113 protein-coding genes, 1 tRNA gene and 2 pseudogenes (2 of these 116 only partly in view) are annotated in these 115,343 nt (G+C 47.5%); 28 read left to right on the forward strand and 88 right to left on the reverse strand.

Annotated features, from left to right (window positions below):
• On the reverse strand, positions 1-5,701 hold the 5' portion of the coding sequence (locus ACE5KN_RS18430; RefSeq protein WP_375525997.1) for a DUF7601 domain-containing protein. It extends 533 nt beyond the left edge of the window; 5,701 of the gene's 6,234 nt are visible here — the first part of the coding sequence; it begins with the start codon at positions 5,699-5,701; its stop codon lies off the left edge, out of view.
• 1,223 nt (positions 5,702-6,924) lie between these two features.
• The gene (locus tag ACE5KN_RS18435) at positions 6,925-7,875 is read right to left on the reverse strand and encodes an aldo/keto reductase (protein ID WP_375525996.1); all 951 of its coding nucleotides are present in this window, start codon (positions 7,873-7,875) and stop codon (positions 6,925-6,927) included.
• 154 nt (positions 7,876-8,029) lie between these two features.
• Between ACE5KN_RS18435 and ACE5KN_RS18440 the strand changes: the two genes are divergently transcribed.
• Positions 8,030-8,695 (forward strand): TetR/AcrR family transcriptional regulator, encoded by a 666-nt coding sequence (locus ACE5KN_RS18440; protein ID WP_375525995.1) that lies wholly within the window; start codon positions 8,030-8,032, stop codon positions 8,693-8,695.
• A gap of 143 nt (positions 8,696-8,838) precedes the next feature.
• Here the strand turns inward: ACE5KN_RS18440 and ACE5KN_RS18445 are convergent, their stop codons facing one another.
• Together ACE5KN_RS18445 and ACE5KN_RS18450 are read right to left on the reverse strand one after the other, a co-directional pair.
• Entirely contained in the window at positions 8,839-9,819 is a 981-nt protein-coding gene (locus ACE5KN_RS18445; RefSeq protein ID WP_375525994.1) for an arsenic resistance protein, read from the reverse strand.
• Between the two features lie 35 nt (positions 9,820-9,854).
• Entirely contained in the window at positions 9,855-10,550 is a 696-nt protein-coding gene (locus ACE5KN_RS18450; RefSeq protein WP_375525993.1) for a TetR/AcrR family transcriptional regulator, read from the reverse strand.
• A 137-nt stretch (positions 10,551-10,687) separates the two neighbouring features.
• On the opposite strand from ACE5KN_RS18450, the gene ACE5KN_RS18455 reads away from it, so the two are divergent.
• Positions 10,688-12,040 carry an MATE family efflux transporter gene (locus ACE5KN_RS18455; RefSeq protein WP_375525992.1) on the forward strand — a complete coding sequence of 451 codons (1,353 nt, stop codon included), beginning with the start codon at positions 10,688-10,690 and terminating at the stop codon, positions 12,038-12,040.
• Positions 12,041-12,186: 146 nt separating this feature from the next.
• Positions 12,187-12,756, forward strand: coding sequence for a DUF4062 domain-containing protein (locus ACE5KN_RS18460; protein ID WP_375525991.1), 570 nt, complete (start codon positions 12,187-12,189; stop codon positions 12,754-12,756).
• A gap of 52 nt (positions 12,757-12,808) precedes the next feature.
• Here ACE5KN_RS18460 and ACE5KN_RS18465 read toward each other — a convergent pair whose 3' ends face one another.
• From ACE5KN_RS18465 to ACE5KN_RS18510, 10 genes are all read right to left on the reverse strand, one after another.
• Positions 12,809-15,400, reverse strand: a complete 2,592-nt coding sequence (locus tag ACE5KN_RS18465; RefSeq protein WP_375525990.1) for an ABC transporter permease — start codon at positions 15,398-15,400, stop codon at positions 12,809-12,811.
• Positions 15,397-16,080, reverse strand: coding sequence for an ABC transporter ATP-binding protein (locus ACE5KN_RS18470; RefSeq protein ID WP_375525989.1), 684 nt, complete (start codon positions 16,078-16,080; stop codon positions 15,397-15,399). The genes ACE5KN_RS18465 and ACE5KN_RS18470 overlap by 4 nt, the downstream gene beginning before the upstream one ends.
• Before the next feature lie 24 nt (positions 16,081-16,104).
• Entirely contained in the window at positions 16,105-17,040 is a 936-nt protein-coding gene (locus ACE5KN_RS18475) for a VanZ family protein (protein WP_375525988.1), read from the reverse strand.
• Positions 17,041-17,141: 101 nt separating this feature from the next.
• On the reverse strand, positions 17,142-18,143 hold the full coding sequence (locus ACE5KN_RS18480) for a sensor histidine kinase (protein ID WP_375525987.1): 1,002 nt from the start codon (positions 18,141-18,143) through the stop codon (positions 17,142-17,144).
• Positions 18,144-18,827: a response regulator transcription factor gene (locus ACE5KN_RS18485; protein WP_375525986.1), complete on the reverse strand. Its 684-nt coding sequence runs from the start codon at positions 18,825-18,827 to the stop codon at positions 18,144-18,146.
• 93 nt (positions 18,828-18,920) lie between these two features.
• Positions 18,921-20,090, reverse strand: a complete 1,170-nt coding sequence (locus tag ACE5KN_RS18490; RefSeq protein WP_375525985.1) for an MFS transporter — start codon at positions 20,088-20,090, stop codon at positions 18,921-18,923.
• Between the two features lie 129 nt (positions 20,091-20,219).
• On the reverse strand, positions 20,220-21,287 hold the full coding sequence (locus tag ACE5KN_RS18495) for an LLM class flavin-dependent oxidoreductase (RefSeq protein WP_375525984.1): 1,068 nt from the start codon (positions 21,285-21,287) through the stop codon (positions 20,220-20,222).
• Between the two features lie 89 nt (positions 21,288-21,376).
• On the reverse strand, positions 21,377-21,658 hold the full coding sequence (locus ACE5KN_RS18500; RefSeq protein ID WP_375525983.1) for an ArsR/SmtB family transcription factor: 282 nt from the start codon (positions 21,656-21,658) through the stop codon (positions 21,377-21,379).
• Between the two features lie 245 nt (positions 21,659-21,903).
• Positions 21,904-22,323 carry a VOC family protein gene (locus tag ACE5KN_RS18505; protein ID WP_375525982.1) on the reverse strand — a complete coding sequence of 140 codons (420 nt, stop codon included), beginning with the start codon at positions 22,321-22,323 and terminating at the stop codon, positions 21,904-21,906.
• A 126-nt stretch (positions 22,324-22,449) separates the two neighbouring features.
• Positions 22,450-23,082 carry a hypothetical protein gene (locus ACE5KN_RS18510; RefSeq protein WP_375525981.1) on the reverse strand — a complete coding sequence of 211 codons (633 nt, stop codon included), beginning with the start codon at positions 23,080-23,082 and terminating at the stop codon, positions 22,450-22,452.
• A gap of 392 nt (positions 23,083-23,474) precedes the next feature.
• On the opposite strand from ACE5KN_RS18510, the gene ACE5KN_RS18515 reads away from it, so the two are divergent.
• Positions 23,475-24,245: an ANT(4')-I family aminoglycoside nucleotidyltransferase gene (locus tag ACE5KN_RS18515; protein ID WP_375525980.1), complete on the forward strand. Its 771-nt coding sequence runs from the start codon at positions 23,475-23,477 to the stop codon at positions 24,243-24,245.
• Between the two features lie 136 nt (positions 24,246-24,381).
• Here ACE5KN_RS18515 and ACE5KN_RS18520 read toward each other — a convergent pair whose 3' ends face one another.
• Positions 24,382-25,761 carry an FAD-binding oxidoreductase gene (locus ACE5KN_RS18520; protein WP_375525979.1) on the reverse strand — a complete coding sequence of 460 codons (1,380 nt, stop codon included), beginning with the start codon at positions 25,759-25,761 and terminating at the stop codon, positions 24,382-24,384.
• A gap of 158 nt (positions 25,762-25,919) precedes the next feature.
• Positions 25,920-26,654, reverse strand: coding sequence for a DUF4241 domain-containing protein (locus ACE5KN_RS18525; protein ID WP_375525978.1), 735 nt, complete (start codon positions 26,652-26,654; stop codon positions 25,920-25,922).
• 249 nt (positions 26,655-26,903) lie between these two features.
• On the opposite strand from ACE5KN_RS18525, the gene ACE5KN_RS18530 reads away from it, so the two are divergent.
• Together ACE5KN_RS18530 and ACE5KN_RS18535 are read left to right on the forward strand one after the other, a co-directional pair.
• Entirely contained in the window at positions 26,904-27,350 is a 447-nt protein-coding gene (locus ACE5KN_RS18530) for an Rrf2 family transcriptional regulator (RefSeq protein ID WP_375525977.1), read from the forward strand.
• Positions 27,351-27,491: 141 nt separating this feature from the next.
• Positions 27,492-27,839, forward strand: coding sequence for a DoxX family protein (locus tag ACE5KN_RS18535; RefSeq protein ID WP_375533123.1), 348 nt, complete (start codon positions 27,492-27,494; stop codon positions 27,837-27,839).
• 444 nt (positions 27,840-28,283) lie between these two features.
• Here ACE5KN_RS18535 and ACE5KN_RS18540 read toward each other — a convergent pair whose 3' ends face one another.
• The 3 genes from ACE5KN_RS18540 to ACE5KN_RS18550 all read right to left on the reverse strand — a co-directional run bounded on the left by ACE5KN_RS18540 (position 28,284) and on the right by ACE5KN_RS18550 (position 30,620).
• Positions 28,284-28,688 carry a VOC family protein gene (locus ACE5KN_RS18540; protein ID WP_375525975.1) on the reverse strand — a complete coding sequence of 135 codons (405 nt, stop codon included), beginning with the start codon at positions 28,686-28,688 and terminating at the stop codon, positions 28,284-28,286.
• A 309-nt stretch (positions 28,689-28,997) separates the two neighbouring features.
• Positions 28,998-29,267: a cupin domain-containing protein gene (locus ACE5KN_RS18545; protein WP_375526100.1), complete on the reverse strand. Its 270-nt coding sequence runs from the start codon at positions 29,265-29,267 to the stop codon at positions 28,998-29,000.
• Positions 29,268-29,450: 183 nt separating this feature from the next.
• Entirely contained in the window at positions 29,451-30,620 is a 1,170-nt protein-coding gene (locus tag ACE5KN_RS18550; RefSeq protein ID WP_375525974.1) for an RNA-guided endonuclease InsQ/TnpB family protein, read from the reverse strand.
• Positions 30,621-31,385: 765 nt separating this feature from the next.
• Here ACE5KN_RS18550 and ACE5KN_RS18555 point away from each other — a divergent pair.
• The 3 genes from ACE5KN_RS18555 (at position 31,386) to ACE5KN_RS18565 (ending at position 34,285) form a co-directional block, all read left to right on the forward strand.
• Positions 31,386-32,288: a helix-turn-helix domain-containing protein gene (locus ACE5KN_RS18555; protein WP_375527188.1), complete on the forward strand. Its 903-nt coding sequence runs from the start codon at positions 31,386-31,388 to the stop codon at positions 32,286-32,288.
• A gap of 136 nt (positions 32,289-32,424) precedes the next feature.
• Positions 32,425-33,153 carry an SDR family oxidoreductase gene (locus tag ACE5KN_RS18560; protein ID WP_375527187.1) on the forward strand — a complete coding sequence of 243 codons (729 nt, stop codon included), beginning with the start codon at positions 32,425-32,427 and terminating at the stop codon, positions 33,151-33,153.
• Positions 33,154-33,334: 181 nt separating this feature from the next.
• Positions 33,335-34,285 carry an aldo/keto reductase gene (locus tag ACE5KN_RS18565; RefSeq protein ID WP_375527186.1) on the forward strand — a complete coding sequence of 317 codons (951 nt, stop codon included), beginning with the start codon at positions 33,335-33,337 and terminating at the stop codon, positions 34,283-34,285.
• Positions 34,286-34,411: 126 nt separating this feature from the next.
• Here ACE5KN_RS18565 and ACE5KN_RS18570 read toward each other — a convergent pair whose 3' ends face one another.
• The 3 genes from ACE5KN_RS18570 to ACE5KN_RS18580 all read right to left on the reverse strand — a co-directional run bounded on the left by ACE5KN_RS18570 (position 34,412) and on the right by ACE5KN_RS18580 (position 35,894).
• Entirely contained in the window at positions 34,412-34,780 is a 369-nt protein-coding gene (locus ACE5KN_RS18570; protein ID WP_375527185.1) for a hypothetical protein, read from the reverse strand.
• 82 nt (positions 34,781-34,862) lie between these two features.
• Positions 34,863-35,258 (reverse strand): hypothetical protein, encoded by a 396-nt coding sequence (locus ACE5KN_RS18575; protein WP_375527184.1) that lies wholly within the window; start codon positions 35,256-35,258, stop codon positions 34,863-34,865.
• A gap of 90 nt (positions 35,259-35,348) precedes the next feature.
• Positions 35,349-35,894 carry a helix-turn-helix domain-containing protein gene (locus ACE5KN_RS18580; protein WP_375527183.1) on the reverse strand — a complete coding sequence of 182 codons (546 nt, stop codon included), beginning with the start codon at positions 35,892-35,894 and terminating at the stop codon, positions 35,349-35,351.
• A 322-nt stretch (positions 35,895-36,216) separates the two neighbouring features.
• Here ACE5KN_RS18580 and ACE5KN_RS18585 point away from each other — a divergent pair, with 322 nt between their 5' ends.
• The 4 genes from ACE5KN_RS18585 to ACE5KN_RS18600 all read left to right on the forward strand — a co-directional run bounded on the left by ACE5KN_RS18585 (position 36,217) and on the right by ACE5KN_RS18600 (position 39,597).
• The gene (locus ACE5KN_RS18585; RefSeq protein WP_375527182.1) at positions 36,217-37,113 is read left to right on the forward strand and encodes an MBL fold metallo-hydrolase; all 897 of its coding nucleotides are present in this window, start codon (positions 36,217-36,219) and stop codon (positions 37,111-37,113) included.
• Between the two features lie 42 nt (positions 37,114-37,155).
• Positions 37,156-38,154: an alpha/beta hydrolase gene (locus ACE5KN_RS18590; protein WP_375527181.1), complete on the forward strand. Its 999-nt coding sequence runs from the start codon at positions 37,156-37,158 to the stop codon at positions 38,152-38,154.
• Positions 38,155-38,272: 118 nt separating this feature from the next.
• Positions 38,273-38,653: a RidA family protein gene (locus tag ACE5KN_RS18595; protein WP_375527180.1), complete on the forward strand. Its 381-nt coding sequence runs from the start codon at positions 38,273-38,275 to the stop codon at positions 38,651-38,653.
• A 44-nt stretch (positions 38,654-38,697) separates the two neighbouring features.
• Positions 38,698-39,597 (forward strand): DMT family transporter, encoded by a 900-nt coding sequence (locus ACE5KN_RS18600; RefSeq protein WP_375527179.1) that lies wholly within the window; start codon positions 38,698-38,700, stop codon positions 39,595-39,597.
• 336 nt (positions 39,598-39,933) lie between these two features.
• On the opposite strand, the gene ACE5KN_RS18605 is transcribed toward ACE5KN_RS18600, so the two are convergent.
• Entirely contained in the window at positions 39,934-40,500 is a 567-nt protein-coding gene (locus tag ACE5KN_RS18605; RefSeq protein ID WP_375527178.1) for a hypothetical protein, read from the reverse strand.
• Positions 40,501-40,623: 123 nt separating this feature from the next.
• Positions 40,624-41,226 (reverse strand): TetR/AcrR family transcriptional regulator, encoded by a 603-nt coding sequence (locus ACE5KN_RS18610; protein WP_375527177.1) that lies wholly within the window; start codon positions 41,224-41,226, stop codon positions 40,624-40,626.
• Between the two features lie 126 nt (positions 41,227-41,352).
• On the opposite strand from ACE5KN_RS18610, the gene ACE5KN_RS18615 reads away from it, so the two are divergent.
• A complete protein-coding gene (locus ACE5KN_RS18615) occupies positions 41,353-42,045 on the forward strand; it encodes an SDR family NAD(P)-dependent oxidoreductase (RefSeq protein ID WP_375527176.1) in 693 nt (230 codons plus the stop codon).
• A 200-nt stretch (positions 42,046-42,245) separates the two neighbouring features.
• Here the strand turns inward: ACE5KN_RS18615 and ACE5KN_RS18620 are convergent, their stop codons facing one another.
• The 3 genes from ACE5KN_RS18620 to ACE5KN_RS18630 all read right to left on the reverse strand — a co-directional run bounded on the left by ACE5KN_RS18620 (position 42,246) and on the right by ACE5KN_RS18630 (position 44,503).
• Complete coding sequence (locus tag ACE5KN_RS18620; RefSeq protein WP_375527175.1) at positions 42,246-43,154, reverse strand: oxidoreductase; 909 nt, start codon at positions 43,152-43,154, stop codon at positions 42,246-42,248.
• 95 nt (positions 43,155-43,249) lie between these two features.
• Positions 43,250-43,822, reverse strand: a complete 573-nt coding sequence (locus tag ACE5KN_RS18625) for a TetR/AcrR family transcriptional regulator (RefSeq protein ID WP_375527174.1) — start codon at positions 43,820-43,822, stop codon at positions 43,250-43,252.
• A 306-nt stretch (positions 43,823-44,128) separates the two neighbouring features.
• Positions 44,129-44,503, reverse strand: a complete 375-nt coding sequence (locus tag ACE5KN_RS18630) for a MerR family transcriptional regulator (protein WP_375527173.1) — start codon at positions 44,501-44,503, stop codon at positions 44,129-44,131.
• Between the two features lie 170 nt (positions 44,504-44,673).
• On the opposite strand from ACE5KN_RS18630, the gene ACE5KN_RS18635 reads away from it, so the two are divergent.
• The 3 genes from ACE5KN_RS18635 to ACE5KN_RS18645 all read left to right on the forward strand — a co-directional run bounded on the left by ACE5KN_RS18635 (position 44,674) and on the right by ACE5KN_RS18645 (position 47,519).
• Entirely contained in the window at positions 44,674-45,618 is a 945-nt protein-coding gene (locus ACE5KN_RS18635) for an SDR family oxidoreductase (protein ID WP_375527172.1), read from the forward strand.
• Between the two features lie 170 nt (positions 45,619-45,788).
• Entirely contained in the window at positions 45,789-46,364 is a 576-nt protein-coding gene (locus ACE5KN_RS18640) for a TetR/AcrR family transcriptional regulator (RefSeq protein WP_375527171.1), read from the forward strand.
• A 99-nt stretch (positions 46,365-46,463) separates the two neighbouring features.
• The gene (locus tag ACE5KN_RS18645; protein WP_375527170.1) at positions 46,464-47,519 is read left to right on the forward strand and encodes an NADH:flavin oxidoreductase; all 1,056 of its coding nucleotides are present in this window, start codon (positions 46,464-46,466) and stop codon (positions 47,517-47,519) included.
• A gap of 149 nt (positions 47,520-47,668) precedes the next feature.
• Here the strand turns inward: ACE5KN_RS18645 and ACE5KN_RS18650 are convergent, their stop codons facing one another.
• The 8 genes from ACE5KN_RS18650 to ACE5KN_RS18685 all read right to left on the reverse strand — a co-directional run bounded on the left by ACE5KN_RS18650 (position 47,669) and on the right by ACE5KN_RS18685 (position 55,058).
• Positions 47,669-47,992: a putative quinol monooxygenase gene (locus ACE5KN_RS18650; protein WP_375527169.1), complete on the reverse strand. Its 324-nt coding sequence runs from the start codon at positions 47,990-47,992 to the stop codon at positions 47,669-47,671.
• A gap of 72 nt (positions 47,993-48,064) precedes the next feature.
• Positions 48,065-49,120 (reverse strand): FAD-dependent monooxygenase, encoded by a 1,056-nt coding sequence (locus ACE5KN_RS18655; RefSeq protein ID WP_375527168.1) that lies wholly within the window; start codon positions 49,118-49,120, stop codon positions 48,065-48,067.
• Between the two features lie 11 nt (positions 49,121-49,131).
• On the reverse strand, positions 49,132-49,983 hold the full coding sequence (locus ACE5KN_RS18660) for an SDR family oxidoreductase (RefSeq protein ID WP_375527167.1): 852 nt from the start codon (positions 49,981-49,983) through the stop codon (positions 49,132-49,134).
• A gap of 273 nt (positions 49,984-50,256) precedes the next feature.
• On the reverse strand, positions 50,257-50,832 hold the full coding sequence (locus ACE5KN_RS18665) for a TetR/AcrR family transcriptional regulator (protein ID WP_375527166.1): 576 nt from the start codon (positions 50,830-50,832) through the stop codon (positions 50,257-50,259).
• Between the two features lie 167 nt (positions 50,833-50,999).
• Positions 51,000-52,076, reverse strand: a complete 1,077-nt coding sequence (locus tag ACE5KN_RS18670; RefSeq protein WP_375527165.1) for a hypothetical protein — start codon at positions 52,074-52,076, stop codon at positions 51,000-51,002.
• 78 nt (positions 52,077-52,154) lie between these two features.
• On the reverse strand, positions 52,155-53,228 hold the full coding sequence (locus ACE5KN_RS18675) for a hypothetical protein (RefSeq protein WP_375527164.1): 1,074 nt from the start codon (positions 53,226-53,228) through the stop codon (positions 52,155-52,157).
• Between the two features lie 206 nt (positions 53,229-53,434).
• The gene (locus tag ACE5KN_RS18680) at positions 53,435-54,496 is read right to left on the reverse strand and encodes a hypothetical protein (protein WP_375527163.1); all 1,062 of its coding nucleotides are present in this window, start codon (positions 54,494-54,496) and stop codon (positions 53,435-53,437) included.
• A complete protein-coding gene (locus ACE5KN_RS18685; protein ID WP_375527162.1) occupies positions 54,471-55,058 on the reverse strand; it encodes an RNA polymerase sigma factor in 588 nt (195 codons plus the stop codon). Before ACE5KN_RS18685 ends, ACE5KN_RS18680 begins: the two co-directional genes overlap by 26 nt.
• 247 nt (positions 55,059-55,305) lie before the next feature.
• On the opposite strand from ACE5KN_RS18685, the gene ACE5KN_RS18690 reads away from it, so the two are divergent.
• Positions 55,306-56,169 carry a helix-turn-helix transcriptional regulator gene (locus ACE5KN_RS18690; RefSeq protein ID WP_375533124.1) on the forward strand — a complete coding sequence of 288 codons (864 nt, stop codon included), beginning with the start codon at positions 55,306-55,308 and terminating at the stop codon, positions 56,167-56,169.
• Between the two features lie 118 nt (positions 56,170-56,287).
• Here the strand turns inward: ACE5KN_RS18690 and ACE5KN_RS18695 are convergent, their stop codons facing one another.
• A complete protein-coding gene (locus ACE5KN_RS18695; protein WP_375527160.1) occupies positions 56,288-56,899 on the reverse strand; it encodes a TetR/AcrR family transcriptional regulator in 612 nt (203 codons plus the stop codon).
• Positions 56,900-57,049: 150 nt separating this feature from the next.
• Here ACE5KN_RS18695 and ACE5KN_RS18700 point away from each other — a divergent pair, with 150 nt between their 5' ends.
• Positions 57,050-58,342, forward strand: a complete 1,293-nt coding sequence (locus tag ACE5KN_RS18700; RefSeq protein ID WP_375527159.1) for an FAD-dependent oxidoreductase — start codon at positions 57,050-57,052, stop codon at positions 58,340-58,342.
• Between the two features lie 348 nt (positions 58,343-58,690).
• On the opposite strand, the gene ACE5KN_RS18705 is transcribed toward ACE5KN_RS18700, so the two are convergent.
• The 3 genes and pseudogenes from ACE5KN_RS18705 to ACE5KN_RS18715 form a co-directional block, all read right to left on the reverse strand.
• Positions 58,691-59,599 (reverse strand): alpha/beta fold hydrolase, encoded by a 909-nt coding sequence (locus ACE5KN_RS18705; RefSeq protein ID WP_375527158.1) that lies wholly within the window; start codon positions 59,597-59,599, stop codon positions 58,691-58,693.
• A gap of 98 nt (positions 59,600-59,697) precedes the next feature.
• Entirely contained in the window at positions 59,698-60,309 is a 612-nt protein-coding gene (locus ACE5KN_RS18710; protein ID WP_375527193.1) for a DUF2239 family protein, read from the reverse strand.
• Positions 60,310-60,409: 100 nt separating this feature from the next.
• Positions 60,410-60,631 (reverse strand): annotated as a pseudogene (locus ACE5KN_RS18715) (hypothetical protein); the annotation flags it as partial.
• A gap of 92 nt (positions 60,632-60,723) precedes the next feature.
• On the opposite strand from ACE5KN_RS18715, the gene ACE5KN_RS18720 reads away from it, so the two are divergent.
• Together ACE5KN_RS18720 and ACE5KN_RS18725 are read left to right on the forward strand one after the other, a co-directional pair.
• Entirely contained in the window at positions 60,724-60,975 is a 252-nt protein-coding gene (locus ACE5KN_RS18720; protein WP_375527157.1) for a hypothetical protein, read from the forward strand.
• 253 nt (positions 60,976-61,228) lie between these two features.
• Positions 61,229-61,996, forward strand: a complete 768-nt coding sequence (locus tag ACE5KN_RS18725) for a hypothetical protein (protein ID WP_375527156.1) — start codon at positions 61,229-61,231, stop codon at positions 61,994-61,996.
• 201 nt (positions 61,997-62,197) lie between these two features.
• Here the strand turns inward: ACE5KN_RS18725 and ACE5KN_RS18730 are convergent, their stop codons facing one another.
• Positions 62,198-63,265 (reverse strand): DUF4062 domain-containing protein, encoded by a 1,068-nt coding sequence (locus ACE5KN_RS18730; RefSeq protein WP_375527155.1) that lies wholly within the window; start codon positions 63,263-63,265, stop codon positions 62,198-62,200.
• 517 nt (positions 63,266-63,782) lie between these two features.
• Between ACE5KN_RS18730 and ACE5KN_RS18735 the strand changes: the two genes are divergently transcribed.
• A complete protein-coding gene (locus ACE5KN_RS18735; RefSeq protein WP_375527154.1) occupies positions 63,783-64,385 on the forward strand; it encodes a hypothetical protein in 603 nt (200 codons plus the stop codon).
• 410 nt (positions 64,386-64,795) lie between these two features.
• Here the strand turns inward: ACE5KN_RS18735 and ACE5KN_RS18740 are convergent, their stop codons facing one another.
• The 4 genes from ACE5KN_RS18740 to ACE5KN_RS18755 all read right to left on the reverse strand — a co-directional run bounded on the left by ACE5KN_RS18740 (position 64,796) and on the right by ACE5KN_RS18755 (position 67,083).
• Positions 64,796-65,431, reverse strand: a complete 636-nt coding sequence (locus ACE5KN_RS18740; RefSeq protein WP_375527153.1) for an HNH endonuclease — start codon at positions 65,429-65,431, stop codon at positions 64,796-64,798.
• 150 nt (positions 65,432-65,581) lie between these two features.
• Positions 65,582-66,061 carry a 23S rRNA (pseudouridine(1915)-N(3))-methyltransferase RlmH gene (gene rlmH, locus ACE5KN_RS18745; RefSeq protein WP_375527192.1) on the reverse strand — a complete coding sequence of 160 codons (480 nt, stop codon included), beginning with the start codon at positions 66,059-66,061 and terminating at the stop codon, positions 65,582-65,584.
• Positions 66,062-66,178: 117 nt separating this feature from the next.
• On the reverse strand, positions 66,179-66,757 hold the full coding sequence (locus ACE5KN_RS18750; RefSeq protein ID WP_375527152.1) for a GNAT family N-acetyltransferase: 579 nt from the start codon (positions 66,755-66,757) through the stop codon (positions 66,179-66,181).
• A 158-nt stretch (positions 66,758-66,915) separates the two neighbouring features.
• Positions 66,916-67,083 (reverse strand): CxxH/CxxC protein, encoded by a 168-nt coding sequence (locus ACE5KN_RS18755; protein ID WP_375527151.1) that lies wholly within the window; start codon positions 67,081-67,083, stop codon positions 66,916-66,918.
• Between the two features lie 395 nt (positions 67,084-67,478).
• Between ACE5KN_RS18755 and ACE5KN_RS18760 the strand changes: the two genes are divergently transcribed.
• Entirely contained in the window at positions 67,479-67,856 is a 378-nt protein-coding gene (locus tag ACE5KN_RS18760) for a YxeA family protein (RefSeq protein WP_375527150.1), read from the forward strand.
• Positions 67,857-67,938: 82 nt separating this feature from the next.
• Here ACE5KN_RS18760 and ACE5KN_RS18765 read toward each other — a convergent pair whose 3' ends face one another.
• Both ACE5KN_RS18765 and ACE5KN_RS18770 read right to left on the reverse strand, forming a co-directional pair.
• Complete coding sequence (locus ACE5KN_RS18765; RefSeq protein ID WP_375527149.1) at positions 67,939-68,814, reverse strand: DNA-binding protein; 876 nt, start codon at positions 68,812-68,814, stop codon at positions 67,939-67,941.
• A 312-nt stretch (positions 68,815-69,126) separates the two neighbouring features.
• Positions 69,127-70,368 (reverse strand): S1C family serine protease, encoded by a 1,242-nt coding sequence (locus ACE5KN_RS18770; protein ID WP_375527148.1) that lies wholly within the window; start codon positions 70,366-70,368, stop codon positions 69,127-69,129.
• Between the two features lie 367 nt (positions 70,369-70,735).
• On the opposite strand from ACE5KN_RS18770, the gene ACE5KN_RS18775 reads away from it, so the two are divergent.
• Complete coding sequence (locus tag ACE5KN_RS18775; protein ID WP_375527146.1) at positions 70,736-70,942, forward strand: hypothetical protein; 207 nt, start codon at positions 70,736-70,738, stop codon at positions 70,940-70,942.
• Here the strand turns inward: ACE5KN_RS18775 and ACE5KN_RS18780 are convergent.
• From ACE5KN_RS18780 to ACE5KN_RS18805, 6 genes are all read right to left on the reverse strand, one after another.
• A complete protein-coding gene (locus tag ACE5KN_RS18780) occupies positions 70,911-71,717 on the reverse strand; it encodes an MBL fold metallo-hydrolase (RefSeq protein ID WP_375527145.1) in 807 nt (268 codons plus the stop codon). The two genes, ACE5KN_RS18775 and ACE5KN_RS18780, sit on opposite strands and share 32 nt — an antisense overlap.
• A gap of 3 nt (positions 71,718-71,720) precedes the next feature.
• Positions 71,721-72,473 (reverse strand): two-component system regulatory protein YycI, encoded by a 753-nt coding sequence (gene yycI, locus ACE5KN_RS18785; protein ID WP_375527144.1) that lies wholly within the window; start codon positions 72,471-72,473, stop codon positions 71,721-71,723.
• A gap of 45 nt (positions 72,474-72,518) precedes the next feature.
• On the reverse strand, positions 72,519-73,832 hold the full coding sequence (locus ACE5KN_RS18790; RefSeq protein WP_375527143.1) for a YycH family regulatory protein: 1,314 nt from the start codon (positions 73,830-73,832) through the stop codon (positions 72,519-72,521).
• Positions 73,829-75,655: a cell wall metabolism sensor histidine kinase WalK gene (gene walK / locus ACE5KN_RS18795; RefSeq protein WP_375533125.1), complete on the reverse strand. Its 1,827-nt coding sequence runs from the start codon at positions 75,653-75,655 to the stop codon at positions 73,829-73,831. Before walK ends, ACE5KN_RS18790 begins: the two co-directional genes overlap by 4 nt.
• A complete protein-coding gene (gene yycF, locus ACE5KN_RS18800; RefSeq protein WP_375527142.1) occupies positions 75,652-76,380 on the reverse strand; it encodes a response regulator YycF in 729 nt (242 codons plus the stop codon). The genes walK and yycF overlap by 4 nt, the downstream gene beginning before the upstream one ends.
• 311 nt (positions 76,381-76,691) lie before the next feature.
• Positions 76,692-76,991 (reverse strand): DUF6809 family protein, encoded by a 300-nt coding sequence (locus ACE5KN_RS18805; protein WP_375527141.1) that lies wholly within the window; start codon positions 76,989-76,991, stop codon positions 76,692-76,694.
• Between the two features lie 239 nt (positions 76,992-77,230).
• Between ACE5KN_RS18805 and ACE5KN_RS18810 the strand changes: the two genes are divergently transcribed.
• Positions 77,231-77,497, forward strand: a complete 267-nt coding sequence (locus tag ACE5KN_RS18810) for a helix-turn-helix domain-containing protein (protein WP_375527140.1) — start codon at positions 77,231-77,233, stop codon at positions 77,495-77,497.
• A 192-nt stretch (positions 77,498-77,689) separates the two neighbouring features.
• On the opposite strand, the gene ACE5KN_RS18815 is transcribed toward ACE5KN_RS18810, so the two are convergent.
• From ACE5KN_RS18815 to rpsF, 26 genes and pseudogenes are all read right to left on the reverse strand, one after another.
• Positions 77,690-78,058 (reverse strand): VOC family protein, encoded by a 369-nt coding sequence (locus tag ACE5KN_RS18815; RefSeq protein WP_375527139.1) that lies wholly within the window; start codon positions 78,056-78,058, stop codon positions 77,690-77,692.
• A 376-nt stretch (positions 78,059-78,434) separates the two neighbouring features.
• Positions 78,435-79,955, reverse strand: a complete 1,521-nt coding sequence (locus ACE5KN_RS18820) for a peptidoglycan DD-metalloendopeptidase family protein (RefSeq protein ID WP_375527138.1) — start codon at positions 79,953-79,955, stop codon at positions 78,435-78,437.
• Positions 79,956-80,393: 438 nt separating this feature from the next.
• The gene (locus ACE5KN_RS18825) at positions 80,394-81,062 is read right to left on the reverse strand and encodes a hypothetical protein (RefSeq protein ID WP_375527137.1); all 669 of its coding nucleotides are present in this window, start codon (positions 81,060-81,062) and stop codon (positions 80,394-80,396) included.
• Positions 81,063-81,505: 443 nt separating this feature from the next.
• The gene (locus tag ACE5KN_RS18830) at positions 81,506-82,792 is read right to left on the reverse strand and encodes an adenylosuccinate synthase (protein WP_375527136.1); all 1,287 of its coding nucleotides are present in this window, start codon (positions 82,790-82,792) and stop codon (positions 81,506-81,508) included.
• Between the two features lie 327 nt (positions 82,793-83,119).
• Positions 83,120-83,344, reverse strand: coding sequence for a sulfurtransferase TusA family protein (locus ACE5KN_RS18835; RefSeq protein WP_355322971.1), 225 nt, complete (start codon positions 83,342-83,344; stop codon positions 83,120-83,122).
• Positions 83,345-83,401: 57 nt separating this feature from the next.
• Positions 83,402-84,463, reverse strand: coding sequence for a YeeE/YedE thiosulfate transporter family protein (locus ACE5KN_RS18840; protein ID WP_375527190.1), 1,062 nt, complete (start codon positions 84,461-84,463; stop codon positions 83,402-83,404).
• A gap of 270 nt (positions 84,464-84,733) precedes the next feature.
• The gene (gene dnaB, locus ACE5KN_RS18845; RefSeq protein ID WP_375527135.1) at positions 84,734-86,092 is read right to left on the reverse strand and encodes a replicative DNA helicase; all 1,359 of its coding nucleotides are present in this window, start codon (positions 86,090-86,092) and stop codon (positions 84,734-84,736) included.
• A gap of 1 nt (position 86,093) precedes the next feature.
• Entirely contained in the window at positions 86,094-86,537 is a 444-nt protein-coding gene (gene rplI / locus ACE5KN_RS18850; protein WP_375527134.1) for a 50S ribosomal protein L9, read from the reverse strand.
• Positions 86,534-88,528, reverse strand: coding sequence for a DHH family phosphoesterase (locus tag ACE5KN_RS18855; protein ID WP_375527133.1), 1,995 nt, complete (start codon positions 88,526-88,528; stop codon positions 86,534-86,536). The genes rplI and ACE5KN_RS18855 overlap by 4 nt, the downstream gene beginning before the upstream one ends.
• Before the next feature lie 11 nt (positions 88,529-88,539).
• Complete coding sequence (locus ACE5KN_RS18860; RefSeq protein ID WP_375527132.1) at positions 88,540-89,454, reverse strand: DUF2232 domain-containing protein; 915 nt, start codon at positions 89,452-89,454, stop codon at positions 88,540-88,542.
• Between the two features lie 6 nt (positions 89,455-89,460).
• Positions 89,461-89,763: a MazG-like family protein gene (locus ACE5KN_RS18865; RefSeq protein ID WP_355322981.1), complete on the reverse strand. Its 303-nt coding sequence runs from the start codon at positions 89,761-89,763 to the stop codon at positions 89,461-89,463.
• 106 nt (positions 89,764-89,869) lie between these two features.
• The gene (locus tag ACE5KN_RS18870) at positions 89,870-90,298 is read right to left on the reverse strand and encodes a CBS domain-containing protein (protein ID WP_375527131.1); all 429 of its coding nucleotides are present in this window, start codon (positions 90,296-90,298) and stop codon (positions 89,870-89,872) included.
• A 119-nt stretch (positions 90,299-90,417) separates the two neighbouring features.
• Positions 90,418-91,473, reverse strand: a complete 1,056-nt coding sequence (locus ACE5KN_RS18875; RefSeq protein ID WP_375527130.1) for an LCP family protein — start codon at positions 91,471-91,473, stop codon at positions 90,418-90,420.
• 165 nt (positions 91,474-91,638) lie between these two features.
• Complete coding sequence (tnpB, locus tag ACE5KN_RS18880; RefSeq protein ID WP_375527129.1) at positions 91,639-92,742, reverse strand: IS200/IS605 family element RNA-guided endonuclease TnpB; 1,104 nt, start codon at positions 92,740-92,742, stop codon at positions 91,639-91,641.
• A gap of 4 nt (positions 92,743-92,746) precedes the next feature.
• Positions 92,747-92,893 (reverse strand): annotated as a pseudogene (locus ACE5KN_RS18885) (transposase); the annotation flags it as partial.
• Between the two features lie 275 nt (positions 92,894-93,168).
• The gene (locus ACE5KN_RS18890; protein WP_375527128.1) at positions 93,169-94,119 is read right to left on the reverse strand and encodes a D-alanyl-D-alanine carboxypeptidase family protein; all 951 of its coding nucleotides are present in this window, start codon (positions 94,117-94,119) and stop codon (positions 93,169-93,171) included.
• 79 nt (positions 94,120-94,198) lie between these two features.
• Complete coding sequence (locus ACE5KN_RS18895) at positions 94,199-95,191, reverse strand: ABC transporter ATP-binding protein (protein WP_375527127.1); 993 nt, start codon at positions 95,189-95,191, stop codon at positions 94,199-94,201.
• Positions 95,188-96,204 carry an ABC transporter ATP-binding protein gene (locus tag ACE5KN_RS18900; RefSeq protein ID WP_375527126.1) on the reverse strand — a complete coding sequence of 339 codons (1,017 nt, stop codon included), beginning with the start codon at positions 96,202-96,204 and terminating at the stop codon, positions 95,188-95,190. The genes ACE5KN_RS18895 and ACE5KN_RS18900 overlap by 4 nt, the downstream gene beginning before the upstream one ends.
• A gap of 60 nt (positions 96,205-96,264) precedes the next feature.
• Positions 96,265-97,230: an ABC transporter ATP-binding protein gene (locus tag ACE5KN_RS18905; RefSeq protein ID WP_375527125.1), complete on the reverse strand. Its 966-nt coding sequence runs from the start codon at positions 97,228-97,230 to the stop codon at positions 96,265-96,267.
• Positions 97,227-98,210: an ABC transporter ATP-binding protein gene (locus ACE5KN_RS18910; RefSeq protein ID WP_375527124.1), complete on the reverse strand. Its 984-nt coding sequence runs from the start codon at positions 98,208-98,210 to the stop codon at positions 97,227-97,229. The genes ACE5KN_RS18905 and ACE5KN_RS18910 overlap by 4 nt, the downstream gene beginning before the upstream one ends.
• 42 nt (positions 98,211-98,252) lie before the next feature.
• Positions 98,253-99,173 (reverse strand): oligopeptide ABC transporter permease, encoded by a 921-nt coding sequence (opp4C, locus tag ACE5KN_RS18915; RefSeq protein ID WP_375527123.1) that lies wholly within the window; start codon positions 99,171-99,173, stop codon positions 98,253-98,255.
• A 56-nt stretch (positions 99,174-99,229) separates the two neighbouring features.
• Entirely contained in the window at positions 99,230-100,195 is a 966-nt protein-coding gene (locus ACE5KN_RS18920) for an ABC transporter permease (RefSeq protein ID WP_375527122.1), read from the reverse strand.
• A 72-nt stretch (positions 100,196-100,267) separates the two neighbouring features.
• Positions 100,268-102,016, reverse strand: a complete 1,749-nt coding sequence (locus ACE5KN_RS18925) for an ABC transporter substrate-binding protein (RefSeq protein WP_375527121.1) — start codon at positions 102,014-102,016, stop codon at positions 100,268-100,270.
• A 671-nt stretch (positions 102,017-102,687) separates the two neighbouring features.
• Positions 102,688-102,957 (reverse strand): 30S ribosomal protein S18, encoded by a 270-nt coding sequence (gene rpsR / locus ACE5KN_RS18930; protein WP_375527120.1) that lies wholly within the window; start codon positions 102,955-102,957, stop codon positions 102,688-102,690.
• A gap of 20 nt (positions 102,958-102,977) precedes the next feature.
• Positions 102,978-103,457 (reverse strand): single-stranded DNA-binding protein, encoded by a 480-nt coding sequence (gene ssb, locus ACE5KN_RS18935; protein ID WP_375527119.1) that lies wholly within the window; start codon positions 103,455-103,457, stop codon positions 102,978-102,980.
• A gap of 48 nt (positions 103,458-103,505) precedes the next feature.
• Positions 103,506-103,790, reverse strand: a complete 285-nt coding sequence (rpsF, locus tag ACE5KN_RS18940) for a 30S ribosomal protein S6 (protein ID WP_355323008.1) — start codon at positions 103,788-103,790, stop codon at positions 103,506-103,508.
• Positions 103,791-103,985: 195 nt separating this feature from the next.
• On the opposite strand from rpsF, the gene ACE5KN_RS18945 reads away from it, so the two are divergent.
• Together ACE5KN_RS18945 and ACE5KN_RS18950 are read left to right on the forward strand one after the other, a co-directional pair.
• Positions 103,986-104,180, forward strand: coding sequence for a YjzC family protein (locus tag ACE5KN_RS18945; RefSeq protein ID WP_375527118.1), 195 nt, complete (start codon positions 103,986-103,988; stop codon positions 104,178-104,180).
• A 348-nt stretch (positions 104,181-104,528) separates the two neighbouring features.
• Complete coding sequence (locus ACE5KN_RS18950) at positions 104,529-104,846, forward strand: hypothetical protein (protein WP_375527117.1); 318 nt, start codon at positions 104,529-104,531, stop codon at positions 104,844-104,846.
• Positions 104,847-105,065: 219 nt separating this feature from the next.
• On the opposite strand, the gene ACE5KN_RS18955 is transcribed toward ACE5KN_RS18950, so the two are convergent.
• The 3 genes from ACE5KN_RS18955 to ACE5KN_RS18965 all read right to left on the reverse strand — a co-directional run bounded on the left by ACE5KN_RS18955 (position 105,066) and on the right by ACE5KN_RS18965 (position 106,371).
• Positions 105,066-105,153, reverse strand: a tRNA-Ser gene (locus ACE5KN_RS18955).
• Positions 105,154-105,224: 71 nt separating this feature from the next.
• Positions 105,225-105,446 (reverse strand): DUF951 domain-containing protein, encoded by a 222-nt coding sequence (locus ACE5KN_RS18960; protein ID WP_375527116.1) that lies wholly within the window; start codon positions 105,444-105,446, stop codon positions 105,225-105,227.
• Positions 105,436-106,371, reverse strand: coding sequence for a mechanosensitive ion channel family protein (locus ACE5KN_RS18965; protein ID WP_375527115.1), 936 nt, complete (start codon positions 106,369-106,371; stop codon positions 105,436-105,438). Before ACE5KN_RS18965 ends, ACE5KN_RS18960 begins: the two co-directional genes overlap by 11 nt.
• Positions 106,372-106,515: 144 nt before the next feature.
• Between ACE5KN_RS18965 and yyaC the strand changes: the two genes are divergently transcribed.
• Positions 106,516-107,124 carry a spore protease YyaC gene (gene yyaC / locus ACE5KN_RS18970; protein ID WP_375527114.1) on the forward strand — a complete coding sequence of 203 codons (609 nt, stop codon included), beginning with the start codon at positions 106,516-106,518 and terminating at the stop codon, positions 107,122-107,124.
• On the opposite strand, the gene ACE5KN_RS18975 is transcribed toward yyaC, so the two are convergent.
• The 7 genes from ACE5KN_RS18975 to mnmE form a co-directional block, all read right to left on the reverse strand.
• Complete coding sequence (locus ACE5KN_RS18975; protein WP_375527113.1) at positions 107,075-107,596, reverse strand: DUF4446 family protein; 522 nt, start codon at positions 107,594-107,596, stop codon at positions 107,075-107,077. The genes yyaC and ACE5KN_RS18975 overlap by 50 nt on opposite strands.
• A gap of 163 nt (positions 107,597-107,759) precedes the next feature.
• Entirely contained in the window at positions 107,760-108,602 is an 843-nt protein-coding gene (locus tag ACE5KN_RS18980; RefSeq protein WP_375527112.1) for a ParB/RepB/Spo0J family partition protein, read from the reverse strand.
• Positions 108,595-109,356, reverse strand: a complete 762-nt coding sequence (locus ACE5KN_RS18985; protein WP_375527111.1) for a ParA family protein — start codon at positions 109,354-109,356, stop codon at positions 108,595-108,597. Before ACE5KN_RS18985 ends, ACE5KN_RS18980 begins: the two co-directional genes overlap by 8 nt.
• A 346-nt stretch (positions 109,357-109,702) precedes the next feature.
• The gene (noc, locus tag ACE5KN_RS18990) at positions 109,703-110,521 is read right to left on the reverse strand and encodes a nucleoid occlusion protein (protein ID WP_375527110.1); all 819 of its coding nucleotides are present in this window, start codon (positions 110,519-110,521) and stop codon (positions 109,703-109,705) included.
• 875 nt (positions 110,522-111,396) lie between these two features.
• Positions 111,397-112,128 (reverse strand): 16S rRNA (guanine(527)-N(7))-methyltransferase RsmG, encoded by a 732-nt coding sequence (rsmG, locus tag ACE5KN_RS18995; protein ID WP_375527109.1) that lies wholly within the window; start codon positions 112,126-112,128, stop codon positions 111,397-111,399.
• Positions 112,125-114,014, reverse strand: a complete 1,890-nt coding sequence (gene mnmG, locus ACE5KN_RS19000) for a tRNA uridine-5-carboxymethylaminomethyl(34) synthesis enzyme MnmG (protein WP_375527108.1) — start codon at positions 114,012-114,014, stop codon at positions 112,125-112,127. The genes rsmG and mnmG overlap by 4 nt, the downstream gene beginning before the upstream one ends.
• A 96-nt stretch (positions 114,015-114,110) precedes the next feature.
• Positions 114,111-115,343 carry the 3' portion of a tRNA uridine-5-carboxymethylaminomethyl(34) synthesis GTPase MnmE gene (gene mnmE, locus ACE5KN_RS19005; RefSeq protein WP_375527107.1) on the reverse strand. The gene runs 144 nt beyond the window's last position, so only the last 1,233 of its 1,377 coding nucleotides appear in the window; its start codon lies off the right edge, out of view — the gene reads right to left on this strand; it ends in the stop codon at positions 114,111-114,113.

Consider the following 115,343-nt stretch of genomic DNA (forward strand, 5'->3'; position numbering starts at 1 on the left):
CAGGATTCACGGGATCAGGGTTCACGGGGTCAGGCCCAGGGTTGACGGGTCCGGTTCCACCGCCACCGCCGCCGGAACTAACCGGCTTCATCGGTACGTTGTATTTTACGATGTCGAAATCGACAGAGATCGTTTCACTCGTATACGTCTCATACCCGGGCTTCGTTACAACCAGATAGTAATCCGTTTCCGGGAATACCATGTACGCATAGAAGCCATTTGCGTCGCTATCCTGCTCCGGACTCTCGTTGTCGTGTGGCGGAAAACTCGGAACCTTAGGAAGCGTTACTTTCGTACCCGGAATGCGCCCGTTATCTATATTCCGTTGCGTATTCGCATAATACAGCGTAACTTTAGCTCCGTCAATTTTCTTGCCGGTGATGGCATCCCCTGTCGTCTCATCATAAACCGTACCGTAAGGGTCGACCAATTCATCTGAAATATTCAGCTCTCCGTTAGCTTTCACGTCCAGCTGTGTCACTTTGAAGAGCAGTTCCTCACCGTTCTCAGCTTTATAGCGAACTTCCATGGTGTACTTCTGCCCGCTCAGCCCTTCTACGGAGAAGGTGCCGTTCGGACCCATCGGAAACGCCTTAGGCTTGCCGTTCTCCTCAATATACTTGCCGTCCTTGTCCTTCAAATAGATATGCATATTGCTGGTAAATGACTCGTTGAATAACTCTTCTGTTCCATCCAGTTGCTTGAAGCGAACGATCCCTACTGCCGTAATGTCCGCAGGAACGGTCTCGTCCTTCACGCTGCTATCTACATTTGCTTTTTGCGTGAACTCGACAGGCACATCCTTCCCGCCTGCCTGATACATCTTCGTATACGTGATCGTATAGTCGGTATCCGCCTCGGCAGGAATTGAATATTCACCCTTCTCATCCGTCCAAATCTCATACGTTTCGTTGGTCTTCTTGTTAGTCACGATGATTTTCGCATTCGGAATGATTTCTCCTGTGTTGTTGTCACGCAGCAAACCTTCCAGATACGGGCGGGTATTGACAAAGTGTGCTTCCGCCGCTATTTTCTCCGGAATGGTACCTGTGCGAACGAGACTTTCATCCGTCACATAGCCGTCCTGCGTATAATCATCCTGGGTCACCATATACTCGAGATACGTCGGAAGTCCTTGCACAACGAACGTCTGGCCGTCTGTAAGCTCGAAGGTCTCTCCGCTCTTGATCATGCCCGTGCCGCCGTCCGACTTCTTATAGGCATAGGATTTGTCCGCTCCCTCGCCTGTGAAGGTGATCGTGTACTTGAACAGCTTTTTCTTGTCATCGTCCTTGCCTTTAACCGTGTTGCTGATGAGCAGGTCTCCCTCTATGAGTCGTATGTTCGTAAATGGGGCAACTTCATCATTGCCCTCCATAACTCCGGTATAGTACCGCTCCTGAGGAGTAGTCACGTATTCATCAGTTGTGTAGTCTGTCTGGGTAACTGTGTATTTCAGATTCTTGGGCAGATCCAAAATATCCAGTGTCTCTCCATCCTTCAGCTTGAAGGTGCCGCCGGACTTGATCGTGCCCTTGCTGCCGTCCGACTTCTCGTAAGAGTAGCTTCCATCCTTGCCTGCATCCTCAAAGCTGACAGCATACTCGAACTCCTTCGTCTTGTCGGCCCCGTTGCCCATGACCGTATTGCTGACGGTCAGCTTGCTAACGATCCGTTCATTGATGAAGTCCGCCTTGTGATCGCCTTTATCCACAATTGTGCCGGACAGTTCCCTTGTCTCCGGCTTAGTCGTATAACCGTCAACGGTCGTATAATCGCCCTCGGTTATGGAATAGACCAGATTTGCAGGCAACATCGGCAGTATCACAGTTTGCCCGTGTTTGAGGGTAATCTTGTCACCGCTCTTGATCTTGCCAGACGTATTATCTGACTTCTGATAGATGTACTCTCCATCCTTGCCCTCGCCATTGAAGGTCACGGTGTACTCGAACGCTTTGTCTGGATCACTGCCGTTGCCTTCCACCTTATTGGTGATGGTCAGCTTTCCTCGGGCCGGTGTAGGCACGATCAGCGGATTAATGCTATCTACCAGGTCGCCGTCCACCCAGATAGGGTTAAATGGCGTACTAGACACACGTACGTTATAAACTCGCTCGGTAGGCAGATAGGTCGTCTCGTCGATCCAGGTTTCCTTCAGATCGTAAAGTCCTACCTCGACGTTAAAAATCAGCTCGCCTTTGCTGTCGGTAATTCCCTTGATCGGATCGCCCTTCTTGTCAAGAGCTACCGAACCGTCCTTGTTGTACAGCGTAAACTCGACGCCCTGCAGCGGCTTGCCGTCCGGATCGACCTTTTTCAGCTTCAGAATAGGCTGCCATCCGGCACCGCCACTAATGTCCGCATTTTCTACCGTGTATTCCGCATGGCTGCTGACATCCTTGGCGGCATCATCGCCCATGATCTGCACATTGTTGCCTGCCTTGTCGCCAACGCCGAGTACAGTGCCGTCGATCTCAGTCTGGTAGACGAACAGATACAACTTGTTCGGGTTCGTCATCTTGAAGGTCAGAGTCGTTGTCCCGTCTGCCTCCTTGTTCGCCGTTACCTTAACCTCGCTGTCAGGAGCGTACAGATCGAGAGCCTCTCCGTCTTTGGCCAAAGCTCCGCTAGCCGTTAGCTTGGCAGGATAGACCGCCATATCGGGAGCACGGAGAGAGAGCCGATCAAATTCGTCATTGCGCAGTTTAAGTCCCTTGCCTAATGTATCCTGCAAATAGGCGGTATCCTTCACTGTAAATGGCGTAGCATATTCCACGGTCCACTCCAGCACGCCAGGGGCTGCTTTTTTTACTGTTTTGTTCATGGATTTTGACGGGGGAACGATGACTTTGCGCTGGACGGGCGTCTGGTTATCCCGCTCGACGTTGACTACCGTATCCTCGTCCCCCCATTTGATGCGCAGCTCTGCCTTGTTATATACCGTCTTTTCTGTCTGGCCGGCATCGGCATATTGCTTGAGGGTTGCCGCCGTTGGACCCGCCTTTACCAAAATCACATATGGCTGTGCCAACTTCGTAAAGCTAAACGTCCCCACGTTGCCAGCGGCAGAAAAGCTTACCAGATTCTCGGGATCGGGAATAGGTGCAACAGGTGCAGTAGCGTCAACCCTTAACCCATAATCGGCTCTTGCTCCTTTATAAATCTCAAACGCTTTTCCCTCGGAATAAGGCTTAAACTCCCAGCCCTCGGGCAGGTTGTCGATCACTTGAATATTTTGTGCGACATGCGTGCCGCCATGCTTGGCCATTTCCTCGGTATTGATTCCGTTAGCGTTGACCGACAAACGGAATGTCACCGTGTTGGTCGCCCGGTCATAGGCCGCTCTCGTCCAATAGTCTTTTTCATTTCCGGAGTAGATAAAACTGTTGACCTGATTTGGAGTAACATTATCTTCCACGCCGGTTGCCGGGTTCACCGGTTTTGCGGCAAAGAGCATCCCCTTGGTCAGCATACCGCTGTTGAAAGCGTTATTGTTCGAACCTGTGCCCATTACATAAGCTCCATCGTCGAACAGAGATACCTGATTGTAAAAATTACTCCCGAAATTGTGTGCAAAATGCCTCCAGTTCGTCAAGAAAGTATTAAAGGTGTACGTATATACCTTCTCTCCGGTTGTAAAACCGGTGACGGACAGGATGTCGGCGACTGCCTTGCCATTTTGGGAAATGGTGTAGACTTTGTCGGTTAACCCATCAGCGGAGGCAAAGGAATCTGGCTTATACCGCTGCCAGTATCTTGGATTTGCCGCATTTTTGGTTCGTATTGCTGTCAAGAGTGCCGGGTCGATGGACGGGCTGACCGTAACGTTATTCCAGTCAATGTCGCTTCCATCTCCGTACACGAGCAGATCATAGATGTTGCCGTCCGGCATCGCGTCCAGCGGCTTAAAGGTCACCTTCCATCCTAAAGTGCCGGATGTCAAATCGCCGCCGTTGGCCGTCTTGCTCAGGCTATTGGTCGCTTTGTTGACCGTTGCCTGATCTGTTACCCCGATGTCGTTGTTTTGTCCGTTGCCATCCGCCTGATCCAGATTCCACTTGGCGGTCGCCGAGTTAACAAAACTGGTTTGAGCGCCTGTAATGTCTGTGACAATGATTAGCCTCACCGGGCCGTTCACATTTCCGAAGGAGTAGGCATTGTCTGCGGGCTTCGTCGTAATCGTATTTATGTCCGACCATACATCTGCTTCAAACTTCTGAAACGTTGCCGATTTGAAGGTGAGCCCGGTAGGGATGACATCCGTTATTACCAAGTCTTGCAGAGGCTTCCTGTTGTATTTGCCATTATGGTTAACCGTAATGGTCCATGAGATGGTGTTATCCTTGTAGTTCTGGACGCCGTCCTTCTGAATCCAGACGGGCTTGAGCGCAACTGTCCACTGATCACTTTTTGTCAGCTCCGTATTGTCCGATTCCGATTTCAACAATTTTACTGCACTTGTTTCCGTACCATTGCTTACTTGCTGTGTTCTGGCGAAGTCCCAGCCACTATCATTATATCGATACTGTGCGTAATATTTTTCCTTCGGAATCCAAGTTTCGAAGATGACAGTTGCCGTATTGCCGATACCGTCAGGGAAGGTGTAGGTCAGCTCGCCCCCGTTATAGGTCGGCGTTGCTCCTACCACAACATTGTTGTTGGCATCCTTTATCTCGAAGGAGCCTGTCACATACTTGCCGACATCAGTCAGATTATTGGAAAATACAGTTCCGTCCAGAGGCAGTTTGATGTTGACGTCGTCCATGTCAGTTGCGGTGACGATCGCTTGCCATTTAACTTTGCCCGCTTGAAAATCGGCGTCGGATATCTCGACCCTGCCTCGTGGCTGTGTATAGGTAACAAAGCTGTCCGTGTTACTGTTCGAGCGCAAGCTGATGTTGTACTTCGCTGTAACTTTCGGATTTTCCAGCATATAGCCACTCCCGAAAATGCTGAGGGGCTTGTTCGTGCCGTAGTCCATGCCGTTCACATCGGCCTTCGCAGTGGTGTCAAAGTTGAAGGCAACGTCTCTCCCCTGGAGGAACAAGCTCTCATCGCCGTCAAAAACGACCTTAATGCTGGTCTCGGTGAAATAGGCGGTGCCCAGCTTGTAGTTTTGCCCAAACAGAGTGACGTTCAGAACTTTTGTGGCACTCGTCAAGGTTATACCCTGAAAATAATCCGCTTGCTTCAACTCAATGAAGTCGCCTTTTTGGATGTAAGTGTCTGGATCGTTCGGATCCGCGTCATTATCGCTCCGCATCGGCACACGGAGATTTTTCGACGTGATTGTAAAAGTCTGTCTACCGTTGATTTTGTCGACGATCGGGTCGTAGCCAGGGGCTGTAGTAGATTTTATCTCACGCGAAGGAGTCCCTTGGGTAACCGTCAGCGGAAAGGGCCAATCATTAGCCGCTTTAAGCACCACCGTTTTGTCCAGCGGATCTGCCGCGATCACTGCCAAATTCATTGGCGGAGCGTATACTACCTCAGGCACTGAGGGTGGTTCGTCTGACGGCGGTTCGCCCGGCGCGTCATACACCGCCTCAGATACCGACGATGGTTCGCTCGCTCCCGTCTCGGAACCTTCTGGCACGCTTTCCGCATATGCAACAAAAGAGAACGTCACCGTCTGCAAGACAAGCAAAACTGCCAGGCAGAGAGATAGCATAGTTTTACCTATACTGCGTTTTTGTTTCAAACAAGTTTCTCCTCCATACCCGAAATTTTTGGCGACATCGAGTTCATCTACCCGATATAACCGCTAAAGCGAATAGACATATGCTATTTGCTTGGTCCTAGCGGCCCTTTATACCATCGAAATTTTGCGAAGTTCCAAATGAATGGATAAGTGCCGTAGGCGTGCAGGCCGTTGATCAAACTTAGTACTTTCTTCCCTCCTTTCACTCATTTTCGCCACCCACAAACCGCAAAATGGCATAATACGCCAAATTAACACTGCGTATTTCATTATTATATTACGATCGACCTATACAAAATCTCGACAACGCAGGGAATTATAGCTTATTCGGCCTATTTTCAAACGCGGAAAATCCCCGGCTGGAACATAAATTCAACGAGGGCACCCCGTCTCCTTCGAATTGGTAGGCGAATAGATCCAGGTATTCAATCAGATTATTCTTTAAATTTAAACTAAACGGCCTGCGTAATAGTTATCGGTAAAGGTTGAACGGCTCTTTAGATTTTTTTCTCCAGGGGATGATTAGATAGGGTTGTATGACCTTGTGCCTGTTAAGGATTGTGTGAGGGGGTCTAACTGTTATGTTGAACAGTCCGTTTTAAGGGCCATCCTTTGTGGATGGCCCTTGCTTACACCATGGGGCAAATCGCAGCAGCTGCGTCTTACCTTCACATTGAAACGGGTAAATCGCATTCGATGAAATTCGATGGTATTTAAACATATTTATCGATTCTTTATCATATTTCCAATTTTTTAAGATCATTTCCGCCAAGTCTTCGTTGTTAAAAAGGTATTTCAACTTTAACACAAGACATCAGGCTCCCATCTTTGATTATTTTCAAGCGGAACTACATTGGCGAATCCCGGATTTAGCTGTGCTGGCATTTTTGAGCGCAAAAAGACCGCAGGCTTTGTCTGCGGTCTACTTAATCCTCTCTTGTACAGGAAAAATGAGCAGTGAAGTCCCCAATAAGTAGCAGACCAAGTGTCTGCCTTAATATTCAGTTATGAACCACCATAATATCAACTGTTGTTGTAATAGCCCGGCGTTTCATGCCGCTCACTCCCTTCAAAGAAACTTAATTTTATCATACCCCAGATTGTTTATGGATACAATTACCAAACGCTCTGCTGTTTTTTAAGGGGCGGAGACAAATGTATTGAGGATATTAAAAAAGCCCTATAAAATGCAGGGCTAACTCGTTACAAGATTTATTTATCTTCTAAGACTCTCTATCAGGATAACGTCCACCGTATGCATTTGGACTAACGGCATCAATGCGAACCAAATCCTCAGCAGTAAGTTGAATATCAACAGCCTCAACATTTTCCTCTAGATATTTCCGGCGTTTCGTTCCTGGAATCGGCAGCGTGCCTTTAGCTATTGTCCAAGCTATTGCCAGTTGTGCAACCGTGCAGTTCTTCTCTTTGGCGATTTCCCCAAGTTTGTCCACGATGTCAACATTTTTTTGGAAGTTTTCACCTTGGAAACGCGGCAAAAATCTGCGCATATCATCAGCTTTAAAATCCTCGTAGTTACGAATCTCACCGGTAATGAATCCTCTACTAAGGGGGCTGTAAGCTACAAATGTGATTCCCAGTTCTTTGAGGGCAGGCAGAATTTCTTCTTCAACATCCCGACTCCAAAGGGAGTATTCCGTTTGCAATGCAGAAATGGGATGTACCGCATGTGCCCGGCGAATGGTAGATGCATCTGCTTCAGAAAGACCAAGATAACGCACTTTCCCTGCCTTTACAAGATCAGCCATCGCACCAACCGTCTCTTCAATTGGGACATTAGGATCCACTCGGTGCTGATAATACAGGTCGACATAATCGAGGCCAAGACGTCTCAGGCTCTCGTCGATTGCTGTCTTTACATAGTCAGGGTGCCCACCGATGAATTCCCAATTGGGTCCAAATGTAAACTTGGTAGCGACAATGGCCTGCTCTCTTCGCCCCTTCAAAGCTTTGCCTAAAAGTTCCTCATTATGCCCGTTGCCATACGTATCAGCGGTATCAAGCAACGTTACTCCAAGATCCAGGGCTCGATGAATGGTCTGAATGGACTCTTCATCATTTATGGTGCCATAAATGCCCGGAGACATTCCCATTGCACCCAATCCAATAGAAGAAACGACAAGCTCACTGTGACCAAGTTTCTGCGTTTTCATTGTAATAGCCCTCTCTTCAAGTTAGTTGCTTCGAGGTATATCGTAGCACACATCATTTGCACAGTAAACACTTTATATATTTTTTGTCTATTTTGTATGGAGTTTATATGCTTAATCAAAATTCAGGTTATAATAGAAACAAGGGGGTCATCAGTTGAACAACCATAAATCGGATAAAAAATACGAGACACGAGCTAAGCTTATTTATAAGCTGCTCCCTTATTTACGGAAAAATGGACTTCAATCCGTTCGGATGGACGAAATTGCAAAAGTGATGGAGATCAGCAGAGCAACTTTATATAAGTATTTCTCGACAAAAGACGAAATTATCGGCTTCATCGTAGATGGTTTTATTGAATACATGAATGAACAGACTATCTATCCGTTGGATTCGGATCAAAGTTTCGGCACTCGATTCCAGCAAATATTCGAGCAATCCGTCTCGCTTGTCGAATATTTTACGGATATCTTCTTAAAAGAACTCGAAACCAGCTACCCGGACCGGTATGATCGATTGAATGAAGCCATGAAGCAGCGAGAACAGCTGGTATTGGCTTTCTACGAAGAAGGGACTCAAAAAGGGATTTTTAATGACATCAACGGCAAGCTGTTAATTAAGCAGGATGAGATTTTAAGGGGAATGTTCAATGTCAAATATTTAATGACGAATCAGTTAACTGTTCAGCAAATTTTAATTGATTATTACAAATTAAAGAAAATTCAGTTATTTAAACCCGAAAAACTTTCAGCCATTGATGATGCAATCATGATGCCAAAAATTGAGCATTTGACTCAAAAGATTACCAAAAACCTTTTTTGACAGTCATTTCATATATGCCGGTTAACGCAACAAGGCTGCCGATTCATGTCCGGCAGCCTTGTTGAAGTTGTTTTTATGAGACTTCTTTTAAATTCGATTAATCCTTTATTTCTGTAGGTGTTACATCCCACGATAAGACAACCTCAATTGTTATTTGCCTTCAGATCCCGGTAAATAAGATTGGGCACGAAATTTATATAAAAAAGCTCCGCAATCAGTTCAATTACCGTTTGAGTTACGATCACAGACGCTGCTATTGCAGCCATTTCTCCTGGTAGGGTAAGGGCAAGGGGAAGTACAACAAGGGAATTGCGAGTTCCTGCACTGAAAATAAGTGCTCTTCCGTCTGATGGGCCTATACGAAAAATAAATGCTATTGTTCGTGCAATTACTGGTGAAACGATATGGAATAATACATAAATCGGTATTACAGCAATAATCACATTAAAATCCTTTACAACCCTGTCAATCTGAGAACCTACCACCAGAAAGAGCACAAGTGCCATAAGCGGAACAGGCAACCATGCTGTAAAATCCAGTATTTTAAAGCCGCGAGCACTTTTTTTAGCTAAAAATTGGAAAGCTAATGCAAACAATAATGGGACAATAATTAAATAAACAAATGCTTCAATAAATGGACCCATTCTCACGATTTGAGAAGCCTCTGTACCAATAAACAACCAAAGATAAAAAGGCAGCATGATCATTTGGACAACAAAAAGCAATGGAGTGGACGCAAGAATTAACTTTTCATTCCCTTTGCCCAATTGAGTAAAAACAATAACATAATCTATACATGGAGTCAGAAGTACCAGACAAACTCCAATCAAAACGGGGCCTGGCTGAGGAAAAACCTTTATTAATAAGAATACAAGCAAGGGAACTAAAATAAAGTTCACAAGCAGTAAGGCCCCTATGAAGCGTCCATTAGAGAGTGCTTCCCTCAGTTTAAGAAATGGAATTTGACAAAACATACTGAACAGCAGGACAGCAATCATAAAGGATACCAAGGGTTCCAGAAAGCCACCTGCTCGGGGGCTCACCAAACCTGCGATCCCTCCAACAATTAAGGCTGCTGCATACACGCCAATTTGTTTTTGTTCTAAGTTCTCCCTTGAAATCACCTGCCCACTCTCCCCTTTTTATCATCTTTGCAATGTTATCTCAAATACTTCTCCTGCTCCTTTATCACCTGCTCAATCCCCAACAGAATCAGCTTCAAGCCGAACTCGAACGCCTTGTCGGTCCCCATCAGCTCGAACACCCCGCTCTTGAACATCCTCCGGAACAGTCCCGCTTCCGTCTCGCTCATGGAGTCCAGCAGGCGGATCATCTCCTCGCTCGGAAGCGCTGCTGCTCCCTCGTCCTTAAGGATCGCGGAGATATTGCGCTCATGCTGATAATCGTCTAGGACAAAATAGTAGACATAGTTCACAAACGTAGTAACCACCTGCATTTTCTGCTCCTGGTCAAGCGGCGTCGATTCCACGCAGAGCATCATCCGGTTGGTAAACCGGATGATGTCCGGTTCATGAGGCAGCGTCATCATCATGAGCTGTGTGGAGCAGGGATATCGACTGAGCACGCTCCGTATCGTTCCCGCAAGCCCTGTCAATTGCTCCTTCCAGTCTCCCTCGGAGTGGAACTCCTCCAGAATGATTTTTGAGATCTGATTAGCCAGACGCTGGTAGAGATTCTGCTTGCTTTTGAAATACCAGTATAGAGAGGGAGCCTGAATCCCCAGCCGGTCGGCCAGTCGTCTCATGCTAAATTTCTCGATCCCCCCCTCCCTCAGAAGCTCCCAAGAAGCTTCGAGAATCTTTTCCTCCGAAATCTGAGGCTGCTGTTTTTTCATTGGTATCCGTCCTTTTATCTAACAGTGTAAGTTTATGCTTTACAGGTTCATAAGTTCATGATATCATCTAACACTGTAAGGTTCAATCTAACACCGTTAGATAACATACAAAATAAATACAGAAAGTAGTGACCCGCATGGATACAGAAAACCTTCATTACTTTGAAAAAGCACCGGTCGCAAAAGCCGTAGCTCACTTCGCTGTACCGATGATGCTAGGCACGTCAATGAGTGTCATATATTCCATTTTGAATGCCTATTTCCTTGGTACACTGGGCAATACTGCCGTATTAACCGCACTAGCACTAACTTTGCCGTTATTCGCGATCATTATGGCGTTAGGCAACTTGATAGGCATGGGCAGCGGTACATTCATTTCCCGTTTGCTGGGTGAGAAAAAAAATGATGATGTAAAGCATGTGTCTTCATTCGCCTTTTACAGCAGTTTGGTTCTCGGTCTTATCGTGATGGCCATTGGTCTTCCGTTGATCGACCCAATCGTTCAAGGCCTGGGGGCAACGCCTGACTCCTTCGGATTTACAAAGGACTATGTCAAGATTATGCTTATAGGTTCACCATTTGTCGTATTATTCTTCACGCTGGAGAATATCGTGCGCTCGGAGGGTGCAGCAATCACGTCGATGATCGGTATGATTCTCAGTGTTGTCGTGAATATTATTCTCGATGCGCTGGTCATCTTCGTCTTCCACTGGGGCGTGATCGGCGTTGCGTCGGCTACGGTCATTTCTAATTTGGTTGCGAGCATATTCTACGCCTTCCATATGAGATATAAGAGCCAATTCCTAACCATCTCCGTAAAATGGTTCAAGGCTACCAGGGACATTCTGAGCAATGTATTCAAAATCGGTATTCCCGTCTTTATTATGAGTATTTTCCTGGGTGCAATGTCGCTCATCCTTAATCATTTTCTGGTGGAATATGGGGATCGAGCTGTAGCGGCTTATGGAATATCTTCGCGTTTATTGCAATTTCCTGAGTTTATTCTGATGGGCTTGTGCGAGGGAGTCGTACCGTTGATTGCCTTCACTTTTACAGCGAATAGATTAAGAATGAAGCAAACCATTGGATTCACGATCAAAGCGATTGCGGTGTTAGCTGTCGTGTTCGGTGTTATCGTCTATCTGATTTCCGACCACTTGATCGGTTTATTTACGAATGACCCGCAATTAATTGAAATGGGCAGCTATATTTTACATGTGACGTTCTTATCCCTGTTCATTTCAGGAACGACTACGTTGTTTACGGGCATCTTCCAGGCAACAGCGCAAGGAACCGCTGCTTTTATGATGTCAATTATCCAAGGAGTTACTCTGATTCCTGTGTTGTTTATCGCTAATCGTATGAACGGCTTCCATGGGGTGGTCTGGTCGCTCGTCATTGCGGATGTCGTTGCCTTCCTTGTCGGAGCCATCATGCTGTATGTTCTGCGGAACAAATTGCAGCCGGAAATGGATAGTTTAGTGCAGTAGAAAAAATATAACACGCAGGAAGGATCAGGCCCCTGATCCTTCCTTTTTTGGCGATGCTTGCTTCATGAAAACCCCAGTAAATTTTGACAATTAAAGTGAGAGGGTGGTAGATTCTATGTATACTAATTCTTTAATTTGGGTGGGCTATGAGAAAAAAACTACAAATTTACATATCGTCTACTTACTACGATCTTATTGAGGAAAGACATACCGCTGTCGAAGCCATACTTCAAGCCGGTCATATCCCTGCCGGGGTCGAGCAATCTTTCAAGGAAAGTCCAGTGAAAATCAGGAAGAGATGGATCGACGAGTCCGATGTGTATATCCTGATTCTCGGAGGATTCTATGGCTTAACGCTTCCTGATGATGAATCCAAGAGCTATACGCAATGGGAGTACGAGTATGCCGGAGAAGCGGGCAAACCCAGATTTGCTTTTGTTGTCACGGATGAAGCATTAAGACAAAAGCCATACGACTTCACAGCAATTGAATACTATCAGGAGTTTCAAGAGTTTAAGCAAGCGGTCATGGAACAAGTCCCTATCTATTATGTTGAAGATGTACAGCACATTAAAATGGTACTTCGTGACCAATTGCCGGTGTATGCGGCAAGAGACGATTTGTATGGCTGGGTTTCCGGCAAGGATGTCCCGGACGTTCAAAAGCTGTTGGAAGAGAATGCAAGATTAAAGGCGGAGCTGGAGAAAAAGAAATGAAAGAAGAGCTGGCACAATTGGGCACAACCAGCTCCTTTCTTCCGTCTCCGTATCAAATATTCTCTTGCTTTAATGCATCAATAATATTTTCCTTTTTTAGTTTCGCGCCGGAATAAACAATCGCGGAACTGACAATGACAAATACGGCGACAATGACAGACAGAATGCTCATCCAGGGCAGGGTGAACCCGTAGCTGAATTTGTTCGCGAATGCTCTATAGATCAGAACCATCACGGCGAAACTGACGGGAAGCCCGAACAACAGCGACTTTACCCCATAAAAAACACTTTCATAGTTCATCATTTTCGCAAAGCCTTTTGGTGTCATGCCTACGGATTTCAGCATCGCAAATTCCCGTTTGCGAAGAGCCAAGCCCGTCGAGATCGTATTAAAAATGTTCGCAACGGAAATCGCAGAGATTAATACGATAAAACCGTAAGAAAAGACGGACATCAATAGAATCTGTTGTTCTTCCCTTTTTCTGGATTGATATACATTGTAGACATTCAGATTGGTCTCATTCATCTCTTCAATTTCCTGCTGCGTTCTCATCGGTTCCGTGCTTTTCAAATGGAGGTACGTCGAAGCGTTAGCCAGGTCCTCGTCATCTGCCAGTCGATTCATGACGCGTTCCGACACGATCATATTTAACCCGCCTACGCCTGTCGGGTTCATGCCCATCGGGGCTTGATCCGTCAATGCGGCAACGGTCACTTTGTCTGCCTTCGTTTCTTCCCCCTTCTCTTTATAGAAGTTCGTTAGCTCAATACTTTGACCGACATTCGTATATATGGCCTTCGTCTGAATATATTTCCCCGTGTCCATATCTTTGTAATGAATCGTATCCATCACGATCGCGGCGGGATGATCCGGATCCGTAAGCTGCTCGTAATCTGCGCCAACTGCTCTGGCATAGGCTTGCAGACTCGAATCGTTCAACGCATGCATTTTAATATCGTAAGGGTATTTCCCGTCTTGCAGTATACTCTTATCCTGCTTAACCTTCTCTTGCAATTCATCGGCGATGCTCGCTGCATCGATCCAAGCGCTCTTATATAACTCGCGAATCACGTTGTATTCCGTGACGCCATCCAGAGATACAATCGATTGCATTAATGAGTCATCTATTCTTTTTCCATTGCTGTAATACACATCAATATCGTAATTGACACCTTCCCGCGACAGTTCCAGGGATTGTGTCATGCCTGCCGTAAAAAACGATACCGTCAAAAACAAAACGATGCTGATGACAAGCGAAAAAAGAATAGCATGATATCTCCGTTTGTTCCTTTTTAAGTTTTTCAGCCCGATTTCCGCTTCGATCCCGAAGAGCTTGCGAATGATCTTTGACGTTTTCACAGCTTTAGCCGTAAGCTTTACGTCGGTGGTTTGGCGAATCGCGTCCATGGCAGATACCCTGGATGCCTTGATCGCCGGAAGATACGTCGAAACGAAAATTGTCAGCAGCGAAACAAAACAAGTAATCAAGAGCGATAACGGTGTGACGATGAGCCTCAGCTTTTCACTGGTCCATAATACTCCTTCAATCATCGTGTTCATGAACCAAAAGGTGATCCCAATTCCGGCAAGACCGCATAGAATGCCAATGGGAATGCTGATCAAGCCAATGACGAACCCTTCAAAAAGCACTGAATTTCGCTTCTGGCTTTTCGTAGCCCCCACGCTCGCGAGCATCCCTAAATGACGGGAACGTTCCGAGACGGATATCGCAAAAGCGTTATAGATGAGCGCAACCGAGCCAATCATAATGACCCCCATAATGATCGCCGATAATGAGAACATCATGCTGGATGAAGCTCCGCTGCTGGACAAGCCATAATAATGAAGCAAATCATTATTGTATTGGACGGTTTCAATTTGGTTTTTCTCAGCCAGCTCCTCCGCATGCGCGAACAAGAACGGATTGACTCGCTGCAAGACCACCGACGCATCGACTCGGTCGTTACCCCCAATGATAGGATCATCGACATAGCTAATGACCGTATAACCCGGAGCCACAGCCGTCTCCCATACGGGACGCTTGATGAAGCCTACCACCGTATAATCCTTTATCTTGATATGCTGCAGCGTTTCGGTCAATTTGCCATCTTTCCAACGCAGCGGTTCGGTCTGATCCAGGGGATGATCGCCCCCTTGTTCGAATCGTTCACCGACGCGAAGGGTTAGACGATCTCCGATCTCGTACTTCACTTTGGCGTTCGTTGCAACGGGCTCGGAGATGACAACTTCCTTGTCCGTATGCGGAAGACGTCCCTTGCTTAGTTCTATCTGAAATTGTGCGAAGCCTTGTGTATCATACTCCTTGATGAACAAGTACGGCTTATTGGGACTTTGTCCCCCTTCTAATGGGGCATAACCAAGGTCTCTTGTGATCGCAACGGTTTTGGTTGCGTCATCGCCCTGTATCGCCGCAAGCTGTTCTTTGGTTACATCTTGATATTGGACATGCCACTCCCCTGTATCTGCGATGGCTTGTCTGATCATTAAATCCGCAAAGGAAAAAACAAGCGTAGAGACTGCGGTCACCATGGCGACCGAAATGATGACGCCGATGATGGTTACAAGCGTTCGTCTCTTGTTCTGCTTCAGATGCCGGATGGTTAATGTATTGACAATATTCATCGCCTGATCACCTCGTCTTTGGCAATCCTCCCGTCTTCAATCGAAATGATCCTGTCGGCTTGCAGGGCGATCCGTTCGTCATGCGTAATCACGATCAGCGTCTGATGATAGGTCTTATTCAGTATTTTTAATAAGTCGACGATCTCGCTGCTATTTTTGCTGTCCAGATTCCCGGTCGGTTCGTCGGCCAGCATGATCGCAGGATTGCCGATGAGCGCCCTGCCGATCGAGACACGCTGCTGCTGTCCGCCGGATAGCTGGTTCGGCAGGTGATTTAATCGATGCTGCAAATTCAACGTATTCACAAGGCCAGCTAATTGCTTTTGATCTATCTTTTGGCGATCCAGCAAGAGCGGCAGCGTAATATTCTCTTCCACCGTCAGGACAGGAATCAGATTGAAAAACTGATAGATCAGGCCGATTTGCCTGCGTCTGAAGATGGCCAGCTGCGTTTCGTTCAAGGCATACATGTCCGTATCCTGCACATAAACTTTCCCGCCAGTCGGCCGGTCCACGCCGCCCAGCAAATGAAGAAGCGTCGATTTCCCCGATCCGGACGGGCCGATAATCGCGACAAATTCGCCTTTTTGGACCGAAAAGGAAACATCGTCAAGCGCCTTCACCGCCGATTCGCCTGTGCCGTATATTTTAGACAAATGCTCAATTTTTAAAATTTCCATGGTTATCCCTCCTCCCCTCAATACTCAATTCCAGGTATATACCATCTCTCTATATCCAACATCCCAAAGGGTTTCATTCCCCTCAGTAGTTATCGTAAGCTCATTGGCCTGGGGGAGATAAATGATCCTCATATCCGGCTCATGGAGCTGATCTTCAGTGGATACGGACAGGAACTCCTGCCCGTCAACGGTAACCTTGATGCTGCCCTGGAAATCCTTCTGATCAGGAATTCCATAATTCAGGCTAAGATATAACTCCTTATTGCCTAACGTATACGTGTACGTTTCCTGCTTGTTACCTTCGATGCCATACACATTATATTGGGGTTCCACCTCTTGACCGCCAATCTTAAGACTGCTCGGTTTGGTTCCCGTTATTGTATTCCCGGTACTATCCTTCAAATCGTTGATCGCCACAAAGGGGCCAATTTCTTTGGTGAACATCTGGTCAATCATCCCGAAGCCCCCCCACACGCCGAGCATCAAGACAGCACTGGCAATACCCGTGACAGCAATATTTCTCCAGTTGTTTTTTGTACGAAAGCCAAGCTTGTACGCTCCGAATCCGATGGCAGCACCCAATGAGTTCTGGATGACGTCGTTAATATCAAAGCTGCCGAGGAAAGTTAGTGCCTGAATGGTCTCCACCACAAGAATGGACAGGATGAACAAAGTCATAAAGCGAACAAAGCTCGTTCGATATAACAACGGAATCAATATGCCAAAAGGGATAAAGGCTGCGATGTTCCCGAGACCCACAAGATCCATCAGCGTGGGATGCAGAATATCGGATAGACCCGGCACCCTAAAAAAAGCGTCCGGCAAAAAAATAAAGGTGTACTCCCTGATTCGATCTGCACTATCCGTTCTGCCGAAAGCGAAAAACCAAAAATAAATAATTAAAAGGGTATAGAATATAGTGATTGCATAAATCGTCTTACGCTGTTGCTTCAAATGCATGCTCTTACCTCCATCGTTCATCTGATGAATATCATTTTATCTGTCCAAAATGACTTTCCAGTGACGATGGAGGTGACAATTCAGTCACTTACGGAGTGCCGTTAAATCACATGCTTATAAAATTTAATCCGAAACTGCGTACCCTTCTCGCTGTCGCTCGTTACATCGATCACGCCGTTCTGGCTGGCAATGATGCTGTGAGCCATCGCAAGCCCTATACCGATGCTCCCTTCACTGGCATTCTTTCCTTTGTAAAAACGTTTGAAAATATAAGGCAAATCCTCTTTCGGGATGCCTTTTCCGTTGTCAGCAATGACGATTTCCGTGAATAGCGCGTTTTCGGAAAATGTGATGGCGATCGCTCCGCCTTCAGGTGTATGCTCCACACCGTTTTTCAAAATATTGATGACCGCTTCAGCAGTCCAATTGAAATCTCCGACAAAAGAGACATGGTCATCGCCCGTGATGGAAATCGTCTGTCCCTTGATATCCATCGGAATCATAACCGGCTGTAATGCCTTTTGGATCAGGTTTTTTACGGGGATTTCATCTTTTTTGAATTGGATGGTCTTCGCATCTATTTTCGATAGCTTTAATAAGGAAGAAACAAGCCAATCGATGCGTTCAAGCTGGATACGAATATGATGGGTGAACTCCGTTCTTTTGGCCGGAGGCAGGTCAGGGGCGCTTAACAAATCAGCCATCACCGTCATGGAGGTGAGCGGCGTTTTGAGCTGATGTGAAATATCGGATATGGCATCCGTCAGTTGAATTTTGTCCCGCTGCAATAGCGACCGGTGCTCCGATAGCATGAGCGTTACTTTGTAAATATCATTCTTTAAAATACTTAGCTCGCCTTCGTGGTTATCGCGAACATCAAGGGAATCATTGCCGTTGCTTATTTCCCGCAAATAGACGGAAAGCTTCGCTAACTCGCGGTACCTCCATCTCGTGAATAACACGCTCGTGCCCATAAGCAGCATCGATACAATAAAAACGAATACCGCGGCGACGGACGAAATGAAAGCAGCAACGACAATCGCCGTTATGCTGATCGAGCCCATGACGAGTAATAACATTTGATTTTCCCGATTGCGCAGCATCTAATCACCGACCTTATAGCCTAAACCGCGTACCGTTTTGATCAAAGCCGGCTGCTCTGGATTGTCCTCCAGCTTTTCCCTCAGCCGTTTGATATAGACCGTTAACGTATTGTCATTCACGAAGTCGCCTGCCACGTCCCAGATTTGCTCCAAGAGCTGATTCCTGGTGAGGACCTGTCCAACGTGGTTGCCAAAGATCAGCAATAAGCGGTATTCCAAGGCGGTTAGCGGGATTTCGGCACCGTTTTTATACACTTTGCCTTCCAGCGTATGGATTCGCACATTGCCGATGTCGATGACCGCTCCGGCGTGGGACGGCTTCTGATATCTCCGCAAGACGGACTTGATCCGGGAGAGAAGCTCGCGAACCCGAAAAGGTTTGGTAATGTAATCATCCGCTCCCATGTCGAGTCCCATCACGACATTGACCTCATCATCGATCACCGTCAAGAAGATGACCGGCATGTCCCGTCGCTCCTTCACCATCTTGCATAATTCATAGCCAGTTCCGTCCGGAAGCTGTAAATCGAACAGGCATAAAGTGAACTGATCGATATCTTCGGCGATCACCTTTTTGGCTGAAGCGGCATCATGGCAGAGAACGGTGATATAACCATCTTGCTGCAGCGAATATTCCAGTCCCGACGCGATTGTCTTATCATCTTCGACTAATAAAATTTTCAATGCAGATCATCCTCACGTTAGAGTAAATTCACTCCTCATCTTAGTTTCGATATTATAACAGATTTTATCAACAGGTTTCACAGTTGATTAAACCTACTGTTGTTCCGCCGCTGCAGATCGGCGACGCATGGATAAAGAAATAATAGCCGGGATGAGTCCAATCGCAACGCCAACTCCGCCAAGCCAACCAGCTGCTGTCAGGGAGACGTTTTCTACAACGAGACCCCCAATTACAGCCCCTACGGCCATGCCCAACTGCACGATAGAATTGTTCAAGCTCAAGATGATCCCCGAAGCCTGAGGAGCCATCCCGATTAAATAAACTTGCTGAACCGGCCCCGTCGACCAAGCGAAAAAGGACCATAACATAAGCAAAGGCAACACAAGCATGGACGAATGGGCGAACGCCGCCAGTAAAAATAATATGCCGGAGTGAAAGAGCAAGCCTCCAATCATCGTACGGGGGATACCCCATTTATCTGCACCATAGCCGCCAACTTGAGAGCCTATGAGACTGGCCAGCCCAAATGCAAACAACCCGATGTTTACCATCCCTTCGCTCATTCCCGTAATGTCCAGAAGAAACGGAGTTATATAGGTGTACAGAATTGTATAGCCCAATATCCAGAAAAAGCTGATGGAAAGCGCAACAGAGAGTTGGGGACTTTTCAACAAGGCAAGCTGTTCCCGAATAGGAACGGGAGCCTCTCCTTCCGATTTCGGAATCGCAAGGAACAGGACCAACATCGCGATCAAGCTCAGGGCTCCGACCCCAGTGAAGATGATTTTCCAGTCATGTGAACCCGCAATGATCCTGCCAAGCGGGACCCCTAGAATAAGCGCCAGGTTAAAGCCCAGTAACACTGTCGCGATAGCGCTGCCCTGTTTTCCAGGATTAGATATTTTGGCGGCAACCGTCAGGGCGACGACCATAAATACCCCCGTGCTGATCGCCAAAATAATTCTTGCTCCGAGCAGCATGCCGTAGCCTGAAGTTGTGACAGTGATCAAATTCCCTACGAAAAATAATCCCAGAGCCGACAGCATAAGCTTTCTCCGATCCATTATTGCCGTGAGTGCAATAAGAATCGGGGTGCCGATGGCATAAGCAAGCGAGTAGACCGTAATTAACTGCCCGGCCGCCGCTACCGATACTCCAACATCACTTGCAAGCATATCCAAAATGCCGGCAATCACGAACTCCGAAGTTCCGACTAAAAAGCTGATAATGGCCAAAATATAAATCTTCCATGAATTACCCATTTATTTCTCTCCTTCTCATTTCAACAGATCTAAATCTATAGAAATCATGATTAAAAAATAATGCTCAATTCGCCGACTTCATTTCTCGGCTCCATCAAGCCTCCTCGTTCCAAGCGTTCGTACTCTGCTTTAAACATTATGGTCAGACGTCTGACGGGCTAGCTCCTTACGGACCATCGGCGCTACTTTGGTGCCGAGAAGCTCAATCGTTCGCAGCAAGTCGCGATGCGGCAATGAACTGAAATCGTTGTACATCATGAAACGAGTCAAGCCAAGGTTCTTATGCAGCAGCACGATCTTCTCTGCGACATATTCGGGATCTCCGACATACAGAGCGCCGTGAAGGCTGCGGGCTGCATCGTACGAGTCACGTGTATAAGGAGGCCAGCCTCGTTCCCGACCAATCTGGTTCATTTGGGCAGCCATGACAGGGTAATGCCGTTCGGCTGCCTCTTGTGTCGTATCCGAAATAAAGCCATGCGAATGCGTAGCAATTTGCAGCTTATTCGGATCGTGACCGGCTTTTACAGCGGCTTCTTTATAAAGCTCCACCAAGGGTGCGAATCTCTGCGGCTCTCCACCCAGGATGGAGAAGACAATCGGAAGTCCCAGCAAACCGGCCCGAACAGCCGATTCCGGGCTGCCACCCGTACCGATCCAGACAGGCAAAGGCTCCTGCTGTGCACGAGGATAGACACCCATGTTGTTAATTGCCGGGCGATGACCGCCGCGCCAGGTCACCTTTTCAGAAGCGCGAATCTTCAACAGCAGCTCCAGCTTCTCTTCATACAGTTCTTCGTAGTCTTTCAGGTCATAACCGAATAGCGGGAACGATTCGATGAACGAACCCCGTCCGGCCATGATCTCCGCTCGTCCGTTCGACAGACCGTCCAGCGTTGCAAAGTCCTGATATACCCGCACCGGATCGTCCGAAGATAGCACCGTCACTGCGCTTGAGAGCCGGATCCGCTTCGTTGTAGCGGCAGCAGCGGCCAGAATGACGGCTGGCGACGAGCTTGTGTATTCGGTGCGATGATGCTCGCCGATGGCATAAACGTCAAGGCCGACTTGATCTGCCAGTTGCATCTCTTCGATTGCCTGGCGCAGCCTCTCGGCATGCGAGACACCGCCATTTCCGGGATTTGCATGGAGGAAGGTGCTCATTCCAATCTCCATCGTATTCGTTTGACTGCTCATAGTCATTCTCTCCTTCTTACATTTTATTTAAGTACAAGACTCCATTAATTCTACAATTCTAAATATATAGAAATGATCTTCAAAAAATATTACGCCAACAAAAAAGGCGCAAATTTTTCTGCTATTTCTCTATTAACGTTATAATGAATAAACGATCCATTCTTGCGAGAATCAATCAAGCCAGAGTCCGTCAATTGCTTCAAATGATGCGATAGCGTCGAGCCTGCAACCGATTCAAGCTTTTCACCGACGGCGGTGAAGCATAAATTACTCTCCTTCGCGAGCAGTAAAGCGATTTTCAGCCTGGTTGGTTCCCCCAAAGCTTTATACACTTTAACCGCTTGTCCGATATCTTCTTGATTTTCTCCCATGATTTCCACCTCCCCGCGTCTCTTCTGCAGTTCTATAACTATCGAAATCAATATTAGCACCCCACCGTTCAAAAGTAAAGAGGGGCATTGATTTTCCCCAAGAAGCCGAGCCCTTCGTCGCGTTAGACGGAGAACCGTGCAAATGAAGAAGCTTCCTACACCACGGTCCATGCGGAATAGGAAGCTTCTAATAAAGCCGTACCCACTGCTTTTTAACTCTGACAATTTTTCTTGGGATGTATTTCTTAGGCATTCTCTGCCGTAACGGGGTTAACTGCAAAGAGGGAATGAATGTTGCCTTCTGGATCTGCAAAGAAGCCCGTGGTGTGCCCCCAGGACGTCACCTTCGGCGCTGTTATCCCTGTAGCCCCTTTTGAAACAAAATCATCATACATAACGTAGACATCCTCAGGAGAAGCACATTCGAAGTTAAGCTCAAAAGCTTGCCCTTTACGCTCTTCTACAAAAGAATGGTGACCGTTTGTGTTATCTGCCATTAATGGTGCCGCGAAAATGGCTAGACGAACGCCATCATTCTCAAATTCAGTGTAATGTCCTTCTTCAATAATAACCTTAAATCCCAAGACATCACGATAAAAGTTAGTCAATCTGGGAACATCAAGCGCCAAAACTGTGATTCCTTCTAATTTTACTCTCATGCCCATACCCGCACCCCTCCAACATAAATTCAATAAAATTCTGTACTCACTCAGATATCAATTCTACGAAATATTATATACTACTAGCTGATTAAGCTACACTTCCCCATTAGCACAATACGATTTGTATCGTTAAATCAACCTCATTGATTCCAATTCTCGATAAACTTCCTCTGCAGCACAGTCGGGGTTTAGCATTTGAATCATCTCCATAGTAATAGGGACGCCCTCGTAAACTTTTTCAATAACTTCTACCGGCAGGGCCAATTCATAATAATCTTTCGCAAATTGCACGAATTCTTCCGGTGTCCGGTAAATCGCATTAATTAAAAAAGCAGACCCATCATCTGCTCCTTTCGGCATTTTAACGTTTCCCTTCAGCCAGCTCGAATCACTATTTTTACGCCACATACAAAAAGTCACATCTTCTTTTTCAATGCCTTCATGCTCCAGCAGAGATAATAATTCGTTTGGAACGTTATCATAGATGCCTGGCCATACCTTATGTTCGTCTTGTGCATACGGGCTTAATTGAGATTCATGATCGAAGCCCTTTATGATGGAGCCTTCAACGGAAAACAACATGATAAGATGATCCCCTGCCCCATTGTCTATTCTTGCCACACAAACTCCATCATCCCATTCCTGAACAAAGCTATGATAACGAAGCCATTCCGTCTCACAAAGAACCGTATTCAGAACTGCTTGGACGATCATTAGCTTTTTTAATTTTTCCGGTTCTGGTAAGTGCTCTAACGCATTCATAATCTTACACCTCGCCTTTTATTTAATTCCTTTATTTGGGATAGATCCGTTTATTTGCAGGATGGCACTTGGGTTGTAACTAAAGATGCCTTTGAACTTTAAGTATACTCAATATAATTTACCGAACCGTTAAAATTCAAATAAGCTTCATAGCGGATTCGAATAGCTGGCAGAGTAATGAAGTCCAAGACTTTTTCCTTTGAGGGGAATTTTGCATAGGATAGCTTCCCACACCTTGCGAAAACAGAATGTTTTGGGTACGATTTTCATTAGAAAACTTCGTGGGAGGAAATCAAATGCATCCAAAAAAAGTCCCCCGTTAAGCCCGAGGTCCTCCATCCATGTGTTAGTGAATATTTACCAAAAAAAACATCAAAGGGAGATGTACACTAATGCACATGAATGGACCTGTAAATATGTCTCGAAACGAAAGACTTGAAAACTGCCACGAAATTGCTTCGAAATTACACGAGGTGTATGGAGGAAAAATCCTTGCCATTGGGGTCTACGGTTCTGTTTCCCGAGGCACGGACGGTCCTTTCTCCGACATTGAGATGTTTTGCGTACTAGTCGAAGCAAGCGAATCCGTGGAGTTCAGCTATGAATGGTCGGCTGGGCCTTGGAAAGCTGAAGTGAACGTCTGTAGTGCGGACATTCTTCTTGAAACCGCCTCTACTGTTGAGGGGGAATGGCCGTTGACGCATGGTCCGTTCTTTTCCCCACTCAGTCTGTACGATCCTGACGGATTTTTTCCAAAATTAAAGAAAGCCGCGGAATCCCCAACAATAGAGGATTTCAGGCATGCAATTAATGAAGTCCTTGTAGGGGAAATGTACGAGTTTATCGGGAAACTAAGAAACGCCAGTTTTAATGGCCAACACACCTACTTACCATATCTAGCGATGCAGTTTGCCCAATACGGTGCTATGTTAGTCGGGTTACACAATCAAAAATTTTACTCGACTGGCTCAATGGTTCTACCAGAGTCATTGGAACTGCCTGGTCGTCCAGAAGGATTTGACACTGTTGCTCGAATGGTTATGTGTGGAGAGCTGGCAGAGCCTTTAAAGATCGTTTCAGCTTGTGAACATTTCTGGAATGGTCTTGTGAATTGGGCGGCTCAACACGACTATGTAATAAGTACAAAACGAATCCCTTTTTGACCCGTAAATGCGACACTTTCATAAAATATATCGCCGTCATTTATGGTGTGTTCAGCTTAACGTCGCTATCAGCGAAATTGCTAAAGGAGCTGCCGTCGTCAGCTCCTTGTTTTAATTCAATCTGGTGTGCGTATTGTCATTTTCTAACCTGTTTACCCACTGGAATACTCTGAGCAAATCGAAACACATTATGAGGATCATACTTTCGTTTCACCTGCTTCAATCTGCCAAAGTTTACGCCATAATATGCCTTGGGCCAGTTCTTAATCTGCAGATCGGGAAAATTCACATAATCCCCTTTAACAAAGGGGCGCAACGCTCTACGGAACCTTTTCACCCACTGAATATTCTGCTTCTGCTCCCTGTTGTTTCTCCACCGGGCTGACAGTTCGTAGATGGTCTCAGCCTTCCGATGAGGATAGGCTGTTGCAGTAGGCGATACTCGACTCACCGCGCTTCCTGCACCCCCTAAGCTCTGACTCCACACGCTAGCATGCCTGTTGGGTGCTTTGGATAAAAAATCGCGTATAATTCGTACTCCTTCAGGCGGCAAAGGTTGGAACCCGTAGGCTCCGGTTATTTTAAACTTTGGTTCCAAATTCAGGTCCGATTCGGCAAAAAATTTGGTTGCATCAATAAAGGGCACTGTCTTCACCATCACCTTCACCGGAGTGGCTGCTCGCAGGAGCGGTCTAATCAATCGGCGCAGCTCCTCTGCACCGCCAAGCAATTGTCCGGTAGATACAATGGTTCCCACCTGTTTGGCAGCCACCTCAATTGTTGAGGTTAAGCGGTTTGTGACAGATGGGGCCCAGCGTTGCCAAGCCGGTAACACCTTCTCGAGATCACTCCATTTCCACGTAATACTGTATATAGAAACCGATGAAATCGTTCTAACCCGAAATGTATATTCTGTAGCAACACCGAAGTTCCCTCCCCCTCCGCCTCGTGATGCCCACAACAGATCGGAATGTTTCTTTCTGTCTGCCACAATCGTCCTTGCCCCATACCGCCCCGAAGCTACGACCATCTTCACTTGTTTCAGGTTATCGCACGTAAGTCCATATTTGCGGGAAAGTAGTCCAACACCGCCTCCCAGGGTAAGCCCAGCAACGCCTACGTCGGGCGCAGTCCCCGCCGGAATTGCCACACGCTTATGCCACAGCTTTTTGTACACACGAGCAAGCGGATTTCCCGTTTGGACAATGGCCACTCTATTTTTTCGATCAACTTTAACCTTATTCATCTCGCTCACATCGATAATAATACCGCCATTTACAGCTGAGAAGCCTTCATAGCTATGCCGTCCGCTGCGCACCCGCAGCCGTATGCCCCGCTCACGAGCCCATTTGACTGCATTGATTACATCCTGAGTTCGTTGGCAAAAAACAATGATCCTTGGAAATTTGGAAAAACGCCTATTGTACTCCATTCTGGCCGTATTGTATGACGGATTGCCTGGAATTACGATCCTTCCGGTTAATCGTGTACTTTTCTCTTTCGACTTTTGTGCCATCTACTTTACCCCATCCCTGCTCATGACATAAGCCTTCCTCATCAGCTTATTTCTATGTAGGGACACCTTTCCTAGTAACGGCGAACGCTCAGTTTGAATCGTAAGAATCGTAAAATGGTTTAAACCACTATGAACTAAAACATGGGGATTCTACGAACTTACGTGTATGCCAATTGAATGTCAATAAACAGAACGACAATTTGGCAAATTTCGCCAGATTGATCGTAGCCCCAATAAACCGGATAAGCGCCATCGCCAAAACCGGATTGAAACATGGGGACATGGTACTCGGTACCAGGAATCGTCCAGTTCAGCCAATCGCCGGCATCGCGCTGATACTGCGGGTTTTCGCGAAAACTCTTGGCAAACAGGGCAGCAAAATAATCATTGTAAAGATTGCCATCAGGATGTTCTTGATGCCACCGACTAGCAAAGTCACAAAAAGCTTGATGCGCCAGCTTATCGCAAATACAGGCCAGACCGGCATCTACATTGAAGCCAAAAAACTCTTCGTCCCCCATCCCCACCATATCTTCATGTCCAATCAGAGCTTCCTCGAACCGGACGGCAGGAACATCGGAAAATCGCAGACGAACGGCGGCATAACGGGCACAGTCACCATCCTCGTCCGGCTTCACCACACAGACTTCGGCTGAGTAGGTTCCAACGGGTGCCGTTTGAAAATAAGGCTGCTCCTCAATATGCCCCAAATAACATAGCGGATCGCGGACAAGAATTTGGCCGGTAGGAATAGAGGTGGGACCGATATCTATAACGGCCAGCTGCTTGCCTGCAATTTCAGGCAAAGAAAAATAGTTATTTAAATCTACAGGGCATTTCAATTTGTCACGCTGCTTCTCCCACTGGGACAGCCATTCATTTGTTGGTGCCATAGGCATTCATCTCCTGGAATTAGACTTGTATAAGTAGCGCGTGAGGGAATTGAAGTCACAGGCTATCACACAGAAGAGGCATCCTCCCTATGTTAGAATAGCGGCTCAGCCTAAATCAACTGCCCAATGAACTATAGTTCGCGCCCGCCGCACATTAGAGGTTGACATTCCATAACCGGTTTTTTATGCTGAATCAAGAGTCATAGGATATTATGAACATCGCAAACAATAAAGCTGAGGTGAAATGACATGCAATCAACCCCCAAAAACCGCACAGTCACTTCGTTGACATTCGGCTTGGCTATACAAGGACTTGCCCTACTTTCTATGTCAAATAATGTTTGCCCCAGTCAGAAACTTGCGAAAATGATGAACACGGGAACGACATTTATGCGCCGTGTGATGGGTCCGCTGGTTCGTGCAAATCTGGTCGAAGCCAGGGAAGGCAGAGACGGGGGCTACTTATTGGCCAAGCCTGCACGTCAGATTACTGTGGCAGATGTATACCGGGCGTTACAATTACAGGATCCTTTGGGAACCGGGATGATGGATTCGACGACCGACTGCGAACGCGGAGATGTGTTGAAAGCTCTTTTTCAGGAAATGTCTTCTCAAGTGGAGGAGAGTACGCTTCGTGTGTTTGAGCAATATACAATTGAACGTATTGCAGCAGAAGTAACAAAATTCGAGATGTGAACTGTGCTTTACAAAGGCTCAGTTATACGATATACTGTGCCTATATCGGGCTCAGTATCAACGAAAACTTTTAAGCTTATAACTAAGTCCCGATGTGCAATAAACTGTGCTTAATTTGAACTCAGTAAGGAGGTGGAAATGTTGCATATTGTAGCTATTGTTCTTGGAGCGATATTGGGCATCGCCTATGTGATCGTTGGTTTTATGAAGTTTGGAGGCAAAGAGCCGGTGGAATCATTCAAACATTACGGATATTCGGACGGCTTTCGCATTCTAGTGGGCATTCTGGAAATTCTCGGCGGGGTATGGATGATCATTGGCATCTGGTCGCAGTGGGTGGCTATACTGGCGGGTCCATGGATTGCGGTAATTATGGTGGGTGCCATGATCACACAAATTCGTGCGAAAAACGAAGTCAAGGAAATCATGTTGCCGGTCCCATTTTTAATCCTCGCCCTGGCGGTATCGGTAATTAATTTAGTCATGTAGTCAAAATACAAACAGCGGCTTTTACTGAATGTACTTGTGTTCGTTATGAACTCAAAGCGCTCAAGGCAGGTACAATCTTACATATCCGAAAGTACCGCTATGCGCGACCCGCCATTTTGGCGGGTTTTTGCATCAAAATACCCCTTCTGACAATGACGTACCTATTTTAGTAGGTGGAACTGTCAATTTTAAAATCTGAATTGATGTCAAATTCCGCTGGCCCCTTCCCTTCTGTCTTTTGCAAAACAAACTCAAATGTGGGTTCATAATATGAATCCTGCAAACCTCCGAAACTCAAGGTCTCAGAGGCTCTGTAATTCCTTTATATCACACGCTACCCACTCTCCCTCGCTTACCCAACAATCCAATTTTTTGCCGTCACTTATGATACGGTTCACCGCGTTGTCTGTAACGGCAAGTTTGAAGGCCTTCCTTTACTGCCCGTCAATGTCTACCACTAAACCGTTTAATCGCATCTTCGGTCACCGGCTCGAAGAAGTTAATAAGGTTGCCATCGGGATCGCGGAACAGCATAGAACGGTTCCCCCACGGCATCGTGGTCGGTTCCTTTACCCAATGATCGACAAATGGCTTCAAGCGCACATATTCGGCTTCGACATCGTCGACGCGAAACTCAATAATGACAGTACGATTATTGGCCCCCACTGCGGAACCGGCGCCGAATAGCTGCGTCGTCTGGGAGTGGCCGATGGCAAGGGTGCATGATGGCAGAACGAGTTCGGCAAAAACGGGAGCTGGCCGCTCCGCAGAAACCCCCATGACTTTCTCATAGAACTCGACGAGACGATCCACGTCGTCAGTAATGATGCGTACAGAAGCGAAATTCACAAAATATCATCCTTCCTAATAATAGGTTTGGCTGTGTCCCACAGCCGTTATAAAACAAACTTATCTATATTCCTTTACATTTACATGTTCAATTATAAAAAAACGCTACTGACAACGTTATGTCAGTAGCGTTTTACAATTCTTTGAGCTTCCTTACGAATTCGATTTCGGAATAATTCGGGTAATGTGGTTGTATACCCACAACATTATCTTTCGCCGTCACTTGTGGTACGGTTCAGCTATTAAATGGGGGTATCGACGAAAAACGAAAGGAGCTTGCCGCAGCAGCTCCCTCGTTTTTTTGCTTATCTAGATCCAAATATCATTAGCTGCTGTTAATTCTGACTCAGCCTCGCCTGTATTTACTACCCCTCTAGGTTCTACCAACATAATACGACACTCCTCGTTGGCAAAAGGTTTGTGTTCGATCCCTCTTGGTACAATAAACATCTCGCCCTGGGAGATTTTCACCTGACCATCTCGGAAATCGATTAACAACTCTCCTTCAAGTACGATAAACACCTCGTCGGTATCCTGATGACTATGCCATACAAAATCCCCAACAATCTTAACCAATATGAACCTCCCCTACTTACGCTTGACTTAGAAGTAGGGGTTTCTTACCAGCCACACCGTTACTTTCTGCAAACAAATAGGTTGGCTATTGCTTTCGCTGCCGGCAGCGGAAATCTAACAGGGTGGTTCAGTAAGCAACACTTTTGCAAGTGGGTGGGAACTCACCATCTACTACTTCTCACTCATCTAAGCGATCCGTAGATACTTGATCGATTTCGTTTCGCCCAAATATCGGATGTCTCCATACAGATATTTGGACAATATTCCTTTGCTTCCATGGACGTCCCGATGTTCTTCATAGCCGCAGGAGCAGGTATAGTTTCTTGTAGAAGTCTTTTTTCTTCTACCGCAACAAGGACATTGTTGACTTGTGTAGCTTTCATCCACCTGTTTCATGCTTGTTCCATGGGCTTCAAGCTTGTATTCGAGTTGTTTCCGGATCTTGCCGAAGCTCCAATTGGATAACTTTTGCGTGACGGTCTTGCTTTTCTTCTTTTTCGTATGGCGTTGTACACCTTCCACCTTGCCAATCACGACTTCCTTGACGTCATTTTCCGTACACCACTGCACAAATTGCTTGGTTGTTTTATGTATGACATCCTGGAGTTGACGCTCGCTTTTGCCGAGGATGTAGGTTTTGGCTTTCTTGTACTTTTTCCATTGCCGACTGCCTTTTTGGCATTTGCTCATCCGCTTCTGGATTTCGGCCAGTTTCTTGTTGCGAAGCCGATGAATGCTTCTGGCTTTTCTTCCCGTGATCATGATCGACTGGTTTGCGGTGGTCGTTGCCGCGATCGAGTGAATCTCTCCCAAATCCACACCTGCAACCTCGCTGCCCTCGTTGGCTTTGGCCACTTCCCCATCCTCATAGCAAAGAGAAACCATCAGTTTTCGGTCGTACACCAGTTCGATTTCTTTGATCTCGGCATCAGGCAAGTCAGCGACGACGATCTGAATCGGTTGCTGGCGCTTGCCGTTCTGGATGCCTAAGCTTAATTGGATGATGTTGCCCTTGATTCTGAATGATTGGTCTACCCATTTCGTGTTGAAAACCTTTTTGTTTTTGTAGGGATATTTGGTCTTCAGGCCTTGCCTTTTCGCTTGCCTTGCGCTCTCTCGGGCAAACAAATATTTGTGACAAACAGCCTGTACAGACTGGGAGTGAAGGGGAAATCGATTTTTTATAGCGGCTTGAAGTTTGGTTTGTCCAATCCATTTTCCATCGTGTTGCAGAGAATAATTCTTGGCGATGGACAGACACTCATTCCAGACTTCGGCTGAAATCCGGTTGCATGCAAACAGTCGGTCCAGATCGGCTTTGGAAGTTCGGAATGCGGTTTTGACACAGCGAATCACTCCGCTTTCATCTCCTTCCCTGGATGCTCAATATAGGTTTTCCATACTTCCAAATAGGATCGCGATCGTGACAATTCTCTTCCTGCCACTAATTTCATCTACACACCAACGGTAGAGGCGAAATTGAAACGTGATTTAACGAGAACATATATTCCCATCATACCACACAAATAGTCGACTAGGAAAGCACGAGTTTTATACAATAGACAAGTTCATTTAGACTTCGCCTAACCGAGATTCATCCCCTACTCAAAGTTTTGTGAGCGCTGCTTCCTGAATAAACTTCAAACAAAACTCGCTGCGAAAGCATAGGCTCAGAGGAAGGGGACTTCTCTCGGAAGGCTGTTAAATTGATAGTCATTCATTTCACCGATGACTTTAGGGGACCAATGATCATTGAACGCAGTAATCAAATTGCAAGTAAACTCTATTTTTGGCGCGGCTATCTCGCTTTATACGAGATGAGAAACGTAGTAATTACTCCAGGAAAACTTGCTCGTTTGGAGCTAAATGAACAAGTCGTTTGAGCTTTTCAGCAAAGTATTCTCGCCGGGTTCCAGTTATACTAAAAGTATAAGTGTTGAAACGTTTGTCAAGAAACATAGGAGATGGTTCCTTTGAACATCGGGCAAAGCACATCGTTATCAGGTACCGTCAAAACGGCTTCTAATTATTCTACAGGTAAGCGCAGACTGGCATAACCGAAAGGATGATTGTGAAATGGAAACTAGAGCAATTGCAGGAACTAGTAAGGCGGGGACGTCCATGACTATGAGATCAAGCAAAATGGTCAAGGTGCCTCATGAACTGGTAAAGTTTCCGAATAAAAAAGGGAGCTTGAAGCTGGATGGGATGTCCGTTATCGAGTTCTGTTTTTACACGCAAGGCATAAAAGGAACCTTTTTTTTGCAGGATCATCTTCTGCTAATCGTCAAGTCGGGTGTCTATACAGTTCGCTTCGGTGATCAAGAATATACGATGCGGAGCAACGAAATGATGTTTATTCATAAATCAATGGGAGTCGAGTACGAGAAAGCGGGTAAACCCGATTCCGATTACATCCTCGACTATATGATGTTTTTCCTGAACGAGAAGATCGTAGATGAATTCCTCAAATTCGCCGGTTTAAAACCGATTTGTCCTGTGAATGATGTTGTTCCGATAACAGTCTTTCCAATCAATGACCGCATTGGAAGCTATATCGAGTCGTTAAAACCCTATTTCGAGAACCCTGACGAAGTCAAAGAAGGACTGGTTCGTGTGAAGCTGATGGAATTGCTGTTTCACATAGCAGATTCGAATGATCGTTTGTTGCATCAAATGATGCAACCTATAAGCAAGGAGAGAGGCAGCATCGTAAAGATCATGGAGGAGAACTTCATGAATCCCGTTTCCCTTAACGACCTGGCCTATTTGTCCGGTAGAAGCCTGGCGACGTTCAAAAGGGATTTTCAGGCAATATACAACACCTCCCCGCTCAAATGGGTTCGCAATCGAAGGCTGGATAAAGCCAAGGAACTGTTAGCGGAAACAGCGTTATCTGTTACGGATGTCTGTTTTTCGACCGGATTCGAAAATGTCGCTCACTTTTCCAAAGTATTCAAGGAAAGATTCGAACTCCCGCCGTCAGAGTTTAGACGGCAGCTGAGGTTGAAGGAAGATGCCTAAAGGGGCTAAAAAATGAGCTAAATAAACAAATAGAATGAGCTTGTAGGCAAAGAAATTTATTCGTCTCCTTGATATTCTTATCTCATGCGGTAAACGCAGCAGTATTAAAACAAGAATGAAGGAGAGAGGCAATTTTATGAATAAATCTAAGATCGTATTAATTACAGGTGGAAACAAAGGTATCGGTTTTGAGACAGCAAGACAATTGGGAAATATGGGGTATGAGATTTTAATAGGAGCAAGAAGCGAAAATAAAGGACATGAGGCCGTAACGTTATTGGAAAAGGAGAAAATTAAAGCTAAAACAGTGGTTCTTGATGTCACGAACCCCAGCTCCGTTCTCTCCGCAGTAGAATGGATTGAGCAAGAGTATGGATTGCTTGATATCTTGATTAATAATGCAGGCGTGTTTTTCGAAGGAAACACCCCTCCAATTGAACTGGAATTGTCTGTTCTCAAGAGTACATATGAGACAAACGTTTTCGGTGTATTTTCTGTCACTAAAGCAATGCTTCCATTGCTCAGAAATTCTTCTGCCGGAAGAATCGTTAATCTTTCCAGCGCATTAGGTTCCTTAACCTTGAATTCAGACTCAACGTCGGAATTTTATAATGTGAATTCGCTCGCCTACAATAGTTCTAAAACGGCTGTAAATGCTTTAACCGTTTCCTTTGCTAAAGAATTAAGCGATTCTCCTATTAAAATCAACTCCGTTTGCCCTGGATTTACAGCTACCGATTTAAATGGTAATAGTGGCTATCGTTCAGTCGAACAAGCAGCTTCCATTGTAGTGGAGCTTGCCACAATAAATAGTGATGGTCCAACTGGTGGCTTTTTTGATGATCATGGAGTTGTGACTTGGTAAAACAGAAAGGAATAAGTGCAATTGAGTAGGGCTCCTTCTTGGTGATCTCAGCAATCCTGAGGATACCCTACTTTTTCATTGCCTGTTAAGGCTCCAAAACTTGGTACACAAACAATTGTACGTCATCAAATCCAATCAATAGTATTTAAAATTTCACTGATGTAGAAAGGTGTTGAAACAAATGAAAAAGGTAAAATTGCAAAATGAAATGATTCCTTCGATCGCTCTGGGTACCTGGTCATGGGGGACCGGTCAAGGCGGCGGGGATGCTGTTTTCGGGAATAATCTTACTGCGGAAGACTTAAAACCGGTTTTTGATTCGGCGATGAAAGCCGGACTCCATTTATGGGACACTGCGACTGTGTACGGAATGGGAGCCTCCGAAAGCATTCTGGGCGAGTTTACAAAAGGCCGCGACGACGTGCTGCTCTCAACGAAATTCACTCCGCAACTTGGCGGGCCTGTTGAAGACCGCTTGAACAGTAGCCTGAACCGGCTCGGCGCAGACCAGACGGATATCTATTGGATCCATAATCCTCTTGATGTAAAAAGATGGACTCCAGAGCTGATTCCGTTGATGAAAAGCGGAAAAGTCAAATATGCAGGCGTCTCCAACCACAATTTGGAGGAAATCAAACTAGCGCAAAGTATTCTGGCTGAAGAAGGGCTGCAAATCTCTGCTGTACAAAATCATTACAGCTTACTGTACCGTTCGTCCGAAGAAGCCGGAATTATTGATTACTGCAACGAAAACAACATTGTGTTTTTCTCCTATATGGTGTTGGAACAAGGCGCATTAACTGACAGATACAATGCGAAAAATCCTCTCCCAAGCGGCACCAGAAGAGGAGAGGCGTTTGATGAAGATGTGCTTGCGAAACTGGAAGGCCTGATCCATGTTATGAAGGAAATCGGCAATAAGCACAATGCGAATTCTGCACAAGTTGCAATCGCTTGGGCCATTGCCAAAGGAACCGTTCCGATCATCGGCGTTACGAGAACTTCCCAAATTGCTGATGCTGTAAAAGCCGCTGAAATCACGCTGACAGCACCGGAAATCCATGATCTTGAAGCAGCGGCGAAAGAGACAGGAATCGTAATCAAAGGTGAATGGGAAAAGCCGATGCATTAAGCACTATAATCCGCCTTTTCGGGCTACGGAACCGTTTCACGGAAATTACCGCGAAACGGTTTTTTAGTATCCGAAGAAAAACAGATGAACCAAATAAACAAATTACTTCCGGTCTAGAACGAACTTCTACAACCCTTCTTCCTGTGAGGCGGCTGTCCCGCCTATGAAACAGGGGAGTTCAATATCATCAATGTCTATCATCTTACCTTTCTCCGCATCATAGTACTCCCCAAATAAAAATAAAGACTCCTTTTTCCTACTCAACAAATAAGGAATAATTTTTTCGCAAAATTCTGCAACGCTTTTAAACATACTCTCTGGTGCAATCCCTGATTCATCGATAACCATCAATTCTTTGTGTTCAGTAAGAGCAGGGTTGCGATTCAAATGGTACAGTTGAAAAGAGGTGCCTTTGCGATACAATTCATAAATTGGAACTTCTATGTTTTCAATGAAATCTCCATCCGTATAATTCAAGGTAAACTTTACGGTCATCTCTATTCTCCTTTCAACAAACCTCATCATTGTTATAGTCGTCGCTGCTTTTCAACTTCTTGGACTCAGCTTATCGAAGATTTCATGATTCATAAAAACGATCTACCATTTGCTTTATTTTCATCGGAGTTCTCAACGAAACTTGCTTCCCATCTTCATCAAATGTCAAATGCCCCTTAAATGCTTCCGGCATATCCTGATATTGTTTCTCGACTTGTTGATATACCTTTTCAAAACAGGAATACCCGTATTTTTTAATTAGAAGAGGAAACCCGAAGGCAGACCTTAGAAACTCATATTCATAGTAGTTAAAGGTGTTGTCTCTGCTCTTTTTATTAAGAGCTTTAAGAAATGATTGATGATCTTGTCGATCTCTTGTTCGGTAGCATATTTCTAGATATCGTTCTTTTTTATAAGCTTTCTGAAAAAAATCTTTCAACTCTAATTCCTTGTGAAGCTCTTGATTATTTAAAGACATAGCGCATGCCCCTTTATAAACTTATTCAACATTTTGCTGAGTGTATTCTTAGGCTGTTATGCTGCCGGGTACGGATGCACCTCCGTGCCGTCAAAAAGTAGGCGGAGAAGCAACTGCTATTAGCAGCGTTTCGCCTTCCCAAATATTCTTATAACTATGGGGGATTCTGGCATCATAATAGATGCTGTCCCCTTCTTCGAGTGTGTAACGTTCATTGCCCAGCATAAACTCCAAACGTCCGGAATGGACAAATAGAAATTCCTCGCCTTCGCTATGCCCGACACCGATGTTGCCGTAAGCTGCTCCTTCTTCCAACACTCCCCATATCGGCCCCATTCGGTTACTGCTTCCTTGACTGAGCGCGTACCAGGTAATACGGGAACCTTCGGAATGCACCAAAGGTTTGCGTTCGTTTTTTCTAACGATAATGCTTCGTTTCTCCTCGCCGAACAAATCGGTAAAATTCACGTTTAGTGCATTCGCTATGCGCTTCAGAACACTGATGGACGGATTCGCCTTATCGCGTTCAATTTCACTAAGAAAAGATAAGGATACAGAGGCTGCTTGAGCTACCTTCTTGAGCGTTAATTTCTGTTTTTTTCGCGTGCTTCGAATGGCTTCACCGATCGAATTCATATGCAAGCCCCCTAAATTTTCGATCAAGTTTCGCTGTTGGCGAAATTTATAGTTTTATATTAGGCGTAAACATGAGCAATATCAAGCCCTTTCACTAGAGCGGAATTACGGTGTAAAAACGTTGATTTAGCGCCATTATTGGACTACGATTTAATCAAGGTTGGCGAACGAATCTTACCCGGGTATCTGAGCATCGTTCATTTCAATAGAATCATTTTCATTTACAGCGAAATTCTCATGGATAATAAGGAACGAGTCACATTGATGCACCTTGTTATTCGGTTCAAAGAGATATGCCAGCAGGACGAAAGGAGTTAAAAGAATGACCGCTAAAATTCCCAAGGTCTATCGAGTCGGGGATGTTACCGTGACGCGTGTCACGGAGATGATGCTTGAGGGTATTCCGCCAGAAGTATATTTTCCGGGATCATGGAACCCTCTTTTCCTGGAAAAGAATCGGAACTCTCTTCCGGCTGGCCTGATCGATAGCCATTCTCAGCTTATCGTCAGCATTGGAACGTGGGTGGTGAAAACCCCGAAGCATACGATCCTTATCGATACGGCTACAGGAAACGATAAAAACCTGCCTTTAAATCCCGATCTCGCCAATCTCCAGCTCCCCTATCTTGAGCGGCTGAAGGAGGCAGGAGTTACGCCGGAGGAAGTGGACTACGTGCTGCTGACGCATCTGCATGTGGACCATGTCGGCTGGAATACAAAGCTTGTGGATGGAAAATGGGTACCGACCTTCCCCAATGCCAAATACGTATTCCCCCTCGCAGAGCAGCAATATTACTCCAGCGAAGCCAGTCACAACAAAGCAAACGAAGTAAACTTTAACGTTTACGAAGAAAGTGTATTGCCTGTTGTTGAAGCTGGCTTAACGCAAACCATTGGCCCTGAGGGCGGTGAATTCCTTGATCTATTCACATTCATTCCGACACCTGGCCACAGCATCGGCCAAATGTCCATCCGTCTCAAATCTGGCGAAGAAGAAGCTTTATTCGGCGCCGATGTGATGCATCATCCGTTTCAGGTCTATAATCCGGAATGGAATTCCATGTACTGCGAATTTTCCGATCAAGCGCGTATTTCTCGGCTCCGGGTGCTGGAGCTCATAGCGGATCGCCCGGTCATTTATTTCAGTACGCATTTCCCCGGAAGCGCGGCGGGGTACGTGACTCGCAGCGGGGGCAAGTATAAGTGGAACTTTACTTAATACCATCTGACAACAAAATCCAATACGAAAGGCTCTGAGCTTATGACAACCCATGATTTTCTTGAAGATAACCCTATCGTGACCGAAGACCTGCGTATCCCGAGCGATACGCCCGGAATCGAGCTGTATGTGCGAAATAAACGTCCCGCTTCCATGACTGCCTTTTCTAACGAAAAAACAATCGTGATGGTTCATGGCGCTACCTATTCAATTGGCAGTCTGTATGACGTGGAGCTGGACGGTTTCACTTTTCTGGACTACCTTGCCAGCCATGGCTATGACGTGTACGCCGTGGATGTTCGCGGCTACGGCGGCTCGACAAGACCGCCTGAGATGGAGCAGCCTGCCGACCTTAATCCGCCGCTTGTCCGCACGGAGACAGGGGTCCGGGATTTGGGTACAGCCGTGGACTACGTTCTGAAACGCCGGAATTTAACGAAGGTCAACATACTGGGAATGTCTTGGGGGGGAACGGTTGCGGGAGCTTATACCAGCCAAAACAACGAGAAAGTGAACAAGCTTACGCTTGTCGCGCCGCAATGGCTGAGCTCCAAACCGGTTCCGATCGATACCGGAGGCCCGCTCGGTTCGTATCGCCTTGTTGCTGCCGGCAGCACGAAGGAACGCTGGCTCAGCGCGGCGCCAGAGCATAAACGCGATGATCTGATTCCGGACGGTTGGTTTGAACAATGGGTCAAAGCCACTCTTGCTTCGGACCCGGGGAGCTTAACCGATCATCCTGAGCATATCCGGGCGACCAACGGCCCTATCCTGGATATCCGCGAATACTGGACGGCTGGAAAAGCCTTCTATGATCCTAAGGATATCACGGTTCCCGTCCTTCTGGTCCATGCCGAGTGGGATATCGATGTCCCTCTTGAATTGGCCCAGAACTTCTTCACTTCCCTGACAGGAGCCGCCTATCGCCGCTGGGTGGAAATCGGTGAAGGGACGCACATGGTATTGCTGGAGAAAAACAGACTTCAGGCTTTTCAAGCCATCCGCGGTTTCTTGGATGAATCGTACGCACCTGCGAAATAAAGACGCCGTTCAAGAGCGGATTTTAATGATATCGCTTGCCTAATTAGAGAGGCCCGCGGCATTGTCACCTCGGGCCTTTTATTACGAATTTATAAAAGACAGAGAGGAATTTAATACGATGAGCCATACCGTCATAACAACAACAAAAGCACCGTCAGCTATCGGCCCTTATTCGCAAGCTGTCGCTTTAGAAAATGCCGTCTATACGTCGGGCATGCTTCCGATTGATGACGAAGGAAATCTGAAAGAAGGCATCGTTGACCAAACCCATCAAATATTAAAGAACCTGCAAGCCGTCTTAGCTGAAGCTGGATTATCTTTAGCAGACGTTGTGAAAACATCCGTTTTCATGACGGATTTAGAACAATTTCAGCAGATGAACGAAGTGTACAGCCTATATTTCAGCGATCATTACCCTGCCAGAACAACCGTAGAAGTGTCTAGACTTCCAAGAGACGCCAAGATTGAAATAGAGCTTATCGCAGTCAAGCGCATTTAAATCCGCTCCATTATCCCTATTTCTGTGAAAGAAGGCGCATCTGCTTGCGAACTTATTTACTTCTCTTGTTTTGCGCAGCCCTTTACGGGAGCAACTTCGTCTTAGGCTCGCTGCTCTTGGAAGCATTTCCCGCCTTGCATCTGTCGGCATACCGGCTTATGGTTTCATCGGTGTTCCTGCTTATTTATTTGGTTGCAACTCGTGGCTTGACGAAGATTACGTTCCGCGACTCCGTTTATTTAGTGCCCTTCGTTCTGATCGGGATGCTGCTTCACCAAATTTCTTTCTTTACAGGACTCCGGACGACGGATGCAACGACGGCTTCGCTCATCTTATCGTTAGCTCCAATTTTTACAGCGCTGCTTGCCCGCTTATTTTTGAAAGAGCCGTTAACGAAACGCATGGCTGCAGGCTCGATTGTCGCCTTCGCCGGTGTCTTCTTCGTGGTTGGACCTGGCGGAAGCATGGGCACAGCCATTACCGAAGGCGTCTGGATCATGTTTATCTGTATGCTGGCATTGTCGGGATCTATGATCCTCATGAAAAAGCTGACGGAACGTATGGATGCATTTGTTGCAACGGTGTATACCACCCTGCTGGGCTGCATTTCGGTATACCCGGTGGCGGTCTGGAGCGAACCTCACGTACAGGTGGAGCCCCACTTCTGGTGGTGGGTTCTCTTGGTTGGATCGGCTCTGCTTATTCAGGGCTTATGCGCGGTTATCTGGAATGCGCAGATCCGCAAGGTAGGGGCGGCTAAAGCCTCCCTGTTTCTGAATCTACAGCCGTTTGTCGCCATGATTTTAGGTTATATCACGCTCGGCACCCCGATTTCCTTAACGCAAGTGGCAGGATCTGTTCTCATCATTTCCGGTGTAGTTCTAGCCACTGTGCAGGGGCAGAGAACAAGGAAAACACAAAAATTCTCTCCTGTGGAGAGATAATGGCCTTCGCGGCAATCGAGGCTAAAGAAGAAGACGGAACAGATCAACTCGATATAATCGTCAAAAGTGATGTGGTCAAAGATCGGCGCATTCTACTCCAATAACAAATTAATGCCTTTTGAAAGAGTATATCCCAGAGGACCAATGGCCAGAAACCCTCCAGTGTTATGGAACAAGTAACATGGGGACATGGTACTCGGTACCAGGAATCGTCCAGGGAGCATTTCAATTTGTCACGCTGCTGCTCCCACTGGGACAGCCATTCATTTGTTGGTGCCATAGGTATTCATCTCCTGGAATTAGACTTGTATAAGTAGGGCTGCTCAAACCTCTATTTTAGTAGGTGGAGCTGTCAATCTTAAAATCTGAATTGATGTCAAATTCCGCTGGCCCCTTCTTTTCTGTCTTTCGCAAAACAAACTCAAATGTGGGTTCATAATATGAATCCTGCAACGTTTCCCCACCCAATATTTCTATGCTGTACCAGCCGTTTTCAATTTCAATCATCGGCTTTTTGTATTGCCGGTACTGATTAAGTAGAGCGTTGACTCTTTCGTTAGTGAATTGTTCCAGTATTCGCCACGTAAACAACATCAGTATGTTGTTTTCAACTTTAAGCGAATAGCCACCACGCCTAAATTGTAAATGGCTGTCTGATTTGAACAATTCCGGTGTATCGCCGGAAAGATTAAATATGATTGTATAGGGATAGTTTTCAATCCCTGCCATTGGAAGTACGATCCCATCAAGCACAACATGATCGCCGCTTTCGTTTGTTGTAAACTCCATTGCTAAGTTGTCTGAAAGATGATTGGACTGTTTCCAGCTCTCCAGCAGCAAAATATCCCCGAGAATGAAATAGTCTATCAGATCATTCAGCACTTCTGTAAATTTGTAGATCATTTAAAACTCCTCTTTCTTCTTTTATCTCAAAGCTATACGCTAACCACTCTCCCTCGCTTACCCAACAACCCAAAAGCTAAGGAAAAGTTGGAACTACACCGAAAGCAAGAAGAATCTTCAGCTTTATCTCATTTCCCAACCCTTTATTAGATGTCGAGCAGCAACTGTCGCCCTCGTTGCAATTTCTTTATTTGTAAGTTTCATGTGGGAAAACATGCCTTGGTGATACATATCAGAAAAGCCCTGGCTAACAGCTAGATGCGCTTCTAATAACTCAACGATTTGGCTCCATGTCGCATGTGGTTCAATTTCTTGTACTAAGGAAAATAGAAAATCAATCATTTCACGTTTCCGCTCATGAAATTCTGTGAATTGAGCCCCTCGCAATGCAATAAATAATTCAACACCTACAAATTGATCAATTGTATACAGAACATAGGCACCCGCTGTCGAAGCCAGACGGTCAACCGGATCATAACCAGCCTTATCCGCTGCTGTTCGCATGTTCAATGTAAGCCCGGTTAGGAACGCAATCCCTGTAGCGAGAAGAAGACTCTCTCGATCTGGAAAATGACGATAGGGAGCACCTGAGGACACCCCCGCTCGTTTTGCTACCCTGGCAACAGAGAAATTGGTAAGTCCAGCTTCCGAGATCAATTCCAATGAAGTTCGAATTAGTGTTTCCCTGAGGTCGCCGTGATGGTAACTCCGTTCATTATTGGTCATGTTATCACTTCCTTTAATAGGATTGTACACTATGACCACACTCAAATGTAATAGACATCTTACATTTTATCCGTTACTATGTAAGAGACCTATTACATCATGGAAAATGCAAAGGAGATATTTAAAATGACCATTACATTAATAACGGGTGGTAATAAGGGACTTGGTTTTGAGACTGCACGACGCCTTATTGAACTGGGACAGACCGTATATATCGGCTCCCGAGATGCAGAGCGCGGAAAGAAAGCAGCCGAAGAACTTGGTGCTCGTTATGTTCTTCTTGATGTGACGGACACCAGTTCTGTGAATGCAGCCGCAACCGAAATCATGCAAAAAGAGGGGCGCATTGACGTTCTTATCAATAATGCGGGAATCACCGGAGCATACAAAAAGCCTGAAGATATCACCGTTGATGATATCCGCCAGACTTATGAGACCAACGTCTTTGGTATTGTCCGTGTTACCCATGCTTTTATTCCCTTGCTACGCCATTCGGAATCTCCCGTTATCGTCAATGTAAGTAGCGGTTTAGGATCCTTCGGTATGGTTACCAACCCAGACACATTGGAATCGAAAATTAACGCTCTTTCGTATACTTCATCCAAGTCAGCTGTAACGATGCTCACAGTGCAATATGCGAAAGGCTTGACTGATATGAGGGTCAATGCCGTAGACCCTGGTCCCACGAAAACAGACCTCTCTGGACAAGGACATCAGACTGTCCAGGAAGGAACAGATGCGATCGTTAGAATGGCTACCATTGGTAAAGACGGACCTACGGGAACCTTCACAGATCGCAAGGGAACAATTCCATGGTAATACCTGGTTCCAGTAATGATATAAGGGTCATGAAATCAATAAAAGCCTTCGCAATCGCGAGGGCTTAATACACAATGACGTTGATAATAGTTGTGATAATCGCTGCCACTAGCACCCGCAGCCCGTAAGCTTTCATCGGCAAGCTGCGGGTGGAATAGACAAGCTTGCTGCTCATTTTGTAGCCACCTTTGGCAGTTTATTTATAAATCGTAATGTACTCCAGTTAACTTTTCGGATAGTAGCCATAGCTTTTCCGCAAGCTGCGCGTCCAAGGCTTTTTTAGGAAAATTTACAAGCTTTGGTTTCTTAGCCTTTAGCGGGTTCATTCCTAGCCCTACGTAATTATCTCCTGTGACTGTCGAATCCGTCGCCGCAATGAGTGATGGCCAAGCTGATTGATCAGGAGAAGTTCCGAATATTTTCATCAATAGCAGTCCGAATGCTTTGGTTCCCTTCGGTGCATGTCTTCCGATCCCCGTAGGACTTGTACCGGGATGTACTGCTATAGAAGTGATACCTTTCTTCATCGCACGCCGATTTAATTCTCGGGCAAACAGCAGGTTCGAAAGTTTCGAACGGTTGTATCCAGCCATTGGCCCGTATTTTTTGTCCATTTTCAAATCAGAAAAATCTATATCCCCCATTTGAGCTGACTGTGCGCTAACGGTAACGATACGACCGTGGTTCTTCTCAATTAAAGGCAATAACAGACCTGTCAACGCGAAGTGTCCAAGATGATTGGTTCCGAAGTGCATTTCAAAACCGTCTGCTGTTAGTTCGCGAGTAGGAACTGCCATGACCCCCGCATTGTTAATGAGAATGTCTATTCCTGTCACTTTTGCGAGGATCGTATCAGCAAAGCTTCGAACTGACTTCAGATTGGCCAAGTTTAATGGCTCCACTAATACTTGAATATCCGGTACCGTTTGTTTCATCTTTATGATTGCTTCTTCCCCACGCCTGGAATCACGGCTTCCAATGATCACTTTGGCACCGCGCTTCGCCAGCTCTAATGCCGTGTAATAGCCTACTCCGCCATTACCTCCCGTTACTATAGCGGTTTTCCCTTCTAAGCTTGGAAGATCGTCAGGTTTCCAGTTTGGTCTCATATGTTATTCCTCCGAAATAAGTGAATAATCATTTATTTATGGTGAAAAAAATAGCGACACTACAGTATCGCTTGAAAAAGCTTTGTTACGCGGAATTATGCCTTAATAGCATCCCAGCTCATCTTGATGGCAGAATCTAATTGTTTACTATCCAGTATGGTCCCGTTCTTCAAATGTGATTTCAACAATTCGGCTATTGGCAAGATGGAGTAAACTACGAGCATGTTAATATCCTCCTTCTTCAACAGCCCCTGTCGAATGCCGTCATCAAACATGGCGAAGATCGGTTGAAACTGACTTACCGTATCCTCTAGGCACCATTTTTGGGGCAAAGGTGAATTCATTATTTGCTCCAGAAACAAAAAGTAATCTTTGAAGGACTGGATAAAATCAACATAGTTGCGGATGATAGCCTCAAACCGTTCGTGAACTGTTCGGGTATGATCCACTCCCTGAAACATTCTCTCGCTCATCTTACCTTTAATCTTCAAGTAGGTCTTGTAAAGCAGATCCTCTTTGTTCTCATGGTAAATATAAATCGTCGCTGCCGATACACTCGCTCTTTTGGCAATTTTGGATATCGACGTTTCTGCGAAACCAATCTCGTTAATTAGCTGTACTGTCGCGTCGAATATGGCTTCGACTTTGTTATCATCTCTGTATCGCATGAAACAATAATAAATGTTCATTTACTTATTGTCAACAATAAGGAATTGCTAAAATGGCTTGGGCTTTTCCATTGGCTGAGAGAACCTCTACACTTGTAAGATTCCATTTCTTCCTCTTGCAAAACCCACGCGCCGTAAGGACTCTCAGTTCCAAATTTCGCCCTACTTGTGATACGGTTCAGCTTAACGGGGCATGAGATGATCTGCTTCTGTCATTCAACTTTCTCTCACCGTTAGAGATAACTCTAAGTAAATTTCTTATATAAAAGAGATCATTCCACAAAAGCACCACGACAAATGGACACCTTAATATTCACCGTGAAATCCGTCTTTATAGGAGTCGTAGAAAGCAACCTTCAAATCAAGAATAGTCAGACTCTTTTTTAATTCATCAATTTGCCTTAACACTTCCTTACGGTGTTCGAGGATCATATCCCGCCGCGTTTCCGCAGTTTCTTCACCTGCCATTGCCATTTCAATATACTTCTTGATTTCTTTTATAGGCATTCCTGTATTTTTCAAGCAGCAGATAAATTTCACAATACCCAAATCCCTTTCAGAAAAGATCCGGTTTCCCGCCCCATTACGTCCCACAAAAGGCAATAGCCCTTCTTTGTCGTAAAAACGGAGAGTATGCGCCGTAACATCACACATCGCAGCTACTTCATTGATGCTGTACATCGTCCGCCACCTCAGAAATTTGTATTTTAAATACCCGCTTGACTTCGATAAAACTCTAAGTGTTAGCATTAAGTATATAGAGCGGCCCATTGATTATCAATCATGAGAATCAGACGTTGGTCATACGAAATGGAGCTTGAGCAGCAATCAAACAAAGGAGTGTAATAGAAATGGAAAAACTGCCCAAATGGACTGCCTCGGATATTCCATCTCAGCGAGGAAGGTCGGCTATTGTTACCGGCACAGGGGGGTTGGGTTACGAAACGGCCTTGGAACTGGCGAAGAATGAGGCAGAGGTAATTTTAGCCGGTCGTGATAAAGCAAAAGGGGCGGAGGGCGTAAAAAAGATCCGCAATAGCGTATCCTCAGCCAATATACAATTTGAGGAATTGGATCTTGCCAGCCTGGCCTCAGTTCAGGCATTCGCCGAACGGATGAATAAGGATCGTCAAAGTCTTGATCTTCTGATCAACAATGCCGGCGTAATGACACCACCAACCCGCAAAACTACGAAAGACGGGTTTGAACTGCAATTGGGTACGAATTACCTCGGACATTTCGCATTGACCGCCCATCTGATGCCCTTGCTGCGCAAAGGACAAAAACCACGTGTGATCCATCTTAGCAGCGTTGCCCACCGCAACGGAGCCATCCATTTTGACGATCTGCAATTCGAACGACATTATGATGCAATGAAGGCTTATGCCCAATCCAAAATTGCCATGATTATGTTCGCTCTGGAACTTCAAAGGCGCAGCGACGCGTCAGGTTGGGGGCTGCTGAGCATTCCGGTTCATCCGGGAGTTTCGCGCACGGATCTACTTCTCAACGGGGCTGGACCGAACAGTCCTGCGGGAATTACACGGAGGCTGCTAGGTCCGATCTTATTCCAACCGGCTGCCCAAGGCGCACTTCCGACTCTTTATGCGGCTACATCGCCAAACGCAAAAGGCGGAACTTATTATGGTCCCGGCGGATTCTCAGAACTGAGAGGCTTGCCACAACCGGGAAAGATAGCCCCACAAGCATTGGATACCTCTGTCGCATCTAGACTGTGGGAAGTATCAAAACAACTGACGGATGTGGATTTCGACAAAATCGCTTCCACGAATTAAAAATAGCATTGCGATTCTGATTACAGGAGGATAACCAGTATTATCAGTCTGCCTTTGTGTTCATACCTGACACACCTGTAAATTCGGCTCTCATAAGCCCCTTTTTAAATTTTAAAAATCATCGATAATCAGTTATTGACTTGGTGGTCAAGTAATAATAGAATAAACACATGAGCAGACCTAGAGAATTTGATGTTGATGATGCATTGCATCAGTGTATGGAAGTGTTCTGGACCAAAGGCTTTAAGTCAACCTCCTACGAGGATCTAACTCGTACGACGGGGGTTAAGAAGCAAAGTTTGTATTGTGTGTTTAATGATAAGCGCAGCCTGTTCCTGAAGGTGTTGGCACACTATCGCGAGCAAAATATTACAGCACTCGAAGAGCTTGAGGCACAGGATACGTCTCCTCTAAACAAGCTGGAATCTATACGCCTCTCTCTTCTGCGCGATGAAATAATGTCACGGGGATGTCTGATGGTCAATTCGGCCATGGAATTCGGAACGGAGGATGAACAGGTTGCCCGTGAAATAAAACTGATGTTCGCGGAGGCGGGACGCATAATAGAGAAGATTATCCGCAGTGCCCAGGAGCAGCAGCTGATCACGACCCGTTATACCAGCCAAGAGTTGGCAACTTATCTAAACAACGCTATTCTGGGAGCGAGAACCTTGGGGAAATCAGGTGCATCTCCAGAACAGATTGAGTCAGCTTTAAACACATCTTTTATGATGATTATGACTTGATCTTTTTTTTGCACCATTATTGACCGTGTAGTCAATAACTGTGTTACTGAGCATCAGACGACTGTAATCCAATAATTGAATCAATACATGGAGGTTTTTATGAATTATACTCAATCTGTTCAATCGCTGTTTCAGCCTGTTAATTTAGGGAATTTAAAGCTGTCTAATCGGATTGTAATGGCACCGATGACCCGTTATTTTTCTCCGGAGGGTGTGCCGGGCAAGGATGTGGCCGACTACTATCGCCGCCGGGCTGAAAACGGTGTCGGGCTTATCGTGACAGAAGGCACGGTGATCAATCATCCGGATGCTTGTACTCAAGCCAATATTCCGCAATTTTACGGCGAAGCTGCACTTGCAGGCTGGGCAAACGTGGTGTCGGCTGTACACGAGGCAGGTGGGCGGATCAAACCACAAATTTGGCACATGGGAGCCCGTGGACATGTCGGGGATTATACAGAAGCGGAAATTGCCGGCATCATTCATGCTTTTGCACTGGCGGCAGCCGAAGCCAAGCGGCTTGGATTCGATGGTATCGAGCTGCATGGCGCACATGGATTCTTAATCGATCAGTTTTTCTGGGAGAAAACCAATCCTCGTACGGACCGGTATGGCGGTGACATCGTTGCGCGCACACGCTTTGCCGTGGAGGTCATCGAGGCCTGCCGCCAAGCCGTTGGCCCGGACTTCCCTATTGTACTGCGTATATCACAGTGGAAAAGCAGTGATTACACAGCGAAATTGGTTGAAACACCGGAATTACTGGAGAAGTTTCTGGCACCGCTTGTTGATGCAGGCGTTGATATTTTCCACTGCTCCATTCGCCGTTTCTGGGAGCCTGAGTTCGAGGGCTCTGATCTGAGTTTTACAGGATGGACGAAAAAGCTTTCAGGCAAACCGACGATTACAGTCGGATCTGTTGGGCTTGATAGTGATTTTATGAGTATGTTCCCTGAAGGAGAGTTCATCGAAGGAAAGACAGCCAATAATGTCGGCATTGAGGGATTGATTCGAAAACTCGAGCAGGGGGAATTTGATCTGGTGGGCGTAGGTCGTGCACTGCTGGTAGACCCGGCTTGGGCGGTCAAAATTCGCGACGGCCGGCTGGAGGAATTGATTCCTTTTACAGCCGAGGCAGTGAAAGTGCTTTATTAAGTTTTGAAGTGAACTTACATTATAAAGCAGTAGCAGACAAACTCCTGAGTTCTGTTAAGAACAAAGGAGTTTGCTTTGTTAATTGGACGATATAATATCGAAAAATAGTAAATACCTGCTGATGAATGAGTTCTGCTCGGTGTTGCATTTTACTGCGCTGGGCGGAACGGCTGCAGGATTCGAATCCCTTCCTCAATGGATCCCTCCATCAGTTCCAAGAGCTGGGGCACCAGTTCCTGCATCCGGGGGGCGCTCAGGTGCCGATCGAGGGCATCCCGGTTTTCCCAGCGCTCGTAGATGATGAATGTACCCGGCTGGCCTTCTACCTCGTGAGCCTCGTAGTCAATGTTGCCCGGGTCGTTGCGCGACGGGGTGACAGCAGCAGTCATGAATGCCTTCATCTCGGCTTCTCTCCCTGCCTTAGCTCTCGCCTCCCAGAGTACAGTAACGTAATGATTCTTTGTATCGTTCATGCGAATTCCTCCTAATTTATAAATACTTCGTATTTTTGCTTTGCCGGTTTCTCAAATGGGAGAATCCGCCGTTTATGCTTGTTGACGAACCACATCCAAACGACGTGTTTGGTACTCACCCAAAGCTTTTGTTATCGAATTCGGATACTGTTTAATGGAGTCTATCATGGCAACCGCATCATCAAGTGAGTCATTAAAGCCTGCGCCCGTCATTGGTGACATGGTATGAGCTGCGTCGCCGATCATGGCTATTCTTCCTTTTGACAATATATTAGCGATGTATTCATTCACAGGTGTCCCGATTAAACTGCGCTCCCTAATGGCGATTTGCAAAATCGCATCATCTTCTTTATTCCAATTTGCTTGGCTGGTTTGTGATAGTTCCTCCAGCAGCGAATCCGGAATATCTTCACCGTATAAGGAATACTGGGCAACCCCGTCCTTTAACACCCCTAACTCAGACAGCAATGGATTATGCGAATGATCAAACCAGCAAAAACCTATCCATCGCTGGCCAGGGCTGGTCCTCCCCTCTATACCTGGCATCACCGCAGTTGTCAATGCACCGGCAGCGCTATTGTTGAAATAAGCGCTCGAAAGCTGCCGTTTTTTCCAGTCTTTCTTTGGCAGCAGTTCTTCGTCTACCTTCCCTACCCACGCCAGATAGCCAGCATAATCTGCAAAGGGTTTGTCAGGGTTTAAATAGCGGCGGACAATACTGCGATATCCATCTGCGCCAATCAAAAAGTCACTTTTAAACGTCTGCTGCTCTTCACTGGTAGCCCAAGCCGAGGATTCATTTTGCCCAACACTAACAATCCGTGTATTGTGCTGAAGGGTAATACCAGGTTCTTTAGCAACCGCATTGCGCAAACGTTCTTGAATGGCTGACCAGGCTTCAACATTGTTGTTACCATTGGATGCCAAGTGTCTTAACCCTCGTTCAATTGCACTATGACTATAAGGCTTTGTGTGTAAACGAATAAAAGCACCATTTCTTAATGATGAATCTGCACGTTCAAGAATGGTAACTGTATAACCAGAACGTGATAATGCAAGCCCCATCATTAGACCACCTAAAGATCCACCTACAATAATGGCATGTTCAAACTGTTTATGTGTCATCATTTATACTTCCGTTACTGCAGTTTCATCTGGCTGCGGAGCATCCGGTCGAGGAGTTTGTCCGGGAGAATACGAACCAGTCGGGTCAGCAGTGCCGCATCGGGACCGGCCGTATAGCGGGTGCGAGGCTTGCTTGCGTGGATTGCGCGCGAAACCACTTCTGCCACTTTCCGGGAAGGAATGCCGTCCTTTGCCCACGTTTCAGCCTGAGCCTTCACGGCGTCAAAAAGACGATCATGGCGTCGGTGCTGGTCCGGCGTCATCAACTTGGCCAGCCGCTCCGCTGTCGTAATCCCTTGCTCCGACAGGCCAGTGCTGACCCCACCCGGAGTGATCATGATCACCTTGAGGCCAAACGAAGACATCTCCCTGCGGAGACTGTCATTGATCGCTTCCATAGCATACTTAGCAGCCGAATAAATTCCGAAACCGGGCATGGAGATTTTGCCCCCAACTGAACCGATATTGACCACGCGCCCGCCGCTGTTCAGCAAGGCCGGGGTAAGCGCCTGAATAACCGCGACCTGTCCGATCACACTGACTTCGAACTGGCGGCGAAATTCATCGAGCGGAATCATCTCGAGAGGTGCATTAACGGCAATGCCGGCATTGTTGACCACTGCCCGCAAAGGGCGACCATGCGGATCTTGCTCCACCCGTTCTGCCAGCGCCTTTAGTGTGTCGATCTTGGTAACATCGACGATCACCGGATCGATATTTTGGCGTTTGATTTTGTCGGCGTCTTCCTGACGACGAACCCCCGCCAGAACGTGAAATCCTTCAGCGGCGAGCTGCTCCGCGGTAGCCCTGCCGATGCCGCTGGACGTACCTGTGACAACGACCAGTTCTTGAGTTTTGAATGACATAGTAACCCTCCTAAGTGGGATAAGATTTGGATCACGGTATAGCACTGTTATACCGGTATTATAGCACCGCTATACAAAACTGTCTATAGCGGTGCTATATTTTTTCTAGAAGTGTTGTCCTGCGGTAACTAATGCTCGCATCCTCCAAACATAAAAAAAGATCGCCATCCTCCTGAAGGTTCAGGTTGGATAGGCGATCTTTCTTATGTGTCTTCTAGCGTCTTCTAAATTGCATATTTGCCTGGAGTCTCCAGGCTCTGTCACCCGAATCCCTCATTCTGAATCGGCGTCCGTCCTTGGGATCAAAATGATCTTCATGACGCTCTCCCGAATGAGATCAACGACGTCGGGTTGGGGTGGGGGTGCCTTACGAATCTGGGCTGTCACGTACAGCCAAGAGGCCGTATTGGCGGAAGCCCAGACCAGATCTGCTGCAATCTGGGCGGACACAGCCAGTTTGCCTTCGGCGTCGACTCTCTGAATATTTTGCACCAGTGCTTGGTACGACTGATCTGCCGCTTCGATATGGGCACCCTCGAGCAACCGCCCCATCATCGCCGCATAAATCCGAGGACGGGCTGCCGCGAAGCGGACATAGTCATCCCATCCTTGACGAAGAGCCATCTCTGGAATGGCGGACTCCACAGCGGCAATCTTGCTTTCAAATAACTGTTTGAATGCTTCCACTATAGCTGCACTCAGGAGTCCATCGGCACTGCCGAAATGATGGTAGAGCGTAGGAGCCGTAACCTGTGCGATCGAAGTTACGGCTCGCGTCGAAAATTGGGCTCCGCCCTCCTCTTCGAGTACCTTAAGAGCAGCTGCTAATATTTTGTCATATGTGTTCATACGTCCATTATAGCAGTGCTATATACATATGTCCATGATGAAGGTTGTACGCTTGTGACCATAATCCCTGTATTGGTGACCAGATATTCTATTCAGACCTCATGGTTAGGCTAATTTTCTTTTCAGCGACTTGGCCCAATCGTATATCATAATTTCCACATTTAGAATTAGTTGATTAATATTTTGGGTTGTTCATTTGCAGGCCCTACAATCGTGTTTCCGCCGAAACTGAGATGCTGACCATACTTCTCTACGATAAAGCTGTTAAACGATCCATCTGCATCCACTGTGGCTGTGACTGTGGGAGCTCCTTTTTTGGTGAACGTCATTTGATCCTTATCCCATGCATTTGTTCCTCTTGCTCCCTTATATCCCTTCAAATCAAAATTTATCATCATTTTCGCATCTTTCATTGCATTCTTCATTAATGTATCCAACGTCAGCTTCTTGATCTTTGCATCTTTTTCTTTTTCTTCCTTTTGGAATTGTTCGTAATTATCTACGCCCTTACCATTACTTCGATCTACACCTGCTTGGAGCAGTTCCAGCGTTTGATCCTCAATCGCAAAGCTCACATCCATCGTTTTTGATTTATACTTATATTGATACACATTCGGTTTGCCATCAAGGACAAACACACGATCTAACTTTTCTCCTTTCTTGACCTTGCCATTGGTAAGCTTGGATAATACCTGAGCAGCCTTTTTCTGCACGCTTGCCGGGGCAGCGTCAGGTGCATAATTTACGCCATGCAGCTCCCCGTTGTCTTCCATATAAACTTGTTTATTTTGTTTGGCATTCGATGAGGTTGTACCCACCAGGTAGATTGACTCTGAGATGCTGACATACTTTGGTGTTTCCCCTGGGAACAAAGCTTCCCACGTTTTCTTCAGTTTGGTTTGATATTTCCCACCGTTTAGATCTTCATAATTGATGTTAATACCGATATCTTCGAGCTTTCCATTCTTTTTATAAGTAATAATATCGTGCTTGAAGTTCTCTCTTTTAAAACTTACAATATCTTTCATGGCCGTTCCCTGAATTAACGTATACGTATTTCCTGTTAGCTCTTTAAGTTTATCCTGAGCATGCTGCATAAGCTTCTCCTCAAGCTTAACATCTTGTGAAGCGTTGATATTTACCTTGTTAGGTGCATCTGCCTGAACAGGTGGTGTTTGGCATCCCTGCAAACTTCCTGATAATAAGGCTACCCCGAGAATAGGGAAAATTTTCTTTTTGTTCATATCAATGAACTCCTTTCTTTTGCTACCTCATGGTTTTACTGAAATATAAGTGCATCTCCAAGCTGCTTTCAATACATATCAGTCAATTAACAATTTGAGTTCTTCATTTGGGGGACCTACGATGGTCATTCCGTAAAAATCGATTTCTTGATCATACTTATCAATGGTAAAGCTCCTAAACGATCCGTCTTTGTTAAATCTAGCACTAACTGAAGGCGCCCCTTCTTTGGTGAACGTCATATAATCTTCATCCCATGCATCTGCACTTCTTGCTCCCTTATATCCTTTCAAATCCAGATCCAACATCGTTTTTGCGTCTTTCATTGCGTTCTTCATTAAAGTGTCCAATGTCAACTTCTTAATCTTTGCACTCTTTTCTTTTTCTCGTTCCTGGAATTCTTCATAACTGTCCACACCTTTACCATCGGTATGATTTACATCGGCTTGGAGCAGTTCCAGCGTTTGTTCTTCAATGGCAAAGCTGACTTCCATAGCTTCTGATTTATACTTATATTGATATACATTTGGTTTGCCATCACGGACAAACATACGATCCAACTTGGCACCCTGCTTGACCTTTCCATCGGTAAGCTTGGATAATACCTGATCAGCCTTCTTCTGCACGCTTGCCGGGGCATTGTCAGGAGCATAATTTACGCCATAAACCTCGCCATTCTCTTGCATATAAATTTGCTTATTTTGCATAGCATTCGATGAGATTGTACCCTCATAGTAGATTGACTCTGAGATATCCACATATTTCGGTTCTTCCCCTGGGAACAAAGCTGCCCACGTTTCCTTCAGTTTGGTTTGATATTTTCCACCGTTTAAATCATCATAATTGATTTTAATACTGATTGTTTCGAGCTTTCCATCAGCTTTATAAGCAATAATATCGTGCTTGAAATTCTCTCTTTTAAAATGGATAGAATCTTTCGTAGCCGTTCCTTGAATTAACGTATACGTATTTCCTGTCAATTCTTTAAGCTTATCCTGAGCCGTTTGCATAAGCGTTTGCTCAGATTTAGCATCTTGCTCAATGTTCACATTCTCGTTGTTATACGTATTAGCTTGAATCGCTGTATCATATCCAAGCAGGCTTCCTGATAATAAGGCTGCTCCGACGATAGGAAAAATTATTTTTTTGTTCATATTAATAAACTCCTTTATTTTTTATTTTTTATTTTGCTTACCCACAGCTTTTTAATGGAATGCTTCAGTCACGTTGAAATGAATCTATAGAAAAACAGTAGTCATCACCCCCTCTCTCTGCCTTAGACCGAGCAGCAGCACGTTCAACTTGCCAGGCAATACAGCTTGAGCCATTTTAATTCAGCCTAATCCCTGCATCTTCTTGATTAGTCCGTTCCTTTTTCAGATAACCGCTTTAGCTCAATTTTAATTGAATAGATCGTTCCTTTAGAGGTGAACAGCGCAGTCACGTCTGGAGAACCCGCTTTTGTGAAAGTTAATGTATCAAACCGTTCTTCAAGTTTGGATACGTTATAATCAGCCAAGTCCAAATTCATCCATACTTTAGCTTGTTTCACTGCTTCCTCACGAATCTTGTCCAGCTCAATTGCTTTTGTTTTCTCAACTAAGTCATGATATTTATTTTTATCATCCAATTTATTAAGTTGATCCGACAACGGAAAAGCTAATACCCTTGTGATCTGATTCGTGTTTTTTTGTACATCAATGAGGATAGAACCCTTGTGTGTATGATACACGAACTTATACACCGGATTTTGATCGGGTCTTAAGATCATTTGACTTACTGACCGTTCACTTTCTTTAAAATCCCCGACTTTATGAAAAGCTTGGTCCGCTGCATCTTTTGCAGCATCTGGAACCTGCTCCTCTCCAATCGTTTGTTCCGCATAATACCATTTACCTTGGTCAAAATCGATGGATCTGTTTTCGTTTCGCGCCTCTATGTGAAATGTGTTCGTATCATATTCGTACATAATCACATCATTAATTTCTTCTCCCTGGGGAAAAATCTCATTCCAGACCCTTTGCAACTGGCTTTTAAACTCTTGGTCCTCAATGTCATCAAAGCGAATCATACCTGTATGAAAATACTTACTGCCATCCAAACCTGTCGCATAAAGTGTATCCACCTTCTCATTTGGATTCATTTTCATTTCTTCGACAAAAGGATTCAAATATTCAAGCAATGATAGCCGCTCTATGGTTTGAGCCATGACAGGAGTTAGAGACACACAAAAAACAATCAATGCCGCTGCGATGACCCCCACTCTTCTTGTGAAGACTGGCTTTTGTCTTGACACGCTTTTGGATTCAAGCTTTTCTACAATCTGTTGACTCACGCTGTGCTCTGGCGTCTCCGTATCCCGAATCATTTGCTTCACCTGGTGAATACTTACGGTTTTAGATGGATTTGGTGATCGACGCATTCATTGTTCCTCCTTCATTGACTTCCTTCGTCTGTAGTCTTTTGCGAAGGCGTTCATACTTTTTGCGCACAGTTGCTGGTTTCATATTCATCATTTCACTAATCTCGTTAAAGTGATATCGATGAATCGCCCGGAGAATTAATATATGTCTCTCTTCGGCAGTCAGTAAATTTAGAAGATCCTTCAGTGTCGTTTGGCTGTCTATTGGCTCAGTCGAGGTCTCAGGCTGATCATATTTATAACGATCTATAAAACGAAGCCACCTTTTTTTGCCCCGGATTTGATTCAGACTGTAATTGTAGGCAATTTTGTACAGCCATGCCGAAAAAATCATATTTGGACGATACTTATGTATCTGTTCATACACTCTAATAAATATTTCTTGTAGAGCATCCTCGGCTTCTTCTTTGCTTTTGAGCATATGGTAACAATAGATATACATTGGTTTTTCAAATTTTCTTATAATGGAAGCGAAAGCTTCCTTATCACCAAGTTTAGTCCTTTCAATCAGCATCTCAATTTCTCCTGAGTCTGATTCATACTCTCTGTAGTCTCTATCCAAAAGTCATACCCCCTCCTGCCTACACTCTTAATACACCGATGCAGCTCATTTTGTGACAGCAACATCAAAAATAATACTTGGTAACATCATCGACCTTGAAAGGATGAAAAAGGCTGCGTCCCTGTCAGTCCGCGGAGTTCCTTTTGTGGCAACGAAACCTTAACAGAGATTATAATGATCGTATACGAAGTGCTTTGAGTCCATTTGGTTAATTACGATACGTATTCTTCCATATAAGTAATTAGAGGTGAGCTGCTTGAAAACAAATCGTTTCTCATCCGCATTGGGTGAGTTCATAAAATCGCGCAGAGAACGCTTGCAGCCTTCAGAGGCAGGGATCCAGCCGCTGCCCGGACGAAGACGCACTCCGGGGCTTCGAAGAGAAGAAGTCTCTTATCTTGCCAATATAAGCGCGACTTACTATACCTGGCTGGAGCAAGGCAAGGAGGTTAATCCTTCGCCGGAAGTGCTGCTAAGTATCAGCAAAGCGCTTCAGCTTGACGAAGACGAGCAGAAGCATCTGTTCGATCTGGCCAATGTAGACGCGGCGAATGTCGTCACAGTGCCGTATAACGGTGAGCCGGATATGGGAGTTTTGCAGAAAATCGTAGATCAGCTTTATTATCCTTCTTTTATCACGAACGAAGGTACGGATGTTATCGCCTGGAATCGGGCGGCAGAACTGATCGTGGCCGATTTCGGCAGTCTGCCGGACAACGAACGGAATATGATGGACATTATGTTTTTAAAGCCTGATTACCGCAACAGACTGGTGAATTGGGAAGGAGCTGCCCGTTACTCTGTAGCCGTTCTGCGGGCAAGCTTCGATCTTTACAAGAACAACCCGGTATATATGGAACGGTTTGAGCGCTTGACGAGGGAAAGCGTGGAGTTCGTACATTTCTGGGAGCTATATGAAATCAAACAAAAACGCGTAGCCACCGCTTTATTCCGTGTTCCTGACGCACAGGAGATGGAGTTCGAGCTCCATTCCGCGGGTGTAATCGATAATGACCCGGGACTGCACTGGTGTTTCTTTGTTCCGGTGTCCGGTTCAGGTACGGACGAGAGATTATTGCGTTTACTGGAGCAGGACAGGCAGCTCCCGTAGACTGTTACTCCCGTTCGGCAACGGATATGCTCCTCTGCAAGTAGCCGGTTTATTTATTAATCCTATCTACTTAAAGGGGAGCATATTTATAACACCCATCGGGTGGCTTCTGCCAATTTCACGGTTTAGAAAAATATAAAATTGCCGGCAATACCACATGATCAACAATCTCTTCCAATTTCTGATGCGACACCCATCCATTTTCAAGCATATACGTATAGCGAATTTGCTCAAAAAGAATTAATTTGGTCGCTTTGGGTGGGAATATTGTGATTTCTCCCCGTTGTACGGCCCGTTGAAGAACGTTATCCATAATCTTAATATTGGAAGCCGTTGCTTCGGCCAACATCTGGCCTGTCCGTTCTCGCTCCTGCTGGTTAATCATCTCGGAAAACAGCATTTTAAACAATCTAAACGGTCCATGATTGGACTCCAAAATAAAATGCTGACCCACATATATTAAATGATCACGGAGACTGCCTCTGTCAAAATCCAAATTCTTGAATTCCTCTTCCGATTGTTGCATCCGTTGTTGGACAGCTGCAAACACTAAATCAAACGGGGTATCCCAATAACGATAAACCACCGAACGGCTGGTATTCGCCTCACGAGCAATACGCGAAAAATTAATCGCACTGTACCCTTCCGTCTCCAGCAGACGATACGTTGCTGCATAAATATCATGTTGTAATTGGTCGCCGCGGCGGCGGCTTTTATTTGATTCTGTCATCACTCTTTCTCTCCTTGTACGTTCATTATACAGCAAACTGTATCTTAAATATATAAGATCCATATGTGTATCTAATTGACTTTTTAAGATACATTGATGTATCCTAATCTTAAAATAAGATACAGTTATGTATTTAAAGGAGAGGCAATCATGAAAGTTATTGTTTTAGGAGCATCGCACGGGGGTATTGAAGCGGTTGAAGCGTTACGATTGATGTGTCCGAAAGCGAACGTTCAATGGTATGACAAGGGAGACTTCTCCTCCACTTCGGCCAAGGAACTTGAATCCATTCAACAACAAGGAGTATCCATCTTCGGCAACACTGAAATAACTAAAGTAGAACCTGGCAAACACCAAGTGGAAATATTCAATCATATGACAGGGGAAACGCGAAAGGAGGGTTATGATAAATTAATTTTAAGTCCCGGGGCAAAGCCATTTATTCTTCCTGTCCCTGGACATCATTTAAAAAACATCGGTACGATGAGCAGTCGACAAGATATATTCAATATGAGAAAACATGCTGCAGATCCAGTTATTAATAACGTTGTTATTGTGGGCGCAGGATACATTGGGACTGGAGCAGCTTCATTATTCGCCGAATCAGGGAAAAAGGTTACGTTAATGGACATTAACGATCGTCCTTTAAGCTCCTATTTAGATAAAGAATTTACGGATGTACTTGAAAAAGAAATGAAAGATCGCGATGTCGAATTGGCACTGGGCAACTCGATTATCGAATTTGTCGGTGATGAAAATAATAGAGTAATCAAGGTAGTAACTAAAAAAGGCACCTATTCAGCTGACCTCGTCATCTTGTCTGCCGGCAATCGTCCCAACACGGAATGGCTGCAAGGCGCAGTGGAATTATTGCCGGATGGCAGAATTAAAACAGATGAATACATGCGTACAAGTGACCCCGATATTTTCGCCATTGGGGATGCAACAACGGTTTGGTACAATCCCGGTAAAATGCGGATGAATGTTTCATTAGGAACCAACGCGCGTCGTCAAGCACATTATGCCGTGAAAAACTTATACGAAGCCATTCATCCGCTGCCTGGTGTACAAGGCTCTTCAGGTGCGCAGATTTTCGATTATTATTTCGCTACAGCTGGTTTGAATGATAAAACGGCAAAAAAGCTTGGCATTGCAATAAAATCCGTTTATTTGGAACAAGAGACAGCCCTGTTTTCTCCGGAGACGACCGTTATGTTCAAACTGGTTTACGATCCAACAACTTTAGAGATTTTAGGGGGACAAATCATGTCTAAAGTTGATTTGACTGCTAATATCAACGCGGTCTCCCTTGCGATTCAAACCGGATGCACATTAGAACAATTGGCCTATGCCGACTTCTTCTTTCAGCCAGAATTAAACACGCCATGGAATGTAATGAATACGGCAGGATTAAAAGCATTACTGCAAGAGAATTTAATGTAACCGACTTTCACTTCGCATCAACGAGGATGTAGAAAGGGCTTTTCTTATGATACGGTTCAGCTTAACGGATTTATCGGCGAAAAATGCTAAAGGAGCATGGCGGGTGCATAGTCTCCTACATTTTCCGCTTGGCCTAAGAGTATGATTATGCCTTTATAAGCATGCAAAAAGGCCACCAAAGCAATAGGCGGCCTTATTATTAATGATTCAACTATAGTTCCCTGATAACAACCGTTCCAAGAGCACTGCCGCTTCCACCCGGGCCGTATGCGCCAAGTGTGCAAATTGATCTGCGCTGCGCCCCAGGTCCTACTCGTCCCATTGGGGACCGCGGACTCGGGCTGGATACTATTCAGGAAGCGCGTGTCCATTGCGACGAGCCGTTCGCTCTATGCCATCAGCAGTTACTTTGTACAGTTGGTGCGGCAAGTCGTGTCCCATGCCGTCAACCAACATTAGCTCGGCGCCCGGGATGGCAGAAGCCGTGTCCTCGCCACACGCCGGGACGAACAGGGGATCGTCCACCCCATGAATGACAAGTGCTGGTACTTTTATGGTCGCCAGCCGCGGACGACGGTCACCTGAGACAGCGATCGCAGCAATTTGTCGTCCGACACTGCCTGGGTCGTAGGCTCGCTGGACTTCCTCCAGAATGAGTGCCCGATAAGCGTCTTCTTCAAACGGATAGCCAGTGCCGGCGATGCGTTTGGCAAAAGAGAGGCTGTGCGCCAAAAAGCCTGCTTCATCCTCAAAGGGGTTCGGCGCCGGTTTAGTCATCATCGCCATGACATCCGGGGAAGCTTGCGGAAGGGTGGGATTACCGGAACTAGACATAATGGAGGTGAGTGATAAAACCCGTTCAGGGTACTCACTGGCTGCAATCTGGGCGATCATTCCGCCCATCGACCTGCCAACGAAATGTGCCCGTTCAATTGAAAGAGCGTCGAGCAGTCCGATAGCGTCGCCTGCCATGTCATCAAGCGTGTAAGGGATGTCCGGTCGCTGTCCTGACATGAGAGCAGTCGCCAGTGCGTCAAAATCCAGCGTGGGATAATGGCTAAAGTGTGTCGAGCAACCTACGTCGCGATTGTCAAAGCGGATGACGCGAAAGCCCCGCGCTGCCAACAGTTCACAAAACGGAACCGTCCAGCGGATCATCTGGGTTCCAAGCCCGGCGATTAGGATAATAGCCTCGTCATTTTCGTTACCGAAACTGTCATAGGCCAACTCAACACCGTTAACTTTTAGAATGTTCATGTCAAGTTCTCCTTCAATTAATTCGGTTTAGGAAGTTCTGCCATAGGCAGAAGGCGTGAATCTTCGATAGCTGCAGCCCGATGCCCGAATGCTTTCATTCATAAGTTCTCTTCAGGGAATGAATTAGCGGCTAATCTTTTGACATAGTTTCTGATATCAGGTGCCCAGTCATCGATGAAGTGGTAAAAACGATCCAAATCACCAGCATACAGTGCCCGCAGAGCTTCTTCGTATTGATGGAAGTTCCCGGCCATAGCAGTCATAAAGTTATATGTTGCTTCTTGTGACTCTCGAATTTTGCTCTGTTTTTCTCCAGCATGGCGAGCCTCATCAATGAGCTTTCGTAATGTTACCGACGCCCCTCCAGGTTGACTCTTGAGCCATTCCCAATGCCGTGGCAATAACGTAACCTCACCGGATACAACCCCCAGCTTAGGTCGACCGACTCGCCGTGTAGGTTGGTGATTCACCTCCGTACCGGACAAGTCACCAAACTGTTCTCCTAATCGTTTGAGCACGTCATCTGTCTTCCCACGAAAATCAACATCTATTTGCTTCCCCGTGGAATCGTCAAATATAAACAACTGTGTAAGGTCTTTGTCATCCAGAGTATCCTTCACTGTAGTAACAACTTGCTGTAACGAACCACTGGCGACGACTCCCACACCCAAAAATGCCGTGCAGTAAAAGCGCGTTAGGGCATTACTCATGTTGACCTCCTCTCTGCTTGCTTCACCAATTATACCCGGATAAAAATAAATAATCAATATTACCCGGGTAAAATATATTTTAACCACAATCTGGAGGAAATCAAACTAGCGCAAAGTATTCTGGCTGAAGAGGGGCTGAAAATATCTGCTGTACAAAATCATTTTGGCTTACTGTACCGGTTCGTGATTCTCGATTTGCTGATGGTAACGCTACAATAGTATAAAGGCAGAGCCGCTCTACATAACCGTCATAGACCTCCAGGTTAAAGCGCCATTGTACAGCTACGGCGATAGAGACCAGCGCCATCATAGCGGGTAGATCGACAGGTGTTTGTGAGAAGGTTGCTAAAGCCTTAACGTAATCGCGTAGCCATCCAGACCGATCTAATCAAGCTTCAAACCGAGAAGTCCCGGTTGGAACTTGAACTTTCCGAAGGCAACTCATCACCTGTCTCCTTCGAACAAGTACGTGAATTGATTCAGGGATTCAACCAGATACTGAGTACAGCACCTTTCGAACAGCGAAAAACGTTGCTACACCTGTTCATCAAGCGAATTACAGTAAACACAAGCAAGGAAATAGAGTCGATTGAACTGAGCTTTGACGAAAATGCAGACTCTTATTTCTCCTGTCGCAGTAGCGGCGGGGGATTCCTTCCGGCCTAAACAAGCACGGAAGCGGGAAAAAATCGAAATCGCCATCTGAACTTATGATAACGATTTCATAACTACTGCTCACCTTAGCAAATTATAGGGTGAGCTTTTCTTTCTTATGGCAGCAGTACATAAACATGCATCATGAGTTATTCCCTTGTGTAATCAAGTCTGTAAAAGCACTATAGCTTTACTCTACGTAAGACTCTATGTGTCACGGCTGTATATTACGGTTATACAGCATTTTGATACGGGGGTGAATAGGATGACAAGAAAACAAGAACAACCCAAGGACACGAGCAAGCACATACCTGGGAAGCTAAATCAGTTGGTGAAATGGAATAAACGTCCATTCTTGGACATGATGATTGACAATGAAACTCCTGCGAAGGAACTGGTGAAGTGGTGTAAGGACAATGAATTTCCGATCAGCCTTCCCACCATGTATTCTTACATGAAGCTGTGCAGCGAAGCCGTTGCGCATGGAATCACAGTGGAACTACTTCAGTCCAAGCTTCATGAGGAAAGCATGGAGAGGAAGATGGACGGGATGAAAAAGGCGTACACCAAAGCACACCAGCAGCGCAAGGAAAAACGTGCTCAAACAAAGGTGAAGATTAATCAAGAACTAGCAGGCCAAGACAGCGCGAAGCGCATTAGGCATGATCTGGAGCTGCTGGATGAGGTTATTCAAAGGGGCTTCGATAACCTATGTAAGATGGACGTTATCAGCCCTGTGGCAGCTCTCAAGGCTATCGAGTTGAAACACAAGCTCTTCAATGGAGGTACAGGAGGACACACCATTTATGGCCTGGAGGAGATCAGACTACGTGAAGCAGCACGGAACGAGGCGATTATAGCTGTTATCAAAGAGTATATCCCTGAGAACCAATGGCCCGAAATACTTCAGCGTATGGAACATGTAACACGCGAATTTTACGAATCCATTGGCTTAGGTGAGGCATATGCACAGATGGAAACGAGGGAGACTATTTTGAGTGATGCCGGAAGCCGCAGAGGAGAACGCCTGTGATGGACGTTCTCCCTTGTATTGGCTTAGTGGACGTGTTATGTGCTGTGATGAAGATAGTCAGGCCGTTCTATACATAGACCCGTCACAGGCTCCAGGTCAAACCACAGCTCGGCAGTCGCTAGATTCGGGTTTCAAAGGTTGCACTTTTTACTTGACAGTCTCTCGGGCCGAGTTGGCCCGAGGTCAGATAAAATGGTAGTATTATTGTTTTTTTATTGCACTATACTGAACCAAATAGTTTTTGCCTTTGGACGTTAGACTAATAAATTCGGCTGTGCCACCAGACGTTGTTCTTGCTTCATAAACATTGATTAAGCCGAGTGCATGATACTGAATTTTAATAATATTAAATTGATTGTCGTTAATGGAAAAATACCGCCCCATATAATCTTTTAATGCCCGTTCAAGCTCTTTCCGTGCCATTGTAGCATTTAATGTTTGTAATAATCTTGGAGCCCATAGAAGAAACATATTATCCCAAGTAATATGTTTATGAATGTCTCTCTTTCTGTAAGAATAGGTTCCCGGACGATTACCATGACGTTCCTCATAAGAGCCTTCTATTAGAATTTCATGGCCTTCAAAAGCGAGGCTCTCATCAAAAGAAATTTTGAATTGGTTAAGTTCTTCTTTCAAAAGTCTATTTTTTTCTTCTAAACTTTGAATTCTAAGGTTTAAATCGTTTGTTTGTGTTAGTAAAGAGACACTTACTTCGGTGTTGTCTCTACGAACCCAACCAATCAAGTCATATTCTTCTAAAAAATCGTTTAGTGTGGTGTGAATTGCTAACATAATGTCTTTGGGATCATTAGCTATTCGTATAATTCTACTCATAACGACGCTTTTAAAGTCATTATATTTTTGCTTGTTGTCCACCTCAAAGACACTTTTTTCATCAAGTATTTCGGTCTTTGCATTCAAAAAAGAATCATTCAGTACAACAGCAAAAATAGGCTTCCCAATGTTAATGGCATACTCATACTCTAGATGCGTGTAGCTTTTTTGACTATCTTCTTCAATACTGCCATACCTACCACCAAGAATAAGCATATATACATCGGAGTCGTTAATCCATTTGTAAATGGTTTCAAGTTGCGTTCTATTGCCTGCTTTAAACAGCTCCATACCAGCAGGAATATGTCCTGCGTCCAATACTGCTTGTACCGCAGATTGACGTTCTTCAATTAAGTCTATATATGTTGAAGAAATAAACACTTGTAGTTTCTTTTTCAATGAATATCTACCTTTCTTTGCATCGAGTAAACCCATGCAATATTAACCATAAGATATGCTGATTATATCTTGAAAATCCATTTCAAACAATTGGAAAGGAGATTTTCAGTACCTAGAGAGTCGCCTTTTAAAGAACAATCGATCATAATTTAGGAGTAAGGAGAGGAACGCCAGAAATAGCGCTTTTTTATAGCTCAATCTCATAATCAATCAGTGCTTGACAGACAACCTAACATCCTATGGCGGTTGCATTCGATGAGAATGCCTGCTTTATAGCCACTGCGATTTGTGATGAGCCATCAGATGGATGAGCGGAGCTACAGCCGGAGAGGGATAAACTTATCTCTATAGCCCTTCCTCCATCACTGCTACAGGCCTTTGGACTCTTATTGCCACCATATTTTTCACCGTCACTTATGGCACTGTTCCCCCGATTAATCTAATAGTCCGATACACCTACTCCACCAGCATCAGCCGCCATGCTATACACATAGACTAACTCCTTGTATTTGTGATATATTGGAAAAAGGAAGATTTCCAAGGGGGACATTACATGAATATAGACGACATTAAGCAACTTCAAAGCGATGGCTTGATGAAACAGGAACTGTTATCAATCATTAAGGCAAACGTAACAGATTACAATTCAAAGTGCGAAGAATTTGGCGCAAGGTTTTCTCTTTTCCTGTCGAATATAGCACTACAAGATGTTCAAAATTTTCTTCAAAATGCAGGCTTAAAGTACAGTAAGCCAACGAACCACAGGTTTTATATTGACGGTACTGGAATCGAAATTATTACTGTGGATGAAGGTTTTACCGTAACTGCAAAGGAAAAGGATGTCTACAAAACATTTATTGTTGAATTAGTTGGGGATAGCCAACCGGAAGGATTTATTTATCAACACATTAAAATTAAGGGTAAGTTAGTAAGTACCAATATCGGTGATTCATTAGCTAAAACATTGGAAGAATTAAGTGTTCCAGAGTTAGAGGAAGTTTCCGCAACACTAAAGAATGCTCTGAATGATGTGGAGTCTGCCTTAAAGAAACTTTTGAGCACAAAAGATGAAAACCTCAATTACATTTACGCTGAATATAAAAATGAAGATAACAAATACAACACGATTGACGAAATTATTAAAAATGAATTATAACTTCATTAATAGCTTCGATCCCCTTTTGGGACGGAGCTTTTTATTTTTTGATTATGTTGAGGATACCATCCTAAGTCCAAAATTCTTCGCTTATCTTCATTTCTATAATAGAAATATCTTCTTGAAATTCATCTTCATAAACCTTATCTTTCATTTATGAAGTTCTCCGGTTGCGATTGAGAAAAGTGATTCCATACAACCGTCCAATAATCTGGTATTTTCAATGGTACAAGTGGAAGTGGTAAGGGCTCATCCACTCCATTTCGTTAAAAATTTTTCGCCGTCCCCTGTGGCACTATCCCCCAATTAATCTAGATGCCCCATACACCTGCTCCAACAGCGCTAGCCGATGTGACTGCTTCGGCAAGGCAGGTTCATTTGCCGAAAAATTAAGTATTTGAATCTTTTTTTCAATCGAAGCTTTTGTAAATGTTTTCATTATGGTAGTCAATAAACTCTTTTGAAATTTTATGATTCGTAGTATTCAAAAGATTGCCCAGACTAAGTTCTAATGCTCCAAAATCTAATAAAGCGTGATGATTGGGACATAATATGATAATGTTTTCAGCTATATCTGGACCAGAGTGTGGAACACCTAAGGGCTTAATATGATGAGCTTCTGAATACATTTTTTTATTTGAAATCTTCAAAGTTTCTCCACAAATTTGACACTTATTTTGATGAAGTTGTTTTAGAAACCTAGCTAGTTCAGTGTCCCTAAGAATCCTATACACAGTCATATATTTTCTCACATTGGTGGGAATATCATCATTTATATCTGAGCCATATAAAGTAATGTTTCGGTTCTCTCTTAATCCCCAAACCCCGTTTCCAATCCCTTTGACGGAATAGAACATATCTTTTCCACCAGAAAAGGCGTTGCTATCCGAAGAATGAGTTTGAATAGTTCGTTGTATAATTTGTTTCCACGTCTTCGGTAAGTTTCCCCCTCTCTTCTTGTATATCGCCTCATATATCTGAGGATATTCAGCAACCCCCCCAAGATTAGATAATGCATTTTTTATATCTTCTAGCCACCTGTTCAAAGTCATCTCTCCCTTAACATTGTTCCCAAACTATCATATCACGCGCATGGGAAATGGTGGGGTTACAAGAATATAAACCTTTGAAACGAAGGTCTCGAAGGCCCAATATCGGATGTTTTTTTGTTTTCTTGAAAGGTTAATTTTTCGCCGTCACTTATGATACGGTTCCCCCCGATTAATCTTCACCGCCCGGTATATCTGCTCCACCAGCACGAGCCGCATCAGTTGGTGCGGGAGCGTCATGCGCCCGAAGCTCAGCTTCTGCTGGGCGCGGCGTTGGACGGCGTCGGAGAGTCCGTTGCTGCCGCCGATCACGAACACGACGTGGCTCGTGCCGTAGGTAGCGAGCTTGTCCAGCTCGGCGGCCAGCTCCTCCGAGCTCCACAGCTTACCGTCGATGGCGAGCGCAATCACGTGCGCCTCGCTCTTGATCAGCGCGAGCAGCCGCTCGCCTTCGCGCTCCTTCACCTGCCGGACCTCCGCTTCGCTCATGTTCTCCGGTGCTTTCTCGTCCGGCACCTCCAGAACCTCGAACTTCATATAAGGGCCGAGCCGCTTGGCATACTCCGCAATGCCCTGCACCAGATATTTTTCCTTCAATTTGCCGACCCCGATAATTTGTATGAACACGGCTGTTGCCCCTTTCTTATAACACAAGCTTATTCTAATCCGCAGGATTTACTTCCAACGATTATTCTATGTAAAACAACCCTCTACACCGCCAAGTTAATCTCCATCCGAACCAACTCATACATTCCTCTTCACCCACTGCTCCTTCAGCAGCGCGTACATATTCAAGTCCTGATAGCGATCGCGGAACAAGGCATACTGCTTCAGCAGCCCTTCCAGTTCAAAGTCGAGCCGCTCCAGCAGTCTGGCGGAGTTCTCGTTTTCCGGATAGACCAAGGCCCCGATCCGGTTGATGCCCATCGTACTGAACGCATAATCGATCGCTGCCGTCAGTGCTTCTTTCGCCAGACCTTTTCCCTGATATGCCTGATCCAGCTCATAGCCAATCTCCGCCCGCTGATAAGGGTGAACCCATGCATGAAAGCCAGCGGTCCCGATAAGCTGCCCGTTTTCCTTCAGTTCAATCCCCCATCGGATGCCCCTAAGTTCCTCGAACAAGAGCAGATGCCGCTCAATCATTTCTCCCGCTTCCTCAAGCGCGGCCATTGGATGCCTGCCATAATATCTCATCAATTCCTCTGACGCAAACAGACGGAACAACGCATCCGCATCTTCCTGTACCAGCTGTCGCAAGCGCAGTCTTGCCGTTTCCAGTACAGGAAACTCCAAATCGAGGATCCCCAGCACAGTAGTCATATGGCCGCCTCCCTTATTTCTTTTCTTCAGCTTAGCCTTGTACAGGCCCTGTTGACAATGACGGATGCCAAAAAGAGCGCACCAGACGCTCTCCCGCCGGCCACGCTCTCCTGCTCGGTTCATTTCATTCGTTTCATGTACACTCAATCCGTATCCGGTTATACAACCAGAAACTCGGCATGCTGATCGCATTGGGAGCACTTGACCGGAGGATCCCAATCGGAGAATTCCGTCTCCTTCAGATCCACTACATCCGGTGCGTCCTCAAATTCATCGACAAACAGGTCGATCGCCAGCTCCACATGTTCTTTACATACGACGTACATTCAAATAGCATCCCTTTCCGTTATACCTCTGAAGCGAGCGGCTGGAATTCTAGAGCTCTTGTTCCTGATATCTATTATTCTAGCCACTTCTCTGTTCTACCACACCTCACAAGGAAAGAAAAGACCTGCGGCCCATTTGCCTGCCTATACCCACAAATTAACTGCCACTATTCATTCTAATGATCTTCTCTAAAATTCGGGAACAACTATATATTTCGTCTATGTATCGGTCATTTTGCTATCTGAAACTTCCTCGTCATTGATCCCGATTGTAGATTTGCAGATCCTCCAGCTTACATGGCTGTAAGAAAAGTGTAAGCCGAATCGATGGCTGCTCCTGTCCCTCTTTTATATATTTATACCAACAGATCACATGAAGAAAAGGAGAGCATGGCATGAGCACTTCATCCAAAGTTATGGGTATCCTGGCCATTTGTATCGTTTTGTTGTCCATCTTCCTGTTTGGAGCATTGATGATGATCAGCGATCAGGAGCTGGCGAAGCTGAATCCGTTCGTCGAAGAGAAAACCTCCTATGTGCGGGTTGAAAGCTTGAGCACGGACACGGCGGTTGGCCTGCATACTGCTGCACAATATACGCTGCCCGTGTGGAAGGAGGACAGAAACATGAATGAAACGACCTTTCTTGGCACCAAGCTGCGCGAAGGAGCCTACCTGAAGCTGACTGAGAAAAAGGGGTATCTGATCTCCTATGAAGAGGTACAGCCGGAGGACATTCCTGAGGAGATCCGCATTCATCTGGAAGAATCCTGAGGGGATATGCCGAGACCTGTCCTATATCTGAAAACAGTCTGTGCCTGAACAAAAAACATTTTCCGCGTATCTGCTTATTTTCTCACACAGCCCCTTCCCAAGAGGGCACAATCCGCTCGCCGTCGAAAACCATGCTCTCTTCCACCAGCTCAGCTTGTACAATGCATGACAGCATGCTTTGATACTCCTTGATCTGGCCGGTCGAAGCATAGCCGCGGAACATCTCGAACATCGCTACACATCTTTTAAAACCGCTCATATCATTCAGATGGATAAACTTGTCCAATGCGTGCAATGTATAGCCCAATCCCCGTCTATAATCCTTGTTTCTAAAACGATAAATAATGAGCAGGTACATAATTCGGGTATAACGAGAGAAAATGAGAGGGTCAAGTTCCGTGGTGTCGGGATTAAAGTCTTCGATAAGCGCGTCGATTTTATCATTCAGATCAAAATTATGAAGCAGCGCTGCCTCCAAAATATTGACCAGACCGGGTGCGATTTCTTGGGGGTTATCTATTAAGAATTGAACATATTTTGGGAGCGTTTCCAACTTACCTTCTAATAAATCAAGCCCGAAGCTGTTTGCCCTGGCAAGAAAATGGAGACGTTGAACCTCTTGAGTCCCGTCTTCATCCAAATTCTGAAACCATCCAAGATCCGAATACTGCCTGATGCAGCACCTTTCTTCCTCATATTTTCTCTGCTTCCTGAACGCGATTCCTTTCATGAGCAGGCTGAATCCATAATAATACACCAGCGGGCGTTCCTTATGTATGGGCATGATATCCTGTCCCTGCTCCCTTAAAAACTGCTCCTCATACATGCTGCGTGCCGTCACATGCAAATGATCTGCAATATCGATCAGCTCAGGCCAATTTCCGAGCGAATAAGCCATTCGCAGCAGCTTGACAAGACCGTCCAGATCGCGATAGTTTCTTAAATCAATTTCCGTCATCTTGGCAATCACCCTCCTTCTTATTTTCCATCCCATCCAAAGGTATACCAGTCTGATTTACTCGTCAATAGCCGCATTTTATCGAAATTCCCCATAATTTGGTGACTGCATCATCTTGTACAAATTGTGCCTTTCAAAATGATCCAAGCAAATCTAGGGCGACCATGGCGCCTTGATTTTCCGGACAAAAAATACAGGAAGCACAGAAGACCGTTGCAAGTTATGCTCTTGCCCGTTCTCCTGTGCTTCCTGTTACTGTCTTCTCCGGCCGCCAGCCGGCTCCGACAGGTCTGATGTATTCGCCCTTAATCCTTACTCGCTCGGTTTATCCGTCAGGGTCACCGTCACCTTCTCAGCCTTACCCTGGCGGTAGTAGGTGACATCCATCTTATCGCCGATTTCCTTATGATTATACAGATAACGCCGCAGCTCCAGTGTGGATTTAATCGGCTTTTCGTCCAGAGCTGTAATCACATCGTTCAGCTTCAGACCGGCTTCTTCTGCAGGGCCGTGCGATTCCAGCACAATCACCCCTGACTTGACCTCGTCCGGAAGCTTCAGCTCCTTGCGCTGCTCATCATCGATGGGAGCGTACGGATTTTCCAGATCAACCGTGTATACGCCCAGATACGGACGGTTCACCTCGCCATCATCCATCAGATCATAGACCGTGGTCATCACCTCATTGGCCGGAATGGCAAAACCCAGTCCCTCCACGCCAGTATCCGCGATCTTCATCGTATTAATGCCGATGACCTGCCCGTTCAGATCGACCAGCGCGCCTCCGCTATTGCCTTCGTTAATGGCGGCATCCGTCTGAATGACGCTTTGCTCCCAATCATACACGCCATCCTGATTGATGGACACCGGAATGATCCGGTTCGTATAACTGATGATTCCGGAAGTAAGCGTATCGCCCAGTCCGAGCGGATTGCCGATAGCGATCACCGTCTCGCCGAGACGCAGACGGCTGGAATCGCCGATTTCAGCAACCGTATCCATGTGCTTATCATCAACGGCCAGCACCGCGATATCCGTTACGCGGTCCCTGCCGATCAGCTCCGCTTTCTTGTTCTCCCCGTCTACCGTTACCACTTCAAGGTCCTCGGAGCCCTCCACCACATGATTGTTGGTCATGATATAGGCCTTGCCCCCGGCAATACGGAAGACTACACCCGAGCCAAGCGCCGAATCGGCCAGCACTGCTCCTTGCCCTTCCCGGTAATTTACAATGCTTACGACGGCAGGCCTTACCTTGGCAGCCGCCTGAATAATTCGCTCATACGGATCTGATGAGAAGGACAGTGACTTATAACCGCTGGTGCCGGTGAATGCCGTAGTACCAGGCAGACCTGTAATAAAGCCGAACAGCAGAATGGCCACCATCGCGCCAATCGCACCGCTGACAGCCGCAGTCTGCAGCATCGACGGCCGTCTGAGGCGCCCTGTTCCCCGAGACCATCGGGCCTTGTTATGACGGGAACCGGAAGCGGGGGTCTTCAAGCTGCGTCCCGACACTTTAGCCGAGTAAAAGTCGTCATCAAACAAGCCCATGCTGATCCTCTCCCCTTCATGACACGTACCGGTTTTACTATTTATCACTACAAATTTCCTTTGCAAAGCGAAACTAAAAAAAATTTCACAGTCCCTGCCCGTTTACCGCAGCACGAGTCGGCATTTCCAGCATACACGCTGGCGAACGAACCGGATAGAGGCAAAAAGAGGAATGAACTTCACTGAACCTGACTACAATGGTAAAGAGACTACAGGACATGCATTGCCGCTTTACCAGGCACTCATCAGGCTGTTTGTGCAGCTTCCAAATCTTTGTATTTAGTAATTGTATTGTATCATATGCCACTTTAAAAAACAGAGATGTTTTAAGCGGACAAGTTCATTTTTTTGAAAGGAGAAATGCATAATGGAACGCTACCGGACAACCATGGAGGATGTGGGGATCGTCGCCAAGCTGGCAGACCTGAAGGAAGAGCATTACCGCAACACGCTTGCGCTCAGCACGCTGATCGAGCTGCTCGTGGAAAAGGGGCTCTTAACACGTGAGGAAGTGGAGAGCAAAGCCGCCGAACTGGACAGCTTTATGGCTCACTTACCTTATCCCATGGCGTAGGCCTGTCGTAATATGTGTCACACAGCCTGAATTCGGAATCCTTGTAAAAACAGCCACGGTCTTCCATTGCTCCGCGTACCGTCATTTTGGCCAGCTCCATCATATTATGGTCGCGGCTCAAATGCGCAAGGTACGTCCGCTTTGTATATCCGTCAAGCAGCTCGCTCAGGATGGCTCCCGCCATTTCGTTGGATAAATGGCCGATATCGCTCAGAATTCGGCGCTTGATATTCCAAGGATAACGGCCCATGCGCAGCATCTCTACGTCATGGTTCGCCTCCAGAACCAGCACATCCGCTTTGGAGATCGCCTGCTTCACCTTGTCGCTGACATAGCCGAGATCGGTGGCGACGCTCAGCTTCTCCGGTCCGTCATAAAAGTTGTAGCCCACCGGCTCGGCGGCGTCATGAGATATGCCGAACGATTCCACGCGCAGTGATCCGAATTCCATGGTCGCCCCTGTCTCCAGTATCCTGCGATTCTCGTCCTCTATAGCTCCGATGGACTTGGCCATCGCCGCCCAGGTTTTTTCATTGGCGTAGACCGGGAGGCTGTATTTGCGCGCGACCGCCCCCAGGCCTTTAATATGGTCGGAATGCTCGTGAGTCACGAGGATGCCGTCCAGATCCCCGCCGCTCAGCTCCCGTTCCTGCAGCAGCTCTTCAATGCGCTTCGCGCTAAGCCCTGCGTCGATCATTATGGTGGTGTCCTCATTGCGGACCACCGTCGCATTCCCTGTCGAACCGCTCGACAGGACGGTAAATGATATGCCCATTGCTCATAATTCCCCCGTTTGCTCTGTCTTCGGGCTGATGACATCACCGTTCATCTGCACGTAATACTCCTGCCCGTCCTCCAGAATAAACCGCCATACCGCAACGGCCACCTGGTTGTCCGAGTTAAAATCACGCCCGTAATAGCCCAGCCGTATATCCTTCACGACCGCTTCCATCGGCAAATAATTATCCACCAGTCTGCCCAAGGCCTTCGCCGCCGGCAGCGCCGTTTCCTTTTCCTCCGTCGTCGTCAGCTCCACCGGAATTTTGCGGTATTCCGTAATCTTCTGATTACTGTAATACAGCTCCAGATTTACCTTGAAAAGGGGCCATCTGCCCTCGACGAGCGGATGCAGCACAAAGGCGCCGAAGGCATCGTCCGAATCATATTCTGCCAAAGGATCATAATCGTAGTTGGCGATATCCGGAATCTCGGAACGCAGTGCTTCCGTCAGCTCCGGCAGGCTGAAAATCAGCTTGCTGTCCACTGGATTGGCCAGTTTGACCTTCTTCCCTTTCTCGCCTTCCACGTACGTATAGGACAGCTTCGGCAGCTCTGGTGTTCCACCGGGAATGGGAGCCAGCACCTGAATGCCCTTCTCCTCCATCAGCCGCTGTGTATCCTTATCAAGGGATGTGAAATCCAGCGACGGGCCGGCCGTCTCGCGCATATCGCTCCACAGCTGGAACCCCAGCACCAGATTCAGCAGCAAAAAGGTGAAAATCAGCACATTTTTGGCGCGGCTCCAATCCATCCCCGTTCCTCCTTCATATTTCAATCACAGCGCTCCGGACCGGCATTAGCGGCCAGCTCCTGCTGTTCCGGAAGCTGGCGACGCCCCTACTGTAAATTCGCCGCCGTTTTCCAGCTTCACCCGCCATACCGGAACCAGCTCAATTCCCTGATCGATCAGCTTTGGCACATACACCGGGCTAATGTCCCTAATGGCCTGGCCCTCCGCCTGCTTGACAAGCTGCTGCTTCAGCTTCTCCCCGCCCGGCAGCATCACCTTGTGGGAGGAATGCTCGCCGCCCTTCAGATAGAGCAATGAGCGCTCATAGACCGACGCCGTTTCCTGCTGCATCTCCAATTGTATGGTCCCAAAGCGGAAGGCCGGCTTGTCCAACACCGGGAAAGACTTGTAATACTGCTGAAATACTACCTTGGTTCCATAATCCAGGCTGCTCTGCAGCGCCAGCCGGTAGCGGCCGTCCCAGCCGCCGTGCTGGTTAACGAATTCCACGCCTGCAAGCAGATCGCGGACGGCGTCGCTTTGCTCCGAGGAAGGGGCGGCCGGGTCCGTATAGCTCATCCAGCGCTGCTCCTGCTTCACCTGAAGGCTGCGCTTGCTGTCCGTATAGATTTCCGATCCGTCCTTCTCCTGAATATTGCGTGTAATGCTTGGGTCAAAAAACAGGTTGCGCTGCATCTGCTCAATGGTGAACAAGCCCGACAGAACGACAGGCTGCTCTACCTCCATATCCCCTTGGGGGATATAATAATCCCCCTCCACCATCTCATATGGCGGTGAGCTGATGCCAAAGGCTACATGCTGCGCCACATCCTCGACCGTCAAATCCGCCTGGGTTGCCTCATACACGACATCCCCGCGGGTGCTGAAAAACAGCGCGTGTGTCTTCGATCCCTGCTTGTCGATGTAGATCCAGATCCGGTTGATCGTTTCCGCACGGAAGACAGGGTCAGGTGTAATCCGCATCAGCCTTTCCAGCAGCGTAACAGGCACACCCCCGCTGAAGGAAAGCTCAATTCCCTTGTTCTGCTGGCGGATGGCGTTCCAGTCCGCTGACTGGATGCTGCGTCTTTGATAGTTTTCAAAGGCCCGTCCTTCCAGACGCGAAAGAATCAGATCATAAAAGGTCGTTCCCGGATAAAAGACTGTATGCTTGTTTTCCCCCATGTGGATGATCATCCGGTCAGGGAAAATCAGATCTTCAACGCTCTCCTCCTGGCCCATATTCTCGGTCTGCACATAGCTCGTCTCCGATGTAAGCACCGTGCCGCTTCCCGGCAGGCGGTAGATCAAGAAATAGCTCTGCACCAGACTGCCCAGCACCAGGGCAGCCAGCGCCGCCGACTTCAAGCGTTCCTTCACTGCGCTTCCCTCCCTTCACCCGGCAGCGGCAGTGTAAACGTCGCGCATGTTCCTTTGCCGAGCTCGGATTCCAGGGTGATTGTGCCGCCATGTGCCTTGACAATTTCCCGGGCAATCGACAAGCCCAGCCCTGTTCCACCCATGTTTCGCGAACGGGCTTTGTCGACACGGTAAAAACGTTCGAAAATCCTGTCGAGATCCTTCTTCGGAATGCCGATACCGGTATCCTGTACGGATATTGCCAGCCACTCGCCGCGGCGGCGGGCCTCGATCACAATGCTGCCGTCTTCCGGTGTGTATTTGAGCGCATTCGATACCAGATTATCCAGCACCTGATCCACTTGATCCCGGTCCATCATAACGGCGCCGATGCCCTGTTCAATGATAACCCGGTCCGTGATCTGTTTCTCCTGCATTTGAAACGAAAAGCGGTCCGCCACGTCCTCCAGCAGCTCTTCCACATCCACCGGCTGAATGCGAAGCGGAGCCTCATTGGAATCCAGCCTGGACAGGTGCAGCAGATCCGTAACCAGCCGGATCATGCGCTCGGTCTCATTCCGGATGACGCCGACAAAACGCTCACCGAGCTGCGGCTCCTGCATAGCGCCCTCATCAAGCGCTTCCGCGTAGCTCCGGATCGTCGTCAGCGGCGTCCGCAGCTCATGCGACACGTTCGCCACGAACTCGCGCCGCGTATGCTCCATCTCCTCCTGCTCGGTTACATCCTGCAGCACGGCGATGGTGCCGGTAATGCCGATCTCGCGGCGGTGAATCGGCGTGAACGTGACCCGGATCACGACCGGCTCGGACTGGTCCGGCGGCTCCAGCTGCAGCAATGTGGAGGCGGGTATGCCCGTAATGAGCGCATCCGCTTCCTCCGGGTCGAGACCGAGCAGCAGCGCGATATGCCTGCCGGCAATCTCGTTATTGTTCACCCCGAGCATGGAGCTCGCGCGCAGGTTGACGAGGATGACCCGCCCGTTCTCATCCGTCGCAATGACGCCGTCGCTCATGTTCGACAGAATGGAGGACAGCTTCTCCTTCTCCTCCTCGTTCTGGGCGAGCGCATCGCGCAGCCTGCTGGTCATATAATTGAAGGCGCTGCTCAGCTGGCCAATCTCATCACTGCCAAACACGGGCATCTTCTGATCGAAGCTGCCCTCCGCCACGGCCGTCGCATGTTTTGTCATCAGCCTGATCGGATGTGTGATCGTATGGGCGAGCACGACCCCCAGCACGGCCGTCAGCCCGAGCGCAATCAGCATCCCGGACAGGAAGACATTGTTGATCCGCTGCATCGTGTCATACAGCTCGGCCATGGAGGCGGCAATGTAGACGGCGCCAACGATTTTGCCATCGCTGATGACCGGCTTGGCCACGACCTTTTTGCGCACATTGTCTTCATCGATCATATATTCCTCATTGTCGCGGATGCCCTGCAGCGCACGGCTGACCACGGTTTGTGTGTTTTTGCGGCCGACATAATCGGCATGCGAGCCCTGCGAGGTGATCAGCACCTTTCCGCTCGCGTCCAGCACCTGAATCTCGGCGCCGCTGAAGTCAAACAGATTGTTCACGCGCGCGCGCAGGCTTTCCACACTGTCTTCCGCACTTTTGCCATCGCCCCCGCTCAAGTCCTGCTCGGCAAGCACGGCCAGCATTTCCGCCCGGGCCTGCAAATCCTGCGTGAAATTGCTCGTCAGCGAGTTCTTCATGGAACTGACGAAATACACGCCGATCAACTGCATGGCCACCAGGATAAGCAGCACATAAATAATGATCAGCTTCGCCTGAATCGTACGGAAGAACTCCATCCATTTCATCCGAAGCTGCCGCCCTTGCCGTTATGGATCAAATAGCCGAGCCCGCGCCGGGTCATAATCGTCTCCGGTTTGCTCGGATTCTCCTCAATCTTCTCGCGCAGCCGCCGGATGGTGACATCCACTGTCCGCACGTCGCCGTAATACTCAAAACCCCATACCGCCTGCAGCAAATGCTCGCGCGTCATCACCTTGCCCGCATTTTTCGCCATATAGTGCAGCAGCTCGTATTCACGATGCGTCAGATCGAGCGGAGCCCCATTTTTATAAGCTGTGTACATATCCGTATCAAAATAAAGCTCCCCGACACGCAGCCCCTGCGGTTTTTCCTCAGCCGGCTTGGGCTCGGCTGCCGTGACACCGCGCTGACGGCGCATCTGCGCCTTCACCCGCGCCAGCAGCTCGCGCGTGCTGAACGGCTTGGTCACATAATCGTCCGCCCCCAGCTCCAAGCCAAGCACCTTGTCAATCTCCCCGTCCTTGGCGGTAAGCATAATGATGGGGGTTTGCAGATGATGTCCCCTCACTTCGCGGCATACATCCATACCGTCCATACCCGGCAGCATCAAATCCAGCAGAATCAGATCCGGCTGCTGCTTGACGGCGATATCGACCGCACTGATTCCGTCAAAGGCGCAGATGACCTGGTAGCCTTCCTTTTCCAGATTGAATTTCAAAATATCGGCGATAGGCTGTTCGTCATCCACCACCAGAATCGTTCCCTGCATGCCGTATCTCACCTCGATCAATCTATGATATGAAGCTTATGGAGCCATTTTGGCATTTCGTATTTTGGCAATTCGTATTTTTGTGTTTATTTTATATCTGACCTTCATTTTAGCATAGCGGGCCTGCCGTTACATCTATCCCAGCCATGTTGCCTGCCAAAAAAACACTCTTACCGCGCAGAAAATAGCAAAAAAACATGCCCGGCAACCCGAAGATACAAAAAAGCGTCCGAATGGAGACATGCTCCATCCGAACACCAGAACAGAATAGAAATGGCCGCCACCGGTTCGCCATGGCAAGATGCACTTCTCTATTTCGTCTCATGGGTAAAGGAAAACTGTTCCCGCGCCATCATCACCTCAACCAGCAGCGTAGCTCCCAGGTTGAAGCCATGATAAAAGGCAGCTTCAGCGTGCATGCCGCTGGACTGGGCGCTGAGGTCGAATAAGTCCTCCAGTTCCCGGAACGCTTCCTCACCTAGTCGCTTTTTCCACTGCTCCATGAGCGATGCAATGTTTCGGTTCAACGCCCGGTACTCGGGATGCACAGGCATGATTGCCTCATCCGGCTGTAATCTCCCCTGGTATAGAGCTTCCAAAATAGAACCCATATTCATCCTCCTTTGTGGATTGGACAGTATAGGCAACCACGCCGTTACAATTTGTGGAACCCCTATAGAAAGTATACACTAAAAGAACTTATAAGTTCAATTTGTGTTTTTTTGAACTCTTAAGACTCTCCAAGTACCTCCCACCGTTGGTCTACACTTTTTATAGGGGGTGCGTCCAACTGAAATCGTTAGCCAAAACTATCGGAGAACAAATCCGCCAGCAGCGTAGCCTGTGCGGAATGACCCAGGATCAGCTTGCCGAAGTGTTAGACTCTCAAGGGAGCTATATTGGCCGTGTGGAACGCGGCGAACAAAACCTCCAATTGCAGACGCTTGAAAAAATTGCGGAAGCCCTACATACCGAAGTGACCGTTACGTTTGGATCGAAGCAAACTGCGGCTGAAATCGAGGAAAAATGGATAGAAGAAATCGCTCAGTTGCTGCGCGGCCGAAGCGTGCAAGAGCAGGAGCGCGCGTACCGCGTGTTGCGTGAGCTGTTTATTTAAGAGGATAACTCCAAAGCAGGGATATGAGAACATGAAAAAACTCCCCTCACAGTAACAGGGTTTACTATTTCACCTGTCTACCGTATGGGGAGCATCTCACTTTTAGGAACACGTTCTTAATGTTGTAATAATCACTTGGCCCTCTGTGACAGAGGAAATTATCACTATTATTAAGCTGGATACATTTGCGTATTAGGCCTTACTGTGAAGGGTAACCAGGTAACCGTCCGGGTCGGCAAATGTAAAGGTTCGCCCGAATGGTCCATCTATTGGTGCGGATGTAATCTTTACGCCTGCTGCCATAAGCTTGTCGTGGATTTCTTGCGCATCAGGTGCATGAAGCCACAGAGCGACACCAAGTCCAGGCTGAGTACCTGAACCGAGTTCTACTCCTGGCATTAGGTCACGAAGAGCAAATGCAATAGGCTTTGTTTCAAAGACCACAGCATGAGGTGGTCCCGCCTGTGAGCGGACCAGTCCGAGATAGTTTTGATAGAATTCCGCAGAGCTTTCAAGATTGCTCACTTGAAGTGAAATGAAATCGGGTCCAATTACTGACATAATAAGGTCCTCCTTTGTATATAGGGCTGTTTATGCTAAGCATTTGCAATTCTTCAGTACACCATTCGTTTCTTATAAAGCCATGTAAATAACCTCGCCTTCATTTTGTATATCTTGATTGTACAAGCCCCCTCTTGCCAACAGTATGTCAGTAGCGTTCTTTCATTTTTTCGATTTTTTCTCTTATCTGATCTTTCGTCTCTTTAAAAACACAAAATGCACCTCTGCTCACTCATTGTAAAGTACACAATGAAGAAAGCCGAAGGTGCATCTAGTTTAGCAAAATCCTATGTCTTTTTTAAAAAATAAATATATAAAATAATCAGTTCATTACACTTGTGACTCCCAGACACTTGTGCTCAGGTGTGACTTTCGTTTATCTCAGATAAGTGAGCGGATTTTGCGCTATGTTGTTCTTACGGATTTCAAAATGCAGATGCGTTCCCGTTGAACGGCCCGTGCTGCCCATTACGGCGATGGACTCTCCCTTGCTTACAGTCTGGCCGACGGAGACGCCGATGCTGCTCAGATGGCCGTACAATGTCTGATAACCGTTGCCATGGTCGATTATGATCACATTGCCGTATCCATTCTGCTGTCCGGCAAAAACAACCCTGCCTTCATCCGCTGCCCTGACATCGCGGCTGCCCACCATATCGACGCCTTCGTGCATCCTGCCCCAGCGCGAGCCAAAGCTGCTTGTCAGAGAAGCGCCCGATACCGGCCACGCGAAGTCGCCTGACCCCTGGCCAACCACCTTGGTGCCCCGCAGCACAACCTCCGGTACGGAAGCCTTCAGTACCTTCTGGCCGAGCCATTCTTCTTTCACAACTGCCCCGTTCTCCTTGGTGATCCGATAGTCCATCTGCTTCAAGCCTGCCTGTCCGGGACGGACAACCTTGCTGGTTCCAGCCTTCAGCTCATCGCTTTGACGAATAACCCGCTCCGGCTCAATCCTGATCTGTTCGACCACCTTCTCCACCGTCTTGACCGTGACCGGCGGCTTCGGGGCCGTAATTTTAAGCTCATCACCGATTTGCAGGTACTTTTCCTTCGTGCCAGGGTTATTCTGCTTGATCTCCCAAGGGGTCATGCCAAAATTGCTGGCGATGGTGGAGAGCGTATCCCCTTCCCTTACCGTATAAGTTACCGGCTCTTCCCGTTCCTTCATCAAAGCCTTGACTGCTTCATCCTCCGTCAGCATCTTGTTCGGATCAGCCTTCACCGATTCAAGACCAATATCCTCTTTGATGCCTACGGAGGTCAGCCAGGTCTTAGGCGCTGCGGCGGCCGTCCCGGTCGAGGCTCTCTTGGTGCTGGATTGTACACCCGTCTTACCATCATTGTCCGGTATGTACTTCTTCTGGACCTGCTTCAGTACAGCCTTGGCTGTTTCAGTATCCTTGACAATACCTACGGCCTCTCCGTCCACGACCAGCTCGACGCCTTTGGCGTATGCCGTCAGCATGCCGTCCAGCTTATCCAGCGTCGCGTTGCTGTCAATATCCGCTTTGTAGGCTTTCTCCACCTTGGTCGATATGCCTTTTGTATTCAGCACCATCTCCACATCCGGATATTTCTCCGCATACTCCTGCGCTTTATTTTCATACAGCTTCTTCAGCTGTTCCTCGCTCTGGACAGCTCCTACTTCCGTGCCCTTGACGTACACCTTGTAGTAGGGGACGGTGTTGGCGGCAACATACTGGTTGCCTGCAAATATAATCCCGCCTACGACAATGACACTTCCGGCCGCCACTACTGCCCATTTGCGGGGACCGTTCAAGCCCTGCCGCCACTGTCTGATGTCAAATGCGGGCTTCTTCTTGTCTTCCTGTTCATCAGATGCTCCGCTTCCGGGCTTCCTGCCAATCCATCGTGTTCCCTTGAAACCCTTCATGGTTCTCTCCCTTTCAGATCTTTCTTCAGCTCAAAAATTCAGTATTCCGATCTCTGATTTGTATTAAGGACCATTCCATTAGTTCGTAGTTAAGTTTGATTGTTAAAATTGCATGGATACGCAAAAAGGTTTCAAAAATTTAACCTTTTCATAATACCAGTTTACTTTAACACAGCTTTTACCGGGATTTCAACTTTACCAAACAATGCAAAAAACCGCGCGGGGCGCGGCTTGCAAACGATTTATTCCACTATACTTCTTTTGGTTTTTATACCTTACGTTTACAAAACATACGAAAGAGCAAGTCCAAAGACCTATATGTGCGAGTTCAAAAAGTCAGGTTTTCAGCACCGATGCGTATGCTTCCGGAGTGCGTTTTTTCAAAATGCTTGAGTTGGATGAAGCCAGGAACTGAGGAGCGGAGCGTACGTCATGTCTTTATTTCTTAAGCAGCTCCATCAACTTGGTATATTCCTCCGTCGTCATCCGCTTGGCAATCACCTGTTCAATCTCCTGCAGCTCGGTTTCCGTCAATCCGTCTTCCATGGCAGCGGAAATCTTCTGCATATCCTCAGCTGGCAGTTTGTTCATCAGCATGGTAAAGATCTGCTGCTTCTCCGCTTCCGGCAAGCTGTCCTTCTTCTCCGCAATTTCACCAGGCGTCATGACCAGCTCCTCACCGCCGGACCCCGCAGCATCAGAATTACTGGCGCCACTGGTGCCCTCCTCTGACGCTTCCCCTGATGCTTCATTTGGCGTTGTTTCATCCTGGCTGCTCCCCATGACCGGCAGCGCACCGTCCGGCACCTCTTCAGAGCTGGGCTTCGCAGGAGGGGTATCTCCCTGCTGAACCGGTGTGCTCCCCGTTTCTCCCGGATTGCCTGTGACGGCAGATTCCGTTGAGCCGCTATCCGGCTGCTTGCTCCCGAACAGGCCTCCGCCGAAAACATTCAAACCTATGGCCGGTTCATTCTCAAGCTGTATATTAAAAGATTCCAGCAGCGATTTCAGATACGCATTCACAACCATTCCCGTGGTCAGCAACGTCAGCCCGCTGATCAGAACGACGGTCAATCCTGTCTTCATCAGCCATCCGAGCCATCTCATATGCAATCTCCTCCTCTTGGCACCACACAGCAGCTTCGATTACCTTTTTGTACCAGTATGGACGAAAAAAAGGAGAATTAACCCCTGAGTGGCGTGCAGGAGAGTTACAACGTCTCAAAAAATAATAAAGCGTGCCAGCTGCATATCTGTAAATAAGCAGCTGACACGCTGAATAATGTGATTCTGTATAGTACGTGTTCAAAAAGTCAGGTTTTCAGCACCGAAGCTAATGCTTCCGAAGTGCGTTTTTTCAGAACGCTTGAATTGGATGAAGCTAGGGACTGAGGAGCGGAGCGTACTTGGGGGTACGTGAGCACCTGAAATGTTTCCGCAGGAAACATGCTTCGGAAGCATCCGCTTAGTCCCGGCTGAATTCAAGATTCGATGTCGAGTCCGCTTCTTGATTTCCTTCGTGATCAAAAGATGACTTTTTGAACTACCTCTTATACGTAAATCGGAAGCACTTGGTTCGTCTGCTCACGGTTGCGGCCTACAGAGAAGATGGCAATCGGAATGCCTGTAAGCTCGGATACACGCTTCACGTAATTACGCGTATTCTCCGGCAGCTCATCAAGCGTCTTCACATTGCTGATGTCCTCGCTCCAGCCCGGCAGCTCTTCATACACTGCTTCGCACTCCGCCAGGCTCTTCAAGCTGGCCGGATAGTGTGTAATGATCTCCCCACGGTATTTGTAGCCTGTGCAGATTTTGACCTTCTCCAGGCCTGTCAGAACGTCCAGCGAGTTCAAGGACAGCCCTGTAATGCCGCTCACGCGGCGGGCATGGCGGACCACGACGCTGTCGAACCAGCCGACACGGCGCGGACGCCCGGTGACCGTTCCGTACTCATGGCCTTTTTCACGGATAAAGTCGCCGATCTCATTGTTCAGTTCGGTTGGGAACGGTCCGTCGCCTACACGTGTCGTGTAGGACTTCGCCACACCAATGACCTCCTTGATCTTGGACGGGCCGACACCCGATCCGATGCACACACCGCCTGCTGACGGGTTGGAGGATGTTACGAACGGATAAGTGCCCTGATCGATATCGAGCATAACCCCTTGCGCGCCTTCGAACAGCACCTTTTGGCTCGCATCAATGGCATCATTGAGCACCACCGAGGTATCTGTAACATATGGACGAATGATTTCGGCATATTCCAGATATTGCTTCAGAATTTCTTCCACATCCAGAGGCTCGGCGCCGTATACCTGCGTAATGATCTGATTCTTTTCCTTCATCAAATGGCGCAGCTTCTGCTCGAATTCCTCCGCATCCAGCAAATCGGAAATCCGGATGCCGTTGCGCGCCGCTTTATCCATATAGGCAGGACCGATGCCCTTACGGGTCGTTCCGATCTTGTTCGGTCCCTTGCGGTCTTCCTCCAGCGCATCCAGTGTCATATGATAAGGCATGATGACATGAGCGCGGTCGCTGATGACCAGATTTTTTGTAGAAAATCCATTATCATGAATGTAATTGATCTCTTCAATTAAAGCTGCAGGATTAATGACCATGCCGTTGCCAATAACGCAAGTTTTATCCGCATAAAATACACCGGATGGGATCAGGCTGAGCTTATATTTTTTGCCTTCGATCAGAATGGTATGTCCGGCATTATTGCCCCCTTGGTACCGGGCTACTACATCGGCGCTCTCTGCCAGAAAGTCCGTGATTTTGCCCTTTCCTTCGTCTCCCCATTGTGTTCCCACAACGACTACAGTTGACATAGTTTCATTCCTCCGTGGAGTGCCCCAGACACTCTGATTTTGGACTGCTTCCCCACCCGGGCGGCACCTTGCACCGATGCAGCGGACAGGATTTGGACAACAGGAAAAACGTCCGGCAGCTGTTCCAGAACAGCGGAACATCCCGGGCGTGCATGATCCTGCCGCTTTAAAGCAGCAATCTAAGTGTAACAGTCTCCTTTTTTAAAGTCAAATAAAAAACGAACATTATATAACATGAAAATTGGATTGTTCGTAAATCAGGCTATTTTCACCAGAAAAAAACCGTCATCCCGCTTTACACGGGACAACGGCTAATGAGGCTGCAGATCATTTCTTCTGAACGGTAATGGTCCATTGCGCTTCATCAAGCTGCTCGTAGTTGGTCACTTCATGTCCGGCCTCCGCCGCCCAGCGCGGGATGCTCTCCGTCGCCTGTGTGCAGTCAAAGTCGATGACCAGCTCATCGCCGCTGTTCAGCTGCTCCATTGCGTTTTTTGCTTCAATAAGCGGAAACGGGCACACCATGCCAAGCACTTCCAGTTTCTGTTTCATCTATTATTCTCCTCTCACTTGTTGATCTGTACTATCGAGTCTACCTAATTCCCGGAATTATGCCGTTGTAGGCTGGGCGGCTGCCTTCTGAGCAGCTTTCTTGGCGTTCGGACGGACAAAAACGAAGTAAGATGCCGTCCACGTACCGAGAATCATAAAGACCAGCGAAATCCAGCCCTGCCAGGTCATCATGGCCGTCATAACCAGCCCGTTGCCGATGGAGCAGCCGCCGGCCAGACTGGCGCCGAAGCCCATCAGCAGCCCGCCGCACAGGCTTGTTACGGCTGTTCTTGCATCCGGTGCCCGAAAGCGGAATTCACGGCTCGCTTTGGCGGCAATGAAAGATCCGAGGAAAATACCGAGTACGAGAAATACTCCCCAGTTGATGATCGTCTGATCACCTGTCACCAGATACTGAATAATGTTCGCCGACGGAGTCGTAATGCCCAGACCGCTCATGCGGCCGGTTGCTTCACTGAGCGGCCAAGCCAGAATGGCAATCAAGCCGACCAGCACCGCCGTCACAAACGGATGCCAGCGCTTCTCGAACAGAATATGGCTGAGACCTTTCCGTTTGGGGCGCATAGCGGGAATTTTCACCTTCGGCTTCCGCAGCTCACGGATGACAACACCTACAGTGATAAGAGCCAGAAGCGCGATTAAGATCCAGACAGAAATGCCAAGCGTGCCTGCCATGGAGTTGGGCGCCGTTCCCGCATCACGCAATCCAGCGTTCAGCGGCTTCAGCGGACCGCTCTTCATGATGGCTGCCATCAGCATGTACCCGAACAACGCAATCCAGCTTCCCAGCAACCCCTCTCCCGCACGATACCAGGTGCCTGTCGCACAGCCACCGGCCAGAATAATTCCGATGCCGAAGACAAAGGAGCCCACAATAGTGGCGACAATCGGGAAGGAACCGGCTTTAAACTGCAGAACCCCTGCCTGCAGAAGCGCATAAACCCCGATGCTTTGCACGGCAATGGCAATCAATAGCGCATAGAACATCCGGTTGTCCTTCGCGATATACATGTCTCTGAAGCCGCCTGTCAGGCAGAAGCGCCCCCGCTGCATCACAAATCCCAGCAGTGCGCCGCACAGCAGACCTGTTATAAGCATGTTAATTGTCATGACTAACCTCCAAAAATATATAAATTCAGTTGAACAAGCTATATACAACTAAATTCATCGGAATTAATTGTTTGCAACGTGTATTGTAGCAACCCAGTCCCTGATCGTCAAGCCTTTCAGTAAACAAAAAAATACCTGTAACAGCAGACGAAGCTTTCCATAGAGCGTTAGCCAAACAAAAAGGGCACCCTGCAGCCATTATAAAAATGGCTCCAGGATGCCCTTCTGCATACAAGTGCATCTGACAAGGCAGGCAAGTTAACCTGCAAATGCATCGGCATGCGCACGCTCATAGTTGGCGAATTTATTATAATTTTTAAGAAATACGAGTTCCACCGTACCGACCGGACCATTACGCTGTTTGGCGATAATGATTTCGATAATATTCTTCTTCTCGGTCTCCTGATTGTAATAATCATCCCGGTACAGGAAGGCCACGATATCGGCATCCTGCTCAATCGAGCCCGATTCCCGCAGGTCACTCATCATCGGACGCTTGTCCTGCCGCTGCTCCACGCCCCGGCTGAGCTGGGACAGGGCAATGACCGGCACTTCCAGCTCACGCGCGATCTGCTTCAGCGTACGGGAAATTTCCGAAACCTCCTGCTGGCGGTTCTCGCCGGCTTTGCCGCGACCGTGAATGAGCTGCAGGTAGTCGATGACGATCATGCCCAGGCCCTTCTCTGTTTTCAGACGGCGGCATTTGGCACGGATATCCGCGACCGTTACCCCCGGCGTATCGTCAATATAGATCTCGGCTTCCGCCAGGGCCGCAATGCCCATCGTCAGCTTGGCCCAATCCTCATCCCCTTTGAATTCCCCGGTCCGCATGACGTTCGCGTCCAGATTCGCCTCCGCGCAAATCATACGCTGCACGAGCTGAGCCGCCGACATCTCCAGACTGAAGATGGCCACGGTCTCTTTGGCGCGTACGGCGACGTTCTGCGCGATGTTCAGGGCGAAGGCGGTCTTGCCGACGGAAGGCCGTGCGGCTACGATGATCAGGTCACTGCGCTGAAACCCTGCGGTCATTTTGTCGAGATCCACGAAGCCCGATGGTATACCTGTCGTGGTGCCCCTGTTCTGATGCAGCTTTTCCACCTTATCGAACACTTCCATAACGACATCGCGTATGGCTATAAAACCGCTGCCCGAACGGCTGTTGGAGATTTCCAGAATGCGCCGCTCGGCATCGCTGAGCATACCCGGCACGTCTTCTCCGCCCGCATACCCCTCGCTTACAATCTGCGTAGCTGCCCGGATCAAACGGCGCAGCATCGCTTTCTCTTCGATGATCTGGGCGTAATAATCGACATTGGCGGCTGTCGGCACACCGTGAGCCAGCTTGGAAAGGTAGCTTACGCCCCCGATATCCTCCAGCTGACCCTTGTCCTGTAGCTTGGAGGTCAAGGTGACCAAGTCAATCGGCTGGCCGGCTTCACCCAGTTCAATCATCGCTTCAAAAATCAATTGGTGGGATTTGTCGTAAAAATCATCGGTCTGAACCCGCTCCATCGCCGTAATCAGCGCTTCGGCCTGCAGCAGGATCGAACCGATTACCGCCTGCTCGGCCTCCAGATTCTGCGGGGGAATCCGATCATAAAATTCGCCGCCCATATTACTCTTCAGTCACCTGAACCTTAAGGGTCGCTTTCACTTCCGGATGAAGCTTGACCGTCATTTGGGTCACGCCGAGCGTACGGATCGGCTCCTCCAGTTCGATTTTGCGCTTATCCAGCTTTATGCCGTCAGATGCCAGCGCATCCGCAATTTGCTTGGAGGTGATAGCCCCGAACAAGCGGCCGCCTTCGCCGGCTTTGGCTTTCAGCTGCACGGTCAATGCCTCCAGCTTTTTGCCGAGCTCCTGGGCTTCCGCCTTCTCCTCCTGCTTGCGTCTTTCTTCCGCCGCATTTTGGTTCTCCAGCACCTTCATGTTGCCATCGGTTGCCGGACGCGCCAGATTGCGCGGCAGCAGGAAATTCGTTGCATAACCATCCGATACTTCCTTAACCTGTCCTTTTTTGCCTTGACCCTTAACGTCTTTCAGAAAAATAACCTTCATTCGAACAACCCCTCTTCCCCTTCTATTTCAGCCAGGACTTCGGTCAGCCTGCGTTCCGCTTCCTCCAGCGTACAATCCAGCTGGACGGCCGCATTCGTCAGGTGGCCCCCGCCTCCCAGCCTTTCCATAACTACCTGTACATTCATGCGTCCGAGTGACCGGGCACTGATGCCCACCAGTCCGTCCGGACGTTCGCTGACAACGAAGGACGCGAGCACGTCCGTCATATTAAGCAGCGTGTCTGCCACCTGGGCAATGAGCAGCTGCGGGATTTTTTGACCGGGCTCGGTTACCGCCAGCGCAATGCGCCCATATAACATTTTAGCATGCTTGATGATTTCTGCCTTAGCAATATATTCATCCAGATCTTCCTTAAGCAGACGCTGAATCATCACCGTATCCGCACCGCTTCTTCTGAGGAAGCCCGCCGCTTCAAAGGTCCGCGATCCCGTATGCAGGGAGAAATGCTTCGTATCCACGGTAATACCGGACAGCAGCGCCGTTGCTTCCAGCGGCGTAAACTGCACCTTGTCATGAATATACTGCAGCAGCTCGGTAACCAGCTCGCATGCCGAGGAGGCGTAAGGCTCCAGATAAATCAATACCGCGTCGTTTATAAATTCCTCCCCGCGGCGGTGATGGTCGACTACGACTACACGGCTTGCCTGCTTGACAAGCCGCGGCTCCATGGTCATCGAAGCCTTGTGCGTATCCACCACGACCAGCAGGCTGTGCTCGGTCATCATCTGCATCGCCTGTTCCGGCGAGACGAATGCGCTGGCCAGCACCTCCTCTTTGTTCACCTGGTCCATAAGACGGGTGATTGACGGATTCGGCTTATCCAGCACGATATGGGTCTCCACATTGAACAGTGATGCCGCCTTCCACACGCCAATAGCGGCGCCGATGGCGTCCATGTCGGGGTTTTTATGCCCCAGAATGATCACCCGGTCGCTCTCCTGCATCAGATCACGCAGGGCATGGGCGATTACCCGCGCTCTTACCCTCGTCCGCTTCTCGACTGCGTTGGATTTACCGCCGTAGAAGGAGAGCCGCTGGCCCGCTTTCACGGCCGCCTGGTCACCTCCGCGGCCAAGCGCCATATCCAGGCTGGATTGCGCCAGCTCGCCCAGCTCGCTGATCGTATCCGCTCCGAAGGCAAGGCCGATGCTCAGTGTCATGGGCACCTTCAGATCGGCCGTCATTTCACGCACGGTATCCAAAATCACAAAGCGGCTCTGCTCCAGCTCGGCCAGCGATTTGTAGCTGAGCATCATGAGATAGCGCTCCGAGGAGAGCCGGCGCAGATAAACGCCGTACTGCTTTGCCCAGGATGTAATCTCGCTGGAGACCTTGGCAACCAGCGCCGTCCGCTGCTGGTCATCCATGCTTTGGGAAGCCTCATCGAGATTATCAAGGAGTACGATCCCGATAGCGAGACGCTCGTTCTCGTATCTATCTCTCAGCACAACCAGCTCTGTGATTTCATATAGGTAGATCAGCCGCTCATCCGGAATGATGCGAAAGCGGTAAAACCGGCTGTCATGCTGCAGTTCAACCTGATGCTCCTTCACGGCTTCCTTGTTGTCCTTGTCCTTTTTGGCCTGCAGAACTCCGGCCAGCTGCGGAAAAAGCTCCTGCAGCGGTTCCCCGATCAGGGACTGCTCCACGAACAGGTCTGCGGTAAACTTGTTCGTCCACTCCACCGAGCGATCCTCGCTGTAGAGAATGATCCCGAACGGCAGCGTGTTGATCACTTCTCCCTCGACCCTTTTTACGCGGAAAGAGAGACCGGTAATGTACTCCGACAGATCGTTTCTGAACCGCATTTCGGCCCGCAGCAGCACGCCACCCATAACAAAAGACAGCAGCAGGCCGATCACGCCAAGCTCCCAGTTATACCACGTCAGCGCAATGACCAGCAGCAGCAACAGCAGAAACGCCCATACGGTATGATAGCCGTGCCAGCGTTGCTGAAGAAATTTAGGCATGACTCTTCACCCTACCTCTTCGATCTTGTAATGGCTTCACGCAGTGGAAAGGCTAAGTCGATAATGCCGATGATGCGCAGCGGATGAATAAGCAGCACGATCCCTGCGAACACGAAGGAAAGCACCGGATTCCATTTGCGGGCATGCACGAGAAAAAAGAAGAATCCGATCGTCTGGATCAGAAAACAAATATTGATCAATGGAATAAGATTGGCGGCAATTGTTGTCGCCCAGCCCCCATCTGACCCGTAGGCAATCCATTCTATGACGACCGCCAGCAGGTAATACCATATTAACGCACGCGGAAGCCTCCATTCGCGGGCAGGCTTCATTTTTGGTACTGCCATACCCATGGAGCTCAGGATCGGTCTTGTCAATGCATGCGTGATGACAGCCATTGTGAACGAGGTGACAATAAGGGCATACGGGATCATAAGCACCGTAACATCGGCGATATTCTTCGTTGCCGCATCATCCCACGTCATTTGGGTAAGCGGGTTGTTATTGGCCATATCCTGCAGCGGCGCGACCATTTCCGTTACGATTTGCCGGATATACTGGGACAGGTCGAACTGGAAGAAGACAGTTCCTACCAGGAGCAGCAGCAAAAATTCGGCGATAATGACACCTGTGCCGATCATGAGAGTATGAAAGGCGGGTGCGCCTTTCTTATACGCTCTGCCCATAATTATGGCCGGTATCAAAAAATATGCCATCGGAATCAGAAACAGCGGACTGATTATGGCCAGAATCAGCGCCACCGGTATGACACACATTACAAACCTCCTGAACGGCTGGGACGCGAACAGCACGGCACCGGGCACGATCAGGAAAAATGGTGTAAGGACCCTCAATGGAGTAAGCAAAGATAACAGCAGCAGCAGATAGATGATGCTCCATACCACCGCAGCCACGCTTGATTTCAAATGTGTTCACCTCTTACGCATATGTTCTTCGAGTGCGGAAATATCCTGATACCAGTCTTCAAGCTGGTGGCCCTCCTGTCTGTGCTTTCTCAGTTTGTCGAGCAACTGCTGATCCAGATCGCTGTAAGAAACCCCCAGCCGCCTGCCCAGAATGTAAGCGCTCATGATCAGACTTGCCAAACTGTCCCCAATACGGGAAGTGCTCCCTTCCCACATGGCTCGGAACAAGCGTGACACCTGATCGAGTACTTCCGTCTTCAGCCATTCTATAACCTTTGCGCGTTTGGCTACATCCAGTTCTTTAGACATATAGTGAAGAGCCACATCCTTCTGAAAGAGCTTTATTCTTCATTATAGCATAACCAAAGTTCATTACGAAGGCACCCCCGGAGTCTTCCCTTCAGGGGCATTGCTATTATCCGCCCGAGTTCAAGGATTCCCTTGACACGAATTTTTCACAATACTCGATGATTTGACTGCGCCTTACGATGCCTATAAATCGGTCCATGTCATCCACTACAGGAACGAAGTTCTGTACTTTGGCAAGATTGATCAGGTCCTCCATATTCGCTTCAATGGAAACAGGCTTGATATTCACACGCAGCGGCACATCCTTGAGCAGGAATTTTGAAGCGTTCTCAAAAGTGATCAGGCCCTTGGAATTTTTCATATGCCAGAGCAGATCTCCTTCTGTTACCGTTCCAATGTACTTGCCGTCTTTATCCAGAATCGGAACAGCCGTAAAGCGGTGATACTCCATCCGCTCCAAGGTTTGCCTCAGCGTAGAATCGGATGTTACATAGGCTACCTCCTGTTTGGGCAGCAGAAAAAATGCAATATTCATAAGAGCTCTATATCCTCCTTCGGATTTCCGGACCCACGTCCATTGTTCCACGAGGAACAAAATCAGCAGACGGCGAACCGGCTGCTGATCAACGAATTTCTATCACACTCTGTTTCGTTTCACTCAATTTCCTGGCGGTCCGGCAGCTTTAACGTCGCAGACGTTGTATTGGGGTCCATCCAATTTTCAATGAGCGATTTGGCGTACTCCAGGTCTTTCTCATCTGCTTGGTCATAATAAGTGCCATCAATCTTTAACCCTTCTCCCATAATAGTGAAACTGGAGATTTGGGGTTTGGTCTGGGTCAGCACCTGCTTGCCCAGATCCACGATAAAGCTCGGCTGCATGTCTGTCTGGAAGTTGTGTCCCATAATATCCAGCAGCTCCGGTATCTTGGTGACTCCGTTGAACGTCAGCACCTTATTAGCAAATGAATTCAGGAAAATCTGCTGGCGCTTCGTCCGGTTAAAATCGCTGTCCTCCCGGTAACGGACATAATACATCGCTTCTTCTCCATTATATATGGGCTTGCCGCCTTCAATCTTGAACTGCTCGTGATTCGGATTCTTGTTCTCTATATCCTCTTCAATAGGCAGAGACACGCCCCCGACAGCATTCACGACATCCTGTATGCCCTGGAAATTTATCGTTGCATAATAATCAACTTTATGGTTCAGGAACTTCTCCACCGTGTCGATGGACATCTCCTCGCCGCCGTACGCATAAGCATGGGTAATTTTGTCATAGTCGTCCACACCATCATGGTCTGCATCCCTGCCAACGACCTGTACGTACGTGTCACGAGGAATCGAAACGAGGAGCACCCGTGATTCCTTCGGCCTGACCGCCGCAACCATGATCGTGTCCGAACGCCCTCTTGTCTTCTCGTACGGACGCTTGTCAGAACCCAGCAGCAGAACGGAAAACGGCTTATCCTGATACGAAACCGGCTCTGGAGCAGGCAATTGGCTGCCACCGCCACGCGGCTGATAAGACTGCTGAAGCGTGCTCTCCAGTGTCGGGGAAACGAACAAGTCAAAGGCAAGCGCCGTTAGCGGTTTTCGGAACAAATATGCCCCGCCAGCCAGCAGGATAAGAACAAGGAGGCCGATCAGCCAGCCGTTACCCTTCTTCCTCCTCCCCTTTCTTCTCTTCTCCGCAGATCTTTTCTCCATAGTATGATTCCTTCTTCACTAATAAAATAGAACTGCTCTTACAATCCACCCTTTGAAGCCTCTCTTGGCTAAAGCCGCGAGATTCCTGGGTAATCCGTTCTACTGAACAGAATTAGCATGTGATATGCCGCCAGGCTATCCCCGCAGTCCCTGCGGTTCTTGCAACTATTCAGTCAGGAGTCTTTTGCCTTCGGTAAGGATATTTTTGCTCGCATTGACATCCCGGTCATGGTGGCTGTGGCATGCTGGACATACCCACTCCCGTAGACGAAGATCCTTGACCTCTTTATTTTGGTAGCTGCAACACGAACAGATTTGAGACGAGGCGAAGGTTTTACCTACGGCTACAAACTTACGTCCGTACCATTTAGCCTTATATTCAAGCATTTTTCTAAATCGCTGCCAGGATACTTCGCCAATCGCTTTGGCTAACTTGTGATTCTTCATCAGGTTAGATACCTGTAAATCTTCCACCGCAATCAGGTCGTGGTTTTTGACGATATGCGTTGAAACCTTTTGCAGGTAGTCTGTTCGGGCGTTGGCAATGCGTTCATGGATGCGTGCGACCTTCACCCGTTGTTTGTTCCAGTTGGAAGACCCCCCCACGCGTCTGGAAAGAATGCGTTGTTCGCGAATGAGTTTTTGCTCCATCTTCCGTAGAAATTTCGGATTCTCAAACACTTCCCCACTGGATAGAACTGCGAAATCTTTAATCCCCACGTCAATCCCGACTTCCTGGTTTGTTTTTCGCAGGGGCTCTATGTCGGTTTCCACTAACAGCGAAACAAAATATTTGCCTGAAGGATTGCGCCTAATCGTAGCACTGATGATGCGACCTTCGACTTCTCTGGACTTCGCAAATTTCACAAGCCCTAACTTGGGTAGTTTCACTTTATTACCTATGATCAAAATATTGCCGTTGGTATAGTTGGTTTGATACGACTGCACGGGATTCTTTTTACTCTTAAATCTCGGCGCATCATTTTGTTTCCTGAAAAATTTCTCAAAGGAATCGGCTAGATTTTTTAAGGCATTCTGCAAAGAAAATTTATCCGGTTCTTTGAGCCATACGATTTCTTGCTTCAATATTGTTAATTTAGCAGAGCATTTAGCATACGACAATCCTTTGCCTGTACTGTGGTAAGCTTCATTCCATAATCCCAGAAAATGATTAAAGACAAAACGGGAACAGCCGAGCGTCTTGTTGATGAGAACAACTTGATCTTTGCTTGGATAAATGCGAAATCTATAAGCTTTATGCACAAGCATATTCTCACTTCACTTTCTGGTCTTGAATATACTTTCGGATTTGTCCTTTGGTATGTTCGCTAACGGTCGCCACAAAACTGGAGGGATTCCACAAGTGGTCTCCTCCCAGTTTGTTTTTGAGCTGCGGAAATTCTTTAAACAGACTTTTTGAACCACCTCAAATACGCCATTCATGGAAAATGAAGCGCATGGAGCTCCTGTTACCAGCATAAGTTTTTATGCAGCCACCTGTCAAAAATATAGGTCTTTTGACGGGATCGAGCCCTCCCTATTGTAATCTCGTTCATGAAAAAAAGGAATGCCCTTTTCTTTGATATATTCCAATATATTTGCACAATAGCGCAATATTCACGTTGACTCATGCAAAAAATCGTACAAAAAAAGGCTTTGCCCCAGGGCAAAACCTTTTTGAAATTTTCAATCATCTCATAATTCGGATGATTCAGAATCCAAATTAGTCCAGCTCAAGAGACGATCCTTTAGTGACGGCTCGGAGTCAAAGCCGTAATCAAATAATTTGCGCGTCTCTTCGAACCGCTCCTCCCGGCTTGAAGCACCCATGATGACTGCGATCAGCCGCTTTCCCTTTTTTTCCGCCGTGCCTGTAAAGCAGTATCCCGCATCAGCCGTATATCCTGTCTTTAATCCGTCTGTACCCGAATAGGAATAGGGCCCGTCCAATGAAGAGAGCATCCAGTTCGTGTTGCTGAGATACAAACCTTTACCTTTCAGCTCCATCTGGGTGAGCCTCGACGTGCTCAGGATTTCGGGATGAGTGGAAATCAGATAGGAAGCCAGCTTCGCCGTGTCTGAAGCTGTCATCCGCGTATCTCCCTGGATATTTGCCGGGTGATTCAGGCCAAGCTCCTGCCGTCCCGCTCCGGAAGCATTGGCAAAGTATGTACCGCTGGAGAGCCCAATCTCCTGCGCTTTCTCATTCATCCGCTGCACAAAAACAGCCTCCGAGCCGGATAAATGCTCGGCAAGCGCTACAGCCGCGTCATTCGCGGAGTAAATCACCATACTCTGGAACAACTCGCTGACAGTCATCAATTCCCCATGACGCAGCGACAGATTCACGCCGCCTACTGTGCTCGCATAACGGCTGATGGTGACTTCATCGCTCCAATTCACTTTTCCCGCAGCGACATCCTCCAGCACCAGCAGTTCTGTCATTAGCTTGGCCATACTTGCGGAAGGAAGAGGCTTTTCACCGTTCACGTCCATAAGCACTTTGCCTGTCCGCAGATCCAGGAGAACTGCCGCTTGTGCGCGTACATCCGGCTTGCCGATCAGTGAGATCGGATAAGCCGCCAAAAATATAATTACAATTAACGCCGGGATAAGCACCCAGCGGAACCAGCGCTTTTTCATCATCGTCCAACCCCCATATATATTAGACGATGGAAGAGGCCATTTTGTCTGCAATTTCTAAAAAAAATTCAAAAAAATTTTTTTAATTCACTTCAGCGGCGATTCCGAGCGGAAAATGACAGGCCACCTGCCGTCCGGGAAGCGCTTCGGTCAGCTTTGGCTCCTGGTGGCGACATGTCTCCTGCGCCAGCGGGCAGCGGGTATGGAACCGGCAGCCGGACGGCGGGTTGGCCGGAGACGGCACATCACCCGTCAGCATGATGCGGTCCCGCTTCACCTTCGGATCGGGCCGCGGGATGGAGGACATCAGGGCAGCCGTATACGGGTGAAGAGGCTGGGCGAACAGCTCCTCCGTGGTCGATACCTCTACCAGCTTGCCCAGATACATCACGCCAACACGGTCTGAAATATGACGGACGACATTCAGTCCATGGGCAATGAACAGGAAGGTTAGGCCCAGCTCACGCTGCAGCTTCATCATCAGATTGAGCACCTGGGACTGCACGGACACGTCCAGCGCCGATACCGCTTCGTCAGCCACGATAAATTTCGGGTTCAAGGCAATCGCACGGGCAATGCCGACCCGCTGGCGCTGACCTCCGGAAAACTCATGCGGGTACCGGTTGCGCCGTGACGCGTCCAGACCAACTAACTCCATCAGTTCAACGACCCGCTCATCGATCTCCCTGGCCGACATGCGGCGGTGCACCAGCAGCGGTTCGCCGATAATTTCCCGCACCGTAAAACGGGGATTCAGCGAGGCAAAAGGGTCCTGGAACACAATCTGCATTTCCTCCCGCAGTGCCCGCAGCTTACTTTCCGGCAGTTTATGGATATCCGTCCCCTGAAAGCGGACTTCCCCCTCCGTAGCTTCCAGCAAACGCAAAATGACACGGCCAAGGGTCGATTTTCCGCAGCCCGATTCACCGACGAGACCGAAGGTCTCACCTTTGCGTATGGCCAGGGATACATCGTCCACTGCTTTCACATGGCCGGTCACCCGATTGAACAGCCCGCTTTGTATCGGGTAGTATTTTTTCAAATGATCCACTTCAATTAAAAATTCGGTGCTCATACAAATTCACTCCGTTTCTCCAGTTCACTGCCCTGCTCTTGGCTGTCAAATAGCCAGCATACTGCCCTCTGATCCTTTCCAATTTGGAAGGAAGGAGGCTCCTTCTCCCTGCAAATGTCCATCGCATGCGGGCAGCGGGGATGGAACCGGCAGCCGGACGGGAGCTGGCCAAGCGAAGGGATGCTTCCCTGAATCGTAAACAATTCATTTCCGCGTTCCCCTTCCAGGCCGGGAATGGACTTCAGCAGCCCCAATGTATACGGATGACCGGGTTTTTCGAAAATTTCCTCCACCGATCCTTCTTCCACGATTGCTCCTGCATACATGACGGCAATCCGATCCGCCATTTCCGCCGCCACACCCATGTCATGGGTAATCAGCAAAATGGACATGCCGATTTCCTCCTGCAGCTTGCGGAGCAGATCGAGAATCTGGGCTTGTACCGTTACATCCAGTGCGGTTGTCGGCTCATCGGCGATCAGCAGCTCCGGACGGCAGGCCAGGGCAATCGCAATGACGACCCGCTGGCACATGCCGCCGGACAGCTCATGCGGATACTGCTTGGCCCGGACTTCAGGGGCAGGAATGCCGACCATGCGCAGCAGATCGACAGCTTCCTTCCAGGCCTGCTTCTCGCTCTTCTTTTGATGCAGCTTGAGGCTTTCCGCAATTTGCTCCCCTACAGTGAACACCGGATTCAGCGAAGACATCGGGTCCTGAAAAATCATAGCAATCCGGTTGCCGCGAATATGCCTCATTTCCTCCTGGCTTTTCTCCGCCAGATTCTCACCGTGAAACAGAATGCTCCCCTCCAGCAGCTTACCGCCAGCATAATCAATCAGCCGCATGATGGAATGGGAGGTGACGCTTTTTCCGCTGCCGGATTCCCCAACAAGGCAGACGGTCTTCCCCTTTTCCAAGGTCAGGGTGACCCTATCCGTCGCTTTGATCCACCCTTTCTCTGCTTTAAATCCGGTTGTTAGTTGATTAATCTCAAGTATTTTTTCTGTCACCTTGCGAAGATCCCCCTTTATTGGACTTACCGATAAAATGAGCTATAGTACGAATACCTCTTATACGAAATGGCATGCTACAAAGTGTTCTCTTCCCACATCCCTGTAGGTCGGCGCCTCCTGTCTGCATTGATTCGCCGCGAGCGGGCAGCGGGTATGAAATTTGCAGCCTGAAGGCGGATTGGCCGGGCTGGGGATGTCCCCCTGCAGCACGATCCGCTGCCGCCGCACCGTCGGGTCCGGAATAGGCACGGCTGACAGCAGCGCCTTGGTATACGGATGCAGGGGGCTGCTGAAAAGCTCCTCCTTCGCGGCCATTTCCACCATCGAGCCCAAATACATGACGCCAATGCGTGTGCACAGATGCTCCACCACACTAAGATCATGGGAAATGAACAGATAAGTCAGCTGCCGTTCCTGCTGCAGATCGCTGAGCAAATTAATGATTTGCGCCTGTATGGACACATCCAGGGCCGATACCGGCTCATCCGCCACAATGAAATCCGGATTCATGATCAGGGCGCGGGCGATGCCGATCCGCTGCCGCTGTCCGCCCGAAAATTCGTGCGGGTACCGGTCATAATGATAGGCCGACAGCCCGCAGATGCGCAGCGTCTCATACACCCGCTCCCGCAGCTCGCCGCGACTGATCATTCTATGGTCTAGCAAAGCTTCTCCGATGGCTTCACCCACCTTGATCCGGGGATTCAGCGAGCTGAAGGGATCCTGGAACACGATCTGCATCTTCGGACGCAGCCGACGGATTTTCTCCTTGGGCAAGGCATGGATGTCTTCGCCCTGGTAGAGCACCTCGCCGTCGGTTTTGTCCGTCAGTCTCAGAATGGTGCGCCCAATAGTGCTCTTGCCGCAGCCCGATTCACCGACCAGGCCGAAAGATTCTCCTTTATGGATACGGAATGACACATCGTCTACTGCCTTGACATCCCCTACCCTGCGCTGCAGGATGCCGCCGGTGATCGGGTAGTATTTCTTGAGCCGGTTTACCTCGACCAGCGTTTCGCTCATGACGGTCTCCCCCCTTCCTCCTCGTACAGCCAGCAGGCCACCTTGTGGCCCTGACCATGGGCACGAAACGGCGGAGCTTTCTCCTTGCATATTTGCATACAACATTCACAGCGTTCGTGAAAATGGCAGTTGTTTTCCAGATCAAGCGGGTTGGGCACCTGGCCCGGTATCGAATAAAGCCTCTCCTGTCTTTGATTGATCACGGGTTTGGCTTTCAGCAGTCCCTGTGTATACGGGTGCTTCGGACTCTTGAACAGATCGAACACCGAAGCTTCCTCAATGACATTTCCGGCATACATCACCACCACATAATCGGCCATTTCAGCCACAACCCCCAGGTCATGCGTAATCAGCATAATCGAGGTCTTCATCTTGTCCTTCAGGTCACGCATCAAATCCAGAATCTGTGCTTGAATGGTCACATCCAGCGCCGTGGTTGGCTCATCCGCGATCAGCAGCTTGGGATTGCAGCTCAGGGCAATCGCAATCATGATGCGCTGCCGCATGCCGCCGCTCAGCTCATGCGGGTAGGATTTGAAAATCATTTCCGGCCGAGAAATCCCCACCAGCCTGATCAGTTCAATTGCGCGTTCCTTTGCTTCCCTGTTGCTCATCAGCGTATGCATCAACAGCGGCTCCATAATCTGCTCGCCGATCGTTAATACGGGATTCAGTGAGGACATGGGCTCCTGAAAAATAATGGAGATCTCATTGCCGCGAATTCTCTGCATCTGCTTCATATTCAATGACAGCAGATTCTGTCCCTCAAACCAGATTTCCCCTGCGGAACTATGGGGGGAGTCAAGCAGACGCATCATCGTCATGGCCGTAACACTCTTGCCGCAGCCGGATTCACCCACGACACACAGCGTCTCGCCTTCCCTGATTTTAAAGCTGACATCATTGACGGCTTTGACGACTCCGTTCGAGGTATGAAAATGGGTTTTCAAATGACGAAATTCAACCAGTGCATTCTCCATAAACGTCGTCTCCTTCCCGGGAATAACCTCAGCCGCAGTTTATCATTTCATTTTGGGATCCAGCGCGTCACGCAGCCCGTCACCGATCAGATTGATCGCTACGACGGTAATCAATATACACATGCCTGGCGGAACCCAGAGCCATGGACGTTTACGGAAATCGATCAGGTTGTCGGCAGCCGAAATCATATTGCCCCATGAGGGAGTAGGCGGAACGACCCCGATGCCGAGAAAGCTCAGCGCCGATTCGGTAATAATGGCCCCCGCGACGCCCAGTGTAGCCGCAACGACAATGGTCGGAATCGTATTGGGCAGAAGATGGCGGAAAATTTTGCGGCGGTCACGAAGACCGAGCGCTTCAGTAGCCTGCATAAACTCCTGCTCACGAAGCGTCAGAATTTGTCCTCTCACAAGCCGGGAAAGTGTAGTCCAGCGTAAAGCACCGATAATCAGCATCAGAAAAAAGATACGGTTCGCCGGGTCAACCTTCAAATCCGACAGCACCGCTCCCAGAATAATCAACAGCGGCAGCTCAGGCAGGGACATGAAAATATCGGCGATACGCATAATCAACGTATCTGCTGTTCTCCGGTAAAAGCCGGCGAGTGCCCCTAGCGTCGCACCAATCACTACAGCGATCGCTGTTGCAACCAGTCCAACGGTCAATGAAATTTGGCCTGCCAGCATCGTCCGCAGCAGGATGTCTCTGCCCAGCTTATCCGTGCCAAGCCAATGAGCGGCGCTCGGCGCTTCGTTCTTGCTGGCCAGACTGTAGTCATTCACTTTGTAAGGCGACAGCGAGGGGCCGATAAAACTGACCAGCACCATGATGACCAGGATCACCAGCCCCATGAGAGCCAGCCGGTTGCGTATGAAGCGCCGCATCGCCATTTTCCATGGCGACTCTTCACGGCGCACGGGAGTCTTTGAATTCATTTCAACAGATACCGTTTCACTGGACAACCAAATCCCTCCTATCGTCAAAGATAAGCTTGAAGCCATCTATTCCGCTCAAAGCTTTACTTTAGGCGAATGCGCGGATCCGCCACCCCATACAGAACATCAGACAGCAGGTTGCCGAGCAGCGTCAGAATGGCCAAAAAAATGGTGAAGCCCAGCATAAACGGATAATCCCGCATCGTGATTGATTCCAGATAGACCTGCCCGACACCCGGCCAGACGAATACCTTCTCCAGAATAATGGCCCCTCCGAACAGGGCCGGCAGCTCGAAGCCCAGCAGTGTAATGGCCGGAATGAGCGCGTTGCGCAAAGCATGCTTGAAGATGACGGTCCGTTCCTTCAAGCCCTTGGCCCGTGCGGTCCGAATGTAATCCTGACGGATGACCTCAAGCATGCTGGTGCGGAAATAACGGGTCAGGCTGCCAGTACTAAGCATCGTTAATACGAGAACAGGCAAAAACATATGCTCCGCCACATCCAGCACATAAGCCCAGCTGCCCGCATGACTTTGCCCTGCCGTGGTCATTCCCCCAACCGGGAAAAGGCCCAGATCAAGCGCAAATATTTTGATCAGCAAGAGGCCTATGAAAAAGGACGGCAATGACATGCATAAGAAAATAAAAAGCGTCACAAGCTTATCAAACAGCGAATATTGGAACTTGGCGGAAAACACGCCGGCAAATACGGCGATAATCCAGCTAAAGATCAGACTGAAAAAGGCGATAATCACGGAGTTCCATACATAATTGTTGATCACCTGGGTGACCGGCTGCTTGTGCTGCAGGGATTCTCCCATATTGCCCTGCAGCATATTGCCCGCCCATATGAAATACCGCTTGTATTCCGGCTGATCCAGGCCGTAAATATGCCGGAGCTGGGCCTCCTTCTCTGCCGTCATGTTCGGATTGCCCCTGCCCGTAATGTAATCTCCCGGCACCATCGCAGAGATCGCGAACACGATGATGGAGATGCCGATCAGGGTAGGGATCATCTGCAGCAGTCTCCGTACGATATACTGCTTCATGGCAAGATACCTCCCGGCTCATAAGTGATATGCCCAGCCCGTTGTGAGCTGAGCATATAAGGGTTTTTCCGACTATTGGGCAATCTCCACACTGTACAAGCTATTCATAAATTCCTTAAAGGGAGAAATATCAAATCCGGACAGACGTCCGTTGATCGGCCACATATCCCGGCGCTGATAGAGGAAGATGACCGGCAAATCCTTGTTCAGCTCCTGATAAAGCTGTTTATACAGATCTTTACGCTTTTCCTGATTCAGTTCTTTCTTGGCAGCGAGTGTCAGTTCATCCACCTTGGTGTTGGAATAACCGATATCATTCTGGGCCCCGTCGGTAATATAGACAGTCGCATCCGGGTCGGGCGTAAGACTCCAAGCCGCAAAAAACATATCGAAGTTGCCTGTGTCTTTTTTGTCCATGATCGCGTTAAAGTCCAGCGTCTCGGACGTGAGATCAATGCCCAGCTCCTTGTAATTGTTCGTCATGATCGGCAGCAGCGCATCGATCACCGGGTTGTCGGCGGTGGCAGAGAAATTAATCTTGAACTTCTCACCATCTTTCTCACGGATTCCATCCGCGCCAGCCTTCCAGCCTGCCTGATCCAGCAGCTGTTTGGCTTTCTCCATATCGAACGGATAAGTTTCGATCCCTTCATCCGTGTACGACCAGGACGCTGTGGATTGCGGAATGTTCAGCACGTTGGCGTAAGGCCCATATACCCCTTGCACAATTTCTTCGCGGTTCAAGCCAATCGTCAGTGCCTGGCGGACCAGCGGGTCCTGGAATTTCTTCTCTTTGTGGTTAAAGGCAATATATCCATAACCATTGGTCGGCAGAATATTTACATTCAAAAATCCGAGTGAAGTCAGCTCTTCCACGTTATCTTCGGTAACGGTAATGTTATCCATATCCGTTTCACCCGTTTGCAGCATGGTTAAGCTGGTGCCTTCTGTAGTAGTCTTGAAGATTACAGTTTTCACCTTCGGAGCGCCTTTGAAGTAGTTCGGGTTAGCTTCCAGGACGACTTCCTGGCCTGGTGAGAAGCCTTTCAGCACATATTGCCCGGAACCGATCGGTTTGCTGTGCAGCGCCTTGATGCCGTCCAATTTGCCTTTGCTGTAATTCTTGCCGTAATAGCTTTCAGGCATCACCGGCAAATCCCCAAGGAAGTCCCTTGTATATGCCGTCGCCTCTGTTACAGTAATCTCAATGGTGTTGTCGTCAATAACTTTAACGCCCGATATGTCCTTGGCGTCTCCTTCAAAATAATCCCGGCCACCTGCGATGTTAAAGGCCAGCGCATCGATCTCCCCATCATATGCCGGATCATGCAGTACCTTCAGCACAAAGGCAAAATCTTTAGCTGTTACGGGTGTACCATCACTATAGGTGACCCCCGGTTTCAGATGAAACGTGTATTTAAGACCGTCCGCGGAAACGTCAACACTTTCCGCAAGATTCTCTGTGTATGTACCGTCCTTCTCTACAAGCAATAACGTATCAAATATTGCTCTTGCTACATAATCGTCATATACAGTTTGGCGGAATAGCGGATTAAATACCCCTTTCGGAGCTGTCATACCTACAACAACCGTATCCGCACGCTTTTTCGCCAAATCCGGATTCAGCGACATATCTGTTGCTTCAATGACCCCTTCACTTACAGGCTCAGTTGCTTCGTTTGTCTGGGTGCCCTCTGACGCAGGTTCAGCAGGATCAACAGTTTGGGCCTCTCCCCCGCCCCCCAATGCGCAGGCTGTCAGCATCGAGCCGATCAGAGCAATCATCAACACCATATAAAACCATTTTCTCATGTTTGGCATGCGGTAATTTCCCCCTCCTGTAAGCATGGACGACTTACACGGTAATTTGGGCCCACGAGCGAAATGAAGCTGCAGGCAAAAGAAGGTGAAGCACAGTCTTTGGACTTGACCACAATAGATGAAAAAATGCCCCATCTGCAAAAAAGCGGGGAACTGTAAATAAAGCTGATCTCATATGGATTCCTGGTGATTGTCGTGAATAAAGCTGGGTACCGTACCTTCCCACCTCCTCTACTCTTGTTGTAAGGAACCGTGACCTATAAACCGTTGGTCAATTAGAATAAACAGCATACCTTATCCGCTAATTATGAACATCTTACAGTGTCAATTTACTTTACGTCAACATATTTTTTTGAAGGCTTAAGTTAATTTTATTTATAAAAATTGGAATTTTTATGTATAAAACAAATCTGACTTCATATATAAATAACATGTATATTACATGTATTGTTAAAATATCGGTCTTGTATAAACTTAAAATGTTGGAAAATGGGATGAATTAGTCTAGAAGTTGTAGTGGAATTCTGCGAAGTTCATGCTGTATGAATGAAAAATTGGTTAGGATTGGATTAGTAATAACTTACAATGCCATGTAACTTCTGTCAAGCATGTTTATACAGCAAAAAGGCGCCCTCTTATAAGAGGACGCCTTGGTGTTTGCTGATATGCTCTTACTCCGTAGTGTAAGGAAGCAGAGCGATTTGACGGGAACGTTTGATTGCGATAGTCAGCATGCGCTGGTATTTCGCACTTGTTCCAGTCACACGGCGAGGCAGGATTTTACCGCGCTCGCTGATGAATTTTTTCAGCAGTTCAGTATCTTTATAGTCAATGTGAGTAATTTTGTTCACAGTGAAGTAGCATACTTTACGACGCTTGTTGCGACCGCGACGAGCTGGTCTTTTGTTGTCGTCTCCGCCTTCTCTTTGTCTGAAGCCCATTCTGTGTCAGTCCTTTCGTTTTAAAATGGCAAATCATCGTCCGAAATATCAATCGGCTTACCGTCATCGGAAAAAGGATCCTGATTGTTACGCGCATAATTCCCGTTCCCGCGTCCGCCGCCTCCATAAGAAGGCTCCTCACGCATAGCTCCGCCACCGCTGCTGTTGCCACCGCCTTCGCGGTTCGACTCCAGGAAACGTACATTATCAGCAACTACTTCGGTAACGTAAACCCGTTTACCTTCGTTGTTCTCATAATTCCGTACCTGAATGCGTCCTTCAACAGCCGTCAGACGGCCTTTACGAAGATAGTTGGCGCAGGTTTCCGCAAGCTGGCGCCAGGTCACGACCGGAATGAAATCCGCTTCCCGCTCCCCGCCTTGACTTGTAAACGGCCGGTCTACAGCCAGAGTAAACTGGGTTACTGCCACACCGGATGGTGTATAACGCAGTTCCGGATCTTTGGTTAACCGACCAATCAGAATAACACGGTTCAACAATCTAATCCCCTCCTTTGAACGTTGTGCAATTACATCACCAGACGCTTATTAAGCAACGTCGTTTGTAATGAGATAACGAATTACTTCGTCAGAAATTTTCATTTGACGCTCCAGCTCGGCAACTACAGCAGGTTCTGCTGTAAAGTTAACGAGAACGAAGGAACCATCACGAAACTTCTGGATCTCATACGCAAGACGGCGTTTAGTAACGTCATGTTTTGTAACCTCACCACCGCCGTTGGAGATGATGCCTTGGAACTTCTCGACTGCAGCCTGCAGGGCTTCCTGATCGATGTCAGGGCGAACAATGTACATCACTTCGTATTTGCGCATTTCATACACCTCCTTATGGACATAAGGCCCTCAATCTTGGTTGAGAGCAAGGAACGAGCCTAAACTCGCACCAAAACAGTATACCAGATGGGTACTCCCATTGCAACTCTAAAACACATGTTATCCTCCAGTACGGGCAAAATACGTGGGGAGCTTTCAAATCCAAATTTCAAGCGATAAAAGGAGGTTTGCCACATGGGTGAAAAAACCGAATTTGAACCAGGGGACAAAGCACCAAACAATGGAGTTTATATGGAGGTCGGAGAAGCCAGCTTCCATACGGAAATCACCAATCCGCAGCAGGTAAAGCTCCACAGGGGAGATACATTCCCCGAAACAACAAATAAAGACCGCAAATGGAAAAAGAAAACGAAAGCACGGGTGCATTAATTCATTATGTATAATGAGCTTCCTCTCTGCTCATAATATTATCAGGCGGTGCAGCAGAGAGGTGTGGTTCCGTTGGACGACGTAGCCGGACATGACTGTTGGAGGATCGGCTCCAGACATTAGAAGCAGCAGAAAGTGCTTTTAGCACGGTATTGCCAGGCAATACACTGGGTTTCAGGATGTTAGGGAAAGATCAAAATCCATTTATGCACCGCCGGATGGAAAGAGGACCTTTATGGTCCTCTTTCTTGATGTTTATTACTTCCTATGGTAGAATTTAGTCAACTTTACTTAGTTTGAATAGACTAATCAAGCAAATTATACATATTTGATGACGGGGGTTATCCAATGAGCATTTCCCGTGTTTTGAAGTGGATTTCCGGTATTCTGGAGCTTGGATTGGCCCTACCCATCATTGGCGGCTCCATCGTGATTTTCTCGGGTTACAGCGCACTTGGATTTATGTTTGTACTGCATCTGGTTACCGTTATATTATCTGTTCGTAATCAGGAGCCCGCTTATGGATCTTTATTTGGGATCGTTACTTCCCTGCTTGCCTGGATTCCGGTAGTTGGCTGGCTGCTGCATCTTATTGCAGGCATTTTATGTATTATTACAGCAATCAAAAAATCCCCGCGGTACAATTATCCGCCCAACCAGTTCTAATCGTATTTTTACAGCTAATTTCAAAGGAGTGTCCCGAAAGCGCATTGGCCTGGGGCACTCCTTTTGTATGTTGTGAGAGCAAGTATCCCACTGTTCTCAACGATTAGTCCTTACACAGCCGCCCCACTGGTAATTTCGTTAATTGAGTCCACTTCCGGCAAATAGATGCAAAAAGACCTTCCGGCTTAACCGAAAGGTCTTATACTTGATAATATAAAACGGAAAGAGTGGGATTCGAACCCACGCACGCCTTGCGACGCCTAGCTGATTTCGAGTCAGCCCCCTTGGACCTCTTGGGTACCTTTCCGCAGCAAAATTGATTGTACCATAGTATCCACAAAATTGCAACTAAAAAGTAAATCCAGGGGCTGACAAATTTCACATGGATTCAGTTGAATTCGTCTCTTCCGCTGCAGAGCGCAGCACTTTTCTCATGTTTTTTTCAAACTTTGCGCGCGGAATTAACACACTATGCTTGCATCCCACGCATTTAATGCGGATATCCATACCCATTCGAATGATCTCCATTTCATTGCTTCCGCAAGGATGCGGTTTTTTCATCTGCACGATATCTCCCAGTTGGAATACTTTACGCTCCATTTTCCCGCTCCTCCTTAACTTCTTTTGCGGCAGCCATTTCCTGAACAGCCTCTTCCCCTTCAAAGGCTTTTCGAACCTCTGTCTGAATTTCTCTTTGCACCACCGCATTTGTATTCGGACGGCATTCCGCTACCACCCTGATCACATATTCAGCCGTCGTCATGGATTGAACACCCAACACGTCCGGAGGAGATGTCACTTTGTAATTTCGTTCCTGAATGCCCTCTACAGCTTTTTTCACTAATTCGATAGCCTCTTTGAGGCTTTTCTCCGTCTTAACGGGGACATCCACCACGGCTAATGAATTGGTTATGGAGAAGTTGGTTACTGTAGTAATCAGCCCGTTAGGGATAATATACACCTCTCCCTGCCAGTTTACCATCCTTGTCGTCCGCAGTCCGATAACCTCCACCGTTCCCTTATAGGTACCTGTCTGAATAACATCACCTACTGCAAACTGATCCTCAAGTATAATGAAAAAACCCGTAATTACATCTTTAACCAGGCTCTGCGCTCCGAAGCCGACTGCCAAACCGATAACCCCGGCACCAGCGATCAGGGGGGCCAGATCAATACCCATTTGGGATAAAACAAGCATGATCAGAATAAAGTTAAATACTACAGCCACTACATTTTTAAGCAGCTCGCCGATCGTGGTCATTCGCCGGCTATTTAGATGAATTCTAGCTCCCTCACGCTTTTCCATCATCTTATCAATCAATTTATAAATAATGCGCATCCCAATCCGGGCAATGAGATAAATGACGGCTATCTTCAAACAGACATACAAGAAATTAGTCCACATGCCGATATCGGTCATCCATGCCCAGAATTGATCCTTCCATTGAACAGCCTGCTTTACCGCTTGATCTGGAGTTTCTATACCATTGTTGTTCAGGAACTGCTGCAGCATACTGTTCTCCATCCTCCCTCTTGGCTCAGCTTCTTCATTATTAACCCTGCAGCTTTAAGTTTTAACAAGCTTATTCTCTCTACCGTTCCAAGTATAAAAACATAAAGTATTCCATATACTAGTTACTACTATATTCATGCAGGAAAGGAAGATATCATGAATCCTTCGTCCAGCTCCGTCTCCAAATCAGAGCCATCCAGTCTTAAAATACCATACACCGATCCCGGAATCCAATCTGCCATAATCCACCGTTTATTATTTCACCTTCACCAAGCCCACAGTCTGAAACACCTGGTTATTGTCTGTGTCGGAACGGACCGGTCTACAGGAGACGCCTTGGGACCGCTGGTTGGGACAAGTCTTGCCAAATGGAAAAGTCCGCTCTTTCATTTGTACGGCACACTTGATGAACCGGTGCATGCTGTAAATTTGCAGGAAACATTAGACAAGATTCATTGTCTTCATGAAGACCCTTTTATTATCGGCATTGATGCCTGTCTGGGGCAAAGCTCCAGCGTTGGCTGTGTCCAGGTAGCTGAAGGGCCTCTGCGGCCTGGAGCTGGTGTAAATAAAGAATTGCCGCCTGTCGGCAATATCCATTTGACTGGTATTGTAAACGTAGGCGGCTTTATGGAATATTTTGTTTTGCAAAACACCAGACTCAGTCTGGTTATGAAACTCTCGGATATTATTTCCAAAAGCTTGTACTCAGCTATTACAGAGTGGCATTACCGTTCTGTGCCTGTTGCTGCGCAAGAGAAATAGCTTCCTTTTCTTCATCAGACAGTAAGTAGGAGGATGTGCCGCTTTCCACCGGCTTGGCGTATACATAGGATCCATCCCTGTTGTAGATGCCTGTCAGCACCATTCCACTGCTTTCCTGATCCAGCAAAGCCAGTGAGAAGCTTAGCTCTCCTCCCCGTTCGTTAAAAGCATTGTAACGGATCATCCCGATATTGGCTTTCATACCTTTCATCCGCCCCCGAAGGGCATCCATCATGGAACGGTTTTTCTGCTGTTCATCCTCAATGGCATCCATTTGCACCTTTAAATCAATTAACAGTGTTTCCAAATCATCCACACCGCTGCCCGACATCATAACCTCATATTTACGGCGCATTTTTCGCAGCTTTGCCCCTTGCACCATCACTATGATAAGCAGGATTAATATAACTAATGTGATTCCCGCAATGAACAAGGATAATTGTTCCATAATTAGACCGTTTAATTCAGCCATTTGCTGCTTCTACCCCTCTGCCTTGTAAAATTGTCCCGCTTTGCGCATACGGCTTAATATCCATATTCAGACACAACAATGACATATCCCTTCCAGCTTACGATGGAGGTTGATATGTCATTTTGCTTCGTTTTTGCAGCCTCTATTTTTGATCTTCCATTATTTACTGCAATAGCTCTAGCAATCTTTCGAGATCCTGTTGACTGTAATAGTTCAATTCAATTTTCCCTTTATCTTTATTATGTTTAATCCTTACCGTTGTTTTAAATCTCTCACGCAAGCTCTCTTCCACATTTTCAATATAAGGATCTTTCTTTTTCTTCTTCAGTTTGCTTTTGTCGTCATCCTTTTTATGGTCCAGGTTTTGAACTGCTTGCTCCAGCTCTCGGACACTCCAATGCTGGTCAATACACTGCTTCGCAAGCTGCTTAAGAACCTGCTCATCCTTTAGGCCCACAATAGCTCTGGCATGTCCCATTGATAATGTTCCACGTGAAACATAGTCCTTCACCTCATCAGGAAGGGAAAGCAGTCTAAGGAAATTTGCAATGTGGGAACGTGATTTACCGACCTTCATGGATAATTCTTCTTGTGTAAGAGAGAATTGCTCCATCAAGCCCTGATATGCCACCGCCACTTCCATTGCATTCAGGTTTTCCCTTTGGATATTTTCGATAAGAGCAATCTCCATGACCTGTTGGTCAGTAAAGTTTCGAACTACAGCTGGGATCGTGGTATTACCGCAATATTGGGAAGCTCTAAAGCGGCGTTCACCGGCAATAATCTCGTATCCTTTCAGGACACTTCTTACGATAATAGGCTGAATTACACCATGTTGACGAATGGACTCAGCCAGCTCCTTAATCGCCTCCTCCTCAAAAGTTTTGCGTGGTTGGTAAGGATTGGCACGGAGCTGTGTCAGCGGAATATCCACTACCTTATCGTCATCACTGACCGAAAGGGATGGAATCAGGGCATCAAGGCCTTTCCCAAGTCTTTTACTCATAGGAAACCACTTCCTTTGCCAATTCAATATATACTTCCGCTCCACGTGAACGGGGGTCGTAGGTGATGATGGATTGGCCGTGCGATGGCGCCTCACTTAAACGAACATTACGCGGAATAATCGTTTGATAAACTTTGTTTTGAAAATATTTTTTGACTTCCTCGATCACCTGGATGCCAAGATTCGTACGAGCGTCGAACATCGTTAAAAGCACACCCTCGATCTGCAGCGAAGTATTCAAATGCTTCTGAACGAGTCTTACCGTATTTAACAGCTGGCTCAACCCCTCCAATGCATAATACTCGCACTGGATTGGGATAATGACCGAATCAGCGGCTGTCAAAGAATTGAGTGTCAGAATACCCAAAGACGGCGGGCAATCAATCAAAATATAATCATACTTGTTCTTTACAAGCTGCAGAGACTTCTTCAGTCGAAGCTCACGGGAAATCGTGGGCACCAGCTCAATTTCGGCACCAGCCAACTGAATGGTGGCTGGGATAATATCCAGACCTTCCACCTGCGTAGGCGTTATTGCTTCATTGGGATCAACCTCATTAATGAGCACATCATATATACAGTTAGGGACATCAGCTTTGTTGATGCCTACTCCGCTTGTTGTGTTGCCCTGCGGGTCAATATCCACGAGCAGTACCCGTTTGCCGAGGGAAGCAAGTCCGGCGCCCAAATTAACGGAAGTCGTCGTCTTACCTACTCCGCCCTTTTGATTCGCTACGGCTATAATTTTGGACAATTCGTTCACCTCATAATTTAATAGGGGGTCTCTAGTGTTATAACTTGTTCATTTGTACGCAGACGAGCTGTAGACAGAAAAAGCGGCAATCGCTGCCGCTTTTTTTTTAGATATCAGAAAGTATAAACTTCTTGGAATAATCCTCCTGATATCGCAAGAAAAACTACTGCTAAATGCGGTCTGGCTTCTGTGAATGTACGTCGATAAACGTTTTTCTTATGGTTATAGAATTTATAAGAATTCAGCAGAGCTGAACAATTCTATAACCTCAAGAAAAACTACTGCGAAACACGGTCTGTCTTCTGTGAATGTGCGTCGACAGAAGTTTTTCTTACGGTTCAATTACTCATTTGCGTTTAGGTATATGGATAACGATTTCGTAGTGGTCTTCATTGTCAGTTTCTTTTGTTTTGATATCCAGACCGGAGCCGGATACCATATCAATAGACTGTCTGATCGTATTTAATGCTAGACGAACATCCTTGGTAAACGAAATACGTTTCGATTTTTTAATTTTGGAAGCTTCTTTATAATAAGCAATTCTTGCCTCCGTCTGCTTTACATTCAGTTCTTTGGATATAATTTCGGAAAGCACTTTCTGCTGCAGTTCCTCATTGTCCAAAGAAAGCAAAGCACGGGCATGCCTTTCGGAAATGCTGCGCTCCATAAGCGCTGTCTTGGCGGCTTCCGGCAGATTCAACAAACGAATTTTGTTGGCGATGGTGGATTGGCTTTTACCAAGGCGCTGGGCAAGACTCTCCTGAGTGAGTTGATGCAGGTCAATCAACTTCTGATACGCTACAGCTTCTTCAATAGCTGTAAGCCCTTCCCGCTGCAAATTTTCAATTAATGCAATGGAAGCGGCCTGCGAATCATTAAATTCCCGGACAATCGCCGGTATGCTGTCCATGCCAAGCTTGGTTACCGCACGCCAGCGCCGTTCGCCCGCAATAATCTCGTAACGGCCATCTCGGACTCGAACGACGATCGGCTGAATTACGCCATGTGTTTTAATCGTCTGGCATAACTCATCAATCTTCTCGTCATCAAAGATTGTTCTGGGCTGGTAAGGGCTGCTTACAATATCATGGATCGGGATATTCTTGACCTCGTCCCCACTTGTACGCTCAGTAAAACCAAACAGCTTTGAAAATTGTTCTTTCATTCCGTATAATACCACCTAATTTCAAAATGGACATATCTCTGTGCCTGCCAATTATTGGCCATCCCCACTTACTCAATGCTGCCAATTTCAGGCGGTGTGAAATACAAAAACGGTTACTTCTATTCTATCACTTTTTTGTCTATAATCCTATCTGTTCCAGTGCATGCTTTTCTCTTTTGCAACTATTATCCTATTATAAATGAAGATTCTCAAAGAAGTCCTTTGTCAAGAGGCATCATTATGTGTGTTGTGAGGCACTCCGAGAACGAAGCATTCCTGCAATCGCTGTTGACCCCTAATTTCCATTATATTTTTTAGCGGTAGAAATTCGGTGCCAAAGGCGAACGCTCCGCTTTTCCGGAATCGCTTCGTCCTCTCAGCTGCTGCGTGCATATCCCTACTTTTAACAACCACTAAAAGATTGCTTTTTGGGAAGAGCTCCTTTGATACCTGCTATTACATAAGGTACAAACAGAGTGCCCTTATCTAGACTTAATCTCTTATACTCATCAGAAATATCAATTTAATTCAAAAAAGAAAAACCGTGCTTAGTGGAAGTTTTATTCGCGATTAAAGGATAAGGGCTGAATCCTTCGAAATAATACATTCTTGTATCTTAAGAAAACAATCAGTCGCAGTACTTCTACAGGTAAATAGATCGTATTTGGTTTTCCTTGCGATTAAAGTGAGGTAGGAAACTCCTCTACACAAGAAATCACATTGGGAAAATCCCCCTATGGATAAGGACGATTCATGTTTCACAAAAAATTACTACTTAGCCCTTGACCTGCCGAATTGATATGTAAGATGTTATTTATATGATAATATAAAACCAAAAAGAGGGAATGTTTCACGTGAAACACTCCCTCTTGATTTTAGTTTTTGATTAACGGCATTTTCAACGGTGTTCCAGGTTTTCTTGGATATTTACGAGGGGTATCACCCGTTTTGTCGATCAGGATAATATGTCTGGCGGATTCCTCGACTGGTAATTGAAAAGCTTGAACCTCTCTCACTTTGCCATTCAACTCCTTCAGGCTGAAAGCTGCCTCCTGCAGCTCCTCCGCAGGATCGCTTCCTTTCATGGCGGCAAAGGTTCCTCCCTTGCGTACAAAAGGAAGGCAGAATTCATTGAGCACAGCGAGCCTTGCAACTGCTCGGGCGGTAACCAAGTCATAGCTGTCACGATAACCTGACTTACGGGCCACTTCTTCCGCCCTTCCATGAATCAGTTCGATTTGTTGAAGCCCTGCTGTTTCACAAAGATGCTGCAAATAGTTGATCCGCTTTTGCAGGGAATCAATAATGGTCAGCTTGAGATGCGGAAAGCAGATTTTCAAGGGTATGCCCGGAAAACCGGCACCGGAGCCGATATCAGCCACGCTTGCAACCTGAGTCATATCGGTGTAAAAGGCCAGCGATATCGAGTCATAAAAATGCTTCGTATATACCGCTTCACGTTCCGTGATTCCGGTCAGATTCATCTTTTCATTCCAATCGACCAGTTCCCGGAAATAAATCTCAAACTGTTCAAGCTGCCGGTCATCAAGGCTAATGCCATGCCCCGCAAGTCTCTCCTGGAATTGCTGCTGAATAACATCCGTCATTGCGCTCTTGCCGCCTTCACCCGGTTATAATGCTCCAAATATACAAGCAGAATGGAAATATCCGCAGGAGTTACCCCGGAAATCCGGGAAGCCTGCCCAATGGAAACGGGACGAATTTTGTTCAATTTCTGCTTGGCTTCCATGGCAAGGCCCTGGATATCATTGTAATCAATGTCCTCAGGCAGCTTCTTCTTCTCCATCTTTTGCAGACGCTCTACATGCTGAAGCTGTTTCTCAATATAACCGGCGTACTTGATCTGAATTTCTACCTGTTCTTTCATTTCTTCATCCAGCTCCAGCGGAGAAGGTGAAATTTGCTCGATTTGCGCGTAACCAACTTCCGGACGACGCAGCATGTTCAGCAAATTGCTTCCATCCTGAATAGGTGCCGAGCCCGCCTCTTCCAGCATGGCATTCACTTCTGACGGACGAACCTTCACGGAAGCGAGACGTTCGACCTCCTGCTCCACTTTGTTTCTCTTATCCAGGAAACTTTGGTAACGTTCCTCAGTGATCAAACCAATTTCATAGCCGACTGGCGTCAAACGCAGATCCGCATTATCATGACGAAGCAGCAAGCGGTACTCTGCACGTGAAGTCAACAGGCGGTAAGGCTCATTGGTTCCTTTGGTCACCAGGTCATCGATCAATACGCCAATGTAGCCTTGGGAACGGTCCAAAATAACCGGTTCTTTACCTTGTACCTTACGGGCGGCATTAATGCCTGCCATAATCCCCTGCCCTGCCGCTTCTTCATAACCGGAAGTGCCGTTGATTTGCCCAGCTGTGAACAGACCCGGAAGGCGCTTTGTTTCCAGCGAAGGACGCAGTTGAGTGGGCACGATAGCGTCATATTCAATAGCGTAACCATTACGCATCATTTGCACATTTTCCATCCCTGGAATGGAACGGAGCACGGCCAGCTGCACATCTTCAGGCAAGCTTGTGGAAAGACCTTGGACATAATACTCTGAGGTATTCTTTCCTTCAGGCTCCAGGAAAATTTGATGTTTCGATTTATCCGCGAAACGAACAACTTTATCCTCAATCGAAGGACAGTAGCGCGGGCCTGTTCCTTCAATGACACCGGAGAACATCGGCGCACGATGCAGGTTGTCATTGATAATTTGATGCGTTACCTCCGAAGTGTAAGTGAGCCAGCAAGGCAGCTGCTCATTGTTGGAGGATTTTGTTTCATAAGAGAAAAACTTCGGCTTCTCATCACCAGGCTGAATCTCTGTTTTGCTGAAATCAATGCTGTCTTTATGCACACGCGGCGGTGTACCTGTTTTGAAACGAACCAGCTCAAAGCCGAGCTCGCGCAGGTTCTCTGCCAAACGTACAGATGGCTGCTGGTTGTTCGGGCCGCTTTCATACATCAGCTCACCCATAATAATTTTACCGCGCAGGTAGGTACCTGTTGTCAGCACCACAGCATTCGCCCGGTATTCCGTACCTGTCTTTGTAATGACACCGACGCACTGACCATCTTCAACGATCAGCTCTTCCACCATACCTTGACGCATCGTCAGGTTAGGCTCCAGCTCCAGCGTCTCTTTCATTGTATGCTGATAAGAAAACTTATCGGCCTGCGCACGCAGCGCATGAACGGCCGGTCCTTTACCGGTATTCAGCATCCGCATCTGAATAAAAGTTTTATCAATATTGCGCCCCATTTCCCCGCCCAGCGCATCGATTTCACGCACGACATGGCCTTTGGCCGGGCCGCCGATCGACGGGTTGCAAGGCATGAACGCTACCATATCCAGGTTAATTGTAATCATAAGTGTCTTAACACCCATTCGGGCCGCCGCAAGTGCCGCTTCAACTCCAGCGTGTCCGGCACCTACAACAATGACATCATAGCTGCCGCCATGGTATCCCATTTCTTTCTCCTCCTTTAATATGCCGGAAATGTCCGGTAAATAAATTGATGAAAATATATGAACAGGCCAGCAGGCCCTTTGCGCTTCTGAAAAAACTTACTTGCCCAGACAGAACTGGGAGAAAATTTGGTCAATCAGTGCATCATGCGCCGTATCGCCCACAATCTCGCCTAATTGCTCCCAAGCAAGACGCACATCAATTTGAATCATGTCAATCGGCACAAACTGATCCGCTGCCTCATAAGCATCCTGCAGTGACTGTTTCGCCTTTTTAAGCAGCGCAATATGTCTTACATTGCTTACATAAGTCATGTCGGCAGATTCCAGCTTGCCGCTGAAGAACAGCTTGGATATGCCCTCTTCCAGCATTTCAAGCCCCTGCTCTTCCTTCACCGACATTGGAATGATAAGCTCTTCGGGGAAATACCGAAGCAGAATGTCCCTGTCCACCTGGGAAGGTAAGTCCATTTTATTCATAATGACAATCGCTTGTCTACCGCGGATTTGTTCCATTAATTCCAGCTCATCCTGATGCAAGGGCTCGCTGGCGTTAATCACCATCAAAATCAGGTCCGCTTCGCTCACCGCGTTCTTGGAACGCTCCACCCCGATCTGTTCGACCACATCCATCGTCTCCCGGATACCGGCGGTATCCAACAGCCGCAGCGGAATATTGCGGATCGTTACATACTCCTCAATGACATCCCGTGTAGTCCCTGGAATGTCCGTTACGATCGCCTTTTCCCCTTGCACCAATGTGTTGAGCAGCGACGACTTGCCCACATTCGGCCGTCCCACAATGGCAGTTGTTATGCCTTCACGGAGAATTTTCCCCTGCTCCGCCGTCTGCAGCAGCCGGTCGATTTCAGCCATCACTTCACTGCTTTTTTCCTTGATGAACTGGGAGGTTAACGATTCCACATCATGCTCGGGGTAATCGATATTCACCTCGATATGCGCCAGCGTCTCTACCAGCGTATGACGCAGCTTGCGGATTTTAGAAGACAGCATGCCGTCTACCTGCTTCAATGCAATCGAGAACGCCTTATCGGATTTGGACCGGATCAGATCGATAACCCCTTCCGCCTGGCTGAGGTCAATTCGTCCGTTCAGGAAAGCACGTTTTGTAAATTCTCCCGGCTCGGCCAGCCGGATGTTCTGCTGCAGCAGCAGATCCATCACCCTCTTGACTGCCACAATCCCGCCGTGGGAGCTTATTTCCACTACATTTTCCATCGTGAAAGAGCGCGGCGCCAGCATGACCGTTACCAGCACCTCTTCCACCTTTTCTCCGTTCTCCGGATTCAGAATATGGCCGTAATGCACCGT

Origin of the sequence: Paenibacillus terreus (assembly GCF_042138595.1) — a bacterium.
In the GTDB taxonomy this organism is placed as follows: domain Bacteria; phylum Bacillota; class Bacilli; order Paenibacillales; family Paenibacillaceae; genus Paenibacillus; species Paenibacillus terreus.

Coding starts and splice junctions, on each gene's coding strand:
- walK (WP_375533125.1), bottom strand. CDS start 75,655: ATGAAATGGATGGAGTTCTTCCGTACGATTCAGGCGAAGCTGATCATT.
- rpsR (WP_375527120.1), bottom strand. CDS start 102,957: ATGGGCTTCAGACAAAGAGAAGGCGGAGACGACAACAAAAGACCAGCT.
- ACE5KN_RS18760 (WP_375527150.1), top strand. CDS start 67,479: ATGAGCACTTCATCCAAAGTTATGGGTATCCTGGCCATTTGTATCGTT.
- ACE5KN_RS18670 (WP_375527165.1), bottom strand. CDS start 52,076: ATGAACAAAAAGAAAATTTTCCCTATTCTCGGGGTAGCCTTATTATCA.
- ACE5KN_RS18905 (WP_375527125.1), bottom strand. CDS start 97,230: ATGAGCGAAACGCTGGTCGAGGTAAACCGGCTCAAGAAATACTACCCG.
- ACE5KN_RS18610 (WP_375527177.1), bottom strand. CDS start 41,226: ATGACCAATAATGAACGGAGTTACCATCACGGCGACCTCAGGGAAACA.
- ACE5KN_RS18660 (WP_375527167.1), bottom strand. CDS start 49,983: ATGTCATTCAAAACTCAAGAACTGGTCGTTGTCACAGGTACGTCCAGC.
- rpsF (WP_355323008.1), bottom strand. CDS start 103,790: ATGCGCAAATACGAAGTGATGTACATTGTTCGCCCTGACATCGATCAG.
- ACE5KN_RS18965 (WP_375527115.1), bottom strand. CDS start 106,371: ATGGAGAACAGTATGCTGCAGCAGTTCCTGAACAACAATGGTATAGAA.
- rsmG (WP_375527109.1), bottom strand. CDS start 112,128: ATGACGGATGTTATTCAGCAGCAATTCCAGGAGAGACTTGCGGGGCAT.
- ACE5KN_RS18515 (WP_375525980.1), top strand. CDS start 23,475: ATGCACATGAATGGACCTGTAAATATGTCTCGAAACGAAAGACTTGAA.
- ACE5KN_RS18810 (WP_375527140.1), top strand. CDS start 77,231: ATGACCCAGGATCAGCTTGCCGAAGTGTTAGACTCTCAAGGGAGCTAT.
- ACE5KN_RS18580 (WP_375527183.1), bottom strand. CDS start 35,894: ATGAATTCGATCGGTGAAGCCATTCGAAGCACGCGAAAAAAACAGAAA.
- ACE5KN_RS18730 (WP_375527155.1), bottom strand. CDS start 63,265: ATGGGTTTACTCGATGCAAAGAAAGGTAGATATTCATTGAAAAAGAAA.
- ACE5KN_RS18695 (WP_375527160.1), bottom strand. CDS start 56,899: ATGACAGAATCAAATAAAAGCCGCCGCCGCGGCGACCAATTACAACAT.
- ACE5KN_RS18805 (WP_375527141.1), bottom strand. CDS start 76,991: ATGGGTTCTATTTTGGAAGCTCTATACCAGGGGAGATTACAGCCGGAT.
- ACE5KN_RS18645 (WP_375527170.1), top strand. CDS start 46,464: ATGAATTATACTCAATCTGTTCAATCGCTGTTTCAGCCTGTTAATTTA.
- ACE5KN_RS18455 (WP_375525992.1), top strand. CDS start 10,688: ATGGATACAGAAAACCTTCATTACTTTGAAAAAGCACCGGTCGCAAAA.
- ACE5KN_RS18565 (WP_375527186.1), top strand. CDS start 33,335: ATGAAAAAGGTAAAATTGCAAAATGAAATGATTCCTTCGATCGCTCTG.
- ACE5KN_RS18840 (WP_375527190.1), bottom strand. CDS start 84,463: ATGCTTATAACAGGTCTGCTGTGCGGCGCACTGCTGGGATTTGTGATG.
- ACE5KN_RS18450 (WP_375525993.1), bottom strand. CDS start 10,550: ATGAAAAAACAGCAGCCTCAGATTTCGGAGGAAAAGATTCTCGAAGCT.
- ACE5KN_RS18495 (WP_375525984.1), bottom strand. CDS start 21,287: ATGAGCAGTCAAACGAATACGATGGAGATTGGAATGAGCACCTTCCTC.
- ACE5KN_RS18640 (WP_375527171.1), top strand. CDS start 45,789: ATGAGCAGACCTAGAGAATTTGATGTTGATGATGCATTGCATCAGTGT.
- ACE5KN_RS18505 (WP_375525982.1), bottom strand. CDS start 22,323: ATGGGCATGAGAGTAAAATTAGAAGGAATCACAGTTTTGGCGCTTGAT.
- mnmG (WP_375527108.1), bottom strand. CDS start 114,014: ATGGGATACCATGGCGGCAGCTATGATGTCATTGTTGTAGGTGCCGGA.
- ACE5KN_RS18765 (WP_375527149.1), bottom strand. CDS start 68,814: ATGACGGAAATTGATTTAAGAAACTATCGCGATCTGGACGGTCTTGTC.
- ACE5KN_RS18475 (WP_375525988.1), bottom strand. CDS start 17,040: ATGCATTTGAAGCAACAGCGTAAGACGATTTATGCAATCACTATATTC.
- ACE5KN_RS18755 (WP_375527151.1), bottom strand. CDS start 67,083: ATGTACGTCGTATGTAAAGAACATGTGGAGCTGGCGATCGACCTGTTT.
- ACE5KN_RS18530 (WP_375525977.1), top strand. CDS start 26,904: ATGCAATCAACCCCCAAAAACCGCACAGTCACTTCGTTGACATTCGGC.
- ACE5KN_RS18465 (WP_375525990.1), bottom strand. CDS start 15,400: ATGAATATTGTCAATACATTAACCATCCGGCATCTGAAGCAGAACAAG.
- ACE5KN_RS18830 (WP_375527136.1), bottom strand. CDS start 82,792: ATGTCAACTGTAGTCGTTGTGGGAACACAATGGGGAGACGAAGGAAAG.
- ACE5KN_RS18630 (WP_375527173.1), bottom strand. CDS start 44,503: ATGTACAGCATCAATGAAGTAGCTGCGATGTGTGATGTTACGGCGCAT.
- ACE5KN_RS18870 (WP_375527131.1), bottom strand. CDS start 90,298: ATGAATATTGCATTTTTTCTGCTGCCCAAACAGGAGGTAGCCTATGTA.
- ACE5KN_RS18920 (WP_375527122.1), bottom strand. CDS start 100,195: ATGAAGCAGTATATCGTACGGAGACTGCTGCAGATGATCCCTACCCTG.
- ACE5KN_RS18575 (WP_375527184.1), bottom strand. CDS start 35,258: ATGTCTTTAAATAATCAAGAGCTTCACAAGGAATTAGAGTTGAAAGAT.
- ACE5KN_RS18975 (WP_375527113.1), bottom strand. CDS start 107,596: ATGGCTGAATTAAACGGTCTAATTATGGAACAATTATCCTTGTTCATT.
- ACE5KN_RS18980 (WP_375527112.1), bottom strand. CDS start 108,602: ATGAGTAAAAGACTTGGGAAAGGCCTTGATGCCCTGATTCCATCCCTT.
- ACE5KN_RS18470 (WP_375525989.1), bottom strand. CDS start 16,080: ATGGAAATTTTAAAAATTGAGCATTTGTCTAAAATATACGGCACAGGC.
- ACE5KN_RS18615 (WP_375527176.1), top strand. CDS start 41,353: ATGACCATTACATTAATAACGGGTGGTAATAAGGGACTTGGTTTTGAG.
- ACE5KN_RS18595 (WP_375527180.1), top strand. CDS start 38,273: ATGAGCCATACCGTCATAACAACAACAAAAGCACCGTCAGCTATCGGC.
- ACE5KN_RS18655 (WP_375527168.1), bottom strand. CDS start 49,120: ATGATGACACATAAACAGTTTGAACATGCCATTATTGTAGGTGGATCT.
- ACE5KN_RS18585 (WP_375527182.1), top strand. CDS start 36,217: ATGACCGCTAAAATTCCCAAGGTCTATCGAGTCGGGGATGTTACCGTG.
- ACE5KN_RS18620 (WP_375527175.1), bottom strand. CDS start 43,154: ATGAGACCAAACTGGAAACCTGACGATCTTCCAAGCTTAGAAGGGAAA.
- ACE5KN_RS18725 (WP_375527156.1), top strand. CDS start 61,229: ATGACAAGAAAACAAGAACAACCCAAGGACACGAGCAAGCACATACCT.
- ACE5KN_RS18625 (WP_375527174.1), bottom strand. CDS start 43,822: ATGCGATACAGAGATGATAACAAAGTCGAAGCCATATTCGACGCGACA.
- ACE5KN_RS18560 (WP_375527187.1), top strand. CDS start 32,425: ATGAATAAATCTAAGATCGTATTAATTACAGGTGGAAACAAAGGTATC.
- ACE5KN_RS18925 (WP_375527121.1), bottom strand. CDS start 102,016: ATGCCAAACATGAGAAAATGGTTTTATATGGTGTTGATGATTGCTCTG.
- noc (WP_375527110.1), bottom strand. CDS start 110,521: ATGAAAGAACAATTTTCAAAGCTGTTTGGTTTTACTGAGCGTACAAGT.
- ACE5KN_RS18855 (WP_375527133.1), bottom strand. CDS start 88,528: ATGCCTAAATTTCTTCAGCAACGCTGGCACGGCTATCATACCGTATGG.
- ACE5KN_RS18460 (WP_375525991.1), top strand. CDS start 12,187: ATGAGAAAAAAACTACAAATTTACATATCGTCTACTTACTACGATCTT.
- tnpB (WP_375527129.1), bottom strand. CDS start 92,742: ATGCTTGTGCATAAAGCTTATAGATTTCGCATTTATCCAAGCAAAGAT.
- ACE5KN_RS18775 (WP_375527146.1), top strand. CDS start 70,736: ATGGAACGCTACCGGACAACCATGGAGGATGTGGGGATCGTCGCCAAG.
- rplI (WP_375527134.1), bottom strand. CDS start 86,537: ATGAAGGTTATTTTTCTGAAAGACGTTAAGGGTCAAGGCAAAAAAGGA.
- ACE5KN_RS18665 (WP_375527166.1), bottom strand. CDS start 50,832: ATGAACACATATGACAAAATATTAGCAGCTGCTCTTAAGGTACTCGAA.
- ACE5KN_RS18815 (WP_375527139.1), bottom strand. CDS start 78,058: ATGTCAGTAATTGGACCCGATTTCATTTCACTTCAAGTGAGCAATCTT.
- ACE5KN_RS18780 (WP_375527145.1), bottom strand. CDS start 71,717: ATGGGCATATCATTTACCGTCCTGTCGAGCGGTTCGACAGGGAATGCG.
- ACE5KN_RS18590 (WP_375527181.1), top strand. CDS start 37,156: ATGACAACCCATGATTTTCTTGAAGATAACCCTATCGTGACCGAAGAC.
- ACE5KN_RS18490 (WP_375525985.1), bottom strand. CDS start 20,090: ATGGGTAATTCATGGAAGATTTATATTTTGGCCATTATCAGCTTTTTA.
- ACE5KN_RS18525 (WP_375525978.1), bottom strand. CDS start 26,654: ATGGCACCAACAAATGAATGGCTGTCCCAGTGGGAGAAGCAGCGTGAC.
- ACE5KN_RS18605 (WP_375527178.1), bottom strand. CDS start 40,500: ATGATCTACAAATTTACAGAAGTGCTGAATGATCTGATAGACTATTTC.
- yycF (WP_375527142.1), bottom strand. CDS start 76,380: ATGCAGGGAACGATTCTGGTGGTGGATGACGAACAGCCTATCGCCGAT.
- ACE5KN_RS18950 (WP_375527117.1), top strand. CDS start 104,529: ATGAGCATTTCCCGTGTTTTGAAGTGGATTTCCGGTATTCTGGAGCTT.
- ACE5KN_RS18520 (WP_375525979.1), bottom strand. CDS start 25,761: ATGGCACAAAAGTCGAAAGAGAAAAGTACACGATTAACCGGAAGGATC.
- ACE5KN_RS18750 (WP_375527152.1), bottom strand. CDS start 66,757: ATGACTACTGTGCTGGGGATCCTCGATTTGGAGTTTCCTGTACTGGAA.
- ACE5KN_RS18710 (WP_375527193.1), bottom strand. CDS start 60,309: ATGAGTAATGCCCTAACGCGCTTTTACTGCACGGCATTTTTGGGTGTG.
- ACE5KN_RS18510 (WP_375525981.1), bottom strand. CDS start 23,082: ATGAATGCGTTAGAGCACTTACCAGAACCGGAAAAATTAAAAAAGCTA.
- ACE5KN_RS18910 (WP_375527124.1), bottom strand. CDS start 98,210: ATGGAGAATGCACTGGTTGAATTTCGTCATTTGAAAACCCATTTTCAT.
- ACE5KN_RS18570 (WP_375527185.1), bottom strand. CDS start 34,780: ATGACCGTAAAGTTTACCTTGAATTATACGGATGGAGATTTCATTGAA.
- ACE5KN_RS18835 (WP_355322971.1), bottom strand. CDS start 83,344: ATGAAACAGAAACTGGAAGTGCTTGGCATGGTGTGCCCGTTTCCGCTT.
- ACE5KN_RS18675 (WP_375527164.1), bottom strand. CDS start 53,228: ATGAACAAAAAAATAATTTTTCCTATCGTCGGAGCAGCCTTATTATCA.
- ACE5KN_RS18700 (WP_375527159.1), top strand. CDS start 57,050: ATGAAAGTTATTGTTTTAGGAGCATCGCACGGGGGTATTGAAGCGGTT.
- ACE5KN_RS18895 (WP_375527127.1), bottom strand. CDS start 95,191: ATGAGCACCGAATTTTTAATTGAAGTGGATCATTTGAAAAAATACTAC.
- ACE5KN_RS18435 (WP_375525996.1), bottom strand. CDS start 7,875: ATGAAAACGCAGAAACTTGGTCACAGTGAGCTTGTCGTTTCTTCTATT.
- ACE5KN_RS18875 (WP_375527130.1), bottom strand. CDS start 91,473: ATGGAGAAAAGATCTGCGGAGAAGAGAAGAAAGGGGAGGAGGAAGAAG.
- ACE5KN_RS18960 (WP_375527116.1), bottom strand. CDS start 105,446: ATGGAGCGTAAAGTATTCCAACTGGGAGATATCGTGCAGATGAAAAAA.
- ACE5KN_RS18705 (WP_375527158.1), bottom strand. CDS start 59,599: ATGAACATTCTAAAAGTTAACGGTGTTGAGTTGGCCTATGACAGTTTC.
- dnaB (WP_375527135.1), bottom strand. CDS start 86,092: ATGGGCGGCGAATTTTATGATCGGATTCCCCCGCAGAATCTGGAGGCC.
- ACE5KN_RS18500 (WP_375525983.1), bottom strand. CDS start 21,658: ATGGGAGAAAATCAAGAAGATATCGGACAAGCGGTTAAAGTGTATAAA.
- yycI (WP_375527144.1), bottom strand. CDS start 72,473: ATGGATTGGAGCCGCGCCAAAAATGTGCTGATTTTCACCTTTTTGCTG.
- ACE5KN_RS18825 (WP_375527137.1), bottom strand. CDS start 81,062: ATGAGATGGCTCGGATGGCTGATGAAGACAGGATTGACCGTCGTTCTG.
- ACE5KN_RS18890 (WP_375527128.1), bottom strand. CDS start 94,119: ATGATGAAAAAGCGCTGGTTCCGCTGGGTGCTTATCCCGGCGTTAATT.
- ACE5KN_RS18865 (WP_355322981.1), bottom strand. CDS start 89,763: ATGTCTAAAGAACTGGATGTAGCCAAACGCGCAAAGGTTATAGAATGG.
- ACE5KN_RS18555 (WP_375527188.1), top strand. CDS start 31,386: ATGACTATGAGATCAAGCAAAATGGTCAAGGTGCCTCATGAACTGGTA.
- ACE5KN_RS18680 (WP_375527163.1), bottom strand. CDS start 54,496: ATGCGTCGATCACCAAATCCATCTAAAACCGTAAGTATTCACCAGGTG.
- yyaC (WP_375527114.1), top strand. CDS start 106,516: ATGAATCCTTCGTCCAGCTCCGTCTCCAAATCAGAGCCATCCAGTCTT.
- ACE5KN_RS18735 (WP_375527154.1), top strand. CDS start 63,783: ATGAATATAGACGACATTAAGCAACTTCAAAGCGATGGCTTGATGAAA.
- ACE5KN_RS18770 (WP_375527148.1), bottom strand. CDS start 70,368: ATGGGCTTGTTTGATGACGACTTTTACTCGGCTAAAGTGTCGGGACGC.
- ACE5KN_RS18820 (WP_375527138.1), bottom strand. CDS start 79,955: ATGAAGGGTTTCAAGGGAACACGATGGATTGGCAGGAAGCCCGGAAGC.
- ACE5KN_RS18480 (WP_375525987.1), bottom strand. CDS start 18,143: ATGCTGCGCAATCGGGAAAATCAAATGTTATTACTCGTCATGGGCTCG.
- ACE5KN_RS18635 (WP_375527172.1), top strand. CDS start 44,674: ATGGAAAAACTGCCCAAATGGACTGCCTCGGATATTCCATCTCAGCGA.
- ACE5KN_RS18650 (WP_375527169.1), bottom strand. CDS start 47,992: ATGAACGATACAAAGAATCATTACGTTACTGTACTCTGGGAGGCGAGA.
- ACE5KN_RS18945 (WP_375527118.1), top strand. CDS start 103,986: ATGGGTGAAAAAACCGAATTTGAACCAGGGGACAAAGCACCAAACAAT.